This window comes from Burkholderia sp. YIM B11467, assembly GCF_052952715.1.
Genome location: NZ_JBQVSQ010000003.1, coordinates 271,597 through 363,955, shown reverse-complemented (window position 1 = coordinate 363,955; position 92,359 = coordinate 271,597). Strand labels below are relative to the sequence as shown.

The window sequence follows — 92,359 nt, the reverse complement described above, 5'->3', positions numbered from 1 at the left end:
GCGCCCGGCCGGGTCGGCCGTCAGGCGCACGGCCGACAATTGATTTCCCCATACGCACCCCGAATCGAGCGCGATGACGTTGTTGCGCAGCATCAGGCCGAGCGCGGCCCAGTGTCCGAATACGACGGTCACGTCTTCGGTGCGGCGGCCGGGGACATCGAACCACGGCAGGTAGCCGGGCGGCGCGCTGGCAGGGCCGCCGCTCGCGCGGAATTCCATCGCGCCGTCCGGCGTGCAGAAGCGTATGCGCGTGAACGCGTTGAATGCGACGCGCATCCGGTCGCGTTTTTTCAGGTTCGGATGCCATTGGTTCGGTTCGTTGCCGTACAGCTGCGAGAGCGTGTCGCGCCAGTGCGGCGCGCGCAGCGCGCGCTGCAGTTCATCGGCGAGTTCCAACGCGAGCGTGACGTCCCATTGCGGCAGGACGCCCGCGTGGACGAGCAGCATCTTGTGCTCGAAATGCGCGAACGGGAGATGGCGGACCCATTCCAGCAATGCTTCGGCGTCGGGCGCGTCGAGGATCTCGCCGATCGTGTCGCCGGGGCGCTCGGTGCGGATGCCGGCTGCGACCGAGAGCAGGTGAAGGTCGTGGTTGCCGAGGACGACGGTGGCGCGGGGGCCGAGATCGACGAGCGCGCGCAGGGCGGCGAGGGAGGCCGGGCCGCGGTTGATGACGTCGCCGGCAATCCAGAGTGGGGTGTCGGGCGGGGCGGCGAGCTTTTCCGTTAGCGCGAGGAGTGCCGAATGACAACCTTGGATGTCGCCGATGGCGATGGGGGGATGGGTCATGAGGTCGGGTGAGCGCTAATTCTCTTTTGAGGGAAGGGTGAAAAATTCTGCAAAATTAGCTATCTGCGCAATTTTTTTGCCATGCGTGACGATTGACCGAGCAGGGGCTTTCGCGATCGATGGGGGTTCGCACCGCTGTTTCAAGTTGTTAGCAGCATGGCTTTTGCGTCTGAGGGCTTCCTATAATTGCTGCTTCCCGCGAGAAAATTAACATCAGATGACTTTGGAGTGCATGGCGACCGGTTAAAATGCCGGGCCTGAGGCGGCCGGACAATGTCGCCACTGCAATATCCGACATGGCAAGGTCGAGTGGTGCTTGCCGTGAAATTCTAGAGGGAGCCTCATGATCCTGGTTACGGGCGGCGCGGGTTTTATCGGTGCCAATTTTGTACTCGACTGGCTGCATCAATCCGATGAAGCCGTGCTCAACGTCGACAAGCTGACCTACGCTGGCAATCTTCGCACGCTTCAGACCCTGGAAGGGAATCCGACGCATGTGTTTGCGCGTGTGGACATCTGCGATCGCGCCGCGCTTGATGCGCTGTTCGCCGAGCACAAGCCGCGCGCTGTCCTGCACTTCGCCGCCGAAAGCCACGTCGATCGTTCGATCCACGGCCCTGCGGATTTCGTGCAGACCAACGTCGTCGGCACGTTCACGCTGCTCGAGGCAACCCGTCAATACTGGAACAGCCTGAGCGACGCCGACAAGGCGGCGTTCCGTTTCCTGCACGTGTCGACCGACGAGGTGTTCGGTTCGTTGTCCGCAACCGATCCGCAATTCTCCGAAACGACGCCGTACGCGCCGAACAGCCCGTATTCCGCGACCAAGGCAGGCTCCGACCATCTGGTGCGTGCGTACCATCATACGTATGGCCTGCCGACGCTGACGACAAACTGTTCGAACAACTACGGTCCGTACCAGTTCCCCGAGAAGCTGATTCCGCTGATGATTGCGAATGCGCTTGCGGGCAAGCCGCTGCCGGTTTATGGCGATGGCCAGAACGTGCGCGACTGGCTGTATGTCGGCGATCACTGCAGTGCGATCCGCGAAGTGCTCGCGCGCGGCGTACCCGGCGAGACCTACAACGTCGGCGGCTGGAACGAGAAGAAGAACCTCGAAGTCGTGCACACGCTGTGCGACTTGCTCGACAAGGCACGTCCGAAGGCGGCGGGTTCTTACCGTGACCAGATCACCTATGTTACGGATCGTCCGGGCCACGACCGCCGTTACGCGATCGATGCGCGCAAGCTCGAGCGCGAGCTCGGCTGGAAACCTGCCGAAACGTTCGAGACGGGTCTCGCCAAGACGGTCGACTGGTATCTCGACAATCAGGTCTGGGCCGACGAAGTGGCGTCGGGCGAGTACCGCAAGTGGGTCGAGACGAACTACGCGAAACGCACCTGAGGAGAGAAGCGATGGCACGTAAAGGCATCATTCTCGCCGGTGGTTCCGGCACACGGCTGTATCCGATCACGCACGTCGTATCGAAGCAGCTCCTGCCGGTCTACGACAAGCCGATGATCTACTATCCGCTGTCGACGCTGATGATCGCGGGTATCCGCGACGTATTGATCATCTCGACGCCCCAGGACACGCCGCGCTTCGAAGCGATGCTCGGCGACGGCAGCCAGTGGGGGATGAACATCCAGTACGCGGTGCAGCCGTCACCCGATGGTCTTGCGCAGGCCTTCATCATTGGCAAGGCGTTCGTCGGCAACGATCCGTCGGCACTGATCCTCGGCGACAACATCTTCTACGGCCATGACCTGGCGAAGCAACTCGAGCGTGCGCATACGCAGGAAACCGGCGCGACCGTGTTTGCGTATCACGTGCACGACCCGGAGCGTTATGGCGTCGTCGAGTTCGACAAGTCGTTCCGGGCGCTGTCGATCGAGGAGAAGCCGGCGAAGCCGCGGTCGAACTATGCGGTGACAGGGCTGTACTTCTACGACAACCGCGTGTGCGACATCGCGGCCGACATCAAGCCGTCGCCGCGCGGCGAACTGGAAATCACCGACGTCAACTCGCGTTATCTCGCCGACGGCGCGCTCAACGTCGAGATCATGGGGCGCGGTTACGCGTGGCTCGACACGGGCACGCACGATTCGCTGATCGAGGCGGCAAGCTTCATCGCGACGCTGCAGCGGCGGCAAGGTCTCGTGGTCGCGTGTCCGGAGGAAATCGCCTATCGTCGCCGCTGGATCGACGCGGAGCAGGTGCTGAAGCTCGCGCAGCCGCTCGCAAAGAACGCGTACGGGCAGTACCTCAAGAACATTCTTACGGATCAGGTTGCATGGCCATCCAAGTAACGGCAACGGCACTGCCCGAAGTCAAGATCATCGAGCCGAAGGTATTCGGCGACGCGCGCGGGTTCTTCTACGAAAGCTTCAACGGGAAGGAATTCGCCGAGCAGGTCGAACCCGGCATCGAATTCGTACAGGACAATCATTCGCGGTCGTCGAAGGGCGTGCTGCGAGGGTTGCACTATCAGGTGCAGCACGCGCAGGGCAAGCTCGTTCGCGTCGTCGAAGGCGAAGTGTTCGATGTTGCAGTCGATATCCGCAAGCGTTCGCCGAACTTCGGCAAGTGGGTGGGCGTCGTCCTGTCGAACGACAACCATCGTCAGCTGTGGGTGCCGCCGGGCTTCGCACACGGTTTCGTCGTACTGTCGGATGCCGCCCAGTTTCTTTACAAGACGACCGACTACTGGTTCCCGGAGCACGAACGCAGTATCGTCTGGAACGATCCTGCGATCGGTATCCAGTGGCCGATCGATTTCGAGCCGTTGCTGGCCGCGAAAGACGCCGCAGGCAAGCGCTTGAGCGAAGCAGAAGTCTATGCGTGAGATGAGCGTGAATCCTGAACCGACGATCCTCGTGACCGGCGTGAATGGGCAGGTTGGGTTCGAGCTGCTGCGTTCGCTGCAAGGCCTTGGGCGCGTCGTGGCATGCGACCGTTCGATGCTGGATTTGTCCGATCTCGATCGGGTGCGCAGCGTCGTGCGTGAGCTGAAGCCGTCGATCATCGTGAATCCTGCCGCCTATACGGCCGTCGACAAGGCGGAGACGGATGTCGAAGCGGCTCGTCGTCTGAACGCCGACATGCCGCGCGTGTTGGCCGAGGAAGCTGCGAAGCTTGGCGCGGCGCTGATCCACTATTCGACCGACTACGTGTTCGACGGTACGAAGGCAGGCGCCTATGTCGAAACAGACGTGACGAATCCGCAGAATGTCTACGGACTCACGAAGCTCGAAGGCGAGCAGGCGATCGCTGCGACCGGATGCCCGCATTTGATCTTACGTACGAGCTGGGTGTATGGTCGACGCGGCAAGAATTTCCTGTTGACGATGCTGAAACTCGGCAGCGAACGGCCGGAGCTGCGCGTCGTCGCGGATCAGGTCGGCGCGCCGACGTGGTCGAAGACGATCGCGGTCGCGACGTCGCATATCGTCGCACAGGGTGTGACGGGCCATTCGGACTGGTGGGCGGAACGTTCGGGCATCTATCACTTTACGGCGTCCGGCGCGACGTCGTGGCACGGTTTTGCCGAGGCGATCTTCGCGACTGCAATGGGCGATCGGTCGCCGGGCGTGGTGCCGATTCCCGCGAGCGAGTATCCGGTGCCTGCGAAGCGTCCGGCCAATTCCCGGATGGCGCTCGACAAGCTCACCGCGACGTTTGGCGTGCGGATGCCGGCTTGGGACGATGCGTTGCGACTCTGTCTCGGCGAATAAGTTGACGATGCCCGACGATTGTCGAAGGGCATCTCAATGCGCTGTTCAATCATTCTATAACTTTGCATGCTGATTCTTTCACTCGCTGATCTCAAACAAAGCATCGCGTCGTGGCGGTTGTGGACGCTGCTCGGCTGGCTCGAAATCCGCCAGCGCTACGCGCGTTCGCGCCTCGGACCGTTCTGGCTCACCATCAGCATGGGCGTAATGATTTCGTCGCTCGGCGTTGTCTACGGGACGTTGTTCGGACAGAAGCTCAGCGAATATCTGCCGTATCTTGCATCGAGCATCGTGCTGTGGGGACTGTTTTCCCAGACAGTTCAGGACGGCAGCGTTGCCTATATCAACAGCTCGTCATACATCCGCCAGATGGCGACGCCGAAACTGATCTACATCCTGCAGGTCGTCTGGCGGAACCTGATCGTGCTCGTGCACAACTTCGTGATCATCGTCGCGCTGCTGCTGATCTTTGGCGTGAAGAACTGGGAAACGCTGCCGATGTTCATCCCGGGGCTCTTCCTGTTCATCCTGAACGCGCTGTGGATCGCGATGGTGGCGGGCCTGCTGTCGGCTCGTTTTCGCGATCTTCCGCAAATCATCGGAGCGCTGCTCCAGGTTGCGTTCTATGTAACGCCGATCATTTTCCGTCCGGATGCGTTGACCCGTTTTGCGTTCATCGTCGAATGGAATCCGCTCGCCTATCTGATCGATGTCGTACGCGGCCCGCTGATCGGGCATATGCCAAGTGCGTTGACCTGGGGGGTGGTGATTGGTATGGCCGCCATCGGCTGGCCGCTTGCACTGCTTCTGACCGGTCGGTTTCTGAAGCGCATTCCGTATTGGGTTTGAGGGTCGCGACATGGCATACGTAGAACTGAAGAACGTGACGCTGGACCTGCCGATCTATGACGTGCAGGGGCGTTCGCTCAAGAAGCAGGTCCTCCGCATGGGCCGACGGAACCGGATCGCCGAAGGAAGCGACGGCGTGATTGTCGTGCGGGCGCTCGACGACCTGAGCTTCCGGTTCGAGCGCGGCGATCGTGTTGGGCTGATCGGCCACAACGGCGCAGGGAAATCGACCCTGCTGCGCGCGATGGCCGGGATCTATCCTCCGACTGCGGGTACGCTGCTGCGCGACGGAAAGGTCGTGCCGCTGCTCGACATTGGGCTGGGTATGGACGAAAACTCGACCGGCATGCAGAACATCCGGCTGCGCGGGTTGATGCTCGGGATGTCCGATTCGGAAATCCGCGCGAAGCAGCGCGACATCGCGGAATTCAGCGAACTGGGCGACTATCTCGACTTGCCGATTCGCACCTATTCGAGCGGCATGCGGGTGAGGCTCGCGTTCGCTGTTTCGACAGCGGTCGATGCAGAAATCCTGTTGCTCGACGAAGTGATGGGTGTCGGTGATGCGTCCTTCATGCACAAGGCGGAGGCGCGGCTTGCAGACCTGCATAGCCGTGCCGAAATCGTCGTGCTCGCAATGCATTCGAATTCGGAGATTCGCAAGGTGTGCAACAAGGCGCTCTGGATGGAGCGTGGTCGCGTACGCGCGTTCGGCCCGGTGGAAGCGGTGGTGTCGGAGTACGAGGCCGCGACGGCGTGACTGCCGTCGATCGGTCGCTTTACACGGTTAAGGGAGAGTGAACGTCACGTTCCGCTATATGCAGCCCTTTACCTGTGAGTTGAATTATTTCTGGACGGTAAGCTATGTCGCATCCTCAGCAACAGGCATTTTGCTCGGCGGTCAAGAGCCGATTTCCGCAGTTTTTCCAGGGTGTGTTCGGCCTGGATATCGGCTCGCTGGATATCAACGGCAACAACCAATTCCTCTTCGATGCCGATAGCCTGTACCTTGGCATCGACGTCGCGGAAGGGCGAAATGTCGATCTCGTTTGCCCTGCACATGAACTCGGCTTGCCTCCGGATACGTTCGATGTCGTCGTATCGACGGAATGTCTGGAGCATGACCGTTATTGGGACAAGACGCTGCGCAACGCGGTCAGGATGCTGCGTCCCGGCGGACTGCTGCTGATCACATGTGCGACCGATGGGCGACCGGAGCACGGAACCCGACGGACGACGCCGCACGATGCGCCGTTGCTTGCAATAGCGGACAGCGAGTGGGCCGACTACTACCGCAATTTGACGGAGGCCGATATTCGTGCCGCGCTGAATATCGACGAGACATTCAGCCACGTCGAATTTTCGACCAACGACGAAACGCACGATCTCTATTTTTTCGGTGTCAAGCATGGCGTGCTGGAGAGAACGGCCGAGCGGTCCATTGGATTGCCGTCGCATCCGGTACGGCTGCTCGAGACGAATCTTCGCACGCAGCTTGGGCAGTCGAACGAGGCGCTTGCGCGTGCGACGATGGAATTGCAGGTGCTGCGGTCCGAGCGAAGCGAACTCATGCGATCTCTGGATCGGCAGATGGATCACGTCACCCAGGAGTTGAGTGGCGTGCAGGCTCGATTGCACGATCTGGTGACGGAGCGAAGCAGTGCGCTGGCCGCACAGCGCGATGAATTGTCGGCGAGGCTGCAGCATGTATCCGGTGAAATTAATCGGATTTATGCGTCAAGATCCTGGCGCATCACGCGCCCTCTGAGAATGTTGACGACACCGTTGTACCGATTCAAACGGGTCGCATCGCGCGCACGCAATGCGCTGCGCTATGTTGCGCGAGGGGATTTCCGAGGTCTGCAGCAGCGTCTCGATGCAGTGCGAATGGATCGCGCAATCGAGAGCCATTTGAATTCCGGCCCGCCGCAGACCTGGGGGGTGATGACGACGCGTCACACGCTGTTCATTGCGCACCTCATCGCGGATCGACTGCGCAAGCAGGGCTGGCAGGTAGACATCATGACAGAAGCGCCGCCGCGCTTTGAGCATGACATGTATGTGGTCGTATGCCCGCAGATGTTCAAGCGGTTGCCGCCCGGGGAGCGACGCATCGCGTTCCAGATGGAGCAATCGGTCAGCTCGCGATGGTTTACCGACGACTACTTGCGGACGCTTGAGGGTTCGTTTGCGGTTCTCGAATATTCACTGAAGAACATCGAGTTCCTGGACAGCAAGGGTATCAAGTATCCGCACGTCCATTACCTGCCCGTCGGAGCGAGCCGCGACTACAAGGCCGACATCGTTGCCGAGTCGCTCGAGAAGAAATGGGATCTGTTGTTCTACGGCGATGCGAAGAGTTCGCCGCGTCGCCGGCAGATGCTCGAAACGCTGCAGAAGCATTTCAACGTGCGCATCTGCAGCGAGGTGTTCGGCGACGATGTGGCGAGGGAGATTCGCCAGGCTCGGGTCGTCGTCAATATCCACTACTACGAAAATGCGCTGCTCGAGATGCCGCGCATCCAGGAGTGCCTGTCGCTTGGTGTGCCGCTCGTATCGGAGTCGTCGAGCGATCAAGCCGATTATCCGGAGATTTTCGATGCGGTCACGTTCTTCGACGAGGGGGACGAACAGGACATGCTGCGCGCAGTGCAAGCCGCGCTTGACCGGAGCTATGACGCGGAGGCGATCGCGCGAGCCGTGGACCAGGGGAGCCTACGCTTCGGATTCATGTTCGACCGCTTCCTGACCGCGATGAATTTCCTGCCGCCGACCAAACTGCTGGACGACGGACTGCCGTTGCCGGACGGTGCGACGCGGGTCGTGCTGTCGTTGCCGGAAACGATCGCGCGCCGACGCATTTACGAGGCCGCCGCAGCGGAAAATTGTGTCGTATTCGATGGCGTGCGTCTCCGTCCGGGTTGGGTCGGATGCGGGCTGTCTTATTCGGCTCTCGCGCGCCATGCGCAGCGTAAAGGCCTGCATCGACTGACTGTTCTCGAGGACGATGCGTTGCTGCCGGAAGACTTCGAGAAGAAGATCGGCATCGTCAATGCCTATCTTGATTCGAAGGACGGTCAGTGGGACGTCTTTTCAGGCTTGATCGCGGTTCTGCATCCTGGGACTCGCGTGATCGGCGTCGAGGACTTTCAGGGCATGCGCTTCGTGACAATCGACAAGATGACGAGCACGGTCTGCAATATCTACAACGAGCGGGCGCTGCGCATGCTGGCCGAATGGGACTCGAATGACCGCAACGATCAGACGAACACGATCGACAGGTACCTCGAGCGTCAGGCGGATCTGCGCGTGGTGGTCGCACTCCCGTTCCTCGTCGGTCATCGTGAGGATGTCTATTCGACGCTGTGGGGATTTCAGAACACCCAATACAACACCCTGATCGAAAATAGCGAGCGTGAGCTGGGGCGGCTTGCCGAAACGGCTTGATGCGAGCGCGATGCTTGCCCGTGCCGGGTCTTGTGGCGCGCCAAGCCGTTCCCGGCTTGGCTGCGGCACAGGGTGCACTGTCATGCGGTCTTGCCGGCATTCACAAACTCGATTCGTTTTAGTCTTTACTGAAGATACCGTCAGCAAGTGATCCCTCATTCCGTCGAATCTTCCCGCGCCTCGAAGTCCAGCGACGAAGGCCTGTCGGTTTCCGTTGTTACCTACCACTCTGACGAAGCGCTGCTCGTGCGAACGTTGTCCAGTCTGCGCGCGGCATGCGACAACCTGCGGGCAACACGCGCCGATCTGGCCGTTCGCGTTCAGCTTGTCGACAACGGCGGTTTGCCTGATCTGTCGGAAACGCTTGAAACGTTCGACCGCGCGGGTATCGCGTACGAGGTGTTTGCAGGGCATGGCAACGTCGGTTATGCACGCGGCCATAATCTCGCGATCGATACGGCCCGAAGCCGTTACCATCTTGTATTGAATCCTGATATCGACCTCGAGCCCGGCACGCTCGTGCACGCGCTCGAATTTCTCGATGCCCATCCGGAAGCGGCGTTGCTGTCGCCGTGGATCGGAGACGACGCGGGACAGACCCAGTATTTGTGCCGACGATACCCTGCGTTGTTCGACCTCTTCGTGCGCGGCTTTTTGCCGGCGTCGTGGAGAGAACGATTCGCGCTCCGGCTTGCGCGCTACGAGATGCGGGACCGGATCAATGAATCCGACGTGGTCTGGGATCCGCCGATCGTCAGCGGTTGCTTCATGTTGTTCCGGACCGAGTTGCTCAAGGCACTGGAAGGATTCGATCCGCGCTACTTTCTCTACTTCGAGGATTACGATCTGAGCTTGCGTACCGGCGCGCGCGCGCGTATCGCCTATGTGCCCGCGGCGCGCGTCGTTCATCACGGCGGCGGTGCATCGCGCAAGGGCATGGCACACGTTCGCATGTTCGTAGCGTCCGCGTTCAAGTTTTACAATCGCTTCGGATGGAAATGGCTATGAACCGCGTCGTGGTGACGGGAGCGAACGGGTTCGTTGGCCGAGCGTTGAGTCGCGCGCTGATAGCCCGCGGGCACGCGGTGACGGGGCTCGTGCGGCAGGTCGGCGGATGTGTCAGCGGTGTGCAGGAATGGTTGTACGACGGGCGCGATTTCGCCGGACTCACGGACGCGGAATGGCCGGACGCGGATTGCGTTGTTCATTTGGCCGCACGCGTGCACGTAATGAACGATGCCGCGTCGGATCCCCTCGCGGCGTTTCGTGCGACGAATGTCGATGGAACGCTGCGCGTGGCGGAGGCGGCGCGGCGGCGTGGGGTGCGGCGCTTCGTGTTTGTCAGCAGTGTCAAGGCGATCGCCGAAAGTGACGGCGGCCGGCCGCTGGGCGAAGACGATCCGGCGCGCCCCGAAGACGCGTACGGCCAGTCGAAGCTCGAGGCTGAACGTGCGTTGCGGCAGTTCGCGGCCGCGTCCGGGCTCGACGTGGTGATCGTCCGGCCACCGCTCGTGTACGGTCCGCATGTGCGCGCCAATTTTCTCGGCATGATGGACGCGATCTGGAAGGGCCTGCCGTTACCGCTCGGTGCGATAGCGGCCCGGCGCAGTCTGGTGTACGTCGATAATCTCGCAGATGCGCTCGTGCGTTGTGCCACCGATCCGCGCGCGACACAGGGTTGTTTTCACGTGGCGGACGACGATGCACCGACCGTCACCGAGTTGCTCCGGATGGTTGGCGATGCGCTCGGCAAACCGGCGCGGCTGTTTCCGGTGCCGGCCGGCGCATTGCGGGCACTCGGCAGGCTCACCGGCCGCAGCGCCACCGTCGACCGTCTGACGGCGAGCCTGCAGATCGATGCCGATCGCATGAAACGAGTGCTGGACTGGCACCCTCCCTATACGACTCGACAAGGTCTCGACGCAACTGCCGTATGGTATCGTTCGCGCGATATCCAGAAATAGGCAACATGTATTACGCGATTACCACGTGGCTCACCGCCGCCGGAGTGGCTCTTGCAAGCGCCGTCGCCTCGACGATGATCCTGCGCGCACTGCTTGTCACAGGGCTGGCATGGCGGCTCGCTACCGATATCCCGAACGATCGTTCGCTTCACGTGCGACCGACGCCGCGAGTCGGCGGATGGGGCATCGTCCCGGTCTGCGTGATCGCGATGCTGTGGTTCGCGCCGCAGATGTGGTTGATCGCTGTTGTGGCGGCGGGGCTGGCAGCCTTGTCGCAGATCGATGATCGGCGCGGGCTACCTGCCCGTGTGAGATTTGCCGCGCATCTGGCGGCGGTCGTGGTGCTGATCGTCGCCTATCCGGCCTCCGCCCCGTGGTGGCTCCTCGCTGGCGTCGGTTTTGTGATGGTCTGGTTGATCAATCTCTATAACTTCATGGACGGCGCGGACGGCCTTGCCGGTGGCATGGCACTGTTCGGCTTTGGCGCCTACGCGGTTGCCGCGCTGGCCGGTGCGCATCCGTCGCCTGATCTGGTCGCGGGTGGTGCGGCGATCGCGGGTGCAGCGTTAGGCTTTCTGCTGCTGAATTTCCATCCCGCGAAGCTGTTTCTTGGCGACGCCGGTTCCATTCCGCTCGGATTCATGGCCGGTGCGCTCGGCTATTGGGGTTGGCGACACGGGGTCTGGCCGATCTGGTTTCCGGCGATGGTGTTCGCGCCCTTTATCGCGGACGCATCTGTAACACTCCTGCGACGTTTGTTACGCGGAGAAAAGTTCTGGCAAGCGCACCGAGAGCATTATTATCAAAGGATGGTGCGCTCGGGCATGGGTCATGGCCGCACTGCTATTTATTGGTACCTCATCATGTTCACAGGCATAATCGTTGCTTTGTGGGCATTGGGCCGTCAGGAACTGCAGCAGTGGTTGCTGTTCGTTGCTTGGTATGGCGTCCTGGCATGCATCGGATTCGTGATCGACATGCGCTGGCACCGGATTCAAAAGGCCGCCGAAAACAATTCATGAGGTCTCTCGCCGATGTTGCGATCAAAAGCATCATGGCTGTCGTTCAGTGCATTCGTGTTCGACCTGCTGGCGGTTGTCGCCGCGTGGCTGTTTGCTTATCTCGTTCGGTTCAATGGCAGTATTCCGCCTGATTTCCTGGGCGGTGCGCTGACCGCGCTCGTCTGGGTATTACCCGTCTACGGGCTGACATTCCACGTGTTCGGCCTGTATCGCGGGTTGTGGGTGTTCGCGAGCCTGCCCGATCTGATGCGCATCGCGAAGTCGGTTGCCGGCGGCGGCGTGATCGTGATGATCGGTGCCGTGATGTTCCAGCCGACGCCGATCATTCCGCGCTCGGTGCTGCTCGTGTCGCCGCTGATGCTGTTCCTGGCGATGGGCGGCGCACGTGCGCTGTATCGCGCGACGAAGGAGTACTACCTGTACGGCGGCCTCGTCGGGAAGGGCAAGCCGGTGCTGGTGCTCGGTGCCGGCACGGCCGGCGCGAGTCTCGCGCGCGAACTGTCGCGCTCCGGCGAATGGCGCCTCGTCGGCCTGCTCGACGACGACGTCACCAAGCAGGGCCGCGAGATCTACGGCTACAAGGTGCTCGGATCGTTCAACGATCTGAAACACTGGACCGACGCGATGAAGGTCGAATACGCGATCATCGCGATTCCGTCGGCGTCGGTCGAAACGCAGCGCCGCGTCGCGACGCTGTGCGTGCGGGCCGGCGTGAAGGCGATGGTGCTGCCGTCGCTGACCGCGCTGATGCCGGGGCAGGGCTTCCTGTCGCAGGTGCGGAACATCGATCTCGAGGATCTGCTCGGCCGCGATGCCGTGACGATCGACACGCCGCACGTCGAGGCGCTGCTGCGCGGTCGTGTCGTGATGGTGACGGGCGCGGGTGGCTCGATCGGCTCCGAGCTGTGCCGGCAGATCCTGCGTTTCGCGCCGGCGCAGCTCGTCGCGTTCGATTTGTCCGAGTATGCGATGTACCGGCTGACCGAGGAGTTGCGCGAGCGCTTCCCCGACCTGCCGGTCCTGCCGATCATCGGCGATGCGAAGGATTCGCTGCTGCTCGATCAGGTGATGTCGCGCCATGCGCCGCACATCGTGTTCCATGCGGCCGCCTACAAGCACGTGCCGCTGATGGAGGAGCACAACGCATGGCAGGCGCTGCGCAACAACGTGCTCGGCACGTATCGCGTGGCCCGCGCGGCGATCCGCCACGATGTGCGTCACTTCGTGCTGATCTCGACCGACAAGGCCGTCAATCCGACCAACGTGATGGGCGCGAGCAAGCGCCTCGCCGAAATGGCCTGCCAGGCGTTGCAGCAGACGAGCGGGCGCACGCAGTTCGAGACCGTGCGCTTCGGCAACGTGCTCGGCAGCGCGGGCAGCGTGATCCCGAAGTTCCAGCAGCAGATCGCGAAGGGTGGCCCGGTGACGGTCACGCACCCGGAGATCACGCGTTTCTTCATGACGATCCCGGAAGCGTCGCAGCTCGTGCTGCAGGCGTCGAGCATGGGGCATGGCGGCGAGATCTTCATTCTCGACATGGGCGAGCCGGTGAAGATCGTCGATCTCGCGTGCGATCTGATTCGCCTGTACGGCTTCTCGGAAGACCAGATCCGCATCGAGTTCACCGGGCTGCGGCCGGGCGAGAAGCTCTACGAGGAGTTGCTGGCGGACGACGAGACGACGACGCGCACGCCGCACCCGAAACTGCGGATCGCGCGCGCACGGGAAGTGCCGGACAATTTCCTCGACGAGTTGCTGCCGTGGCTGATGCAGCATCGCGTGCTGCCCGACGACGAAGTGCGCCGCGACTTGCGGCGCTGGGTGCCGGAGTATCAGACGGCTACGGTTCCGGCGCTGAAGAGCGTGCGGGTCGCGTCGAACCGCTGACGGCCCCCGCGGCCGCTGCACGGCTACCGATCCGCCCAAAAGAAAAGCGCCCCGCGGGGCGCTTTTTTCATGCCGGGCCGCGAACGGGTCAGCGGCCGTGGCGGTGCTTGCGCACCACCATCCATCTCGGCGCGCGGAACCGCACGATGCTGATGTACAGCCACACGTAGGTCAGTGCGAACAGCACGACGAACACGAACAGGTGCACCGTGTGCCGCCAGAACAGCGTCGCGGGTATCACCGCGACGAGGCACAGCAGCCACAGGTACGGCGACGTCAGCGAATTGCGGCGCGTCAGGTCGTGCGCGTGCTTCGTGCCGACGGCCCAGCGCATCAGCCGCTTGTACACGAGCATGTGCAGGTGCACGCCGTCCGGAATGCCGGGCGACATCCCGCGGATGAATTTCTTCCGGTAGATCGAGAAGCAGGTCTCGAAGATCGGATACATGAACAGCAGCACCGGATACCACGCGGATACCTCGCGGTTGCGCATCACGAGCAGGATCGCGAGTTCCGCGAGCATGAAACCGATGAAATATGCGCCGCCGTCGCCGAGAAAGATCAGCCCGGCCGGGAAATTCCACAGGAAGAAGCCGAGCACGGCGCCCATCATGATGATCGACGCGGACATGACGACGGGGTCGCGGACCTGGAACGCGACGTACGCGAGCGACGCGAACATCATGAAGCTGACCATCGACGCGAGCCCGTTGAAGCCGTCGATGATGTTGATCGCATTCGCGAGCGCCGCGACCGCGAGCACGGTGACGAACGCCGAAATGGCCACGTAGTGGAGCAGGAAATCGAGCGGCGGCACGCTGATGCGGGTGACCGAGATATCCATCAGCCAGAACGCGAGCGCGGCCGCGCCCATCGTGCAGAGCAGCCGCGCGCGCGGCGACACGCGCTTGGTCAGGTCCTCGACGAGGCCGGACAGGAACGCCGGCAGCCCGCAGGCAACGATGCCGAGAATGCTGCCGGCGATCGTCGGATAGCGCCGCGACAGGATCAGCGCGGCAATGACGACCCCCGCGAGGATCCCGATGCCCCCGACCCGCGGCACGGGCCGCACGTGGAATTTCTGCACGCCGGCCAGGTCGCTGTCGATCGAGAATTTCTCGTGGAGGTGCGCGTAGCGCACGATGAACAGCGTGACGAGCAGGGAGACGATGAAGCCGGACGCGAAGCTGAGCATGGGATCGCTCGGAAAATGGACAGCGGATTATACAAAACCGCGCGGGTTCCCCTCCTGCCATCGCCAGTGGTCGGCACACATTTCTTCGATACCGAGCGTCGCGCGCCAGCCGATGATGTCGGCCGCGGCCTGCGGGTTCGCGTAGCACTCGCCGATATCGCCCGGGCGGCGCGCGACGATCTCGTACGGCACCGGGCGGCCCGACGCCTTCTCGAACGCGCGCACGACTTCCAGCACGCTGTAGCCTTGCCCGGTGCCGAGGTTCACGACGAAGCTCGCGTCGCGCTTCGCCAGCGCGTCGAGCGCGGCGATGTGCCCCTTCGCGAGATCGACGACGTGGATGTAGTCGCGCACGCCCGTGCCGTCCGGCGTCGGGTAGTCGGAGCCGAACACGCGCAGCTTTTCCAGCTTGCCGACCGCGACCTGCGCGACATACGGCATCAGGTTGTTCGGGATGCCGGCCGGATCCTCGCCGATCAGCCCGCTCACGTGCGCGCCGACCGGGTTGAAGTAGCGCAGCGTCGCGATCCGCCACGACGGGTCGGATACCTCGAGATCGCGCAGGATCTGCTCGGCGATCAGCTTCGACTGGCCGTACGGGTTCGTCGCGGACAGCGGGAACGATTCGTCGATCGGCGAGCGCTCGGGCACGCCGTACACGGTGGCGGACGAGCTGAACACGAACTGCTTGACGTTGCGCTCGCGCATGACCTTGAGCACGGCGAGCAGGCCGCCGATGTTGTTCTGGTAGTACTCGAGCGGCTTCTCGACCGATTCGCCGACGGCCTTGAGCGCCGCGAAATGGATCGTGCCGGTGATCGGGTGCGCGTCGAACACCTTCGCGAGCGCGGCTTCGTCGCACACGTCGATCTGGTGGAACGCGGGCGTCTTGCCCGTGATCTGCGTGATGCGCCGCAAGGACTCGGACTTGCTGTTGACGAAGTTGTCGACGATCACGACATCGTAGCCGTTGCCGAGCAGCTCGACGGTCGTGTGCGAGCCGATATAGCCCGCTCCGCCGGTGACGAGGATGGTGCCTTTAGCGGTCATAGCTGATGCGCTCCTTCAGAGGGTGATACCGGTTAACGAATGGATGGTACGCCGGTAGCGTTCGACGACCTGCTGCTCGTCGAATTCCGTCGTGACCTTCTGCCGGCCGCGCGCGCCCATCGCGTCGCGTCCGGCCGTTCCGAGTTCGATCATGCGAAGCAGTTGCTCCGCGAGGCTCGCGCTGTCGCGCACGCGGCACAGGAAGCCCGTTTCGCCGTCGGCGACGACGTCGCGGCAGCCCGGCACGTCGGTCGCGACGATCGGGCGGCCCATTGCCGATGCTTCCATCAGCGTGCGCGGCACGCCTTCGCGGTACGACGGCAGCACGACGCAGTCGGCTGCCGCGATATGCGGGCGCACGTCGTGCGCCTCGCCAAGATACTCGACGATGCCTTCGCCGACCCACGCGTCGACGTCCGCGCGGCCGATCGCGCTCGGATTGTCGACGCCGAGCGGCCCGAGCAGCTGGAAGCGCGCGTTCGGGAAGCGGGCACGCACGATGCGCGCGGCCTCCACGTATTCGCGCACGCCCTTGTCCCACAGCAGCCGGCCGATCAGGATGAAGACGGGCGCGTCGCCGGCGGGCAGCGGCGCGGGCGCGAACTGTTCGAGGTCGACGCCTTCGCCGTGCAGCAGCCGTGCGCGGTCGGGATGCGCGAGCAACTGCTCGTCGGTGAAGGTCGCGAGATCGTCGCGGTTCAGGAACCAGACTTCACGCGGGAAGCGGAACGCGAACCGGTACAGGCGCTTCGCGACGCTCGCCGCGCGGCTCTTCTGGATGAAGACGTAACCGAGCCCCGTCGTCACCGCGATCGACGGCACGCGCGCGAGCCACGCGGCGACCGAGCCGTAGATGTTCGGCTTGATCGTGTAATGGAACACGAGACCGGGCTTCAGCGCGCGGTAGTGGCGCACCAGCGCGGCGAGCGTGCCGAGATCCTCGCGCGGGCTCGTGCCTTTCGACGCGACCGCGAGCGCCACGTAGCGGCAGCCCATCTGCTCGAGCAGCGGCACCGTGCGGTCGTGCGGCGCAATCACGATGACCTCGGCGCCGCGCGCGACGAGCGCACGGATCAGCCCGTGGCGATACGTGTAGATCGCCCAGGCCGTGTTACAGACGAGCGCGATGCGCAGCGGGGAGGTGGCGGACATGAAAAAAATGAAAAATAAAGCGTCGAAAATGCCGGCTGAGCCGAATGGTCGTCAGGCGGACGGCCGCGCGGCGAACAGCGTCTGCTTGATCCGCTGCAGCGTGCGGTACGGCGTCACGAAATGCAGCAGGTTCTTGGCGAGACCGGCCCAGTCGTACGGGTTCAGCGCGTTGAAGTGGCTCAGCAGCAGCGTGAGCGTCGACACCAGCTGGCGCCGGCGCTTGGTCGCACTGATCCCGCCCTCGTTAAGCTCGTAATACAGGCCGAGTTCGGGCAGGTTCGCGCAATCGTAGCGTTGCATTAACCGCAAAAAAAGATCGAGATCCTCGGCCGCGCGGTATTTCGCACGATAGTTGCCGACTTCGCGCACGGCGTCGATGCGCAGCATGACCGACGGATGCACGAGCGGCGAACGCAGGAAGCGCGTGCGGCGCAGCGTGCGCGGATCGGCGGGCGGCGTCAGCATGAAGCGCGGCTCGCCGGCGCGCGACACGACCTGCGTCCACATGCCGACGCAGGCCACGCGCGGGTGAGCGCCGAGATACGCGCGCTCCTTCGCGAGGCGCTGCGGCGCGGCGAGATCGCCCGCGTCGATGCGGGCCGCATAACGGAAGCCGCGCGCCGCGAGCGCGTCGATGCCGGCCGCGAGCGCGCGCTCGATGCCGACGTTCTCCGGCATGCGCAGTACCTCGATCGCGAGGCCGGGCAGGTCGGGCGCGACGATCGGCGGCGTGCTGCCGTCGTCGACGATCAGCACCTGCACGGGCGCGTCCTCGCGAAACGACGCGAGGGTCCGAACGACGTCGTCGTGCCCGTTGTAGGCCGGCATCAGCACGGCCACGTCGTCGAGCGGGGGCGGGCAATCAGGGGACGTCATGGTCGCAGCTTGAAACGGATGTAATAAAAATTGACGGCGGCGGCGGCCAGGTAGCCGGCCGCCAGCCCGACGAGCGCGCCGTACAGGCCGAGCCGGGGGATCGCGAACAGGTTGACGAGCGCGGCGATCGCGAGCGCGAGCAGCCATTTCGACAGCAACACGAATTTTGCTTGATATTTGAGAACGATAAGATTGCCTATCGCCTCGATGCCGGCCGGCACGGACAGCCAGACGGCCCAGCGGAAGATGTCGACCGAAGCTTCGTAGCCGCGGCCGAACACCTTGCCGACGATCAATGGGGCGGCCGCATCGAGCACGAGCGCGCCGGCCGTCATCAGACAGGCCGTCATCGCGATCAGCCGGACGATGTTGCGGCGCAGCCGCGCGACGTCCTGCACGCGGTAGACGAATGCGGGCGCGATCGTCTGCGCGAGCATCAGCGCGAGCGTGATCCAGTTCTCGTTGAGCTGCTGCGCGGCCGAATAGCGGCCGAGATCGGCGAATGACACGTGACGCTCGAGCATCAGGCGGTCGAGCTTCAGGAACAGGTACATGCAGATGAGGCCGAGCCAGAACACGGTGCCGGCCGTCGCAAAGTGCCTGAACAGCGGTTTGTCGAACGTCCAGCCGAACGCGCCGCCGTTACGATGCCGGTAGTACAGCATCAGCGCGAAGCCGATTGCCGCGGCTTCGAGCGCCCACAGCCACGCGAAGCGCGCGGGGCCGGCGGCCGCGCGGACCAGCAGCCAGACGAGCAGCGCCTTCGCCAGCGCGGTGACCATGCTGGTGACGAGCTGCGGCTTGCTGTAGGTCATGCTCTGCAGCCACGCGTTGATCACGCCGACGAACGGCTCGCGGAACACCATCGTGACCGCCAGGCCCGCGAGCATCGCGCCGACCAGCGGATCGAAGGCGCCCGCGGCGATCGCGATCCAGGTCGCGGCGAGCGCGGCGACCGAAACGGCGATGCGCAGCACGAACGCGCTGCCGAGCACCGCGCCGAGCTGGGCGGGCGGGCGCTGGACGATGGTCGGGACGAGGATTTCCGCGCCGCACACCCAGGTGAGCGGCGCCAGTACCAGGAGAAGCGTATTTGCATACTGCCATTTGCCGAACACATCCGGCCCGAAATAACGGGCCAGAAGACCGCTGATCGCGATCGCGACGCCGATCTGCGTGAGCCGTTCGAGCCCCAGCCAGACGAGGTTCGCGACGGCTTTCGCGACATCCGGGTTGCCGAAGCGCTTCAGCATGCGGAGCGACCGGGCACGCACAGGGCGGCCGGCAGGGCGCGCGGAGGCTGCGGGTTGGCGGCGGCGGGACGGCTAGGCATTAAAATGGGCGACATGCGCGTCATCGAAACCCGCGATTATAAGTGGGATCGGGGTCGCTCCAGCCGTTCCGCTCCGTGTCGTGCCGGGACCGGCATGTATCATGCGCGGCACCGGCGAGACGCGGTCAGGCAAGCCAGACAATTTTCCATGCACGCAACTGAGAGAGAAGAGAATCGATGATCTCCCAATCCATCTTCAAGGCATATGACATTCGTGGCGTGGTCGGCAAGACACTCGACGTCGATACGGCGCGCGGGATCGGCCGGGCATTCGGCAGCGAAGTGCGTGCGCAGGGCGGCGACGCGGTCGTCGTCGCGCGCGATGGCCGCCTGTCCGGGCCGGACCTCGTCGGCGCACTCGCCGACGGCCTGCGTGCGGCGGGCGTCGACGTCGTCGATGTCGGCATGGTGCCGACGCCGGTCGGTTATTTCGCGGCGAGCGTGCCGCTTGCGCTGAAGGGCGGCGAGCGCCGCGTCGATTCGTGCATCGTCGTCACGGGCAGCCACAACCCGCCCGACTACAACGGCTTCAAGATGGTGCTGCGCGGCGCCGCGATCTACGGCGAGCAGATCCAGGCGCTGTACCGCCGCATCGTCGACGAACGTTTCGAAACGGGCAGCGGCACCTATGAGCAGGTCGACGTGGCCGATCAGTACATCGCGCGCATCGTCGGCGACGTGAAGCTCGCCCGCCCGCTGAAGCTCGTCGTCGACGCCGGCAACGGCGTCGCGGGCCCGCTCGCGACGCGCCTGTTCAAGGCGCTGGGCTGCGAACTCGTCGAGCGCTTCACCGACATCGACGGCACGTTCCCGAACCACCACCCCGATCCCGCGCACCCGGAAAACCTGCAGGACGTGATCCAGGCGCTGAAGGACACCGATGCCGAGCTCGGCTTCGCGTTCGACGGCGACGGCGACCGCCTCGGTGTCGTCACGAAGGATGGCCAGATCATCTATCCGGACCGCCAGCTGATGCTGTTCGCGGAAGAAGTGCTGTCGCGCAACCCGGGCGCGCAGATCATCTACGACGTGAAGTGCACGCGCAACCTCGCGCAGTGGGTGAAGTCGAAGGGCGGCGAGCCGCTGATGTGGAAGACGGGCCACTCGCTCGTGAAGGCGAAGCTGCGCGAGACGGGGGCGCCGCTCGCCGGTGAAATGAGCGGCCACGTGTTCTTCAAGGATCGCTGGTACGGCTTCGACGATGGTCTCTACACGGGCGCGCGCCTGCTCGAGATCCTGACGAAGTCGGCCGACCCGAGCGCGCTGCTGAACGGGCTGCCGGACGCGATGAGCACGCCCGAACTGCAGCTCTGGCTCGACGAGGGCGAGAACTTCCGCCTGATCGACAAGCTGCAGAAAGAGGCGAAGTTCGACGGCGCCGAGGAAGTCCTGACGATCGACGGCCTGCGCGTCGAGTACCCGGACGGCTTCGGCCTCGCGCGTTCGTCGAACACGACGCCGGTCGTCGTGATGCGTTTCGAAGCCGAGACGCAGGAAGGGCTCAAGCGCATCCAGGAAGACTTCCGCCGGGTGCTGACGGCCGCGAAGCCGGACGTCAAGCTGCCGTTCTGAATGTCGGCGGCCCGCGGGCTGCCGGCGGTGCGACGGCCGATTCGGCGGTCGCGCCCTCTCCGAAAAGCGGCGCACGCGGCAGCGTGCGGCCGCTTTTTGCCTGTCTGGGCCCTCGAGCGCGATAAAATCGCTCCTTTATGTCTGTCGCCGGCTGTCAGCCGGCGTTTTTTCAGCGTGCAAAAGATCCTGATCGTGCGCGTGTCGTCGCTGGGCGACGTCGTGCACAACATGCCGGTGATCGCCGATATCCGGCGCCGCCATCCCGATGCGCAGATCGACTGGCTCGTCGAGGAAAGCTTCGTCGACCTCGTGCGGCTCGTCGACGGCGTGCACGACGTGCTGCCGTTCTCGCTGCGCCGCTGGCGCAAGAAGCCGTTCGCGGGGGCCACGTGGCGCGAGATCCGTGCATTCCGCAAGCGCCTCGCGGCCGAGCAGTACGATCTCGTGATCGACTGCCAGGGTCTCATCAAGACGGCCTGGGTCGCGAGCTGGGCGCGCGGCCCGCTCGTCGGGCTCGGCAACCGCACCGACGGCGCCGGCTACGAATGGCCCGTGCGCTTCTTCTATCGCAAGCGCGTGCCGATCGCGCCGCGCACGCACGTCGTCGAGCGATCGCGGCAACTCGTCGCGGCCGCGCTGGGCGACCCGGCGCCGACGCCGGCCGATCCGGTCGACTTCGGCCTCGACACGCGCGCGGCGGCGCTCGCGGTGGCCGCGCTCGGCCTGAACCTGCCGGTGCCGTACGTGGTGTTCGTCCATGCGACGTCGCGTGCCGACAAGCAGTGGCCGGACGCCGCCTGGATCGAGCTCGGCCAGGCGCTCGTGCGGCGCGGCGCGTCGCTGGTGCTGCCGTGGGGCAACGACGCGGAGCGTGCGACCAGCGAGCGGCTCGCGAAGGAGTTCGGCGCGGCGGCGATCGTGCCGCCGAAGCTGTCGCTGCCGGCCGTGGTCGGGCTGATCGACGGCGCGGCTGCGACGGTTGGCGTTGATACAGGTCTGGTTCACATCGCGGCCGCGCTGAAGCGTCCGACGGTCGAACTGTACAATTTCGCGACGGCCTGGCGCACAGGCGGCTACTGGTCGCCGAACGTCGTCAATCTCGGCACGGCGGGGCAGCCCCCGTCGATCGCGCAGGTGAAGTCGGCGCTCGCGGGCTTCGGTCTCCTGTAATGCCCGCCATGCTTGCCATGCCTGCCACACACGCGAACCGAACATGAGCGAATCCCAGATCATCGAAGTCCCGTCCGCCGACTGGAGCGGACACAACCTGTCGGCGCCGCGCGAGCAACTGCTGGCCGCCGTCGAGGAAGGCAAGGTGCTGTATTTCCCGCACCTGCGCTTCGCGATCGAAGGCGGCGAGGAAGCGCTGCTCAATCCGGCGCTCGCCGATCCGAAACGCAAGAACATCAGCCTCGCGCCGAACGGCGGCGCGCTCGCCGGCGTGCTTGGCGACAGTGTCACGCAGTCGGCCGTGCGCGCGCTCGTCGCGCGCTTCCAGCAGCAGGCCGGCACGCTCGTCGACGGCCTGTTTCCCGAATACCGCGGCAAGCTGCGCGTCGCGCCGACGAGCCTGCGGCTGATGCAGGTCGAGACGCGCCAGACGTCGTGGCGCAAGGACGACAGCCGGCTGCACGTCGATGCGTTTCCGTCGCGGCCGAATTACGGCGAGCGCATCCTGCGCGTGTTCACGAACGTGAACCCGGCTGGCGTGCCGCGCGTGTGGCGCGTCGGCGAGCCGTTCGAGGACGTCGCGAAGCGCTTCCTGCCGCACATCCGGCCGCAGTTGCCGGGCGCCGCGTGGCTGCTGAACCTGCTGCACGTGACGAAGTCGCCGCGCAGCGCGTACGACCACCTGATGCTGAACCTGCACGACAGCATGAAGGCCGATCTCGACTACCAGAAGACGAGCCCGCAGCAGACGATGCCGTTTCCGCCGGGTTGCGTGTGGATATGTTTCTCGGACCAGACTTCGCACGCTGTGATGTCCGGCCAGTTCATGCTCGAGCAGACGTTCTTCCTGCCGGTCGACGCGATGGTCCGCCGCGAATGCGCGCCGCTCGGCATTCTCGAGCGCCTGCAGGGCAGGGCGCTGGTTTGAGCGCACACCTGCTTCGATTCAATACGAGGGCTGCCGCATGCTGAGGGCGATCTATCGCGCACTGTGGTGGCTCGTCGCGCCTGTCGCGGTCATTCGGCTCTACGTGCGTTCGCGCAAGGAGCGCGGCTACCGCGAACACATCGGCGAACGCTTCGGTCACGTGGCCGGCCGCTCGCGCGACGATCGCGCGCCGCTGATCTGGGTGCATGCGGTATCGGTCGGCGAGACGCGCGCCGCGCAACCGCTGATCGACGCGCTGATGCGCGTGCGCCCCGATGCACGCATCCTGCTTACACACATGACACCGAGCGGCCGTACGACCGGCGTACAGATCTTCGGTGATCGCGTGCTGCGCTGCTATTTGCCGTACGACATGCCCGGCGCGGTGCGGCGTTTCCTGCACGCATGGCGGCCGACGCTCGGCCTCGTGATGGAAACCGAGGTGTGGCCGACGCTGATCGACGAGTGCCGCCGCGCGGACGTGCCGCTCGTGCTGACCAATGCGCGGATGTCCGCGCGTTCGTTCCGGCGCGCGGCGAAGTTCGGCACGGCGACGCGCGACGTGTTCGGCGGCTTCTCGCGTGTGCTCGCGCAGAGCCCGGCCGACGCGGAGCGGCTGACGTCGCTCGGCGCGCGCAACGTGACGGTGCTCGGCAACCTGAAGTTCGACATGACGACGCCGCAGGAACTGGCGGCGCGCGGTCATGCGTGGCGCGATGCGATCGGCGCGCGGCCCGTGTGGGTCGCCGCCAGCACGCGCGAGAACGAGGAGGCGCTGGTGCTGCAGGCGTTCGCGGCGATGCGCACGCCCGGTGCGCTGCTGGTGCTGGTGCCGCGTCATCCGCAGCGTTTCGCGGAGGTCGAGGCGCTGGTCGAGCGCAGCGGGCTCAAGTGCATGCGACGCTCCACGTGGGCGGCCGACACGGCCGCGCTCGCGGCCGGCCACCCGGCCGCCGCAGCGCTGCCGGAGGACGTGACGGTGCTGCTCGGCGATTCGATGGGGGAGCTCGGCGCGTATTACGCGGCCGCCGACATCGCGTTCATCGGCGGCAGCCTGCTGCCGCTCGGCGGCCAGAACCTGATCGAAGCATGCGCGGTCGGTGTGCCGGTGCTGATGGGGCCACACGTGTTCAACTTCACGCAGGCAACCGCCGATGCGGTTGCGGCCGGTGCGGCGCTGCAGGTCGAGGATCCGCTCGATCTCGCGCACGTGCTCGACGCGCTGTTCGCCGACAAGGCGCGGCGCATCGCGATGGGCGCGGCCGGCGCGGCGTTCGCGTCGCGTCACCGCGGCGCGACCGCGCGCACGGTGGACGTGCTCGCGGCACTGCTGCCGCCCGCCGAACGCGGCGAGCGCGCGATGCAGGACGGGCAGGACACGTCCGACAAATAGACGGCATGCGGCGTCATGCCGCGCGGGCAGGCGTGGCGGCTTCGTGTGCCGCCGCCGCGCCGCTCACGCTCAGACCGTCAGCAACCCCTTCTTCTCGATGAACGCGATCACGTCCGCGACGCCTTCGAGCGCCTTCAGGTTCGTCATCACGTAAGGCCGCTCGCCGCGCATCTTCTTCGTGTCCGACGCCATCACGTCGAGGTTCGCGCCGACCAGCGGCGCGAGATCGGTCTTGTTGATCACGAGCAGGTCGGACTTCGTGATGCCGGGGCCGCCCTTGCGCGGAATCTTCTCGCCGCCCGCGACGTCGATCACGTAGATCGTCAGGTCCGACAGTTCGGGGCTGAAGGTTGCCGCGAGATTGTCGCCGCCCGATTCGATGAACACGATGTCGGCATCGGGAAAGCGCGACAGCATCCGGTCGACGGCCTCGAGGTTGATCGACGCATCCTCGCGGATCGCCGTGTGCGGGCAGCCGCCCGTCTCGACGCCCATGATGCGCTCCTCGGGCAGCGCGCCCGCCACCGTCAGCAGCCGCTGGTCTTCCTTCGTATAGATGTCGTTCGTGATCGCGACGAGGTCGTACTTGTCGCGCATCGCCTTGCACAGCATTTCGAGTAGCGTGGTCTTGCCGGAGCCGACGGGGCCGCCGATGCCGACGCGCAGCGGCGGCAGTTTCTTCGTGCGGCGGGCGGAGGAGGAAGCAGGTGCGTTCATGGCGAGTAGCGTCGTATTCAGGAGCGGAACAACCGCGAGTACTGGGTTTCGTGCCGCGCGGACAGGATGCCGAGCTGCGGCGCGAACGTGTTGATGGCGTCGGGCGGCGTCGCGAGCGCGCGGCGCACGGCCGCATCGATCGCGCCGCGCAGCGCGACGATGATGCGTTGCCCGGCGAGCTGGCCGAGCGGCACGGCCTTCAGCGCGGCCGACGTCTGGTTCTCGACCCAGCCGAACGCGTACGCGGCGAGCGTCGCGTCGGCGCCGGCGTCGTGCGCGGCCGCCGCGTACGCGAACGCGGTCGGCAGCGCGACCGGCGACAGCGATGCGAGCGTCGTGCGGCGCGCGGCATCGCCCCATTCGAGCGATGCGCAGAGCTGCGCGAGCGACCAGCCCATCTGTTCGGTCTCACGGCGCAGTTCCGCCGATTCGCGGCTGGCGACATACCACGCGTTCTCGGCAGCGAGCGTCGCCGCATCGTGCGCGTGCCAGCGCGCGAGCTGGTGTGCGAGGAACGGCAACTCGCCGTGCGCGAGCACGTCGGTCAGGCCGCTCGCGATCCAGTCGCGCGCGGAATCGGCGTCGCGGATCAGGTTCGCGTCGAGCGCGGCTTCGAAGCCCTGCGAATAGCTGTACGCGCCGATCGGCAGCGCCGGCGACGCGAGGTGCAGCAGCGCGACGAGTTCAGTGGTGGTCATGGCCATGGCCGTGCGCGCATCCGGGACCATGTTGATGATCGTGATCGTGATCGTGATCGTGATCGTGATCGTGATCGTGATCGTGATCGTGATCGTGCGAGTGCCCGTGGTGTTCGCCGAACACCTGCTGCGCGAGCGCGTAATCCTCGGCGAACGTCGCGTCGTGCCCGTGCTTGTGGCCGCCGCCGTAGGCGCCGGCTTCCGGCTGGAACGGCGCGTTCGCTGTGTCGACCTGCGTGCCGAGACGGCGCAGCATGTCCGCGAGCACGGGATCGGCTTCGAGCTTCAGGTAGCCGTCGCCGATCTCGACCGGTGTGTGACGGTTGCCGAGGTGGTACGCGGCGCGCATCAGCGTGAGCGGATCGGCCGCGCGTACGAGCAGCACGGCTTCGGGCGCGGCGGCGACGCGCACGAGCGCGCCGTCGTCGGCGACGAGCACGTCGCCGTCGCGCAGCACGGTGCCGCGCGGCAGCAGGACCGCGACGTCCTCGCCGGTGTCGAGCGTCGCCGCGAGGCGGCTCTTGCAGCGGGCGTCATACGCGAGCGTGAGGGTCGGTGCGCGCGCAACGAGCGACGCGGCGAGTTTCACGTTCGGGGCAATGCGTTTGTCGAGGGTGCGCATGGAGCGAAAACCGGAAATCAGAACAGGAAATAGCGCTGCGCCATCGGCAGCACCGTCGCCGGTTCGCAGGTGAGCAACTGGCCGTCGGCGATCACGTCGTAGGTTTCGGGGTCGACGCTGATCGACGGGCGCCACGCGTTGTGGATCATGTCGGCCTTCGTCACGTTGCGGCAGTTGCGCACGGGCACGATCTGCTTCGCGAGGCCGTAGCGCTCCGCGATGCCCGCGTCGGCCGCCATCTGCGACACGAAGGTCAGCGACGTGCGCGCCAGCGCACCGCCGCGCGTCGCGAACATCTCGCGGTAGTGGACGGGCTGCGGCGTCGGGATCGACGCGTTCGGGTCGCCCATCTGCGCGACCGCGATCATCCCGCCCTTCAGGATCATCGACGGCTTGATCCCGAAGAACGCGGGCTCCCACAGCACGAGGTCGGCCCACTTGCCGGGCTCGATCGAGCCGACTTCGTGCGCAATGCCGTGCGTGAGCGCCGGGTTGATCGTGTATTTCGCGACGTAGCGCTTCGCGCGGAAGTTGTCGTTACGCGCGCCGTCCTCGGGCAGCGCGCCGCGCTGCACCTTCATCTTGTGCGCGGTCTGCCACGTGCGGATGATCACTTCGCCGACGCGGCCCATCGCCTGCGAATCGGACGACAGCATCGACAGCGCGCCGAGATCGTGCAGGATGTCCTCGGCCGCGATCGTCTCGCGGCGGATCCGCGATTCGGCGAACGCGAGATCCTCGGCGATCGACGGATCGAGGTGATGGCACACCATCAGCATGTCGAGGTGTTCGTCGAGCGTGTTGATCGTGTACGGACGCGTCGGGTTGGTCGACGACGGCAGCACGTTCGCCTCGCCGCACACCTTCAGGATGTCGGGCGCGTGGCCGCCGCCCGCGCCTTCGGTGTGGTACGTGTGGATCGTGCGGCCCTTGAACGCGGCGACCGTCGATTCGACGAAGCCGCCTTCGTTCAGCGTGTCGGTGTGGATCGCGACCTGCGTGTCGGTGTCGTCGGCGACCGACAGGCAGTTGTCGATCGCGGCGGGCGTCGTGCCCCAGTCCTCGTGCAGCTTCAGGCCGATCGCGCCGGCCGCGATCTGCTCGACGAGCGGTTGCGGCAGGCTCGCGTTGCCCTTGCCGAGGAAGCCGAGGTTGATCGGCCAGCCGTCGGCGGCCTGCAGCATCCGCTCCATGTGCCACGGCCCCGGCGTGCAGGTCGTCGCGTTGGTGCCGGTGGCCGGCCCCGTGCCGCCGCCGAGCATCGTCGTGACGCCGGACGCGAGCGCCTCGTCGATCTGCTGCGGGCTGATGAAGTGGATGTGCGTGTCGATGCCGCCCGCCGTCACGATCAGCCCTTCGCCGGCGATCACTTCGGTCGCGGCGCCGATCGCGATCGTCACGCCCGGCTGGATGTCCGGGTTGCCGGCCTTGCCGATCGCGGCGATGCGGCCGTGCTTGATCGCGATGTCGGCCTTCACGATGCCCCAGTGATCGAGGATCACCGCGTTCGTGATGATCGTGTCGGGCACGTCGGCGGCCACGCGCTGCGACTGGCCCATGCCGTCGCGGATCACTTTCCCGCCGCCGAATTTCACTTCCTCGCCGTAGGTCGTGAAGTCGCGTTCGATCTCGATCAGCAGTTCGGTATCGGCGAGCCGGACGCGGTCGCCCGTCGTCGGCCCGAACATTTCCGCGTACGCGCGGCGGCTCAAGCGTAGTGTCATGTCGTGCTGTTCCTGAAGAGACGGACGTGAGGCTTCGCTCAGAGCGGCCCCATCACCTTGCCCTGAAAACCGTAGACGGCGCGATCGCCCGCGAGCGCGACCAGTTCGACGGTGCGCGTCTGGCCCGGCTCGAAGCGCACGGCCGTGCCGGCCGCGATGTTGAGCCGGAAGCCGCGTGCGGTCGCGCGATCGAACGACAGTGCGTCGTTGACTTCGAAGAAGTGATAGTGCGAGCCGACCTGCACCGGGCGGTCGCCGGTGTTCGCGACGACGAGCGTCAGCGTTTCGCGGCCCACGTTCAGTTCGTGGTCGCCGTCGTCGGTGAGGATTTCGCCGGGGATCATGCGCTGCCTCACGGAATCGGATGATGGACGGTCACGAGCTTCGTGCCGTCGGGGAAGGTCGCCTCGACCTGGATGTCGGGAATCATCTCCGGCACGCCGTCCATCACGTCGTCGCGCGTGAGCAGCGTCGTGCCGTAGTGCATCACCTCGGCGACGGTCTTGCCGTCGCGCGCGGCTTCCATCAGCGCGGCGGTGATGAAGGCGACCGCCTCCGGATAGTTGAGCTTCAGGCCGCGCGCGCGACGGCGTTCGGCCAGCAGCGCCGCCGTGAAGATCAGCAGCTTGTCCTTTTCTCGGGGAGTCAGTTTCATGAAGGAAAACGTTCAGGAAAACGTAATTTTTATCGGTGCGCTCACACCCGAGCGCACGCGCGGTTCATCGTAGCACCGCGCTGTTTTGCGTGCGGCGTGTATCAGTTATGTAAGCAGCAAGGCGCGTGCCATGCCCGTGGCGGGCGGTGCGATGCGCGTTCGTGGTGCGCGGTGCATGAACGGCGTGCACCGCCGGATGCGGCGCTGCGCCGAAACGGTGCGTCGGACGAATGGGATCAGGTTTGCCAGAGGCGCAGCGGCCGTGCTTCGACGCCGTGCACGATCGGCCGCAACTGCAGCCAGCAGTCGATGAAATGGCGCTGCAGCGCTTCCATCGACGTCGACAGCGCGCGCACGAGCACGACGCCGGGCGTGACGCAGGTCGCGCCCGCGCGCAGCGTGTCGTCGAACGGCATCCGCGCGGCGAGCGATTCGGCGAGCGCGGCGTCGCACGCGGCGCCGGCGGCCCACAGCGTGCCGTACACGGGAAAGCCGGCCAGGCCCTGCAACGCGCCGCGCAGCGGGTCGTGTGCGTCGAGCAGCGCGCGCTCGGTCCACAGCGGCCGGCCGTCGGCATCGACGAGCGCCGAGGTCGACGCGATGCGGCCCGCCGACCAGGTTTCGCCGGCCGCCTGCCGGCCGAGCTGCGTCGCATCCCAGCCGATCGCGCTCGCGCCCGCGCCGAGCGTCACCGTGAAGTCGAGCGATGCGTGCGCCGCGTCGAAGAACAGGTTGTTCTGCGGCAGCCAGTCGAGCTTCGCGTTCTCGCCGACCGTCATGCCGATGCGCTGTGTCGCATCGAGGCCGTTCGACTTGTACCACTTGGTCGCGCCGGGCGTCGTCAGCACCGCGTGCGTACCGTCGCCGAGCGCGATGTCGATGTCGAGCCGGTCACCGCCCGCGACGCCGCCCGGCGGGTGGACGATCACCGCGTGGCAGATCGCGTCGCCTTCCGGGTACAGCGGCCGCTGCACGCGCAGCGGTCCGTCGTGCAGCCGGTGCACGAGCGTCGTGCGCGCGCCGTGCCGCTCGAAGCCGAGTTCGAGACGGCCGCGCCACGACTTGGCGACGGCGGCGGGGCGGGACAGCGGGGCGTGGGAATCGGGGGCGGACATCGGCTGCGAACGGGAAACGTGGCGGACGGAGGAAAGCGGGCGCGAAGAACGTGGATGCTACCGGAACAATAATGCAGATGCCGCGTTCGGTGATAGGGCCGGTTTCGGTTGAACCGCGAACCGGCCGCCCGTGCCCGCTGCCGCGTCACACCGCGATCAACTCGCGCACGCCGTTCGTTTCCATGTCCCGCGCGTCACCGCCCGCGACGATTTCGCCGCGGCTCATCACCCAGTACTGGTCCGCGATCGAGCGCGCGAAATCGTAATACTGCTCGACCAGCAGCACCGTCATCCCCGATTCGTCGACCAGCTGGCGCAGCGTGCGGCCGATGTCCTGGATGATCGACGGCTGGATGCCCTCGGTCGGCTCGTCGAGGATCAGCAGCTGCGGTTCGCTCATCAGCGCACGGCCGATCGCGAGTTGCTGCTGCTGGCCGCCCGACAGGTCGCCGCCGCGCCGCGCGCGCATGTCCTTCAGCACCGGAAACAGGTCGTAGATGCGGTCGGGCACCTTCGACGGCGCTTTCCGGCTCGCCGCGCCGACGAGCAGGTTCTCCTCGACGGTCAGCCGCGGAAAGATGTCGCGGCCCTGCGGCACGTAAGCGAGCCCGGCCGCGACGCGCGCATACGGCGGCATCGCGCCGAGCGCGGTGCCGCGCCACGACACGGTGCCGCTTTTCGCGGCGACGACGCCCATCAGGCAGCGCAGCAGCGTGCTCTTGCCGACGCCGTTGCGGCCGAGCAGCACGGTGAGCTTGCCGTCGTCGGCGGCAAGGCTCACGTTGCGCAGGATATGGCTGCCGCCGTAGTACTGGTTCAGTGCATCGATCTTCAGCATCGCATCATCGTCCGAGGTAGGACCCGATCACCGCGTCGTCGCGCTTGACCTGGTCGAGCGTGCCTTGCGCGAGCACCGCGCCTTCGGCCATCACCGTCACGCGGCCCGTGTCGCCCGCGAGCGCCGCGACGAAATCCATGTCGTGCTCGACGACCATCATCGAGCAGGTGCCGCGCAGCGTGTTCAGCAGCTCGGCGAGTTCCATCGTCTCGTGGTCGGTCATCCCGGCCGCCGGCTCGTCGAGCAGCAGCAGCGCGGGGCGCTGCATCAGCAGCATGCCGATCTCGAGCCGCTGCTTCTGCCCGTGCGACAGCTCGCCGGCCGCGCGAAACGCATGACTTTCGAGGCCGATCAGCGCGAGCGTCTCCTCGATCTTCGCCTGCGCCGCGCGGTCGAGCCGCGCGCGCAGCGACGCGAGCCAGCCCTTGTCGGTCTGCATCGCGAGCTCGAGGTTTTCCCACACCGGATGCTGCTCGAACACGGTCGGTTTCTGGAACTTGCGGCCGATGCCCGCGCGCGCGATCTCGGGCTCGCTCATCCGCGAGAGGTCGAGCGTCTGGCCGAGAAACACGTTGCCCGAATCGGGGCGCGTCTTGCCGGTGATGACATCCATCATCGTCGTCTTGCCCGCGCCGTTCGGGCCGATCACGCAGCGCAGCTCGCCCGCGTCGATCGCGAGCGACAGCTTGTTGAGCGCGCGAAAGCCGTCGAAGCTCACCTCGATATCCTCGAGGTAGAGGATCGTGCCGTGCGACGTGTCGATGCCCGGCGGCACGACGCGGCCCATCGACGCGGTGCCGCTGACGGCCAGTAGCTCGTCCTCGGGCGGCGGCGTGAACTGGTAGAGGGCGGTTCCGTTCATGAGCGTTTCCCCTTCGCGAGCACGGTTTCGACGAGGCCCATGATCCCGCGCGGCAGCAGCAGCGGCACGAGCACGAAGATCAGGCCGAGGAAGAACAGCCAGTACTCGGCGAAGTACGCGGTAAACAGGCTCTTCGCGCCGTTCACCGCGAACGCGCCGACGATCGGCCCGATCAGCGTGCCGCGCCCGCCCACCGCGACCCAGATCGCCATCTCGATCGAATTGCCGGGCGACATCTCGCCGGGGTTGATGATGCCGACCTGCGGCACGTACAACGCGCCGGCGATACCGCACAGCACGGCCGACACGGTCCACACGAACAGCTTGTACGCGAGCGGGCTGTAGCCGAGGAACATCAGCCGCGTCTCGCCGTCGCGCACCGCGGTGACGACGCGCCCGAGCTTGCTCGTGACGATCGCGCGCGCGGCGACGAACGCGAGCACGAGCGTCGCGAACGTCAGCAGCAACAGCACCGTGCGTGTGCCGGGCGACGTGACCGGAAAACCGGCGATGCGCTTGAAGTCGGTGAAGCCGTTGTTGCCGCCGAAGCCCGTCTCGTTGCGATAGAACAGCAGCATCGCGGCGAACGTCAGCGCCTGCGTGATGATCGACAGGTACACGCCCTTCACGCGCGAGCGGAACGTGAAGAAACCGAACACCCACGCGAGCACGGCCGGTACGAGCACGACGAGCGCGAGCGCCCACGCGAGATGCTGCGTGCCGCTCCAGTACCACGGCAACTGGTGCCAGTCGAGAAACACCATGAAGTCGGGCAGGTCGCTGCCGTATTTGCCGTCGCGGCCGATCTCGCGCATCAGGTACATGCCGATCGCGTAGCCGCCGAGCGCGAAGAACAGCCCGTGGCCGAGGCTCAGGATTCCGCAGTAACCCCAGACGAGATCGAGCGCGAGCGCGGCGATCGCGTAGCACATCAGCTTGCCGGCGAGCGTCATCGCGTAAGCCGACAGATGGAACGCGCTCGATTCGGGCGCGACGAGCGCGGCGAGCGGCACGCCGATGCCGATCGCGATGCACAGCGCGACGAGCGCGAGCCACGCGCGGCGCGACAGCAGCGCGGGGCGCGGCGGCAGGCCGAGCGCGAAACCGTCCGCGGTGCGAGCGGAGGAGGGCGGTGTAGCGGCGGCCGGGCGATCCGGCAGCGTATCGGTAAGGGTAGTCATGTCATGCCTCCGCGCTGCGGCCCTTCGGGGCGAACATGCCCTGCGGACGTTTCTGGATGAACAGCACGATCATCACGAGCACCGCGATCTTCGCGAGCACGGCGCCCCAGAACGGCTCGATCGCCTTGCTCGCGAGGCCGAGCCCGAAACCGCCCAGCACGGTGCCGGCGATCTGCCCGACGCCACCGAGCACGACCGCCATGAACGAATCGATGATGTAGTTCTGGCCGAGGTCGGGGCCCACGTTGCCGATCTGCGACAGCGCGCAGCCGCCGAGGCCGGCGATGCCCGCGCCGAACGCGAACGCATACGCGTCGACGCGCGCGGTCTTCACGCCGACGCACGCGGCCATCCGGCGGTTCTGCGTGACCGCGCGCACGAACAGGCCGAGCCGCGTCTTCGTCAGGACGGCCCACGCGACGAACACCACCGCGAGCGCGAACGCGAGGATCGCGAGCCGGTTGTACGGCAGGATCAGGTTCTGCATCACGGTCACGCCGCCGCTCATCCACGACGGGTTCACGACCTGCACGTTCTGCGCGCCGAACAGCATGCGCGTCGCCTGGATCAGGATCAGGCTCACGCCGAACGTCGCGAGCAGCGTCTCGAGCGGACGGCCGTACAGGTGGCGCAGCACGAGCCGTTCGAGCACGATGCCGACGAGCGCGGCCGCCGCGAACGAAGCGGGCACGGCGACGAGCGGATACCAGTCGAACGCGGCCGGCGCATAGCGCTGGATCAGCGTCTGCACGACATAGGTTGCGTACGCACCGATCATCAGGAATTCGCCGTGCGCCATGTTGATCACGCCGATCAGCCCGTACGTGATCGCGAGGCCGAGTGCGGCGAGCAGCAGTACGCTGCCGAGCGACAGGCCGGCGAACAGCGTGCCGACGATCTCGCCGCGGCGCTGCAGCCCGTGCAGTGCGTCGAGCCCCTGTTGCGCGGCGTCGCGCACGCGCGCGTCGGGCTCCGCGTAGCTGCCGTCGGCGTTCTTCGCGACGAGCGGGTGCAACTGTTCGATCATGTCGAGATCATGGCGCGCGGCCACCACCTGCACGGCTTCGAGGCGTTTCGCCGGGTCGCCGTCGTGCAGCGCGGCGATCGCCCACAGTGCATCGAGGCGGCGCTTCAGCGCGGGATCGGTTTCCTTCGCGCGGGCGCGGTCGATCATCGGCTTGAGCGCCGGGTCCGGCGACTTCAGCAGCGCATCGATCGCGTCGCGTCGCGCGGCGACGTCGGGCGACGCGAGCGCGAGCCCCGACAGTGCGCCCGCGATCTTCGTGCGCAGCAGGTTGTTCAGCATCACGGGCTGCGCGTCGCCTGCCGGCGTCGCGGCCTGCGTGAGCGCGTCGTGCGCGGTGTCGCCGGTCTGGATCAGCAGGCGGCCGTCGCCGGACGCGAGCACGTCGCCGGTCGACAGCGCGTTGAGCAGCGCGACCGCGCGCGGATCGGTATCGGCGGCGAGCCGTTCGATCGCGGTCGTCTTCGCGTCGAAGTCGTCGCCGGCGAGCGCGGCGGTATCGGCGGCCGTCAGCGCGAACGCGGCGCGCGGCAACCCGCCCGCGAGAGCGGCGCACGCGACGATCGCGACGGCGGCTCGGCGAAAGCGTATAGGCATCGGGAAATCCTGTCGGGCGTGGAGAAGCGAATTCATGCGGCGTTGCGGAGGCGATTGCGGTTCATCACGGCAATCGCGGCCCGTGCATCCGCACCTGCGAACGAGCGGGGCATCGCGCCGGTGCGCGACGCCCCGCATCGCGTCAGGCGAGCGCCGCGCGCTGCCGGCGCAGGAATGCCGGGATCGACGTGACGATGTCCGGCTTGCCCTGGTTGCCTGCGATGAACGGGCTCCACGGCTGCGCGCGCACCGCGGTCTTGGTCTTCCACACGACGTTGAATTGCCCGTCGCCGCGGATTTCGCCGATCATCACGGGCTTGTGCAGGTGGTGGTTGCCGTCCATCGCGAGCGTGAAGCCCGACGGCGCGGCGACGCTCTGGCCGATCATCGCGACGCGCACCTTGTCGACGTCGGTGCTCTTCGCCTTCTCGACGGCCTGCTTCCACATATGGATGCCGACGTAGGTCGCTTCCATCGGATCGTTGGTCACGCGCTTCGCGCCGCCCGGCAGGTTGTTCGCCTTTACCCACGCGGCGAACTGGTCCTTGAATTTCGTGTTGGTCGGGTTCTTCACCGACATGAAGTAGTTCCACGCGGCAAGGTGGCCGACGAGCGGCTTCGTGTCGATCCCGCGCAGCTCTTCCTCGCCGACCGAGAACGCGACGACCGGCACGTCGGTCGCCTTGATCCCCTGGTTGCCGAGTTCCTTGTAGAACGGCACGTTCGAGTCGCCGTTGATCGTCGAGATCACGGTTGTCTTGCCGCCCTGCGAGAAGGTCTTGATGTTCGCGACGATGGTCTGGTAATCGCTGTGGCCGAACGGTGTGTAGACCTCCTGAATGTCCGCGTCCTTCACGCCCTTCGATTTCAGGAACGCACGCAGGATCTTGTTGGTCGTGCGCGGATACACGTAGTCGGTGCCGAGCAGGAAGAAGCGCTTCGCGCCGCCGCCTTCGGCGCTCATCAGGTACTCGACGGCCGGAATTGCCTGCTGGTTCGGCGCGGCGCCCGTGTAGAACACGTTGCGCGACATTTCCTCGCCTTCGTACTGCACCGGGTAGTAGAGCAGCCCGTTCAGTTCCTCGAACACCGGCAGCACGGACTTGCGCGACACCGACGTCCAGCAGCCGAACACGCACGCGACCTTGTCCTGCGTGAGCAACTGGCGCGCCTTCTCGGCGAACAGCGGCCAGTTCGACGCGGGATCGACCACCACGGGCTCGAGCTTGCGGCCCATCACGCCGCCGCTCTTGTTGATGTCGGCGATCGTCATCAGCGCCGTGTCCTTCAGCGACGTTTCGGAGATCGCCATCGTGCCCGACAGCGAGTGCAGGATGCCGACCTTGATCGGGCCGGTGCCTGCATCGGCTGCGTGCACGAACGGACTCTTGCCCGCCAGCGCGAGCGCACCGGCCATCGAACCGAACTTCAACAGACTGCGACGTTTCATCGGGATCCCCTTGTCATGTTGGATAGGCGTGCGCCGTAACGGCGCCGGCCATGGGGTAACGCAAGGCATGTGCCAGTCGCGCGGATGCACGTCCTGCGTGCCTGCGCGGGGCGATGGGGTGGTGCGCGTGATGCGTCGTGCAGCATGCGCGGTCCGTTGCGGTGCAGGTTCGCGGGCGCAAATGGTGCACGATTGTGGTTCCCCGTTCCGGTGCTTACACTCGGTGTTCGGTCTGCCATGCCCCCTGTCTTCGCATCACGCCGGTGCAGCGCCATGCCGCGCCGCCCGAACCCACCGAGGAGCCACCATGAGTCAACCGCAAGCGAACACGCCCGACCTGTCGGCGTTCTGGATGCCGTTTACCGCCAACCGCCAGTTCAAGGACGCGCCGCGGCTGCTGGTGTCCGCGAAAGGGATGTACTACACGTCGCACGACGGCCGGCGCATACTCGACGGCACCGCGGGGCTCTGGTGCGTGAACGCCGGGCACTGCCGCGACGAGATCGTCGCGGCGATCAACGCGCAGGCCGAGGAGATGGATTTCGCGCCGACCTTCCAGATGGGCCACCCGAAGGCGTTCGAAGCGGCGACGCGCATCGCGCGCCATACGCCGGCCGGCCTCGACCACATCTTCTTCACGAACTCGGGTTCGGAGGCGGTCGACACCGCGCTGAAGATCGCGCTCGCGTATCACCGCGCGCGCGGCGAAGCGCAGCGCACGCGCTTCATCGGCCGCGAGCGCGGTTATCACGGTGTCGGCTTCGGCGGCATCTCGGTCGGCGGGATCGCGCCGAACCGCAAGGCGTATTCGGGCGCGCTGCTGCCGTCGGTCGACCACCTGCCGCATACGCTGAACATCAAGGAAGCCGCATTCTCGAAGGGGCAGCCGGCGTGGGGCGCGCACCTCGCCGACGAACTCGAGCGGATCGTCGCGCTGCACGATGCATCGACGATCGCCGCGGTGATCGTCGAACCGGTCGCGGGGTCGACGGGCGTGCTGATCCCGCCGAAGGGCTATCTCGAACGGTTGCGCGCGCTGTGCGACAAGCACGGCATCCTGCTGATCTTCGACGAGGTCATCACGGGCTGGGGGCGGCTCGGCGCGCCGTTCGCCGCGCAGTACTTCAACGTGACGCCCGACCTGCTGACGATGGCGAAAGGCACGAACAACGCGGCCGTGCCGATGGGCGCGGTCGCGGCGAGCGACGCCATTCACGACACGATCGTGAGCGGCGCGCCGGCCGGCATCGAGCTGTTCCACGGTTATACGTATTCGGGGCACCCGCTCGCGGCCGCCGCCGCGTGCGCGACGCTCGACCTGTACGAGCGTGAGCGGCTGTTCGAGCGCGCCGCGCAGATGGCGCCCGCGTTCGAGCGCGAGATCCACAAGCTGAAGGACGCGCGGCACGTGATCGACGTGCGCAATCTCGGCCTCGTCGGCGGCGTCGAGCTGGCGCCGCGCGATGGCAAGCCGGGCGCACGCGCGTACGACGTGTTCGTCAAGTGCTACCAGAAGGGCGCGATGATCCGCTATACGGGCGACATCCTCGCGTTCTCGCCGCCGCTCATCATCGACGACGCGCAGATCACCGAGCTGTTCGCGATCGTCGCCGACGCGCTGAAGGAAACGGAGTAGGGCGGGAAAGAGAAACGGGCGCGCAATGCGCGCCCGTTCGGCGGATCAGGATGGCGGGCGACGCGCGATGCGCCGCCGGAAAGATCAGTAACGCGGCACGGCCGGGTCGACGTCGCGCGACCACGCGTCGATACCGCCCTGCAGGTTGTACAGCTTCGTGAAGCCGCGCGATTCGAGGAACATCGCGACCTGCGCGCTGCGCATGCCGTGATGGCACACGCAGACGATTTCCGCTTCGTCGTCGAGTTCTTCGCTGCGCGCGGGGATCTGCTGCATCGGGATCGATACGCTGCCGGCGATCTGCGCGGTCGCGATTTCCCACGGCTCGCGCACGTCGAGCACGACCGGCGCGGGGCGCGCCTTGTCGCCGAGCCATTCCGCGAGCATCGCGGGTGTCAGGATCTGCATGGAGGCTCCGCCGCTCAGAACTTGAAGCGCGACGGCTCGATCGCGTTGACGAGGTGGTCGATGTAGGTTTCGAACACGTCGGCGACGCGGTACTGCTTGTCGTCGATGCGCGTGATGATCTGCGCCTTCATCACCGGACGGCCGCCGACGAACGCCGACAGGCGGCCACCGACCTTCAGCTGTTCGAGCATTTCCTGCGGCACGACGGGCAGGCCGCCCGCGACGCAGATCACGTCGTACGGCGCCTTGCCGGCCCAGCCGCGCGAACCGTCGCCGAGCACGACTTCCGCGTTGGTCACGCCGTCGTTGCGGAGGTTGTCTTCCGCGAACTTCGCGATCGCCGGATCGATTTCGACCGCCGTCACGTGCTGCGCGCGATGGGCGAACAGTGCAGCCAGGTAGCCCGAGCCCGCGCCGATCAGCAGCACGTTCTCGTGCTTCTTGACCGTCAGCTCCTGCAGCACGCGCGCTTCGACGCGCGGGAACAGCATCTTGCTGCGGCCGCCGGGCAGCGGCAGTTCGAGGTCGGCGAACGCGATATCGCGGTATTCGGCCGGCACGTAGTTTTCACGCTTGACGATCGACAGCAGGCCCAGGACGTCGAGATCCAGCACGTCCCACGGCCGGATCTGTTGTTCGATCATGTTGAAACGCGCGTTTTCGATATTCATGGTGTGGTCACGCAGCCTGGTCGGCCATCAGCGGGGATAGAGAAACTTCGTGATTGTACCAAACGGGGCGGCCGCCAAGCCTTCAGGCGGCCTGCAACAGACCTTTACCCCTTGCTCTTCTTGATCTGCGCCTCGAATGCGAGGTCGAGCTTGCTCGCCTTGCGCGGCTTTTTGGGGCCGAATTCGTCGACGAACTTGACGAACTCGTCGAGCGGTAGCGGCTCGCAGCGCTTTTCGCTGGTGCCGCCGGAGCGGTCGACGAGATAGAACAGGCCGCCCGCCATCGCGACGGCCGCGAATTGCGGGTTGCCGGAGCGGGTTTTCAGGCGTTCGACCGCGTAGGTCGCTTTGGTGGTGCGCATCGTGCGGGTTCTGGCGGAGCGTGAACTCCACACTGTATCAAACCGGCCGCCCGCGTGCGGCCGGCCAGGGCGTCAGACCGTGCGCGAGTACCGTTGCCGCGGCGTCTGGCCGAGATACGCGTCGAACGCCATCGCGATGTTGCGCACGACCATCCGGCCGGCCGGATGGATCGTCAGGCGGTCGCCCGCGATCGTCAGCAGCCCGTCGCGCTCGAACGGGCGCAGCGCGTCGAGCTCGCGCGCGAAATGATCGGCGAAGCGGATGCCGTGCGCAGCCTCGACATGCGAGAACGGCAGTTCGAGGTTGCACATCAGTTGCGTGATCACGTCGCGGCGCAGCCGGTCGTCGGGCGTGAGCCGCACGCCGCGCGCGATCGGCAGCCGGCCCGCGTCGAGGGCTGCGCCATACGCGGGCAGATCCTTCGCGTTTTGCGCATAGACGTCGCCGACCTTGCCGATCGACGACGCGCCGAACCCGACGAGATCGGTATCCGCGCGCGTGCTGTAGCCCTGGAAATTGCGCTGCAGCGTGCCGTTGCGTTGCGCACGCACGAGCTCGTCGGACGGCCGCGCGAAGTGGTCCATCCCGATGTACACGTAGCCGGCCGACGTCAGCATGTCGATCGCGAGGCCGAGCAGTGCGATGCGCGTGGCGGGCGGCGGCAGCGTCGCGTCGTCGATCTGCCGCTGCATCTTGAACAGGTGCGGCATGTGCGCGTAGCCGAACACCGACAGCCGGTCGGGCGCGAGTTCGATGATCGTCTCGAGCGTGCGCGCGAACACGGCGACCGTCTGGTGCGGCAGGCCGTAGATCAGGTCGACGCTGACCGAATGGAAGCCCGTCGCGCGCGCGGCGCCGAGCAGGTCGGCCGTCATCGCGACCGGCTGGATGCGGTTGATCGCCTGCTGCACGACCGGATCGAAATCCTGCACGCCGAGGCTCAGCCGGTTGAAGCCGATCGTGCGCAGGTGCACGAGCGTCGCCGGCGTGACCGTGCGCGGGTCGATCTCGATCGAGAACTCGGCGTCGGCGTCCGGCGCGAGCGCGAAGTGCTCGCGGGTGGCCGCCATCAGCTCGGCCGTTTCGTCGTCGGACAGGAAGGTCGGCGTGCCGCCGCCCCAGTGCAGTTGCGTGACGGGGCGCGCGGGATCGAACAGCGCGGCCTGCAGCGCCATCTCGCGCTTGAGCTGGTCGAGATACGGGCGCGCGCGGCGGTGGTTGTTGGTCGCGATCCTGTTGCAGCCGCAGTAGAAGCACGCGGTGTTGCAGAACGGGATGTGGACGTACAGCGACAGCTCGCTCGACGATGCGCCGGGGTCGCTGGCCGCGCGCACGTAGTCAGCCGGGTCGAAATCTTCGCGAAACTGCAGCGCGGTGGGGTACGACGTATAGCGCGGCCCGTTCGCGCCGTATTTCGCGAGCAAATCGGGACGGAACATTGTGTCGGCAGAACCAGAACTCATGACGGTCTCGCGCTTTTTAGATGTTTTCGAGTATATAAACGCGCGATTCGGCTGCATTGTGTAATAACGTCGCAGCCGGCGATGGCACAATGCGGGGTGGGGCTGCCGGACACCGCGTCCGGTTGCCGCACCGTTTTGTGTTGTTCGTTCGAGAGAGCCGAGTGTCCGTCGAAATGCCTGTCCGCCCGGCGCCCGCCGTTGTCCCGCCGCCGCATGCGTGCCGCGAGGGCTGCGGCGCGTGCTGCATCGCGCCGTCGATTTCCAGCCCGATTCCGGGCATGCCCGACGGCAAGCCGGCCGGCGTGCGCTGCGTGCAGCTCGGCGACGACCTGCGCTGCCGGATTTTCGGCCAGCCCGAGCGGCCTGCATGCTGTTCCGGGCTGCAGCCGTCCGCCGACATGTGCGGCGCGTCGCGCGACGACGCGCTCGCGTGGCTCACGCGCCTCGAGGCCGCGACCCAGCCGTCGCACACAGGAGATTGTTCAGCATGACCGCACCTTGCGCGCCCGGCCGGCGCCGTTTTCTCGCCGTCTCCGTCGGCGCCATCGGCGTGACGCTTTCGCTTGCCGCCTGCGCGTCGACGTTCCCGTTCATCCCCGATCACTACACGTTCTCGCGCGGCGACGTGCAGAAAGCCGTCGCGCGCAAGTTCCCGTACCAGAAGACGGTCGCGCAGGTCGTCGACGTGTCGCTCGCGAACCCGGCCGTCAACCTGCTGCCCGACCAGAACCGCGTCGCCGTGCAGCTCGACGCGCATTTCGCGAGCCCGTTCCTGCGCGCGCCCGTCAGCGGCAAGTTCACCGTGTCGGGCCAGCTCGCGTATGACGCGCCGAGCCGCTCGGTCGTGCTGAAGGCGCCGGCCGTCGACAGCCTCGTGCTCGACGGCGACGCGCAGATGTACGCGCAGCAGGTCGGCGCGGCCGCCGGCCTGCTCGCGACGCAGGTGCTGACCAACTATCCGATCTACACGTTCAAGCCCGAACAACTGCAATTTGCCGGCGTGAACTACGAACCCGGTACAATTACGATTCTTACAAACGGCATACGCGTGGCGATCGTCGAAAAATGACGACGTACCGCGCGCGGCCGGGCGGGCCGCGCGTGGAGAGGTGGCCCTTTCTTACGACCATTTCGGAGTTGGGCCACGAATGGACTGGATCCTGATCTGCAAGGCATTGATCCTCGGCGTCGTCGAGGGGCTGACGGAATTCCTGCCGGTGTCGAGCACCGGCCACCTGATCGTCGCGGGCAGCTTCCTGAATTTCAACGATTCGCACGCGAAGACCTTCGACGTCGTGATCCAGTTCGGCGCGATCCTCGCGGTCTGCTGGGAGTACCGGCAACGGATCGCGTCCATCGTGTCCGGGCTGCCGAGCCGGCCCGACGCGCGGCGCTTCACGCTGAACGTCGTGATCGCGACGATTCCCGCGGTCGCGCTCGGTCTCCTGTTCGAGAAGAAGATCAAGGCCGTGCTGTTCTCGCCGGTGCCCGTCGCGTTCGCGCTCGTCGTCGGCGGCGCGATCATCCTGTGGGCCGAGGCGCGGCAGCGCGAACGCCGCGAGCCGCCGCGCGTATTGTCGGTCGATGCGCTGACGCCGCTCGATGCGCTCAAGGTCGGCCTCGCGCAGTGCTTCGCGCTGGTGCCCGGCATGTCGCGCTCGGGTTCGACGATCATCGGCGGGATGCTGTTCGGCCTCGACCGGCGCGTTGCGACCGAATTCTCGTTCTTCCTCGCGATTCCGATCATCTTCGGCGCGACGCTTTATGAAACCGTCAAGGACTGGCAGGCGTTCACCGTCGATTCGCTCGGCCTGTTCGCACTCGGGCTCGTCGCGGCGTTCGTCAGCGCGTTCGTGTGCGTGCGCTGGCTGCTGCGCTACGTCGCGACGCATGACTTCACGGTGTTCGCGTGGTACCGGATCGCGTTCGGGCTGTTCGTGCTGCTGGTCGGCTACAGCGGCTGGCTGAACTGGGCGTGATGCCAACCCCGAGGTGTGCGGGCGTCCGATAAGGAAACGGCCCGATCGGCAGATGCCGGTCGGGCCGTTTTGTCATCCGGGGCAGGGCGACGTGCGCCGCCGCGGCGCAATGTTTCAGCCTGCGCGCTTGCGGAATACGAGGTCCCACACGCCGTGGCCGAGCCGCAGCCCGCGCCGTTCGAACTTCGTCACCGGGCGGTAGTCGGGGCGCGGCGCGTAGTCGGCGGCCGTGTTCTCGAGCGTCGGTTCCGCGCCGAGCACTTCCAGCATCTGTTCCGCGTAGTTTTGCCAGTCGGTCGCGCAATGCAGGTACGCGCCGGGCTTCAGGCGCGACGCGAGATGCGCGACCAGCGGCGGCTGGATCAGCCGGCGCTTGTGGTGACGCGCCTTGTGCCACGGATCGGGGAAGAAGATGTGCACGCCGTCGAGGCTTTCCGGCGCGAGCATGTGCTCGAGCACTTCAACGGCGTCGTGCTGGATGATGCGGATGTTCGGCAGGTTCTGCTCGCCGATCAGCTTCAGCAGCGCGCCGACGCCCGGTTCGTGCACCTCGACGCCGAGGAAGTCGTCGCCGGGCCGGTGCGCGGCGATTTCCGCGGTCGATGCGCCCATCCCGAAGCCGATCTCGAGGATGCGCGGCGCGCTGCGGCCGAACACCGCATTCCAGTCGGGCATCTCCGGCGCATACGGGACGACGAAGCGCGGGCCGAATTCGTCGAGCGCGCGGCGCTGGCCGGTCGATACGCGGCCTGCGCGCGTGACGAAGCTGCGGATGCGGCGGTGGTGCAGCGGGTTGACATCGTCGGCGCCGTCAGTGGTTTCGTCGGGAATGGCGTCGTCGTGCGGCGGCAGGCCGGCTTCGTTCGGATCGTCGTGCATCATCGGTACAGAGAAAGGCTCGGTTGCGGGCGAGGGCCCGATGCGCGCAGCAGTGCGCGCGGTGAACCGGCACATGGTACAAAAAAGCCGCCTTCGACGAGGCGGCTTATGCGCAGGCTGCCGTGCAGCCGGAAAGTGGAGCGGGCGATGGGAATCGAACCCACGTCATCAGCTTGGGAAGCTGAGGTAATGGCCATTATACGACGCCCGCAGAACGCGCAATTCTACAGGGGTTCGGGTGGGGATGGCAAGCGGGTGGTTTCGGGCGATGGCTGCGAAACTGGCGTGGCTGGATCGTGGGGCGGTGGCGTCGCTGGCAGTGTCGGGCGAGCCTCCCGCTATTCACGGGATCTACCGTTCAAGCTGAAGGCACATCCCTTCGGCGCGCCGTAGCATCTGAGCCGAATTTCAACGGTCCAACGGATGTACCGCATACGCTTCTTAGGCGATTCGTGTTTGAACTCCGGGTTCGATATATTGCTGGCCTCAGCGGGCTACATTCTCGTGACTTGTCGGCTCCGCTACAATTCCGGCGACATAACCGGGGAGCCGTCCCTGTGAGAGCGCGAGCCACCGTGGGCTTGCAACAAATAAGAAGATGGATAACGCATGAACATGACTGAATTAGCTCAGGCAATTCGTGGTGGCCTGATCCAACAAGATCGCTTGCTCAAGACAGACATCCCGTCGTTGCCGGACAATGCGCTCATACCGCGCCGGGTCGTGACCTATTCCGAGCTCGGTCGCGACTTCAGCGTCACGCTCGACCTGGTATCCACGGCAGGTGACATCGAACTCAAGGCGTTGATCGCTCAACCGATGACGCTGTGGATTCAGCAGGCGAACAAGTCTTATCTGCCAGTCAACGGTTATATCCACACGGCGCGTAGGCTGGGCGACGACGGTAGCCTCTCCAGCTATCAACTTGGCGTCGCGTCATGGATGTACTTCCTCAAATTCCGGCGCGATATGCGGTACTGGCAGGACAATAGCGCCGACCGCATCATCGCTGACGTATTCGATGTGCATCCGCAGGCTCGTGGACAGTATCAGTTTGCGTTGTCGAAGCCTCTGCCCTCACGCTCGTACTGTCGTCAGAGCGAAACCGACTGGAATTTTGTCCATCGACTGATGGAAGAGGAGGGCCTATACGGCTTCTGGCGCCAAGGCAAGGACGGCAAGTCGCATACGCTGATCGTGACCGACGATATTCATGCGTTGGACGAGGTGTCGCCCAACCCGATCGGATTCAACAGGTCGGGCACAGGTAGCAATACGGATGCGTTCACGCAGTGGGCGAGTTCGCGGACTTTGCAAAGCACCGTCCATACGACCCGCACGTTTGACTACAAGGCGCCGTCGTCCGCCGACAGTCCTAATGGAACGACGTTGCCGACGAAGGCCGGCCAGGGAAATCTGCCGGAACAGGCTGAAGTCTACGAGTACAGCGGCGCCTATACCTATGGACGCCAGGACCGAGGTGAGCAGCTCTCGAAAATCCATCTGGAAGAATGGGAGTCGCGCGCCAAGCGATTCGTCGGGATGGGGGGAGTGCGAGGGATCGACGCTGGCCAGCGCTTCGAATTGACGGGCCATCCGGAACACGATCGCGATTCGGCCGAGCAACGCGAGTTTGCTGCGATCAAGGTTCGACGCTACATCGAGAACAACCTGCCGCTATCGAATCAGGAGACCAGCTTTCCCCATAGCATGCAATCTGACCTGGAGCGTGCGAAAGCGGGGTATACGGGCGCGTCAGTCCACCACGATGACGGTTCGACCGGCTTCTATTTGATCGAAGTGGAGGCGCAACGCACCACGGTTCCGTATCGCAGCCCGTTCGAACACTTGAAGCCGGAGATGCATCTCGAGACGGCGATCGTCGTCGGGCCGCAGGGAGAAGAGGTCCATACCGACGAATTGAACCGTGTGAAGGTGATGTTCGTCTGGGATCGGCAGAACCCGGGAGATGCCGGTGCCTCGTGCTGGATCAGAGTGGCGCAATCGGATACCGGCGGCGGCTACGGCGGTGTGCATATTCCGCGAGTCGGCGAGGAAGTCATCGTCGGTTACGTCGGCGGCGATTGTGATCGGCCAATCGTGCTGCATCGCGTCTACAACGGTACGGTCGGTCCGCAATGGCATAGCAATGGGATCCTGTCGGGCCATCGCTCGAAAGAGTATGGAGGCAGCGGTTATAGCCAGATGGTGATGGACGACGCGACGGGCCAGAACCGCGTGCAGTTGATGAGCAGCAGCGCAAATAGTTTGCTGCATCTGGGCTATCTCATCGAACAAAGTGGTAATACTCGCGGTGCTTATGTCGGATCGGGCTTCGATCTGCGGACAGATGCATACGGCGCCGTGCGTGCTTCGCAGGGGCTGTATGTTTCGACGTATCCGAAGTCGGCGAACAGTCAGCCGCTCGACGTTCGCGAAGCGCAACAGCAGCTCGTTAGTGCCGAGAGCATGATCGAGGCAATGTCGCAGGTAAGCACGATGCATCAGGCGGAAAGCCTGGGAGAGGGGCATGACGCGCTGAAGACGTTTACCGATGCGACGCAAAGCAGCGTGCAAGGCTCGCAGTCGGGAGGGCGGACGGCGGGAGGCGGTACCGGGAGTGTGAACGCGTTCAAGACACCCGTCATGCTGGTGGCGAGTCCTTCCGGTATCGCGCTGTCGACGCAGGCATCCGTGCATGTGTCGAGCGATCAGCAAACGAATCTGGTGAGCGGCCAGAGCACGTTCATCGCCAGCGGGAAGTCGTTGGTCGCGAGTGTGGCGGAGAAGATCAGCCTGTTTGTGCAGAACGCCGGGGTGAAACTGATCGCGGCCAAGGGAAAGGTTGAGGTTCAGGCGCATTCGGACAATATCGAAATAACGGCCCAGAAAACCGTCAAGGTCCTGTCGGCTACCGAGAATATCGAGGTGGCGGCGCAGCAGGAGATTCTACTGACCTCAGGTGGCGCCTATATCCGGCTCAAGGGCGGCAACATTGAGATTCACGCACCTGGAAAGGTCGATGTGAAGGGGGCGCAGCATGCATTCAGCGGGCCGACGCGGATCGATTATCCGCTGTCGCCTGCGCCGACGTCCCGCGGTGCTGCAGCGCTGCAATACCATTACCACGACGACACGCCCGTGCAGGGCGCCAAGTTCACCATTCACTACGACAGCGGCGCTACCTTCTCCGGCATCGTCGACAGCAAAGGCATGGCTGATTTGACAGGTGCACCGCAAGGACCGGGGCGCATCGAGTTGGGTGAGGACAGCCGACCCTACGAAATCAAGGCTACCGAGAAAAACCCCAGCTACAAGGCTCATTGGGACGAGTTCGACATGCAAGCCTCCTTGGACCGGATGCAAGGAGGTCGGGCATGAGCAGCAGTTGGGTCAGCCAGGCGGCATCCGAGGTCGGCGATTATCTGTGGAGCGGCGCCACTGCAGTCGGCGATACCGTCGTCGGCGCCGTCGCGGGGGAATTCTCGCAAAAGCGCAATACGGGCGCCATCATCGTCGATGCCGTCATCAGCATGTTTCCTGTCGCCGGAGAAATTACGGCCGCGCGCGACGCGATCGCCATCGCGCTTCGCATGTGCGACGACCCGAAGGTTCGGGACGACGGGTGGGAGTGGGTGGCGCTCGTGCTTTGCCTTGTCGCGGTCGTTCCGGTGGTCGGAGGTTTGCTCAAGGGCATAGGCAAGTTGTTGATGCGAGCGGTCAGCAAATCCGAAGATCTGGTCAGGCTATGCCAGGAAATCCTGGCCCTGATCCGCAAGGCGGGGTTTGGCAATGCAGTGGAGTGGCTCAGGCAACTGGACTTCAGCAAGTATCAGTTTGTCGTGCGCAACGCGTTCGGCATGCTGCTGGATCGCATCGGCAAGGCGCTGCATTTCATTCTGAACCGGCTCGGGTCTGTTATTCCGGCGCGGGTGGCGAGTTATATCCGGAAGCTGCTGCCGATGCTGGAGGAACTGCGCAAGCTGGGGGACACGAAAATCGCGCTGGCCTTCAAGGATCTGATGCGCTTGCTGGAGCATGTGAGAGGCCATCTGGTGGAGGGCACCTGGGCGGATGTGAAGGTGGGAGGCGGGACCACTCGGACGATGACCGAGGAGGCGCGCCTGGCTCATCTGGCCGAGGAGACGAAGAGCCTGGGGCACAAGCCGATGACCATCAAGCAATACGTGCATAAAGAAGAGTGGCCCGACCTTCGCAACTGGGAAGTGGGGGAGGCCATAGGTACGTTCAGCGCCAAGGTGCCGCTTGAAGCGGTTATTCAGGCGCCGGGCCAGACGATGATTCGTGTGGTCGACACGCGTTACCTGAGCAGCCCACGGACAATCCCAGGCAAATTCTGGACCGATAGCCTTGCTCCCAACGGGCTTTGGTGGCGCATACGAAGCGCGATCAAGCATGCTTGGAGCATGAATGGCAGCTATGTGAAGATAAAGGTGCCGACGCGCGAGGCAATGGAAAAGCTCGGCATCGAAGTTCCGGCTGGATGGGACGGGATGCGCCTGTGGAAGGGGCGGATTGCTGAGCAATGGGACGACGAAAAAGAGGTTGCCACGATGCGTTTGCTGGTCGGGGGCGACCTTCAATTCTTCGTGGACTTTGAGAACAAGTTCAATGCACCCGTGAAAAAATGGATAGATGCGCAGCTTGCGAACGGGCAGCTCAAGGCGCTTCGGACGCATTGGACTGACGTGAAGCTACCCGATCAAGCAACTGCGCGAGCGCTCATGCTGGCCGAGCGCGAGCGATCGGCCAAGATCAGACAGGAAGGTTACGCGCGGAGAGCGCTAGCCGATGGCGGCAAACAATCGACGAACGAACAGGTTCCATGATGTTGAATATTTTGACCATGACCCCCGAGCAGGAACAGGATGCGCGAGCAAAGGCGTTTTATCTGCTCAAGAAATGGACGAGTTTCACGTTCCTGGAATACGCCGTTGGACTATATCGGGACTTTCTCGGCGCGTACGCAAAACAACTGGACACACCGAGTCCAAATCAGGTGGAGCTTGAGGAAGCCTACACACATGATTTCTTGGGGGCACTGGTGCACATGGATCTGGGCATCGATGCATTGCGCCGAGGTCTTGACAAACGAGCAGCATACGACGCGCTGGTTATAGGAAGCCAGCAAGGTGGCGACCTGTTGTTTGGACGGAGTGCGCTTGAAATCGGTCGTAAATACGATCCGTTTTTTCATTCACTGGGACTGAAGGACACCAATTTTTCGGACCCGGTGTATGCCACCGGGTTCGCGGAGGGGGTGTGGATCGAGAGATTGATTTGCTATGCGCTCAAGTGCACGGCCGGATTCGGTTATATCGGGATGCTTGCATACGGAACACGTGCGGATGGCGGGACCCGCGTATTTGAGCATTGGACCTATGAATCCATGTTCGAAAATGCGCCCCTTCCGGCTTGGCGGTATTGGCCACCCGGTCGCACCTATCCCGCATCGCTTCCTCCCTGTCCGCCGAAGAACGAATCCGCAAGCGGTGAGATCTACAGCGACCAGGAGATTCCTGTCGAGGGTATCTGGGAGCCGTGGTTTCCATCCGGCAAGGTGGGCTGTCCGAGCTACTTCCTCAAAGGCAGTATTGCCCACAAGTACCTGTTGGAAGGGTCGAACGACGAGCATGAGGTGCGCTGGCGGCTGCTGTGGGAAGACAAGCGTTACCAGGACGGCAGCATTCCGGCGGAGGAGGAAGCTTACTTCCCCAAGCCTGTCGCGCAACCGAGGCTACGGGTCCTGCCCGGAGAGCCTTGTCCGCGCACCGGCTACTGGCAAAGCCCGGCCGTGAAGGATCCGGTTCATGTCGAGGCCGGGGCGCCTATGCCTGGGCCGCAGCGCACGGCGTGGGGGATGGTCATTTGGCATTATGGAGACCCTCAACCGGACATTTGAATCGCTGCTGAGCCAAGAGGGTAACGGCGCTTCGCGACTTGGTCATGAAGTGCCTGATGACCTATGTCCTGCTCCATCCATCTCCACGCGTGTCTTCGTCCGTTGGCGGCGATGTGGCAAGTGAGGTTGTTTGGGCGCCTGGCAGACGGCTTTGCGTTCCCGACGGTGGCCCGTTTCGACGCGCCAGCCGCGCGAACGGAGCAACCGTAACGCGAGGTGGCACACCGTGGCGCCAACGCCGAACGAAACGCGCTGTCCGTGCGCATGCCCGCAGGCCAGTGTCGAAAATAGACGAGTCGGTGTCGGAAGCATACAAGTCCCGGCAACGCTTTCGAACTAACGTGACAAGCCTCTTACACGATCGTTAGTCTGGAGCTGACATGTCCGATTTCATCACCGTTCTTCGCGAAACCTGCCCGACTCCGGTCCTTGACGCGACCAAGTGGAAGCGCATCGGCGGCGATCCGCACACCGTGAACCTCAACGCGTACGTCTCCAAGGACGGCAGCAAGATCATGGGTACCTGGATCTGCACGCCGGGCAAGTTCGAGGTGAACTACGAGAAATGGGAGTACTGCCACTTCCTCGATGGCTACTGCATCATCACACCGGAAGGTGAGAAATCGGTGCACCTGAAAGCCGGTGATGTGTTCGTGATCGAACCCGGCATGAAAGGGACGTGGGAAGTGGTGGAGACGGTGCGCAAGTACTTCGTCTTCGCCTGAGCGGGCCGGTAGATTCGAGCCACGATTGTCTTGGTCGCCCTACACCCGCCCGGTTCACGGAGCAGGGAGGCAAGCAGGGGATTCCGGCTCAATAAAACCCGATCCGGTTCGAAAACAGCTCGCCGAGCGTGGTCGCACGCTAGACCGGCTTTGCCGCCCCGCGTGATCGCGCGGGTGCCGGCAAGACATCGCGCAAGCGCCTATGATGCGGCGATCAGCCAGTCGCGCCGGCCGCCGTGCGTGCATGGCCTGCGAACACCGAACGTTTTCCCGGAACCCCGACCATGCGCATCACCGCGATCCACGAGCAAGCGATTCCCGTCTCCCGCTATGCCGATCCGGCGATTCCATCCGGCGGCCTGACGACGAGTGTTGTTGCAGTCGTGACCGACGTCGTGCGCGATGGCCACCCGGTAACGGGCTACGGCTACGCATCGGTCGGTCGCTTCGCACAGGGTGGCCTGATTCGCGAACGGTTCGCGCCGCGTCTGCTGGCCGCCGCCGACACGCTCGCCGACGAAGCCGGCACGAACCTCGATCCGTTCCGCGCATGGCGCGCGATGATGGCCGGCGAAAAGCCCGGCGGACACGGCGAACGATGCGTGGCGGTCGGCACGCTCGACATGGCGATCTGGGACGCCGCCGCGAAAATCGCCGGCCTGCCGCTTCATCGCTTTCTCGCCGATCGGCTCGGACGTACCGCCGAACCGCGCGTGCGCGTGTATGCGGGCGGCGGCTACCGCTATCCGCATGACGATCTCGCGCGCCTGTCGGACGAGATGCGCCGTATCGCCGATCTCGGCTACACGCACGCGAAGATCAAGATCGGCGGCGCGGATCTCGATCAGGACAAACGCCGCATCGAAGCCGCCGCTGCTCAGCTTGCCGGCAGTTCGCATCTCGCGGTCGACGCGATGAACACGTACGACGCGACGACCGTGCAAGCCGCCGCGACGATGCTCACACCGTTCGAGCTCTGGTGGTTCGAGGACATCTGCGACCCGCTCGATCTGCCGCTTCACGCGGATGTCGCGGAGCGATACGCACCGCCGATCGCAGCCGGCGAAGCGCTGTTCTCGCTCTCGGAAGCGAAGCTGCTCGACCGTTACGGTGGGATGCGCCACGACCGCGACGTGCTTGTGTTCGATCCCGTGCACTGTTACGGGCTGCCCGGTTATCTGCAGATCGTCGAGCACTGCGTGTCGCGCGGCTGGCGGCGCGATGCGTTCTGGCCGCATGGCGGCCACCTGTTCTCGCTGCACGTCGTGGCAGCGCTCGGTCTCGGCGGTGCGGAAGTCAGTCCGTTCGCGTTCCGTCCGTTCAGCGGGCTGGCCGATGGGGAAACCGTCGACGCCGGATACGCGCGCGTGCCGCAGGCGCCGGGCATCGGTTTCGAACTGCATGCCAACGCGCACGAAGTATTCCGCGCGGTATCGGTACCGGGCCGCTGACGCCTAAAGCGCGTCGATCGCGAATCGAATCGCGAAACCGAGCATCATCGCTGCAACGAAGCCATCGAGCACACGCCATGCGAGCGTGCGAGCGAACCACGCACGGCACGCGCGTGCGCCATAGGCGAGCATCAGGAACCACGCGAGCGAAGCCGTCATCGCGCCGATCGCAAACGGCATGCGTGCGGACGGCGTGTGGCTCACGATCACGGTGCCGAGCAGCAGCACGGTGTCGATCCACGCATACGGATTGAGCAGCGAAACGGCGGCGGTCGCGAGTACCGTGCGTGCCCGCGTGGGCTCGCTGCCGGCGCGTGAACCGTCGACATGCCCGGGCTGCCGTCTGACGATCGCCGAGCGCAGCGCGAGCAGGCCATAACCGGCGAGATACGCAATGCCGGCCCATAGCGCCGCGGACACCACGCCGGGATGCCTCGACAGCAGCGACGACAGCCCCTGCGCGCCGAGCGCGATCAGCAGCGCATCGCTGCCTGCGCAGACGAGGGCAATGGAGAGCAGATGGGGGCTCGAGATCGAGCGCTTGATGACGAAGGCGTCCTTCGGGCCGACCGACGTGAACAGGCCGGCGCCAAGCAGCAGGCCTTCGATGAAGGCGGAGGTGTCGAGCACGAGCGGGCCGACAACCTCTTAAGCTGAACCGGTGATGGTTACGATGGGAGCAACGTTACGGGGCGCCGGGGGGCGTTGTCAATGCCCCGCGCAGCGCCGGTCACGCGCGGCTGGGATGACCGTCCGCCCACTCCGGCCGCCGCCCGAGCGCGTCGAACAACCGCACGATCTCGGCCTTCACCTTCTGCACCGCGTTGCTGACGAGCGCCGTATCGTGCCAGCACAGCGACAGGTCGCGCGCGAACAGCCGGTGCGCGACCGTCGACAGCTTGAGCTTGCGTTCCTCGATCTCGACGTGTGCGGCCGTCCACGGCAGGATGGTCACGCCGAGTTGCGCCATCACGGCCGCGAACAGCAGCCCGGTCGAGCTCGCCTCGAAGCTGATCTCGTACGACAGTCCGGCCTCGCGCATCGCCCAGTCGACACGGTTGCGGATCGTGTTCGGCGCGCTCGGCAGCACGAGCGGCATGCGCGCGATAGCGTCGAGCGGTACGGGATCGTCCGGCACCGGAAACTCGGGCCACGTGATCAGGTACAGCGTTTCCGTCAGCAGCCGGTGGATCGCGATGCCGCGCGTGTCGACCGCGTCGACGACGATCGCGAGATCGAGCCGCGTGCGTTCGAGCAGTGTGTCGAGATCGGCGCTGGGCGCCTCGATCAGCTCCAGCATGATGCCCGGATAACGGTCGCGCACCGCGCGTGCGAGCGGAATCGCCAGCACGCGCGCGGTACTCGACGGCATGCCGACCGTCACGCGGCCCTGCGGCGTTTCGGCGTCGCGGCGCAGCAGCTCGCGCGTGCCGTCGGCCTGGCGCAGCAGTTCGAGCGCGTGCTGGTACAGCGTGCGGCCCGCGGCGGTCGGCGCGACACCGCGCACGCTCCGTTCGAGCAGTTGCATATCGAGATCCCGTTCGAGATTGCGCACCTGCTGGCTCACCGCGGGCTGCGCGACATGCAGTGCCTCGCTCGCATGCGTGACGTTGCCGCATTCGACGACCTTCACGAAATAGCGCAACTGTCTCAAGTCCATCGCCGCCGTCTCCCCGATTCAAGCCATAAGCCAATCCGATCGAGCAAGATGAATATCATATTTTTCTCCGATCGATGGTGTTTCTATACTCGTCTCACAAAAGAGCCAGCCTGCCGGCCATCCCGGACCGGACGCGGCAAAAGTGCCGGCCGCGCCGGCAAGGAGACGAAGATGTTCAAGGCGATCGACGCGCCGGCGGCCGGCGCGAAGCCACGGCGCACGCCGCTCACGCGCGAGCAGGTCAAGGGCTTCTGGGCCGTGTACGCGGGCTGGGTGCTCGACGGCGTGGACTCGGTGATCTACGCGCTCGTGCTGATTCCCGCGCTGACCGAACTGCTGCCGGCATCCGGCATCGCGGCGACGCCCGCGAATCTCGGGATGTACGGCTCGATCCTGTTCGCGCTGTTCCTGATCGGCTGGGGGCTGTCGTTCATCTGGGGCCCGCTCGCGGACCGCTTCGGCCGCGTGCGCACGCTCGCCGCGAGCATCCTGATCTATTCGGTGTTCACCGGCGCGGCCGCGTTCGTGCACGACGTATGGGCGTTGGCCGCGTGCCGGCTGCTCGCCGGGATCGGCGTTGGCGGCGAATGGGCGCTCGCGGGCACCTACGTCGCCGAGAGCTGGCCGGAAGACCGCCGCAAGATGGGCGCCGGCTACCTGCAGACGGGTTACTACTTCGGCTTCTTCATCGCGGCGTGCCTGAACTACACGATCGGCGCGACCTACGGCTGGCGCGCGATGTTCCTGTGCGGGCTCGCTCCCGCGCTGCTCGCGGTGTTCACCGTGATGCGCGTGAAGGAACCGGGGCAGTGGCGCCGGCACGACGCGCGCGACGGCGACGTGGCCGACGCGCGGCGCGCGCATCCGCTGCGCGAGATCTTCGCGCCGGCCTTCCTGCGCCGCACGCTGACGAGCGCGAGTCTCGTCGGCGTCGCGATCGTCGGGTTGTGGGCCGGCTCCGTCTACGAGGCGAGCGCGGTCACCACGCTGGCGGCGCGCGCGGGCATCGACCACCTCGGCGCGCTGCGGCTCGCGTCGGTCGGCGCGGCGATCCTGTCGTGCGCGACGATCGCCGGCTGCCTGGTCGCGCCCTGGCTCTCGGAGCGGCTCGGCCGTCGCGCGGCGCTCGGCGTGTATTTCGCGGGCATGGCCGGTGCGATCGTGTTCGCGTTCGGCTGGGCGTTCTACCAGCCGAACGGGCTCACGGCATTCATGGTTTCGCTCGCGTTCCTTGGCTTCTTCGGCGGCAACTTCGCGATCTTCTCGCTGTGGCTGCCCGAGCAGTATCCGACACGTGTGCGGGCTACCGCGTTCGCGTTCAACGCGTCGGTCGGCCGCTTCATCGGCGCGGGCGTGAACTTCCTGCTCGGCGCCGCGATTCACGGCTACGGTTCGCTCGGCGTGCCGGTCGCGTGGACCGCGGCCGTGTTCGGGCTCGGCATCCTGATCCTGCCGTTCGCGGTCGAAACGCGTCATCAGACGCTGCCCGAATGAGCGGCGCGCCGCGATCGTTCGGCAACACGCAACATCCAGTCAAGCAATATCAGGAGTCCGGAATGAAGGCATTACAAGGAATCAGGGTCGTCGATCTGAGTCGCGCGCTGTCGGGGCCGTTCTGCTCGATGGTGCTCGCTGATCTCGGCGCCGACGTGATCAAGGTCGAGTCGGGACCGAACGGCGACATGAGCCGCGCATGGGGGCCGTTCGATCGCGGCGTGAGCACGTACTACCTGTCCTGCAACCGCAACAAGCGCGGCATCTGCGTGGATTTCCGGCAGCCGGCCGGCATCGATGTCGTGCGCCGGCTGATCGCGCAGGCCGACGTCGTGATCGAGAATTTCAAGGCCGGCACGATGGACGCGATGGGGCTCGGTTATGCCGCGCTGAGCGCGCGCGATCCGCGGCTCGTGATGGGCAGCGTCACCGCGTTCGGCCCGCGCGGCCCGCTGCGCGACTGGCCGGGCTTCGACCAGATCGCGCAGGGTTATGCGGGGCTGATGAGTCTGACCGGTTTCCCCGAGGGCGAGCCGACCCGCACCGGCACCGCGATCGGCGATCTCAGCTCGGGGATGTGGGTCGCGACCGGCGTGCTGGCCGCGCTGTTCGAGCGCGAGCGCACGGGGCGCGGCCAGCATGTGGGCACGTCGCTGCTCGAAAGCCTCGTCGCGCTGCTGAGCGTGCACGGGCAACGCTACCTGAGCCTCGGCGACGTGCCGCGCCGCACCGGCAATGCGCATGCGGTGATCGCGCCGTACGGCGTGTTCGAGACGGCCGACGGGCCGCTCAACCTCGCGCCGATCACGACCGACATGTGGTTGCGGTTGTGTCAGTTGCTGGAGCTGCCCGACCTGCCGAACGATCCGCGCTTCGCGACCAACGATGCGCGCGTCGAGCATCGCGACGCGCTGAAGGCGCTGCTCGAAAGCCGGCTGCGCACGCGCGGCAAGCGCGAATGGACGCAGCGTTTCGTCGAAGCCGGGCTGCCGGCCGGGCCGATCAACACGCTCGACGAAGTGTTCGCCGATCCGCAGCTCGCGCATTGCGGGCTGGTCGAACCGGTCGCGCATCCGACGCTCGGGAAATTGCGCCAGGTCGTCACGCCGCTCGGCGGGATGGGCGACGACATGCCGGCGCCGCGCACGCGCCATGCGCCACCGCTGCTCGGCGAGCATACGGTCGACGTGCTGCGCGAGGCCGGCTACGATGACGGCGCGATCGATGCGCTGCTGGCCGGGCGCGCGATTTTTCAGGCGGAAGTGGTGGCGGAGGCCGTGCAATGACCGACATATCGAAACAGGAAAGCGCGTCGCGCGTGACGGTCGACATGGTCGACGAGCGGATCGCGCGCGTGCGGTTCTCGAATCCGGCGCGGCGTCACGCGCTCGACGCGCCGTTGCTCGATGCGCTGGTCGCGCGTCTCGATGCGCTGGCCGAGCACCGTCCGCCGCCCGTCGTGATCCTGTCGAACGACGGCAGCGGCGACGTGTGGAGCGCGGGGCACGACCTGCGCGAACTGGCCGACGACCGCGACCCGCTCGCATACGGCAAGCCGCTCGAACGCGCGCTGCGGCGTGTGCGAACTTATCCGGGCGCGGTGATCGCGGCCGTGGCGGGGTCGGCGTGGGGCGGGGCGGTCGATCTCGTGATGAGTTGCGACCTCGTCGTCGCGGCGCGCGATGCGTGTTTCGCGATGACGCCCGCGAACATCGGGCTGCCGTATTCGACGAGCGGCCTGCTGCGTTTCTACGACAACCTGCCGATCCACGTGCTGAAGGAGATGTTCTTCTGCGCGCAGCCGCTCGATGCGCAGCGCGCCGCGCATCACGGGCTCGTGAACCGGCTGGCCGAAGCGGGCGGCGTCGACGATGCGGCGCTCGACGTCGCGCGCACGATTGCGGCGAAAGCGCCGCTCGCGGTGTACGCCGTGAAGGAGCAGTTGCGCGTGCTGCAGGACGCGCGGCCGTTGCCTGCCGACGCGTTCGAACGGATTACCGAGCTGCGCCGGCACGCGTGCGAAGGCGCGGATTTCGACGAAGGGCTGCGCGCGTTTGCGGAGCGCCGCGCGCCGGTGTTCAACGGCGCCTAGGCGTCCGGATGTTCGAGCGGCGGCGTGCGCTACGCGCCGCCGATCGCGTGCACGCCGACGAGCAGCAGCGCGCCCACGGCAATCAGCAGCAGCGCGTGAAAGCGCGTATACATCACGCACAGCGTCGACGCGATCGCGATTGCGCGCGCGGCCCAGCCGCCGTCGAGCGCCTGCAGCAGCACCCACACCGACGCGAGGATCATGCCGGCCGCGACCGGGCGCAGACCGGCTTCGAGCGCGATCTGCCAGCGCGCGCCCTGGTGCCGCCGCCACAGGTGTGCGATGCCATAAATCAGGAACGCGGTCGGGCCGAACAGCGCGAGGGTCGCGATCACCGCCCCCCAGAAGCCGGCCACCTGCCAGCCGATCAGCGTCGCCAGCAGCGAGCCGGGGCCCGGCGCCATCCGCGCGATCGCGAAGTCGTTCACGAATTGCGTGGCGGTCATCCAGTGATGCACGTCGACGACCTGCCGCTGGATGTCGGCGATGATCGCCTGTCCGCCGCCGATCGTCGCGATCGACAGCGGCGCGAACACGCCGAACAGCGCGGCGTAGCGTTGTGATGCGGTCATCGCGTGTCGCTCCCGGCCGGCGCGGCGGCGCGGCGGTATTCGAGCGCGACGCTCAGTGCGCCGCCGATCAGCACGGTCCACACGAGCGGCCAGTGCAGCACCGCGACCGACACGAAGGTGAGCGCCATTACCGCGAACGGCAGCGCGCGGCGCGGCAGCCGGCGCACGGCCGTGATCGCCATCGAGATCGACAACCCGATCGCCGCGGCTGCCGCGCCGGCGAGCGCGACATGCGTGAGCGGGAAGCGTGTGAGGGTCGAGAACGCGATGCCGAACAGGACGATCAGCACGGCCGGCGGCGCGATGATGCCGGTGAAGCCGGCCACCGCGCCGCGCCATCCGGCGAGCCGGTAGCCGATCCAGATCGCGAGGTTCTTCACGTTGACGCCCGGCAACGCCTGCGACAACGCGAGGCCGTTGAGGAATGCTTCTTCGTCGAGCCAGCGCCGTTCGTACACGAAGTCGCGCATCATCCGCCCGCTCAGCCCGCCGCCGAAGCTGGTCAGGCCGATCTGCGCGAACGCGACGAAGAGGGCGAGGATGCCGGGCGGCGGCGCATCGTCTGCGGGCGGCGCCGGCGGGTTGGGTGCGGAGGGCGGGGGCATCGGTCAGGCGGCGCGTGGCGATTGGGCGGGCGCCCATGTTAGCAAGCGGCACCTGTCAGCACGCTGACATCGATGCGGTGCCGGCATGCCGAACACCCGCGGCCGATTCGGCGAGCACGATCGGCGTTGTTACGCGCGCACGACCGTCACGCCTGCCGCCTCGATCGGCTTCGTCAGCGCGGCGTCTGTCTCCTTCTCGACCACGACGGTTTGCGCAAGCGTGAGGTCGCCGATCACGAATTGCGACGCCGCGCGCAGTTTCGACTGCGACGCGAGCACGACCGTCTCGGCCGCGCGGCCGGCCAGTGCGCGCTTGATCGCCGCTTCCTCGAAATCGCCGGTGCTCAGCCCCGCGACCGGATGCACGCCCGTGACGCCCATGAAGTACAGGTCCGCATGGATGCGCGCAATACCTTCCATCGCGGCGGCGCCGACGGCCACGATCGAATGCTTGTAGAGCCGCCCGCCGATCAGGATCACGTCGATCGACGGATGCGCGGCCAGCGCGACCGCTACGCTCGGACTGTGCGTGACGATCGTCGCGCGCAGGTCGGCCGGCAACTGGCTGACAAGCAACGCCGAGGTCGTGCCGCCGTCGACGATTGCCACTTGCCCGGGCGCGATCATCTCCGCGGCGCGGCGCGCGATGCGCCGCTTTTCCGCGGTTTCGATGGCCTCGCGCTGCGCGAACGGGACGACGGCCGGCGACGCCGGCAGCGCGCCGCCATGCACGCGCTGCAACAGGCCTTCGGCCGCCAGCTCGCGCAGGTCGCGGCGGATCGTGTCTTCCGACACGCCGTATTGCGTACTCAGTTCGACCGCCAGCACCTGGCCGTCGCGCGCGAGCGCATCGAGGATTGCTTTCTTGCGTTGCGTCGTCAGCATCGTGATTGCACGAAAATTCTTGAAGTTGCACGAATATGCACGTTACCATGGGCGCCGTCTTTTGTCGAATGGGAGGTCGTGATGGCTGCAACGCGGGACCGTGTCCGCATCGTCGATACGACGGTGCTGTCCGATGACTGGTATGTGCTGAAGAAGGTGACGTTCGATTTCCTGCGCCGCGACGGAACGTGGCAGCGTCTGAGCCGCGAGACCTACGATCGCGGCAATGGCGCGACCATCCTGCTGCGCAACGCCGGCACGGGCGACGTGCTGCTGACGCGGCAGTTCCGGATGCCGGCGTTCGTCAGCGGGCACGACGGCATGCTGCTCGAGGCCGCGGCCGGCCTGCTCGACGATGCGACGCCCGAAGCGCGCATCCGCGCGGAGGCCGAGGAGGAGACCGGCTATCGCGTGCGCGGCGTGCGCAAGGTGTTCGAGGCGTTCATGAGCCCGGGCTCCGTCACGGAGAAGCTGCATTTCTTCGTCGGCGAATACGATGCGTCGCTGCGCACCGGCGACGGCGGCGGCGTCGCGGACGAGGGCGAGGATCTCGAGGTCGTCGAGATGCCGTTGCAGGCCGCGCTGGATGCGGTCGAGCGCGGCGAGATCGTCGACGCGAAGACGATCATGCTGCTGCAGTACGTCGCGCTGCGGGAAACCGCCGGCGCGCGCACGGCATGACGCCGCTGCTCGTGCTGGTCGCGGGCCCGTATCGCAGCGGCACGGACGGCGACCCCGCGCGCATCGCCGCGAACCTGCACCGGCTGGAAGCGGCGGCGCTCGCCGTGTATCGCCGCGGGCACGTTCCGATGATCGGCGAATGGGTGTCGCTGCCGCTCGCCGCCGCGGCCGGGTCGCGGCAGGTCGGCGACGCAATCAGCGAGGCGTTCCTGTATCCGGCCGCGCATCGGCTGTTGCGGCGTTGCGACGCGGTATGGCGGATCGACGGCGCGTCGCGCGGGGCGGACGCGGACGTCAGTCTCGCGCGGCGCCTTGGCAAGCCGGTCTATTTCGCGGCCGACGAGATTCCGGTTGCGCGTGACGATTCGGATAGCTGAGCAGGCGAGGAGGCGTCGGCCGGGGTATCGCCGGCGGCTCCCCGGATCGGCTGGTGCCTGCGTCGCCGGCGGCCGGACGTGCGCGGCGTCATAGCGTTGCATCGCGGATGCGGTGCGGTACTCAACCGGCGTATGATCGCGACGCCCCTTTGCGCACCGCTCGACGTTACCGCCGCCCCATCATGCCGTTCTCCGAATCCACCGACTCCACTGCTGCCGTCGCTGCCGCGCAACTGCCTGCCGATCTCGTCGCTTCCGCCGTTGACGCGCTCGCCCGCGCCGACGCGTTGCTCGTGACGGCCGGCGCGGGCATCGGCGTCGATTCCGGGCTGCCCGATTTCCGCGGTACGGACGGCTTCTGGCGCGCGTATCCGGCGCTGCGCCACGAGCGTTTCGAATTCCACGAGATCGCGTCGCCGCACGCGTTCCGTGCGCGTGCGCAGCTCGCGTGGGGGTTCTACGGACACCGTCTAGCGCTGTACCGCGCGACGGTGCCGCATGCGGGCTTCGCGATCCTGCGCCGCTGGATCGACGCGATGCCGAACGGCGGCTTCGTGCTGACGAGCAACGTCGACGGCCAGTTCCAGAAGGCCGGCTTCGATTCGGCGCGGATCGTCGAGATCCACGGCTCGATTCATGTGCTGCAGTGCCTGCGACCCTGTTCGGACGACACGTGGGACGCGGCGCCGTTCGTGCCGGACGTCGACGAAGCCACTTGCCGCCTCATCGGCGAAGCGCCGTGCTGTCCGCACTGCGGCGGCCTCGCGCGACCGAACATCCTGATGTTCGGCGACACCGGCTGGCTCGGTGCGCGCTACGACGCGCAGGAACGTGCGTTGCAGGACTGGATCGCGCGGGCCGGGCGCGTCGCTGTCGTCGAAATCGGCGCGGGCACCGCGATTCCGACCGTGCGCCTGCTGAGCGAACGGCTCGGCGCCGACGTGATCCGCATCAACGCGCGCGAAGCGCATGCGCACCGCGCGGATGTGATCGGGCTGAAGGGCGGCGCGCTGGCGACGCTGACCGCGCTCGATGCGGCCTGGCAGCACGCGTGAACGTACCGGCGGCCGGGCGAACGGGCGTGCATCGTGCCCGCCGTCGTCGTTGCAGCGGCGCGGCGAATCCGCATACAGTTCAGCTAGCACCGCCCGTGCACGCGCCGCGCGCGCCGGGAAACGGGCATCGCCCCGGGCAACCGGGGGCCGGCGGCTGAGTCCAGCCGCATCATCGACCGGGAGTGCCCTTGTTCTATTCGATCGTCGCGATCTTCGTCGGCGCCGGGCTCGGCGCGTTACTGCGCTGGTTCCTGAGCCTCGCGCTCAACGAATTCTTTCCCGAGGTGCCGCTCGGCACGCTCGCCGCGAACCTGATCGGCGGCTACGTGATCGGCGTTGCCGCCGTCGTGTTCACGGCCCGCGTCGGGCTGCCGCCCGAGTGGCGGCTGTTCGTGATCACGGGCTTCCTCGGCGGCCTGACGACGTTCTCGACCTACTCGGTCGAAGTGATGACGCATGCGCTCGAGGGCCAATTGGGATGGGCGTTTGCGGTGGCTGCCCTACACTTGATGGGATCGTTCGCGCTGACGGCGCTCGGCATGTGGACCGCGCGCGCGTGGCTCGCGGCGGCCTGAGCGTGCCGCCATCGGAGGGTGCGATGGACAGGATCTTCTTGCGCTTCTATCTGCACGAGCAGCACCGGCTGCACTGGAAGCCGCTGTGGGAATGGCTGCTGGAGGAGGCGAACCGGATGGGTGTCGCGGGCGGTTCCGCGTTTCGCGCGATGGCCGGTTTCGGCCAGCATCGCGTGCTGCACGAGGATCGCTTCTTCGAACTGCAGGGTTCGCTCGCGATCGAGGTCGAATTCATCGTCACCGAGGACGAAGCGCAGAAGCTGCTCGAGCGGCTGTCGCACGAGAAGGTGCGCGTGTGCTACGCGATGATTCCGGCGCGCTTCGGCGTGATCGACACGCTTGGCGCACCGCCGGCGCAGGGGCCGGCGGCGTAGCGTACGGTGGCGTAGGTTACGCCGTCAGATGCCGAACATCGTCAGCGACACGGCGGCGCGCGTGACGATCATCAGCAGCACCTGCACGATCACGAACAGCAGGATCGGCGACAGGTCGATGCCGCCGAGGTTCGGGATGACGCGGCGCAGCGGGTTCAGGAACGGTGCGGTGAGCTGGTAGAGGATCGGCATTGCCGGCGAGCGCGGGTTGAGCCACGACAGCAGCGCCATCAGGATCGTCATCCAGATCACGAGGTTGAGCGCCCACTTCACGACGGTGAGCAACGCGACCACGACGAGCGTCGCGATCACCGCGGCCGGATCGAAGCCGGCCATCACGACCATCAGCACGACATAAACAAGCGCGGTGACCAGCGCAGCGACGACGCTGGCCCAGTCGATGCCGCGCACGCCCGGGATCACGCGGCGCATCGGCAGCACGAGCCAGTTGGTCGCCTGCAGTACGGCCTGCGTGACGGGGTTGTACGGCGGCACGCGGACGGCCTGCATCCAGACGCGCAGGATCAGCGCGGCGCCGAACAGCGTGAAGATGGTATTGAGCAGAAAACGGGCGATCTCGCCGAACATCGTTGGCATCCTTTTTTATACAGTCAGTAGCGCGCGGCCGCCAACGCCGGATGGCGGCGCATCGGCCGACACCTTATCACGCCTCGTCTCGCGGCGGGGAGGGGTGCGCGGCCGTGCGCGCGAGCGACGTTTCGACGGCTTCGGCGAGCGCCGGCAGCGACGCCGGCGGCGTGGCGCGTTTCGCCGCGAGCGCGACCGCGCGGCGCGTCATCAGCGCGTACAGCGTCGCGTGATCGCCGCCGCGCGCTTCGAGCAGCGCGAGCTGGCGTTCGACGATGCCCGTATCGCCGCGCGACACGGGCCCGGAGAGCGCGTTCGCGAGCCCCTTGTCGCGGGCGGTCTCGATCGTGCCGGCGAGCATCGGCAGCAGCGCGCGCAGCGCGGCTTCCTCGTCGAAACCGAGACCGCGCCACAGCTCGACCGCTTCCGACAGCCCGCACAGCGCGAAGCTCGCCGCGTAGTGCGCGGCCGCGTGATAGAGCATCCGGCCACCGGCCGGAATCGACAGCGGATGGCAGCCGAGTGCGGCAGCAAGTCGCAGCAGCGTGGCATGCAGCGCGCCGTCGGCTTCGATCGTGACCGAGCAGCCGTCGATGCGGGCAAGGTCCGCGTCGGTGCCGCCGAACAGGTAGAGCGGATGGAAGCCGCCGGTGGCCGCGTGTTGCCGTTTCGCCGGATCGAGCAGCGCGACCGCCGACGCGCCGCTGCAATGGACGACCGCCTGCCGCGCGGCGCGCGATGCGTCGAAGCGGAGCGCCGCGGCGGTCGACGCGAGATGATCGTCGGGCACCGTCAGGAAGATCAGGTCGGCCGCGTCGACGACCTGCTGCGGCGTATCGACCGCCTGGCAGCCGTCGATACGCGCGGCGAGGGCCGCGGCCGACGCGGGTGTGCGGCTCGCGACCGCGACGACGGGAAAGCCGGCCTGCGCGAAGCGCTGCGCGACACAGCGCGCGAGCCGGCCGGCGCCGATGAAGCCGAGGCGGGGTGTGTCGGGGAGGGACATGGCAGCGACGGAAGCGAAAACGGAGCAGCCGCCAGTATCGCAGGAATGGCGGCGGGGTCGACGGAGGTCGATTTCCGCGCAGACGCGCGTATTGCTTACCGGTATGCGGCGCGATCCACTTGCGCCGTGGTGTCCGCCATCATCGTTGAAGCGCGACCGTGGAATCCGACCCCGAAATGCATCGCACGCGTGTTCCACTTGAAACGTCGGCGTCTTGTCGCAAATTTGTAATCGTTCATTACGCCCGCGTGCCCGCCTTGCGGGCCGTATCCGGTAAGACTGACCGGCCGTGGTGTGGCGACCCGACTCGTCGGACGGAATCGCGCGACCCGCAAGGATCGCGGCATGGTCCGGAAGCCGTGCAGAGCGGCTGCTGCGGCCCCGTGCAATTGCAATTTGCAACAAATGTGCGATACGCGAGGGGCGGGTTTTCGCTACATTGCTTCCATGCGACGTGCACGCCCGCCGTTGCCGACAGGGGCGCAAAAAATACCGCTCCAGCAGGAGAATCGAAGTGAAAAAGCTCATTCCGTTCATCGCCGCCGCCGCGCTGGGCCTGGGTGCCGCAAGCGCTGCGCAAGCTCACGTGTCGATCGGGGTCGGCATCGGTATCCCGGTCGCACCGGCATACCCCGTCTATGCACCGCCGCCGCCCGTGTACTACGCGCCGCCGCCTCCGCCCGTGTATTACGCACCGGCGCCGGCCTACTATGCGCCGCCGCCCGCCGTGGTTGTCGGCGGTTACGGCGGCTACGGCGGTTACTACGGTCGTCCGTACTGGCGTCATGGCTACGGCGGCTGGGGCCATCACGGCTACTGGCGTCGCTGATCTGTCCCGCGCGGCCTGACCGCGCGTGGCAAAACGGCGCAACGTCCCGTCGAGGGGCGCTGCGCCGTTTTTCATTGGGGCCGCCGCCTGGTGCGCAGCCCGTGCAGGTCGCCTTCGATTACACGGCGTGCACGATTAGGTCGCGGTAGCCGCCGACGATCACGCTGTACGAGAAATACGCGAACAGCAATGCCGACGCGACATGGCACGCGCGCATCAGCCCGGCGCCCGCGCGCTTGCGGCCCTGGCTTGCGAGCGTGCACATGAAGAGCGTCCACGCGAGGCCGCCGAGGAAAAAGCCCGACAGGAACACCGACGCCGTCGCCGGCGTGGTCGCGCCGGCTTTCGCGATCAGTGCGCCGCCGACCGCCGCGAACCACAGGATCGCGCTCGGCGAGGACATCGCGAGCAGCATCCCGCGCAGGAAACTGCGCCGTGCGCTTGCACGCGGCGGCTGCGCGTCGTCCGCATCGTCGTCGGCCACCTTGGGCGGCAACAGCGCTTCGCGCGCCATCTTCCACGTGAGGAACAGCAGCACGGCACCGCCGCCGATCCACACGATCCAGCGCACGGGCTCGAACTGCAGCAGCACGGCCATTCCCGCGAGCGCGAGCGCCGCGTAGACGAGATCGCCGACACACGAGCCGACGCCGAGCCAGAAGCCCGGCCGGAAGCCGTGCGACAGCGTCAGCGACAGCATCGCGACGTTCACGAGGCCGATGTCGAGACACAGCGACAGCGACAGAAAGAAACCGTCGGACAGCATGGAGGCGGGCGGAAAGCTCATCTTCGTTGTTCTTGTGGTGGGTGCGAGGCACGGGCCGGCGGCTGCCGGCCGCATGGCTTCAGAGGCCGATCTCCTGCCACAGCCGGTCGACGCGCGCCTTCACGGCCGCATCCATCTCGATCGGGCGGCCCCATTCGCGGTTCGTTTCGCCCGGCCACTTGTTCGTCGCGTCGAGCCCCATCTTCGAGCCGAGACCGGCAACCGGCGATGCGAAGTCGAGATAGTCGATCGGCGTGCTGTCGACCATCACCGTGTCGCGCACGGGGTCGACGCGCGTCGTGATCGCCCAGATCACTTCCTTCCAGTCGCGGATGTTCACGTCCTCGTCGACGACCACGATGAACTTCGTGTACATGAACTGCCGCAGGAAGCTCCACACGCCGAACATCACGCGCTTCGCATGGCCCGCGTAGCTCTTCTTCATCTGGACGATGGCCATCCGGTAGCTGCAGCCTTCGGGCGGCAGGTAGAAGTCGGTGATCTCCGTGAACTGCTTCTGCAGCAGCGGCACGAACACCTCGTTGAGCGCGACGCCGAGCACCGCGGGCTCGTCGGGCGGTTTGCCCGTGTAGGTCGAGTGGTAGATCGCGTCGCGGCGCATCGTGATGCGCTCGACGGTGAACACCGGGAACCACTCCTGCTCGTTGTAATAGCCGGTGTGGTCGCCGTAAGGGCCTTCGAGCGCGTGCTCGTACGCGGCGGACGCGTTGCCGGCCGGGCGCGGCGGTGCACCGGCCGGAGCGGGGGCGGGGGCGCCGTCCTGCGGGTGGATGAAGCCTTCGAGCACGATCTCCGCGCGCGCGGGCACCTGCAGCGTGTCGACGCCGGGCGTCAGGCACTTCGCGAGCTCCGTGCGGCTGCCGCGCAGCAGGCCGGCGAACTGATACTCGGACAGCGAGTCGGGCACGGGCGTCACCGCGCCGAGCGTCGTGGCCGGATCGGCGCCGAGCACGACCGCGACCGGATACGGCTTGCCGGGGTTCTGCAGCGCGAATTCGCGGAAGTCGAGCGCGCCGCCGCGATGCGCGAGCCAGCGCATGATCAGCTTGTTGCGGCCGATCAGCTGCTGGCGGTAGATGCCGAGGTTCTGGCGCGTCTTGTTCGGCCCGCGCGTGACCGTCAGGCCCCACGTGACGAGCGGCCCCGCATCGCCGGGCCAGCAGGTCTGGATCGGCAGCTTGTGCAGGTCGACGTCGGCGCCTTCCCAGACGATCTCCTGGCACGGCGGCGACGATACCGATTTCGGCGCCATGTCCCACACGGCCTTCGCGAGCGACAACAGCTTGCCGGCGTCCTTCAGGCTCTTCGGCGGGTCGGGCTCCTTCAGCGCGGACAGCAGGCGCCCGAGATCGCGCAGCGAACCCAGCGCGGCGTCGTCGCCCGCATCGACGCCCATCCCGAGCGCGACGCGGCGCGGCGTGCCGAACAGGTTGCCGAGCACGGGGAACGCATTGCCGGGCGGCGCATTGAACAGCAGCGCAGGGCCGCCGGCGCGCAGCACGCGGTCGCACAGCTCGGTCATTTCGAGCACGGGCGACACGGGTTGCGTGACGCGCCGCAGTTCGCCAAGTGCCTCGAGGCGCTGGATGAAATCGCGTAAGTCTTTGTATTTCATGAAGAAGGTCCGGGCGGCCCGCTTGACGGGCCGCGATGGGTGGGCGCAGCGGCCGGCTGCGGCCCCGATTTGACCGACGATTTTACCCGGGCCGCCGCGCGGGCGCCCGGCGGAGAAAAAAGTCGACCGCGCGCAAACCCCCTACGGCACGGGGCCTCCGATCTGAAGAGCGGTTTTAAATTACTTTTTGTTATAATTTCAAGGTTTTATAGTGTTGACGATCTATAAAACCCTGCTAGAATCCGCTCACATTGGTTGCAGGGTAAAAGGCTTCGAGCCGCCAATCACCGATCTTTGACGCAGCGCGTCACCGTCCGCCGAACCCTGCACGGCGTATCCGACGGCTTTAGTCGTAGTCCCAGCCAGCGCTACCAGACGCTGGTTTTTTGCGTGGGTGCCACCGCGTATGCCCGCCTCGCCCATTGTGCGAAGGTGTCGGCCCTCTTACACCGTGGCCTCGAACGGTACTTATACCGTTTCTCCGATGCCTGCACGTCCCAACCAAGGCGTGCGGCGTCGTGATTCCGCGGCGCGTATTCTGTCTCGCCATCGAGCTGAGCGAGCCGCACGAGTCATGTTCATGGGAGATGATCTGAATGAACGCTTGGTTATCGTGGCGTCCCAACGAGCAGCATGCGCAAATCGTGCGCAACATGCTGCGTCGCGGGACGCGAGTCAGTCACCATCTATTCAGCGTTGTCGGCTGTTTCGCTGTTGCGGTTGCGCTTGCCCTGTGGCTGCTGCCAACCGTGCGCGGCACGCTCGCCGCAAAGCTGATGCCGGTCGTATCCGCGGCCGTGCAGGCCGGGCCAGCCCGTCTGTTGTCCGGCCACCCGCTGCCGAACTTCGCGCCTGCCGGCGCGCAGCCGCAGCAGGAAGACAGTCCTGAAACGGACACGCTTGCGGTCGGCCTCGACGTCGCACCGGAAGCCGCCGCGCAGGGCGATGCGTCCGACCCGGCCCGCAACGGCCCGTCGCCCGTCGCGCTTGCAAAACTGATCCCGACCCAGCGGGTGCCGGCCGACGCGCGCGACGATCGTGCGCTTGCGTCGAACCGCGAACAGGCGCTCGTCGCGACCTATCTGTCGCGCCGCTACCGCATTGCGCAGGAGCCGCTCGGTCAGCTCGTCAAGGCCGCGTTCCAGACCGGCCGTGACGTCGGCCTCGATCCGCTGCTGCTGCTGTCCGTGATGGCGATCGAGTCGGGCTTCAACCCGTACGCCGAAAGCGGTGTCGGCGCGAAGGGCTTGATGCAGGTGATGTCGAAGGTTCACTCCGACAAGTTCGAGTATTTCGGCGGCACCGATACCGCGCTGCAACCGCTCGCGAATCTGCAGGTCGGCGCGCTCGTGCTGAAGGACTGCATCGCGCGCGGCGGCTCGCTCGCGAACGGCCTGCGCCTGTACAACGGGTCGACGAACCCCGACGACACCGCGTACGGCTCGAAGGTGATGGCCGAGCGCGGCCGGCTGCGCGACGTGTCGCACGGCCGCAGCGTGCCGGTCAACGCGCCGCAGGCGCCGGCCCAACCGACGAAGCCGATCGTGACGGCTGCGGCCGTGGCGGCAGGCGGCGCGAAGCGCGTGCACGCAACGCTCGACTCCGCTACGTCGGTGAAGGCCGCGCCGAAGGAAACGTCGTCGCAGGACGACGCGAGCGTCGACACCGCGAAGCAGTCGCACGACCATTCGGAGCTCGGCGCGTAACATCACGCGTCCCGCGCGGTTCCGGCCGGCATGAAATGAAAAAGGCCCTCGCACGAAGCGAGGGCCTTTTCTTTTTTTGCAATGTGGGAAACGGCCGGCGTGCCGGCCGCGGCGTCAGCGCTGCCCGAACAGCGTCGCGAGCCGTTCGACCGCCTCTTCGAGCCGCGAGTAGGCCGTCGCATAGGACAGGCGGATATAGTCGTGCGGCGCATGGACGCCGAAGTCCATGCCGGGCACCAGCACGACACCCGCGTCGTGCAGCATCGCCTGCGTGAGCGCGGCGCTGTCACCGGCCGCCGGGTGCGCGACGCCGCCGCAATGCGCGTACACGTAAAACGCGCCGTCCGGCATCACGGGCACCGTGAAGCCGAGCCGTTCAAGCGCCGGCGCGATGAAGTCGCGCCGGCGCTTGAATTCGAGCCGGCGTGCTTCGTAGATGTGGAGCGCGGCCGGCTCGAAGCACGCGAGTGCCGCGTGCTGTGCGAGTGCGGACGGGCAGATGAACAGGTTCTGCGACAGCTTCTCGAACGTGCCGACCAGCGCGGGCGGCACGACGAGCCAGCCGAGCCGCCAGCCCGTCATGCTGAAATACTTCGAGAAGCTGTTCACGGTGATGACGTCGTCGCCGAACGACAGCGCCGACACCGGCGCCGCGTCGTAGCTGAGCCCCTGGTAGATCTCATCGACGATCGTGAAGCCGCCGCGTGCGCGCACGGCTTCGACGATCCGCCTCAGTTCGTCCGGTTCGAGCGACGTGCCGGTCGGGTTCGACGGCGACGCGAGCAGCACGCCGCGCGTGCGCTCGCCCCAACGCGTGCGGACGTCGTCCTCGGTGAGCTGGAAGCGCGCGTCCGGGCCGCTCGGCACGAGCACCGCGCGGCCTTCGGCCGCGGCGACGAAGTGCCGGTTGCACGGATACGACGGGTCGGGCATCAACACCTCGTCGTCGCGGCCGACGAGCGCGAGGCACGCGAGCAGCAGCGCGGCCGACGCGCCGGCCGTCACGACGATCCGTTCGGGGCTGATCGTGAGGCCGTATGCGCGCAGATAGTGCGCGGCGATCGCCTCGCGCAGCGGCGCAATGCCGAGCGCGCTCGTGTATTGCGTGACGCCGCGGCGCAGTGCGGCGGCGGCAGCTTCGACGACAGGCTCCGGCGCGGTGAAATCCGGCTCGCCGATGCCCATGTGGATAACGTCGCGCCCGGAGGACTCGAGCCGCTGTGCCTCCTTCATCAGTTCCATCACGTAGAAGGGCTGGATCGCGTCGACGCGTGCGGCGAGCGTGACGAGCGAATCGGCGGTGGTATTCATCGGTCGGGCGGGGCGGGGAGGGAGAATGAAAAACGGGCGCTTGCGCGCCCGTGGACTAACGGTGTCAGCCGTTGCGGCGCGCCTGCGTTTCCGCGGGGCGCAGCTTCGCGGCGAGCTTGTCGAGCACGCCGTTTACATACTTGTAGCCATCGGAGCCGCCGAACGTCTTCGCGAGTTCGACAGCTTCGTTGATGATCACGCGATACGGCGTTTCGACGTGGTGCGTGAGCTCGAACGTCGCGATCAGCAGCACGGCGCGTTCGACCGGCGACAGCTGTTCGATCGGACGGTCCAGCGACGGCGTCAGCGCTTCGACGAGCGATGCCTGCTCGCGGATCACGCCGTGCAGGATGGCTTCGAGCAGATCCTTGTCAGCCTTGTCGTAACCGAGTGCGCCGCGCAGCTGCGCGTCGATCTCGCCGGGGGCCGCGTTCGACAGCAGCCATTGGTACAGGCCCTGCGTCGCCAGCTCGCGCGATTGTCGGCGGGCGCTCTTCTTCATGCGCGCTCCTCTTCGTCGTCTTCGTCTTCTTCTTCGTCCTCGTCGTCGTCGCCGAGCTGGTCGAGCGCCATCGTCAGGTTGGCCATCTCGACAGCGACGCGCGCGGCGTCACGACCCTTTTCGGTCATGCGCGCGACAGCCTGCTCGTCGTTTTCGGTCGTCAGGACCGCGTTCGCGATCGGCAGGTTGAAATCGAGACCGATGCGGGTGATGCCCGCGCCGCTTTCGTTCGACACGAGTTCGAAGTGGTAGGTCTCGCCGCGGATCACCGCGCCGAGCGCGATCAGCGCGTCGAACTGGCCGCTTTCCGCGAGCTTCTGCAGCGCGAGCGGGATTTCCAGCGCGCCGGGGACCGACACGAGCAGCACGTCTTCACCGGTGACGCCGAGGCGTTCCAGTTCTTCTACGCACGCGTCGGCGAGGCCGTTGCACACGGGCTCGTTGAAGCGCGATTGCACGATGCCGATACGCAGGCCGTCGCCTTCGAGATTCGGTTGGTATTGTCCGATTTCCATGATCTTGTCCGTGGTGTGGATGAGCGGTTATAGGGCGAAAGCGTCGTGGCGGGTTACGCGTTGGACGCCGGGCAGGACTTGGCTTCGCCGCCGGGCATCGGAATGAAGCCCGTGACTTCGAGGCCGTAGCCGGACATGCTGCCCAGCTTGCGCGGATTCGACAGCACCTGCATCTTGCCGACGCCGACATCGCGCAGGATCTGCGCGCCGATGCCGAACGTCTTGAAATCGACCGGCCGGCGCTTGAGCGCAGCGGCCTTTTCTTCCTCGTCGAACGCCTTGAAGACGTCGATCAGGTGTTCCTTCGTATCGCCGCAGTTGAGCAGCACGATCACGCCGAGGTCGCGTTCCGCGATGTCGCGCATCGCGGCGTCGAGCGTCCACGAGTGCGTCGATACGCCGGTTTCGAGCAGGTCGAGCACCGACAGCGGCTCGTGCACGCGCACGGGCGTATCGATGTCGGGCGACGGCGCGCCGCGTACCAGCGCGATGTGCGGCGAGCCGCTCGGCTGGTCGCGGTACAGCACCGCGCGGAACGTGCCGTGCGCGGTCTGCATCGTGCGCTCGGCGATCCGCTCGATGATCGATTCGGTGCGGCTGCGATACTGGATCAGGTCGGCGATCGTGCCGATCTTCAGATCGTGTTCCTTCGCGAATTCGATCAGGTCGGGCAGGCGCGCCATCGTGCCGTCGTCCTTGATGATCTCGCAGATCACCGCGGCCGGCGTGAGGCCGGCGAGCGCGGTGAAGTCGCAGCCGGCTTCGGTGTGACCCGCGCGCACGAGCACGCCGCCCGGCTGCGCCATGATCGGGAACACGTGGCCCGGCTGCACGATGTGCTCGGGGCGCACGTCGTGCGCGACCGCCGTGGCGATCGTGTGCGCGCGGTCGGCGGCCGAGATGCCGGTCGTCACGCCTTCGGCCGCTTCGATGCTGACCGTGAACGCGGTGCCGTATTGCGTGCCGTTGCGGTAGGTCATCAGCGGCAGGTGCAGCTGCTTGCAGCGTTCCTGCGTCAACGTCAGACAAACCAGGCCGCGGCCGTACCGGGCCATGAAGTTGATCGCTTCCGGCGTGACGAATTCGGCGGCGATCACGAGGTCGCCTTCGTTTTCGCGGTCTTCTTCGTCGACCAGGATCACCATCCGGCCGGCTTTCAGCTCGGCGATGATGTCGAGCGTGGAGGCGAGCGTCATAAGGGGGCGAGAAAGAGGAAAGTGCGTATTTTACGCCAGCCGGACGGCGTTTCGGCTGGCACGGGTCGCGCACGGCAGGCAAGCGCTCCGGAAAGCGCTGCGGCCGGCCTGCGCGGCAGGCTCGGCCGGGCCGCGGCGGGTTGCCTGCGCGTGGGCGCGGACGGTTGCGGGCCGGGCTTTGCCCGGCCGCGCGTCAGCGTCATGCGTGCTCGTTGCGCCCGCCGAGGTAGTCGAGCTTGCCGAGCTCGACGCCGCTGTGGCGCAAGATGTCGTACGCGGTCGTCACGTGGAAGAAGAAATTGGGCAGCACGAAGTGCAGCAGGTACGACTGCCCGGTGAACTCGATCGGGCCGACGCGCATCTTCAGCACGATCTGGCGCGCTTCGCTGCCGTCGATCTGCGCGGCATCGAAGCCGTTCAGATAGTCGATCGTCTTCTGGATGCGCGCGTGCAGTTCGTCGAAGGTCTGTTCGACGTCCGGGTAGCTCGGGATCTCGGCGCCGGCGAGCCGCGCGGCGCAGCCCTTGGCCGTGTCGGTCGCGATGTAGACCTGGCGGACGAGCGGCAGCATGTCCGGGTAGAGGCGGGCGCCGATGAACACCGACGGATCGATCTGCTTCTCGGCCGCGTGCGCCTGCGCCTTGCCGAGGATGTGCTGCAGGTTGGTCAGGCCACGGATCAGCACGGGCAGCGAAGCCTGGTACATCGAGATGGACATGGGGACGACTCCTTGAGGATGAGGGCGATCGGTGCGCGGCGCGCCGTGCGTTGCGGCGTTGAATCCGCTGTCGATGCATCTTAGCGCGGCGGCATGACCCGTGCGCGTCGCTGGCTATTCGGCCAGGTGTCGGGTCGCCGATCGGCAGGCGGGCGCGATACGGTTCGCCCCGCTTGCGCCGGAACGATGCCGGCCCTCGCCGGCGTTGCGCGTCGAAGCGAAAAAGGTCGTATCATGAAACACGAAACACGAAATATGAAGCAACGGAGACTCGCATGATCGAACTCGACAGCGGCGCGTCGGCCGTACTGGCCCGGCTGGCGTCCTTCGGCCAGGACAACGACGCGCGAATGGACGACCGCAGCCGCAAGATGCTCAACCTCGAGCCGCCCACGGCCGAGCTGCTGTACCTGCTCGTCACCGGCGCGCGGCGTCGGCGCGTGCTCGAGATCGGCACGTCCAACGGTTACAGCGCGATCTGGCTCGCGCATGCGCTGCGCGAAACGGACGGGCAGCCGCTCGTCACCGTCGAGTTTTCGTCCGACAAGGCCGAGCAGGCGAGGGCCAACCTGCGCGCGGCGTCGCTGCAGGACTGGGCGCAAGTGATCGAAGGCGAGGCGACGCAGGTCTGCGCGGCCGTGACCGGCCCGTTCGACTGCGTATTCTTCGATGCGGACCGCGTGAGCGCGCCGCAGCAGCTCGCGCACCTGTTGCCGAAACTGACGCCCGACGCGCTGCTCGTCGCGGACAACGCGCTGTCCCATCCGGACGAGATCGCCGGCTATCTCGCCGCGGTCGATGCGTCGCGGCAGTTCGACACGACGATCGTGCCGGTCGGCAAGGGGCTCCACATCGCACGTCGTCGGAGGTCCGCATGACGCGCGCCATGCTCGAACGCACGACACTGGGGCGCGACGCATATGGGGCGATCAGGGAGATGCTGGTCGACGAAGCGCGCTTCGCGGCGGGCGAGAAGATCAGCATCGAAGCGTTGTCGCGCGATCTCGGCATCAGCCGCTCGCCCGTGTGGGCAGCAGTGTCGCGCCTGGAGGCCGAGGGGCTGCTGCAGGTCGTGCCGCGCCAGGGTGTCTTCGTCATCGCCTTCGACCGCGCGCGGATCGTCGCCATCTTCGAGGCGCGCGAGGCGCTCGAAGGCATGGCCGCGCGTCTGGCGGCGCAGCGCGCGACGCCCGACGATCACGCGGCGCTGGATGAAGCGCTGTCGCGACAGGCGCGCGCGGTCGCGACGCACGACGGCGACGGGTACCGCATCGCCAACCTCGACTTTCACCACGGGTTGCTCGCGACGGCGCGCAATACGACGATCGAGACGTCGCTCAGGGCGCTGTATGCGCAGGTGCAGACGATGTGTGCCGGCGGTGCGAGCCCGATGGACGATTGGGAGCGACTGGGCGGGAATGTCGCCGAACATCGGCAGGTGTTCGACATGATCGCGAAGCGCGACGCGGATGCCGCGGAGCGCGCGGCACGCGAGCATGTCCGGCAGTTGCTCGCGACGATTCTGGCGCGTGCGGGGGAAGAGGGTGTGGCTGACTGATTGCCTGCGGAATGCCGGCGGGCGACGGCAAGCAGGATGAAGGAAAGCGGCGGCAGTCAGGGCCCGGTCATCGGGTCGCTAACCGCCGTTTCGGCGAGCGCCGGCGCGATCAGTCCTGATGGGCGCCTTGCGACGTCGACAGCATCCGCTCCACATACCGCGCAATCATGTCGACTTCGAGGTTGACCTTGTCGCCGGTCTTCACGTGGCGCAGCGTCGTGACTTCGACCGTATGCGGAATCAGGTTGATCGAGAATTCGCAGCCGTCCGCGCGATCGTCGATCGTGTTGACGGTCAGGCTCACGCCGTTGACCGTGATCGACCCCTTGTACGCGAGATAGCGGCCGAGCTCGCGCGGCGCGACGATCCGCAGTTCGTGCGACTCGCCGACCGGCGCGAAGCGCGACACGGTGCCGAGGCCGTCGACGTGGCCCGACACGATGTGCCCGCCGAGGCGGTCGTGCGCGCGCAGCGCCTTCTCGAGATTCACGTCACCGGGTTCGGCGAGACCGACCGTGCGGTTCAGGCTTTCGCGCGATACGTCGACGTCGAACGCGGTGTCGGTCTTTTCGATCACCGTCATGCACGCGCCCTGGATCGCGATGCTGTCGCCCAGCGCGACATCGGCGAGGTCGAGCTCACCGGCCAGCACGGTCAGGCGCACGCCGGCATCGGCCGACGTGCCGAGCGGCTGGATCGATTCGATGCGGCCGACAGCCGCGACAATTCCGGTAAACATCGTGACGATTCCGTTCAATGAGACGCGTCGGGCGGCGCGAAGCGCGCCAGGATCCGCAGATCGTCGCCGATCCGCTCGACCCCGTGAAATGTCAGTCGCGTGCGTGCGGCGAGACTCGCCGGCGCGGCGAGGTCGAACATGCCGGCCGCGTCGGCGCCCAGCAGGCTCGGCGCGAGATAGACGAGCAATTCGTCGACGCACTGTTCGCGCAGCAGTGACCCATTCAGCTTGTGGCCGGCCTCGACGTGCAACTCGTTGACGCCGCGTGCGCCGAGCGTCGACAGCATCGCGGGCAGGTCGACCTTGCCGTGCGCATTCACGAGCGGCACGATTTCCGCGCCGCGCGCCCTCAGCACGTTCGCGCGCGCTTCGACGCTGGCGTCGAGCTGGCCGCAGAAGATCAGCAGCGGCGCGCCCTCGAGCAGCCGCGCGTCGAGCGGCAGGTCGAGGCGGCTGTCGACCAGCACGCGCTGCGGCTGGCGCGGCGTGTCGATGTCGCGCACGGTCAGGAGCGGGTTGTCCTCGCGCACGGTGCCGATGCCGGTGAGGATCGCGCAGGCGCGCGCGCGCCACGCGTGCCCGTCGAGGCGTGCGGCCTCGCCGGTGATCCACTGGCTTTCGCCGGACGGCAGCGCGGTGCGGCCGTCGAGCGACGCGGCGGTCTTCATCCGCACCCACGGGCGACCGCGCGTCATCCGCGACACGAAGCCGATGTTCAGCTCGCCGGCTTCATGCGCGAGCAGTTCGCAGCGCACGTCGATGCCCGCGTCGCGCAACATGCCGAGGCCGCGCCCCGACACCTGCGGATTCGGGTCTTCCATCGCCGCGACGACCTTTGCGACGCGCGCTTCGATCAGCGCGTTCGCGCATGGTGGCGTGCGGCCGAAATGGCTGCACGGCTCGAGCGTCACGTAGACGGTCGAGCCCGCGACATCATGGCCGCGCGAGCGTGCGTCCTTCAGCGCCTGCACTTCCGCGTGATCCTGGCCGGCCGGCTGCGTGAAGCCTTCGCCGATCACGTCGCCGTCCTTGACGATCACGCAGCCGACGCGCGGGTTCGGCGCCGTCGTATACATGCCGCGCGCGGCGAGCGCGAGCGCACGCTGCATGTGGGCGAAATCGGTATCCGAGAACATGCGCGCGGACCCGGGTCAGGCGGCGAGTGCCGCGAACGCGCGGCGCGCGGCCGCGAGCGTCGCGTCGATCACCGCGTCGTCGTGCGTGCTCGACACGAAGCCGGCTTCGTACGCCGACGGCGCGAAGTACACGCCCTCGTCGAGCATCAGGTGGAAGAAGCGGTTGAAGCGCTCGGTGTCGCTCTTCGTGACTTCCGCGAAGCTGGTCGGCACGCGCTCGGCGAAGTAGAGGCCGAACATCGCGCCGATCGAGTCGGCCGCGAACGGCACGCCGGCGGCGCGCGCTTCCGCGGCGAGGCCGTCGGCGAGACGCTTCGTCTGCGCGGTGAGCGCGTCGTAGAAGCCCGGCGCCTGGATCAGCTGCAGCGTCTTCAGCCCCGCGGCGACCGCGATCGGGTTGCCCGACAACGTGCCGGCCTGATAGACGCCACCGAGCGGCGCGAGGTGGGCCATGATGTCGCGGCGGCCGCCGAACGCAGCGGCCGGCATCCCGCCGCCGATCACCTTGCCGAGGCAGGTGAGGTCGGCCGTGATCCCGTAATACGCCTGCGCGCCGCCGAGCGCGACGCGGAACCCGCACATCACTTCGTCGAAGATCAGCACGGCGCCGTGCTTCGTGCACAGCGCACGCAGCGCGTTCAGGAATTCGGGCGTGCCGCGCACGAGGTTCATGTTGCCCGCGACGGGCTCGACGATCACCGCGGCGATCTCGTCGCCGAATGCGCCGAACGCTTCTTCGAGCGCGGCGACATTGTTGTATTCGAGGACGGTCGTGTGCTTTGCGATGTCGGCGGGCACGCCGGCCGACGTCGGGTTGCCGAACGTCAGCAGGCCCGAGCCGGCCTTCACGAGCAGGCTGTCCGCGTGGCCGTGGTAGCAGCCCTCGAACTTGACGATGCGGCTGCGGCCCGTGAAGCCGCGCGCGAGACGCAGCGCGCTCATCGTAGCCTCGGTACCGCTCGACACCATCCGTACCTGTTCGATCGACGGCACCAGCTTGCAGATTTCCTCGGCGATCTCGATCTCGGCCTCGGTCGGCGCGCCGAACGAGAAGCCGTCGGCGAGCACGTTCTGCACGGCCGACAGCACTTCCGGATGGACGTGGCCGACGATCATCGGGCCCCAGGAGCCGATGTAGTCGATGTACTGCTTGCCGTCGGCATCCCAGAAATACGGGCCTTGCGCGCGCGCGACGAAACGCGGCGTGCCGCCGACCGAACGGAATGCGCGCACCGGCGAGTTGACGCCGCCGGGAATGGTCTTCTGGGCGCGTTCGAAGAGGATCTGATTGTTGGACATGGACGAAACCTGCGAGAGAAGGGCGCGGGGGGCCTGTGCACGGGCCGCGGCGCCTGGGCGGAACGATCGTCTGATTGTACCGGAGACGCGCTCGGCGGGCCCGCGGGCCGGTCTGCGGCCTTTCGGCGCGTGGGGGATTGCGCGGGCCGGAAAGGAGGGCGCGATTCGACCCGGCTACCGGCCGGGTTATCGCGGCGGCTTGCGCTTGCCGGTCAGTTCGGCCCAGCGCTTCTCGAGCGGGCCCTCGACCATCGGCTTGATCGACGTGCCGGATGATTGCGCATCCCAGGTCTGTACCGAGTACGGATGGATGCGCAGCGCGTCGCGCGCGATCACGACGTCCTGGTGCGCGTCGACCAGCCAGTCGTACACGAAGTCGATGCACAGCCGGTAGCCGCGCTTCGTCGTCGCATCGGGCACCTCGTAAGGCGCGCGCGTCACGTAGCCGGAGCCGAACACACCCTTGGGCTCCTTCGCGACGCGGTGCAGGAACACGCGGTCGCCCGGCAGGATGCCGCGCGCGAAGCCGCAGCCCCACACGTCATGCACGGCCTCGCCGGCCTTCACGCGCGCGGCGACGTCGGGCAGCTCGGGCCACGGCCATTTCTTGGGGCTCCAGATCAGCAGGAAAGCGGTCATCGGTTCGGTCGTGCGTCGGATTGGTCAGACGAGAGCCGCAAGCTTAATCGAATCCGCGGGCGATCTCGCGCGGCGGTGCTTCCGGGCCCGCCGCCGCACACGGCCGGCGGCCGTGAAAAAGTTGCGCGTACAATCATGGGCCTGAGCGCGCCATCCACGGCGCGGCCTCCCGTCTTCACCGCCACGCGCGCCCCGATGCGCGCGGGCTCCATTCCGGATACCCATGTCTCACGTCGTCCGGCGCCGGCCCGATGCCCGGCTGATCCTGTTGCTCGGCGCGCTCGCCGCCTGCGGGCCGATTGCCACCGACATGTACCTGCCGAGCCTGCCGTCGATCGCCGACGGCTTCTCCGTCAGCCCCGGCGCCGCGCAGCGCACGCTGACGAGCTTCATGGCCGGCTTCTCGGTCGGCATGCTGCTGTACGGTCCGCTGTCCGACACGTGGGGCCGCCGGCCCGTGCTGCTCGGCGGCATCGCGCTGTTCACGCTCGCGAGCATCGGCTGCTTCGTGTCGGGCTCGATCGACATGCTGATCCTCGTGCGCTTCCTGCAGGCGCTCGGCGCCGGCGCCGCGTCGGTGCTTGCCCGTGCGATCGCGCGCGACGCGCACGAGCCGAGCGACGCGGCGAAGGTGCTGTCGATGGTCGCGATCGTCACCGCGGTCGGGCCGCTGCTCGCGCCGCTCATCGGCGGCCAGATCCTGCGCTTCTCGGGCTGGCGCGGCGTGTTCGTCGTGCTGGCGGTGTTCGGCGCGGTGTGCGCGGCGACCGCATACCTGCGCGTGCCCGAAACCTGGCCGAAGGAGCGGCGCAAGAGCACGGCCGTGCTCGCGTCGTTCGCATCGTACGGGCGCATCCTGTCCGACCCGGTTGCGTGGGGGCACATGCTGTGCGGCGGGATGGCGTTCGCGTCGATGTTCTCGTACATCACCGCGACGCCGTTCGTGTACATCGAGTATTTCCACGTGTCGCCGCAACACTACGGGCTGCTGTTCGGCCTGAACGTCGTCGGGATCATGATCGGCAACTTCGCGAACACGCGGCTCGTCGGCCGCATCGGCTCGCTGCGCATCATCGCGGCCGCGTCGCTCGTGAGCTGCATCGCGTCGCTCGCGGTCGCGCTCGTTGCGCTGACGGGGTGGGGCGGGCTGTGGTCGATCGTCGTGTGCCTGTTCTTCGTCGTCGGCGTGGTCGGGATCCTGTCCGCGAACTGCACGACCGACCTCATGCATCGTTATCCGCACAACGCAGGCGCGTCGGCGGCCGTGTTCGGCGCGATGCAGCTCGCGCTCGGCGCGCTCGCGAGCGTCGCGATCGGCGCACTCGCGGACGGCACGCCGTTCGCGATGGGCGTGACGATCGGCGTGTCGGGCGTGCTGTGTTTCGCCGGCCGCTACCTCGTGCTGCGCTGGCACGGGCGGCCGGTGAAAGCGGGCGCCTGAACCGGCAGCCGGAAGGCACAAAGAAAAACGCCACCGCGCGCGATGCGCCGGTGGCGTTTTTGTTTGGCGTGCAGGAAGCGGCCGACGCCGCACCGTGCATCAGTCCCGCGCGACGTCCTTCGCCGCCGGCGACGCGCCGTGGCTCAGCCAGTCGAGCACGTCGGCCGTTTCGTCGTCGTTCGCGCGCGCCTTCGCCTGCGCGACGGCCTCGGGCAACTCGCCGTTCGTCGACGCGCGACGGATCGCGACGCCGACCGCGAGGATGTCGATCATCAGCAGATGCAGGATTCGCGAGATCATCGACAGCTGCGACTCGCGCATCTCGATGTGGTCGGTCTCGAGCGCGACGGTCGCACGCTTCGCGAGCGGCGTGTTGCTCGACGTGATCGCGATCACCTTCGCGCCGGCCTGCATCGCGACATCGAGCACGCGCAGCAACTCGGGTGCGCGTCCCGACTTCGACACCGCGACAATCACGTCGCCCTTGCCGAGCAGCGCGGCCGACGCGGCCTGCATGTACAGGTCGCCGTACGCGATCGTCGGAATCCCGAAGCGGAAGAACTTGTAGTGCGCGTCCTGCGCGACGATGTTCGAGTTGCCGAGCCCGTAGAACTCGATGCGCCGCGCGCCGTTCAGGATCTCGATCGCGTTCTCGACGTGTTCGAAATTCAGGTGTTCGCGCAGCTGCAGGATCGCCGACACCGTGTTGTCGAGCACCTTCGCGCCGAAGTCGGTGGCCGTGTCGCCGAGATGCACCTGGCTGTGGCTCATCGGGATCGTGCCGGTGAGGCCGGTGGCGAGCTTCAGCTTGAAGTCCGACAGCCCCTGGCAGCCGAGCGAACGGCAGAAGCGGATCACCGTCGGCTGGCTCACGTCGGCCTTGCGCGCGATGTCGACGATCGGATCGTTGATGATCGAGCGCGGGTGGTTCAGCGCGAGATCGGCGACGCGGCGCTCGGCCGGCGTCAGCGCGTCACGCATCTGGCGGATCCGTTCGAACACGGCCGACGATGCGCCGCCCGAGCGGTTCGACAGCTGCTCCGCGAGGATCGCCGACACGCCGAGGAACGCCGGGTATTCGGCGGTGATCAGGTAGGTCGGGATGTTCTCGAGATAGTGCGTGAAACGGCCCTTCGCCTCGAAGCGCGCGCGGAACGACGAGCGCGTGAACAGTTCGCCGAGCTTCAGCGCGACGCCGCCGCCGATGTAGACGCCGCCGAGCGCGCCGAGCGTCAGCGCGACGCTGCCGGCGAACGCGCCGAGAATCCCGCAGAAGCATTCGACCGTCTCGAGCGCGAGCGCGTCGCCCGCATGTGCACGCTCGACGATCTCCACCGTGTCGATGGTCGCGGCGACGCGTTTCTTGTCGCGCGCGGCGAGCGCGCGATAGATGATCTCCATGCCGGGGCCCGCGCACACGCGCTCGAACGACACGTGCGGAAACTTCTTGCGCGCGTACTGCAGCACCAGATCCTCACGCTCGTCCTGCGGCGCGAACGACGCGTGGCCGCCTTCGCTGCCGAGCGCGATCCAGCGGTCGTCGGCCGGAATCAGCCCCGACACGCCGAGCCCGGTGCCGGGCCCGAGCAGCCCGATCACGCTGTTCTGACGCCGCGCGCCGCCGCCGACCTGCACGCGCTGCGCATCGGTCAGGCCCGGCAGCGCCATCGCGAGCGCGGTGAAATCGTTGACGACGAGCAGCGTGTCGAAGCCGAGCGCACGACGCGTCGCCTCGATCGAGAAGCTCCAGTCGTGGTTGGTCATCGTGACCTGGTCGCCGTCGACCGGATTGGCGATCGCGATCGCCGCGTGGTTCACGCGGCTGATCTTCACGTCCTTCAGGTACTTGCGGATCGCGTCGGTGATCGTCGGGTAATCGGCGCCGGGATACACGCGGATCTGCGTGATCTCGCCCGGGCCGGTTTCCAGCGCGAAGCGCGCGTTGGTGCCGCCGACATCCGCGAGCAGGCGCGGGCCGTCGGCATGCTGACTCGCGACGACCGCCTTACTTTGCGCACCAGTAGACATCGAGCTGGGTCCCCTTGTCGTTGGCCAGTTGGGAAATCGCGTTCTTCTGCAGCGACGCGGCCGCGGCGTCGAGCACGTCGCGCTTGGCGGGGCCCGCGATCAGCAGGAACAGCCGGTCGACGCGCTTGAGCGCATCGAGCGAAAAGCTGACGCGCGCATGCGGCGCGGCGCCGGGATGCACGGCGACGAAACGCTCGGGCGTCGCGATCGCGTGGTGCCATTCGGGTGCGTCGGCGAAGATCGATGCGGTGTGGCCGTCTTCGCCCATGCCGAGCACCGCGACGTTCGGCACGCGGTAGTCGGCGTTCGCGTTCAGCGCGGCGACGTGCGCGTCGAGCGACGTGCGTGTGTCGACGAGCGGCAGGAAGCGGGCGGGGGCCGCCGCGTGCTGCAGCAGCGTGTCGCGCACGAGGTGCGCGTTGCTCGCCGCGTCGCCTTCCGGCACCCAGCGGTCGTCGACCAGCGTGACGTCGACGCCGGCCCAGTCGAGCGCCGCATGCGACAGCGTTTGCAGGAACGGGCGCGGGCTCGTGCCGCCGGACACCGCGAGCGTCGGGCGCGCGGGGCCGGCGAGCGCCCCGCGCAGTGCGTCGCCGACGGCGCGCGCGAGCGCTTCGCTTTGCGCTTCCTGGGTGTCGAAAGCGTGGATCTCGATCACATCTCCTCCGGACTGCTTTGTCTATTTAAATCGTATGAATCGTGGGGCACGTTGCCGGACGCGGTGGCGCGCACGGCAACGGTCTGCATCAGTTTTCTTCTTCGAGCCAGCAGGTGTCGTGCTGCGCGAGCATCGCGCTCGCCGCGGCCGGCCCCCACGTGCCCGCCGCGTACGGCTTCGGCGGCTTCAGCGAGCGCGCCCATTCGTTCAGGATAGGCTCGACCCAGCGCCATGCGGCTTCCTGTTCGTCGCGACGCACGAACAGCGCGAGCCGGCCGTTGATCACGTCGAGCAGCAGGCGCTGGTACGCCTCCATCTGTCCTTCCTTGAAGAACTGGTCGAACGCGAGGTCGAGGTGCACGCTCGCGAGGTTCATCCCTTCGCCCGGCTGCTTCGCGAGGCAGTACAGGCGGATCGTCTCGTTCGGCTGCAGCCGGATCACGAGGCGGTTCGAACCGGCGCGCAGCGCGGTCGGTCCGAGCGCCGAGTGCGGCACCGGGCGGAAGTTGACGACGATTTCCGCGACACGATCGGCAAGACGCTTGCCGGTGCGCAGGAAAAACGGCACGCCGGCCCAGCGCCAGTTCTCGATCTCGACCTTCAGCGCGACGAAGGTTTCGGTCGCGCTGTCGGGCTTCACGCCCGGTTCGGTCGCGTAGGCCGGCACCTGCGCGCCCTTGATCACGCCCGCATGATACTGGCCGCGCACCGCGACCTTGCCGATATCGCGCGGATCGATCGGCTTCAGCGCGCGCAGCACGCGCAGCTTCTCGTCGCGTACCGAGTCGGAATCCATCGAATGCGGCGGCTCCATCGCGACGATCGACAGCAGCTGCAGCAGGTGGTTCTGCACCATGTCGCGCAGCGCGCCCGTATTGTCGTAGAAATCGCCGCGCGCCTCGACGCCGAGTTCCTCGGCGATCGTGATCTGGATGCTCTCGACCCATTCGCGGCGCCACAGCGGCTCGAACAGCGCGTTGCCGAAACGCAGCGCGAGCAGATTCTGCACCGGCTCCTTGCCGAGGTAGTGGTCGATCCGGTAGATCTGGTCTTCCGCGAAGATCTCGCCGACCGCGTCGTTGATCGCATTCGACGAGCGCAGGTCGTAGCCGAGCGGCTTCTCGAGCACGATGCGCGAGCCTTCGTTCAGCCCGACCGACGCGAGCGCGTTGCAGATCGGCACGAACAGCGACGGGCCCGTCGCGAGATAAAACACACGAATGCCGGGCAGCGACGCGATCGCGTCGCGCAGCACGACGTAGTCTTCCGCGCGGCCGAGATCGAGCTTCACGTACTCGATGCGATCGAGGAAGGATTTCCACGCGGCTTCGTCGAGCGTGGTGCCGGCCGCCTTGGCCGCATGCGGCTTCACATGCGTATCGACCCACTCGAGATAACCCGCCCGATCCGATTCGTGCCGCGCCACTGCGACGATCCGGCCGCTCTCCGCCAGCATGTTCGCGCGATGCGCTTCGAACAGCGCAGGCAGGATCTTGCGCATCGACAGATCGCCGGTGCCGCCGAAAAGTACGAAGGTAAAGCTGGAATCGGTATGCATGTGTCTCCGCCGGGTTGGGGTGCTGGGAAGCGATCCGTAGTGCGATAAAAATATTTTTGACACTGAATTGTAGTTTAACTACAATCCGCCGCAAGGGGTAGCACCTGGGCGAAGAAAAAAAGAAGTGCGGTCGATGAACTGCGCGAGCTTCGTCTTCGGGAGCGCCTTGTGCCGAATGTTATCGGACATTGATGGCGCGCATCGTTCGCGCACCGTCGGCCCCGGGCTCGCGTCGCAGCATCGCGGCGGGCCAGAAACACAAAGAGGAGACACGCCGTTGAATCTCGATTCACGCTTTCTGTAAGAGCCCGGCCGGTCATCGGCCCGTACGCTGCATGCGTCCCGCGGCTCGATTTCCCCGTCGTTATCAAGAAGCCGGTTCCCGGTCAGGGAACCTCACGAGTTGATTCAGTCTGGAGGAGATAAGTAATGAAAGTTCGCTCGATCATGGGTGCGCTCTGCGCGGCAGGTCTGATGGCTGGCGCCGTGGCGGCGCAGGCAGCCGAGAATGTAACGGTGCTGCACTGGTGGACCTCGGGCGGCGAGTCGAAGGCCGTCGGCGTGCTGAAGGACGACCTGCAGAAGCAGGGCTACGTGTGGAAGGACTTCGCGGTCGCGGGCGGCGCGGGTGCCGCGGCGATGACGGCGCTGAAGACCAAGGTGATCAGCGGCGACGCACCGTCGGCCGCGCAGATCAAGGGCCCGCTGATCCAGGACTGGGCCGACCAGGGCGTGCTCGTCAACATCGATTCCGCCGCCGGCGACTGGAAGCAGAACCTGCCGCCGGAAATCGACAAGATCATCAAGTACAAGGGCCACACCGTTGCCGCGCCGTTCTCGGTGCACCGCGTGAACTGGCTGTACATCAACAAGGCCGCGCTCGACAAGATCGGCGCGAAGGTGCCGACCACCTGGCCTGAATTCTTCGCGGTGGCCGACAAGCTGAAGGCCGCGGGCATCCAGCCGGTCGCGATGGGCGGCCAGCCGTGGCAGGACCTGACGCTGTGGGAAGACGTCGTGCTGTCGCAGGGCCCGGCGTTCTACAAGAAGGCGCTCGTCGACCTCGACCAGGCGACACTGACGTCGCCGCAGATGCTGTCCGTGTTCGACACGGTGCGCAAGATCCAGGGCTACTTCGATACCGGCCGCAACGGCCGTGACTGGAACCTCGCGACCGCGATGGTAATCAACGGCAAGGCCGGCATGCAGTTCATGGGCGACTGGGCGAAGGGCGAGTTCGAGAACGCGGGCAAGAAGGCGGGCAAGGACTACATCTGCGCGGCGGTGCCGGGTACGGCGAATTCGTACACGTTCAACGTCGATTCGTTCGTGTTCTTCCAGCAGAAGGGCGAGAAGGCCGCGACGGCAGGCCAGCTCGCGCTCGCGAAGACGATCATGACGCCGGACTTCCAGGAGCAGTTCAGCCTGCTGAAGGGTTCGGTGCCGGTGCGCCTCGGCGTGAAGATGGACAAGTTCGACGACTGCGCGAAGAAGTCGTATGCCGACGAGCAGACCGCGATCAAGTCGGGCGGCTTCGTGCCGTCGCTCGCGCACGGGATGGCGCAGAGCGACGCGACCGCCGGCGCGATCACGGACGTCGTGACGAAGTTCATGAACTCGCAGCAGGATTCGAAGAGCGCGGTCGCCGCGCTCGCGAAGGCCGCGAAGGTCAAGTAAAGCGCGACAGGCGCCCGGCCGGAAGCGCTTCATCGGCCGGGCGTTTTTGCATGTGCAGCAAACGGGCTCGCCCGCGAGCCCGTGCCGTAACCGGCGCCGGCCCGGCCTGCGCCGCCCTCGTTCCAGGAGTCGAATCAAGTGGCTGCCCCTCTTAGCGGAAACGGATCCGGCGCTCCCGCCGCGCGGCGTACATCGCCGATGTCGGCCTTCGCCGATCGCTGGATTCCGAAGCTCGTGCTTGCGCCGAGCGTCGCGATTGCCGTGGTGTTCATCTACGGCTTCATCCTGATTACCGGCTATCTGTCGCTGACCAACTCGCGGCTGTTGCCGAACTACGAATTCGACGGCTTCGGCCGTTACTCGGACCTGTTCCAGAACGACGTGTGGTGGACCTCCGCCGCGAACCTCGGCTGGTTCGGGATTCCGTTCATCGCGGTCTGCGTCGCGCTCGGGCTGTTCCTCGCGATCCTGCTCGACCAGCGGATCCGCAACGAAGGCGCGCTGCGCGCGATCTTCCTGTACCCGATGGCGCTGTCGTTCATCGTCACCGGCACCGCGTGGCAGTGGATCCTGAACCCGGGCCTCGGCCTCGAGAAGGTGATGCACGACTGGGGCTGGACGAGTTTCTCGTTTGACTGGCTCGGCGATCCGGACAAGGCGATCTTCTGCGTGGTGATCGCGGCCGTCTGGCAGTCGACCGGGTTCGTGATGGCGCTGTTCCTCGCGGGGCTGCGCGGCGTCGATGCCGAGATCTTCAAGGCCGCGCAGGTCGACGGCGCGACGCTGCCGACCATCTACCGCAAGATCGTGATCCCGAGCATGCGCCCGGTGTTCTTCTCGGTGCTGCTGATCCTGTGCCACATCACGATCAAGACCTTCGACCTCGTCGTCGCGCTGACGGCGGGCGGCCCGGGCACGTCGTCGTCGCTGCCGGCGATGTTCATGTATACGTTTTCGTTCAACCGCGGCCAGCTCGGGCTCGGCGCGGCGTCGTCGGTGATGATGCTCGCGACCGTGGTCGCGGTGCTGGTGCCGCTGATGTATATGGAATCGAGGAGCACCCGCAATGCAGCCTAAGATGACGATCAGCCGGGCAGTGATCTATGCGGCGCTGATCCTGTTCGCGCTGTATTTCCTGTTCCCGATCTACGTGATGCTGTCGACGTCGTTCAAGGATCTCGACCAGTTGCGCACCGGCAACCTGCTGACGCCGCCCACCAGCTGGACCATCGATCCGTGGGTGAAGGCATGGAGCGGCGCGTGTACCGGCGTGCGCTGCGACGGGATGAAGCCGTTCTTCCTGAACTCGCTGCAGATGGTGATCCCGGCCGTGCTGATCTCGTCGCTGATCGGCGCGTTCAACGGCTACGTGCTCACGCACTGGCGCTTTCGCGGCGCGGACGCGCTGTTCACGATGATGCTGGTCGGCTGTTTCATCCCGTTCCAGGTGATCCTGCTGCCGATGGCGCGCCTGCAGGGGATGCTCGGCCTCGCCAACACGATTCCCGGCCTCGTGTTCGTGCACGTCGTGTACGGGATCGCGTTCACGACGATGTTCTTCCGCAACTTCTACGTGAGCGTGCCGTCCGAGCTCGTGAAGGCCGCGCGCATCGACGGCGCGGGCTTCTTCACGATCTTCACGAAGATCCTGCTGCCCGTGTCGCTGCCGATCTTCATGGTGTGCCTGATCTGGCAATTCACGCAGATCTGGAACGACTTCCTGTTCGGGATCGTGTTTTCCGGCGTCGATTCGATGCCGATCACGGTTGCGCTGAACAACCTCGTCAACACGTCGACGGGCGTGAAGGAATACAACGTCGACATGGCCGGCGCGATCATCGCCGCGCTGCCGACGCTGCTCGTCTACATCGTCGCCGGCCGCTACTTCGTGCGCGGGCTGACGGCGGGCGCGGTGAAGGGGTAAGCGCGGTTTCATCCGAGACGACGAACCGGCCGCGCACGTCGCGCGGCGCATCGAAACGAACCCGACGCGGCGCCGTAGTGCGCCGCGCGAGACGAGACAGAGGATTCACAGCATGGCAAGCCTTTCCATCCGTGACGTGTACAAGACCTACCCGAACGGGGTGCCGGTCCTGAAGGGTGTCGACATCGAGATCGAGGACGGACAGTTCCTGATCCTGGTCGGCGGTTCGGGCTGCGGGAAATCGACGCTGCTCAACATGATCGCCGGGCTCGAGACGGTCACGAGCGGCGAGATCTGCATCGACGGCAAGGTCGTCAACGACCTGTCGCCGAAGGATCGCGACATCGCGATGGTGTTCCAGTCGTACGCGCTGTACCCGTCGATGACGGTGCGCGAGAACATCTCGTTCGGGCTGAACATCCGCAAGGTGCCGAAGCACGAGCAGCAGCAGATCGTCGACCGCGTGTCGCAGATGCTGCAGATCCAGCATCTGCTCGATCGCAAGCCGGGCCAGCTGTCGGGCGGCCAGCGTCAGCGTGTCGCGATGGGCCGCGCGCTCGCACGCGATCCGTCGCTGTTCCTGTTCGACGAGCCGCTGTCGAACCTCGACGCGAAGCTGCGTATCGAGATGCGCGCGGAAATCAAGCTGCTGCACCAGCGCCTCGGCACGACGATCGTCTACGTGACGCACGACCAGATCGAGGCAATGACGCTCGGCGACCGGATCGCGGTGATGAAGGACGGCGTCGTCCAGCAGTTCGGCGCGCCGCAGGAGATCTACGATTCGCCGTCGAACCTGTTCGTCGCGGGTTTCATCGGCGCGCCGCCGATGAACTTCATCAACGGCAAGCTGGTCGAGCAGGGCAGCGGGATCGCGCTCGAGATCGACACGGGCCTCGCGCGCAGCGCGCTGACGCTGCCGTTCGACGCGAAGCGGATGAATGGCCACGTCGGCCGCGAGGTGATCCTCGGCCTGCGCCCGGAGCGCATCACCGATGCGCGCAACGCGCACCACGGCGAGGCGTCGAAGCTGCAGCCGATCGACGTGCGCGTCGACGTGACCGAGCCGACCGGGCCGGACACGCACGTGTTCGCGCAGGTGAACGGCAAGCGGATCGTCAGCCGCGTGCATCCGGCCGCGAACCCGCAGCCGGGGCAGACGCAGTCGCTGCTGTTCGACGTGTCGAAGGCCGTGCTGTTCGATCCGGCGTCGGAAGAGCGGATCGCGTGACGTTGACGTATTGGGCGTGTGTCGATGGGGCGTGCGTTCGATGTCCGAACGGAGGTCCTTTCGACGGCGCCATGAGCGAGGTTCAACCAGCGCAGTACGGGATGTTCGGTCGAAGCATCGTGGCAAACGCGTCCGGCAGCCGTCAGGATTGCGGCGGGGATTTCAACGCCCGGCGGATATCGGCGGAATAGACAAGAGATCCAAGAATGGAGAGCATCAGCAGGCTCAAATAAACGGAGATTGCGCTGACGATTGGCGTGACTAGCGTCGAATGACTTCCACGAAGCAGGCCAAGCCAGCTGCACAAAGAAAGCACACAGGGAAACGGTATGAATATGGATGCGATCAGGCAATATCGATAGCGTCTCTTCGTGCAATCGGAGGCGTATGATCCCGCACTCTCCAGAATGCGATGCACCTTGCCTTTCGGCGTCGGACCAAGCTCGGGAATGATGCGTCGAGCGACAAACATGAAGGGAATGATGTTCATGGCGGATGTGCAGGACCAGCTATCGTTGGCCTGCCTATGTGATGCGTGATGTCATGAATTGACGCACGCGTGGAATTAAGAGTGAATAATTTCCAAAATATCCTGACGACAGAGGTCAGTCACCAGTTTTGAAATATTTTCTCTGCCAAGACGGGAGTGGCGCATACATAATTCTCTTACGTCAATTCCCGGGTGTTCGGCAATCGTAGTGACCAGTGGTGCACTCAGCGAGCTGATATTGACCTTGGTGCCATTCGCCAAAACGTAGGAATTGTGCAGGCCGTGGCGTGGGAATGGAGTCGCGAGGCGCAGTTGCGTCTCGTCCTTCAGCATATCGACGGATTCATCGCCAAAAATATCGATTGCTAGTGGCGTCTCGACTCTTGTGGCTCCGATAAATTCATCCATGAATTTTGCATATGCTCGTTGATCCGTCAGCAATGAGCTAAGCTCGGTCGTGAGCGAGCTGAGTGTTTCCTGGTCTTGCTCCCAACAGGAAAGAGCTTTTCTGGCGGACAAAAGATTCGGCATCTGATTCAGTGCCCAACTCAAATAGTCTATCGCATAGGCAGGAAACGTGCCGATAGCTAGGTGGAAGGTTCCGTCACCGACTGGTAGTGGGTTATGCCACCATCCGCGCGGAACATATAGCACATCGCCGGGTTCCAGAATCGTGTCCATGTAGATTTCGTCAGGGCAGGGATACATATGTTCGTAGTCCCGGCTTTGCTGCGTGTAGAGCGGCAATGGCAATGAGGGTTCGTAAAGGATCCAACGCTTTCGCCCGATGAGTTGCACTGCGAAAACATCTCGAGTATCCCAGTGGCAGCGGTACGAATCTTTCGTCCCGAAGGCCGCGTAGGCGCTGCTCACGACCCGCCTGCAGGTGTATTCGGAAATTGCACGTGAGAATCGATATATTTGGGGCTCATTGGTGATCTTGTTTGCAATCAGAGTCGCGCCTTTTCTGAGGTAATCGTACACAACTGGTCTGATTAATTGATGACGTAGCGTCCCGACATCCCAGTAGCTTTCGACATACTCGTTCTTGGCGCGGATTCCATCGAGCGATAATTTCAGATTATTGGAGGCGGCATCGCTCCTCTGATATATTTCGTTCACGTCCTTCCAGGAAAAATGCTTGGTCGAAGCTGCTCCTTTCATGAGAAAGGGCTTCTTTTCTTGGTATTCGATGGCGAATGTCGATGCGGAAATTCCGAATTTAATCGTCATTGGGTCTCCTCGGGCATACTGCGCCAAGTGATTGATTGGTGTGTCGGATTTTCGGTTATTAGTGATAGTTGCAGCCCGAATAATCTGTGCCGTCTGGCTCTCGGCCGAAGGTGCCTCCACTGGCTGAGAATCCTGCGCCCGCCGCAACACCTATGCCAAATCCTATCGCGCCTCCCGCCATGCCCCCGACTGGGCCACCGATCACACTACCAATTCCGAACCCGGCAACGAAGCCAGCCCAACCGGGCGCCGCGCTCATTGCAATGTCACCGGCCCATGTTGCACCCGTAATAAGATCCAGTTCATCGATAATCAACTCTCTCATGATGATCTCCAATATATTTCGAAGTGCTAATTAGTGAAAATGTACGCGCTGAACGCTCTTGCATGTTACATAGCCATCGATTTGTTGCAATGACCTTATTTTGAGATTGACCGTCAGAGAATGCTAGGCGGTCGTTGCCGGATTTCCGGAAAAATCACCGGGAACTAGCATCCTTGCGTCGCACGGGAATCCATTGGACTTGTTTGTGGCGACTGCTCGGTGGACGGCGGCTTGGCGTGCATATGGGGCTAGAGATGCCACCGCCGCTTGATACTCTTGTGTGGCAGCGTGTCCGAGGTACCACACGGAGGTGTAAAGCCATCACCAGCGCGCGTTTATGAAATTAGCTTTTTTGCTGCGTCACTTTGGACGATTGGGAAAGCGATTTCGTTTCGAAGGCAAAATGTAAACAAGTGTGTCGAGCAATACCTTGGGAGTGTTGGGTCCGGGGCGCTCACGAATGCTGCAGACGGAAGATGGTGTTGGACTGCACGGCTGGATGTGACAGCGCAGTGCCGCTCGCTAAGGTAATCCTTGGTTGAACCAGAAGGCGACAAACCGGTACTGACGTCGCGCGCGTTGCGCGAAATAACGACCCGGTGTGCCCTGACACGCATCCGGGGTGCGGGCATGATCGTCGAGCCGGTCGATGACGAATCGATCGTGCTCGAAACCCTCAACATTGCCGACGAGATGGTCGGACGAAGTCACCGTCATACGGCGAGCGTGCTGCTCCCCTCAGTGCGGCAGCCGCACGTCGAACTTGAACGTCGCCAGCCGTGCGGCGAGGATGAAGCCGGTCGCGAGCAGCACGCTGTACACCGAGTCGAACTGCAGCCACACGAGCAGCAGGTAGAACCAGCAGCCGACGAACGCACAGGTCGCGTACGGCCGCGAATCGCGCAGGATCAGCGGGATGTCGTTGCACAGCACGTCGCGGACGATCCCGCCGACCACGCCCGTGATCACGCCCATCATCACCGCGATGAAGCGCGGCATTTCGGCGTCGAGCGCGATCGCCGTGCCCGAGATGCTGAAGATGCCGAGCCCGATCGCGTCGGCCACCAGCAGCAAGCGCTCGGCCGACAGCCGCGACAGCATTCGCAGCACGAACGGCGCGAACAGCGCGAGCACGAAGATCACGATCACGTAGTCGTCGTGCACGACCCAGTAGAACGGCCGGCGCTCGAGCAGGATGTCGCGCAGCGTGCCGCCGCCGAACGCGGTGGCGAGTGCGACGACGAAGGTGCCGACCGAGTCGAGGCGGTTCTTGCGCGCCTCGATGAAGCCCGAAATCGCGAACGCCAGCGTGGCGATCGCCTCCAGTATCGCGATCGCGAGCGTCAGCCTAGGATGCGGCACGCGGCCCCCGGTCGGCGGGGCCCGCGAGCGGCTGCAACAGCACGAGCACCGCGCCCGCGCCGCCGTCGTTGCCGCGCGCCTCGCAGAACGCGATCACTTCTTCCTTCTGCACGAGCCACGCGCGCACCTTGCCCTTCAGCACCGGCTCCTTGCCGATCGAGCCGAGCCCCTTGCCGTGGATCACGCGCAGGCAGCGCAGCCCCTTCTTGCCGGCGTCGCGGATGAATTCGGCGAGCGCGTCGCGCGCCTCGTCGCGGCGCATCCCGTGCAGGTCGAGCTGCGCCTGCACGATCCACGCGCCGCTGCGCAGCCGGCGCACCACGTCGCGGCTGATGCCGGGGCGGTGGTAATACAGCGAGTCGTCGCTGTCGAGCAGCGTCTCGGGGTCGAATTCGTCGGACAGCGTCGCGTTCAGTACGTCTTCCTCGTCGCGCTGCGTCTGCTTCGGCACCGGGTCGGGCGGCATCCGGCCCGCCGCCGCGCGCGGTGGCGCGTTCAGCGGCTGGATCGTGCCGATTTCGTTGCGGAACAGGTTCGCGTCGGCCTCGGCCTTGCGCTCGGCCTTCGCGGTTTCG

General features: G+C 66.0%; 91 protein-coding genes and 1 tRNA gene (1 of these 92 cut by a window edge). 41 read left to right on the top strand and 51 right to left on the bottom strand.

The features are described from left to right. A partial coding sequence (locus ACTRWB_RS13720; protein WP_446902208.1) for a symmetrical bis(5'-nucleosyl)-tetraphosphatase occupies positions 1-789 on the bottom strand: 789 nt, incomplete at its 3' end. A gap of 343 nt (positions 790-1,132) precedes the next feature. Here ACTRWB_RS13720 and rfbB point away from each other — a divergent pair. The 11 genes from rfbB to ACTRWB_RS13665 all read left to right on the top strand — a co-directional run bounded on the left by rfbB (position 1,133) and on the right by ACTRWB_RS13665 (position 13,693). Then, positions 1,133-2,194, top strand: coding sequence for a dTDP-glucose 4,6-dehydratase (rfbB, locus tag ACTRWB_RS13715; RefSeq protein WP_446902207.1), 1,062 nt, complete (start codon positions 1,133-1,135; stop codon positions 2,192-2,194). A gap of 11 nt (positions 2,195-2,205) precedes the next feature. After that, positions 2,206-3,099 (top strand): glucose-1-phosphate thymidylyltransferase RfbA, encoded by an 894-nt coding sequence (gene rfbA, locus ACTRWB_RS13710; RefSeq protein ID WP_446902206.1) that lies wholly within the window; start codon positions 2,206-2,208, stop codon positions 3,097-3,099. Continuing rightward, positions 3,084-3,635: a dTDP-4-dehydrorhamnose 3,5-epimerase gene (rfbC, locus tag ACTRWB_RS13705; RefSeq protein ID WP_226255203.1), complete on the top strand. Its 552-nt coding sequence runs from the start codon at positions 3,084-3,086 to the stop codon at positions 3,633-3,635. The genes rfbA and rfbC overlap by 16 nt, the downstream gene beginning before the upstream one ends. After that, positions 3,628-4,524, top strand: a complete 897-nt coding sequence (gene rfbD, locus ACTRWB_RS13700) for a dTDP-4-dehydrorhamnose reductase (RefSeq protein WP_446902205.1) — start codon at positions 3,628-3,630, stop codon at positions 4,522-4,524. The genes rfbC and rfbD overlap by 8 nt, the downstream gene beginning before the upstream one ends. Positions 4,525-4,590: 66 nt before the next feature. Then, on the top strand, positions 4,591-5,373 hold the full coding sequence (locus ACTRWB_RS13695; RefSeq protein WP_060066064.1) for an ABC transporter permease: 783 nt from the start codon (positions 4,591-4,593) through the stop codon (positions 5,371-5,373). 10 nt (positions 5,374-5,383) lie between these two features. After that, positions 5,384-6,133 carry an ABC transporter ATP-binding protein gene (locus ACTRWB_RS13690; protein WP_446902204.1) on the top strand — a complete coding sequence of 250 codons (750 nt, stop codon included), beginning with the start codon at positions 5,384-5,386 and terminating at the stop codon, positions 6,131-6,133. Positions 6,134-6,237: 104 nt separating this feature from the next. Continuing rightward, a complete protein-coding gene (locus ACTRWB_RS13685; RefSeq protein ID WP_446902203.1) occupies positions 6,238-8,820 on the top strand; it encodes a methyltransferase domain-containing protein in 2,583 nt (860 codons plus the stop codon). Positions 8,821-8,967: 147 nt separating this feature from the next. Next, entirely contained in the window at positions 8,968-9,828 is an 861-nt protein-coding gene (locus tag ACTRWB_RS13680) for a glycosyltransferase family 2 protein (protein ID WP_446902202.1), read from the top strand. Next, a complete protein-coding gene (locus ACTRWB_RS13675) occupies positions 9,825-10,784 on the top strand; it encodes a UDP-glucose 4-epimerase family protein (protein ID WP_446902201.1) in 960 nt (319 codons plus the stop codon). The genes ACTRWB_RS13680 and ACTRWB_RS13675 overlap by 4 nt, the downstream gene beginning before the upstream one ends. Before the next feature lie 5 nt (positions 10,785-10,789). Beyond that, positions 10,790-11,806, top strand: coding sequence for an MraY family glycosyltransferase (locus ACTRWB_RS13670; RefSeq protein ID WP_446902200.1), 1,017 nt, complete (start codon positions 10,790-10,792; stop codon positions 11,804-11,806). Between the two features lie 12 nt (positions 11,807-11,818). Beyond that, positions 11,819-13,693 (top strand): polysaccharide biosynthesis protein, encoded by a 1,875-nt coding sequence (locus tag ACTRWB_RS13665; RefSeq protein WP_446902199.1) that lies wholly within the window; start codon positions 11,819-11,821, stop codon positions 13,691-13,693. Positions 13,694-13,781: 88 nt separating this feature from the next. Here the strand turns inward: ACTRWB_RS13665 and ACTRWB_RS13660 are convergent, their stop codons facing one another. Genes ACTRWB_RS13660 through ACTRWB_RS13640 form a run of 5 tightly spaced genes read right to left on the bottom strand, consistent with a single transcriptional unit; the run spans position 13,782 to position 19,219 of the window. After that, on the bottom strand, positions 13,782-14,888 hold the full coding sequence (locus tag ACTRWB_RS13660; protein WP_446902198.1) for an MraY family glycosyltransferase: 1,107 nt from the start codon (positions 14,886-14,888) through the stop codon (positions 13,782-13,784). A gap of 27 nt (positions 14,889-14,915) precedes the next feature. Then, the gene (galE, locus tag ACTRWB_RS13655) at positions 14,916-15,938 is read right to left on the bottom strand and encodes a UDP-glucose 4-epimerase GalE (protein WP_446902197.1); all 1,023 of its coding nucleotides are present in this window, start codon (positions 15,936-15,938) and stop codon (positions 14,916-14,918) included. A gap of 15 nt (positions 15,939-15,953) precedes the next feature. Next, positions 15,954-17,090 (bottom strand): glycosyltransferase family 4 protein, encoded by a 1,137-nt coding sequence (locus ACTRWB_RS13650; protein WP_446902196.1) that lies wholly within the window; start codon positions 17,088-17,090, stop codon positions 15,954-15,956. Between the two features lie 51 nt (positions 17,091-17,141). Continuing rightward, positions 17,142-17,966 carry a glycosyltransferase gene (locus ACTRWB_RS13645; protein ID WP_343495115.1) on the bottom strand — a complete coding sequence of 275 codons (825 nt, stop codon included), beginning with the start codon at positions 17,964-17,966 and terminating at the stop codon, positions 17,142-17,144. Continuing rightward, the gene (locus ACTRWB_RS13640) at positions 17,963-19,219 is read right to left on the bottom strand and encodes a lipopolysaccharide biosynthesis protein (protein ID WP_446902195.1); all 1,257 of its coding nucleotides are present in this window, start codon (positions 19,217-19,219) and stop codon (positions 17,963-17,965) included. Before ACTRWB_RS13640 ends, ACTRWB_RS13645 begins: the two co-directional genes overlap by 4 nt. Before the next feature lie 257 nt (positions 19,220-19,476). Here ACTRWB_RS13640 and ACTRWB_RS13635 point away from each other — a divergent pair, with 257 nt between their 5' ends. The 4 genes from ACTRWB_RS13635 (at position 19,477) to waaA (ending at position 24,362) form a co-directional block, all read left to right on the top strand. Further along, complete coding sequence (locus tag ACTRWB_RS13635) at positions 19,477-20,871, top strand: phosphomannomutase/phosphoglucomutase (protein ID WP_446902194.1); 1,395 nt, start codon at positions 19,477-19,479, stop codon at positions 20,869-20,871. Between the two features lie 174 nt (positions 20,872-21,045). Then, positions 21,046-22,041: a lipopolysaccharide heptosyltransferase I gene (gene waaC, locus ACTRWB_RS13630; RefSeq protein WP_048251505.1), complete on the top strand. Its 996-nt coding sequence runs from the start codon at positions 21,046-21,048 to the stop codon at positions 22,039-22,041. A gap of 43 nt (positions 22,042-22,084) precedes the next feature. Next, a complete protein-coding gene (locus ACTRWB_RS13625) occupies positions 22,085-22,969 on the top strand; it encodes a Kdo hydroxylase family protein (RefSeq protein ID WP_446902193.1) in 885 nt (294 codons plus the stop codon). A gap of 37 nt (positions 22,970-23,006) precedes the next feature. Continuing rightward, positions 23,007-24,362, top strand: coding sequence for a lipid IV(A) 3-deoxy-D-manno-octulosonic acid transferase (waaA, locus tag ACTRWB_RS13620; RefSeq protein ID WP_446902192.1), 1,356 nt, complete (start codon positions 23,007-23,009; stop codon positions 24,360-24,362). Between the two features lie 69 nt (positions 24,363-24,431). Here waaA and ureG read toward each other — a convergent pair whose 3' ends face one another. The 12 genes from ureG to urtA form a co-directional block, all read right to left on the bottom strand. After that, complete coding sequence (ureG, locus tag ACTRWB_RS13615; protein WP_423759371.1) at positions 24,432-25,079, bottom strand: urease accessory protein UreG; 648 nt, start codon at positions 25,077-25,079, stop codon at positions 24,432-24,434. A 17-nt stretch (positions 25,080-25,096) separates the two neighbouring features. Further along, entirely contained in the window at positions 25,097-25,777 is a 681-nt protein-coding gene (locus ACTRWB_RS13610; RefSeq protein WP_446902191.1) for an urease accessory protein UreF, read from the bottom strand. After that, positions 25,764-26,399, bottom strand: a complete 636-nt coding sequence (ureE, locus tag ACTRWB_RS13605; protein ID WP_446902190.1) for an urease accessory protein UreE — start codon at positions 26,397-26,399, stop codon at positions 25,764-25,766. Before ureE ends, ACTRWB_RS13610 begins: the two co-directional genes overlap by 14 nt. 17 nt (positions 26,400-26,416) lie before the next feature. Continuing rightward, positions 26,417-28,123 (bottom strand): urease subunit alpha, encoded by a 1,707-nt coding sequence (ureC, locus tag ACTRWB_RS13600; protein ID WP_048251500.1) that lies wholly within the window; start codon positions 28,121-28,123, stop codon positions 26,417-26,419. A 38-nt stretch (positions 28,124-28,161) separates the two neighbouring features. Then, positions 28,162-28,467: an urease subunit beta gene (locus ACTRWB_RS13595; RefSeq protein ID WP_166957178.1), complete on the bottom strand. Its 306-nt coding sequence runs from the start codon at positions 28,465-28,467 to the stop codon at positions 28,162-28,164. Positions 28,468-28,475: 8 nt separating this feature from the next. Continuing rightward, positions 28,476-28,778 (bottom strand): urease subunit gamma, encoded by a 303-nt coding sequence (ureA, locus tag ACTRWB_RS13590; protein ID WP_006406310.1) that lies wholly within the window; start codon positions 28,776-28,778, stop codon positions 28,476-28,478. Between the two features lie 236 nt (positions 28,779-29,014). Then, positions 29,015-29,893 carry an urease accessory protein UreD gene (locus ACTRWB_RS13585; protein ID WP_446902189.1) on the bottom strand — a complete coding sequence of 293 codons (879 nt, stop codon included), beginning with the start codon at positions 29,891-29,893 and terminating at the stop codon, positions 29,015-29,017. 145 nt (positions 29,894-30,038) lie between these two features. Continuing rightward, positions 30,039-30,731, bottom strand: a complete 693-nt coding sequence (gene urtE, locus ACTRWB_RS13580; protein ID WP_129513902.1) for an urea ABC transporter ATP-binding subunit UrtE — start codon at positions 30,729-30,731, stop codon at positions 30,039-30,041. A 4-nt stretch (positions 30,732-30,735) separates the two neighbouring features. After that, on the bottom strand, positions 30,736-31,593 hold the full coding sequence (urtD, locus tag ACTRWB_RS13575) for an urea ABC transporter ATP-binding protein UrtD (protein WP_446902188.1): 858 nt from the start codon (positions 31,591-31,593) through the stop codon (positions 30,736-30,738). Beyond that, positions 31,590-32,774 (bottom strand): urea ABC transporter permease subunit UrtC, encoded by a 1,185-nt coding sequence (gene urtC, locus ACTRWB_RS13570; protein WP_412022331.1) that lies wholly within the window; start codon positions 32,772-32,774, stop codon positions 31,590-31,592. The genes urtD and urtC overlap by 4 nt, the downstream gene beginning before the upstream one ends. Position 32,775: 1 nt before the next feature. Beyond that, a complete protein-coding gene (urtB, locus tag ACTRWB_RS13565; protein WP_446902187.1) occupies positions 32,776-34,395 on the bottom strand; it encodes an urea ABC transporter permease subunit UrtB in 1,620 nt (539 codons plus the stop codon). A gap of 142 nt (positions 34,396-34,537) precedes the next feature. Further along, positions 34,538-35,845: an urea ABC transporter substrate-binding protein gene (gene urtA / locus ACTRWB_RS13560; protein ID WP_129513906.1), complete on the bottom strand. Its 1,308-nt coding sequence runs from the start codon at positions 35,843-35,845 to the stop codon at positions 34,538-34,540. 307 nt (positions 35,846-36,152) lie between these two features. On the opposite strand from urtA, the gene ACTRWB_RS13555 reads away from it, so the two are divergent. Continuing rightward, positions 36,153-37,481 (top strand): aminotransferase class III-fold pyridoxal phosphate-dependent enzyme, encoded by a 1,329-nt coding sequence (locus ACTRWB_RS13555; protein ID WP_446902186.1) that lies wholly within the window; start codon positions 36,153-36,155, stop codon positions 37,479-37,481. 84 nt (positions 37,482-37,565) lie between these two features. Here ACTRWB_RS13555 and ACTRWB_RS13550 read toward each other — a convergent pair whose 3' ends face one another. From ACTRWB_RS13550 to hemN, 4 genes are all read right to left on the bottom strand, one after another. Continuing rightward, positions 37,566-37,889, bottom strand: a complete 324-nt coding sequence (locus ACTRWB_RS13550; RefSeq protein ID WP_412022328.1) for a rhodanese-like domain-containing protein — start codon at positions 37,887-37,889, stop codon at positions 37,566-37,568. Between the two features lie 14 nt (positions 37,890-37,903). Further along, complete coding sequence (locus ACTRWB_RS13545; RefSeq protein ID WP_048251491.1) at positions 37,904-38,560, bottom strand: protein-L-isoaspartate O-methyltransferase family protein; 657 nt, start codon at positions 38,558-38,560, stop codon at positions 37,904-37,906. 104 nt (positions 38,561-38,664) lie between these two features. Next, positions 38,665-38,922 carry a hypothetical protein gene (locus tag ACTRWB_RS13540; protein ID WP_048251490.1) on the bottom strand — a complete coding sequence of 86 codons (258 nt, stop codon included), beginning with the start codon at positions 38,920-38,922 and terminating at the stop codon, positions 38,665-38,667. A 72-nt stretch (positions 38,923-38,994) separates the two neighbouring features. Beyond that, positions 38,995-40,386: an oxygen-independent coproporphyrinogen III oxidase gene (gene hemN, locus ACTRWB_RS13535; RefSeq protein ID WP_446902185.1), complete on the bottom strand. Its 1,392-nt coding sequence runs from the start codon at positions 40,384-40,386 to the stop codon at positions 38,995-38,997. A gap of 173 nt (positions 40,387-40,559) precedes the next feature. Here hemN and ACTRWB_RS13530 point away from each other — a divergent pair, with 173 nt between their 5' ends. The 3 genes from ACTRWB_RS13530 to ACTRWB_RS13520 all read left to right on the top strand — a co-directional run bounded on the left by ACTRWB_RS13530 (position 40,560) and on the right by ACTRWB_RS13520 (position 42,365). Next, positions 40,560-40,877, top strand: coding sequence for a YkgJ family cysteine cluster protein (locus ACTRWB_RS13530; protein ID WP_193099448.1), 318 nt, complete (start codon positions 40,560-40,562; stop codon positions 40,875-40,877). After that, positions 40,874-41,455 carry a DUF1439 domain-containing protein gene (locus tag ACTRWB_RS13525; protein ID WP_048251488.1) on the top strand — a complete coding sequence of 194 codons (582 nt, stop codon included), beginning with the start codon at positions 40,874-40,876 and terminating at the stop codon, positions 41,453-41,455. Before ACTRWB_RS13530 ends, ACTRWB_RS13525 begins: the two co-directional genes overlap by 4 nt. 79 nt (positions 41,456-41,534) lie before the next feature. Continuing rightward, a complete protein-coding gene (locus tag ACTRWB_RS13520; RefSeq protein ID WP_419686508.1) occupies positions 41,535-42,365 on the top strand; it encodes an undecaprenyl-diphosphate phosphatase in 831 nt (276 codons plus the stop codon). A gap of 114 nt (positions 42,366-42,479) precedes the next feature. Here ACTRWB_RS13520 and trmB read toward each other — a convergent pair whose 3' ends face one another. Both trmB and ACTRWB_RS13510 read right to left on the bottom strand, forming a co-directional pair. Then, positions 42,480-43,247, bottom strand: coding sequence for a tRNA (guanosine(46)-N7)-methyltransferase TrmB (trmB, locus tag ACTRWB_RS13515; protein ID WP_446902184.1), 768 nt, complete (start codon positions 43,245-43,247; stop codon positions 42,480-42,482). A gap of 133 nt (positions 43,248-43,380) precedes the next feature. Then, positions 43,381-43,455: transfer RNA gene (locus ACTRWB_RS13510), tRNA-Gly, on the bottom strand. Between the two features lie 398 nt (positions 43,456-43,853). On the opposite strand from ACTRWB_RS13510, the gene ACTRWB_RS13505 reads away from it, so the two are divergent. From ACTRWB_RS13505 to ACTRWB_RS13485, 5 genes are all read left to right on the top strand, one after another. Continuing rightward, on the top strand, positions 43,854-46,625 hold the full coding sequence (locus tag ACTRWB_RS13505; protein ID WP_446902183.1) for a type VI secretion system Vgr family protein: 2,772 nt from the start codon (positions 43,854-43,856) through the stop codon (positions 46,623-46,625). After that, complete coding sequence (locus ACTRWB_RS13500) at positions 46,622-48,094, top strand: hypothetical protein (protein WP_446902182.1); 1,473 nt, start codon at positions 46,622-46,624, stop codon at positions 48,092-48,094. Before ACTRWB_RS13505 ends, ACTRWB_RS13500 begins: the two co-directional genes overlap by 4 nt. Continuing rightward, a complete protein-coding gene (locus ACTRWB_RS13495; protein ID WP_446902181.1) occupies positions 48,091-49,167 on the top strand; it encodes an Imm72 family immunity protein in 1,077 nt (358 codons plus the stop codon). The genes ACTRWB_RS13500 and ACTRWB_RS13495 overlap by 4 nt, the downstream gene beginning before the upstream one ends. A 380-nt stretch (positions 49,168-49,547) precedes the next feature. Beyond that, a complete protein-coding gene (locus ACTRWB_RS13490) occupies positions 49,548-49,892 on the top strand; it encodes a cupin domain-containing protein (protein ID WP_446902180.1) in 345 nt (114 codons plus the stop codon). A gap of 284 nt (positions 49,893-50,176) precedes the next feature. After that, complete coding sequence (locus ACTRWB_RS13485; protein WP_446902179.1) at positions 50,177-51,343, top strand: enolase C-terminal domain-like protein; 1,167 nt, start codon at positions 50,177-50,179, stop codon at positions 51,341-51,343. A gap of 3 nt (positions 51,344-51,346) precedes the next feature. Here the strand turns inward: ACTRWB_RS13485 and ACTRWB_RS13480 are convergent, their stop codons facing one another. Both ACTRWB_RS13480 and ACTRWB_RS13475 read right to left on the bottom strand, forming a co-directional pair. After that, the gene (locus tag ACTRWB_RS13480) at positions 51,347-51,973 is read right to left on the bottom strand and encodes a LysE/ArgO family amino acid transporter (protein ID WP_446902178.1); all 627 of its coding nucleotides are present in this window, start codon (positions 51,971-51,973) and stop codon (positions 51,347-51,349) included. Between the two features lie 100 nt (positions 51,974-52,073). Continuing rightward, entirely contained in the window at positions 52,074-53,003 is a 930-nt protein-coding gene (locus ACTRWB_RS13475; RefSeq protein ID WP_446902177.1) for a LysR substrate-binding domain-containing protein, read from the bottom strand. A 171-nt stretch (positions 53,004-53,174) separates the two neighbouring features. On the opposite strand from ACTRWB_RS13475, the gene ACTRWB_RS13470 reads away from it, so the two are divergent. From ACTRWB_RS13470 to scpB, 3 genes are all read left to right on the top strand, one after another. Beyond that, complete coding sequence (locus tag ACTRWB_RS13470) at positions 53,175-54,497, top strand: MFS transporter (RefSeq protein WP_446902176.1); 1,323 nt, start codon at positions 53,175-53,177, stop codon at positions 54,495-54,497. Between the two features lie 62 nt (positions 54,498-54,559). Then, positions 54,560-55,783: a CaiB/BaiF CoA transferase family protein gene (locus ACTRWB_RS13465; RefSeq protein WP_446902175.1), complete on the top strand. Its 1,224-nt coding sequence runs from the start codon at positions 54,560-54,562 to the stop codon at positions 55,781-55,783. Beyond that, the gene (gene scpB, locus ACTRWB_RS13460) at positions 55,780-56,589 is read left to right on the top strand and encodes a methylmalonyl-CoA decarboxylase (protein ID WP_446902174.1); all 810 of its coding nucleotides are present in this window, start codon (positions 55,780-55,782) and stop codon (positions 56,587-56,589) included. Before ACTRWB_RS13465 ends, scpB begins: the two co-directional genes overlap by 4 nt. A 29-nt stretch (positions 56,590-56,618) precedes the next feature. Here the strand turns inward: scpB and ACTRWB_RS13455 are convergent, their stop codons facing one another. From ACTRWB_RS13455 to ACTRWB_RS13445, 3 genes are all read right to left on the bottom strand, one after another. Continuing rightward, positions 56,619-57,161 carry a chromate transporter gene (locus ACTRWB_RS13455; RefSeq protein ID WP_129513919.1) on the bottom strand — a complete coding sequence of 181 codons (543 nt, stop codon included), beginning with the start codon at positions 57,159-57,161 and terminating at the stop codon, positions 56,619-56,621. Next, positions 57,158-57,766, bottom strand: coding sequence for a chromate transporter (locus ACTRWB_RS13450; protein WP_446902173.1), 609 nt, complete (start codon positions 57,764-57,766; stop codon positions 57,158-57,160). The genes ACTRWB_RS13455 and ACTRWB_RS13450 overlap by 4 nt, the downstream gene beginning before the upstream one ends. A gap of 129 nt (positions 57,767-57,895) precedes the next feature. Then, positions 57,896-58,651, bottom strand: coding sequence for a DeoR/GlpR family DNA-binding transcription regulator (locus tag ACTRWB_RS13445; protein ID WP_446902172.1), 756 nt, complete (start codon positions 58,649-58,651; stop codon positions 57,896-57,898). 81 nt (positions 58,652-58,732) lie between these two features. On the opposite strand from ACTRWB_RS13445, the gene ACTRWB_RS13440 reads away from it, so the two are divergent. The 5 genes from ACTRWB_RS13440 to ACTRWB_RS13420 all read left to right on the top strand — a co-directional run bounded on the left by ACTRWB_RS13440 (position 58,733) and on the right by ACTRWB_RS13420 (position 61,713). Continuing rightward, positions 58,733-59,332: an NUDIX domain-containing protein gene (locus ACTRWB_RS13440; protein WP_419686525.1), complete on the top strand. Its 600-nt coding sequence runs from the start codon at positions 58,733-58,735 to the stop codon at positions 59,330-59,332. Continuing rightward, the gene (locus tag ACTRWB_RS13435; protein WP_446902171.1) at positions 59,329-59,709 is read left to right on the top strand and encodes a DUF4406 domain-containing protein; all 381 of its coding nucleotides are present in this window, start codon (positions 59,329-59,331) and stop codon (positions 59,707-59,709) included. Before ACTRWB_RS13440 ends, ACTRWB_RS13435 begins: the two co-directional genes overlap by 4 nt. 182 nt (positions 59,710-59,891) lie before the next feature. Beyond that, entirely contained in the window at positions 59,892-60,764 is an 873-nt protein-coding gene (locus ACTRWB_RS13430) for an SIR2 family NAD-dependent protein deacylase (protein WP_446902170.1), read from the top strand. Between the two features lie 188 nt (positions 60,765-60,952). Further along, positions 60,953-61,339 (top strand): fluoride efflux transporter CrcB, encoded by a 387-nt coding sequence (gene crcB / locus ACTRWB_RS13425; protein WP_129513924.1) that lies wholly within the window; start codon positions 60,953-60,955, stop codon positions 61,337-61,339. Positions 61,340-61,362: 23 nt separating this feature from the next. Then, entirely contained in the window at positions 61,363-61,713 is a 351-nt protein-coding gene (locus tag ACTRWB_RS13420; protein ID WP_048243157.1) for a DUF190 domain-containing protein, read from the top strand. Positions 61,714-61,737: 24 nt separating this feature from the next. On the opposite strand, the gene ACTRWB_RS13415 is transcribed toward ACTRWB_RS13420, so the two are convergent. Both ACTRWB_RS13415 and ACTRWB_RS13410 read right to left on the bottom strand, forming a co-directional pair. Further along, positions 61,738-62,301 carry a YggT family protein gene (locus ACTRWB_RS13415; protein WP_343495143.1) on the bottom strand — a complete coding sequence of 188 codons (564 nt, stop codon included), beginning with the start codon at positions 62,299-62,301 and terminating at the stop codon, positions 61,738-61,740. 76 nt (positions 62,302-62,377) lie between these two features. Next, positions 62,378-63,307 (bottom strand): Rossmann-like and DUF2520 domain-containing protein, encoded by a 930-nt coding sequence (locus tag ACTRWB_RS13410; protein ID WP_446902169.1) that lies wholly within the window; start codon positions 63,305-63,307, stop codon positions 62,378-62,380. 514 nt (positions 63,308-63,821) lie between these two features. Between ACTRWB_RS13410 and ACTRWB_RS13405 the strand changes: the two genes are divergently transcribed. Beyond that, on the top strand, positions 63,822-64,136 hold the full coding sequence (locus ACTRWB_RS13405) for a hypothetical protein (protein ID WP_047900032.1): 315 nt from the start codon (positions 63,822-63,824) through the stop codon (positions 64,134-64,136). 118 nt (positions 64,137-64,254) lie between these two features. Here the strand turns inward: ACTRWB_RS13405 and ACTRWB_RS13400 are convergent, their stop codons facing one another. Beyond that, positions 64,255-64,923: a LysE family translocator gene (locus ACTRWB_RS13400; protein WP_048243147.1), complete on the bottom strand. Its 669-nt coding sequence runs from the start codon at positions 64,921-64,923 to the stop codon at positions 64,255-64,257. Positions 64,924-64,981: 58 nt separating this feature from the next. Further along, positions 64,982-66,538, bottom strand: coding sequence for a UbiD family decarboxylase (locus tag ACTRWB_RS13395; RefSeq protein WP_129513929.1), 1,557 nt, complete (start codon positions 66,536-66,538; stop codon positions 64,982-64,984). Positions 66,539-67,134: 596 nt separating this feature from the next. On the opposite strand from ACTRWB_RS13395, the gene ACTRWB_RS13390 reads away from it, so the two are divergent. Continuing rightward, complete coding sequence (locus tag ACTRWB_RS13390; protein WP_446902168.1) at positions 67,135-68,244, top strand: transglycosylase SLT domain-containing protein; 1,110 nt, start codon at positions 67,135-67,137, stop codon at positions 68,242-68,244. Between the two features lie 114 nt (positions 68,245-68,358). Here ACTRWB_RS13390 and ACTRWB_RS13385 read toward each other — a convergent pair whose 3' ends face one another. From ACTRWB_RS13385 to ACTRWB_RS13365, 5 genes are all read right to left on the bottom strand, one after another. Next, entirely contained in the window at positions 68,359-69,555 is a 1,197-nt protein-coding gene (locus tag ACTRWB_RS13385) for a pyridoxal phosphate-dependent aminotransferase (RefSeq protein ID WP_129513931.1), read from the bottom strand. A gap of 64 nt (positions 69,556-69,619) precedes the next feature. Continuing rightward, positions 69,620-70,057 carry a transcription antitermination factor NusB gene (gene nusB / locus ACTRWB_RS13380; protein ID WP_129513932.1) on the bottom strand — a complete coding sequence of 146 codons (438 nt, stop codon included), beginning with the start codon at positions 70,055-70,057 and terminating at the stop codon, positions 69,620-69,622. Next, a complete protein-coding gene (ribH, locus tag ACTRWB_RS13375; protein WP_011351235.1) occupies positions 70,054-70,572 on the bottom strand; it encodes a 6,7-dimethyl-8-ribityllumazine synthase in 519 nt (172 codons plus the stop codon). Before ribH ends, nusB begins: the two co-directional genes overlap by 4 nt. A gap of 53 nt (positions 70,573-70,625) precedes the next feature. Beyond that, positions 70,626-71,768 (bottom strand): bifunctional 3,4-dihydroxy-2-butanone-4-phosphate synthase/GTP cyclohydrolase II, encoded by a 1,143-nt coding sequence (ribBA, locus tag ACTRWB_RS13370; RefSeq protein WP_446902167.1) that lies wholly within the window; start codon positions 71,766-71,768, stop codon positions 70,626-70,628. Between the two features lie 199 nt (positions 71,769-71,967). Continuing rightward, positions 71,968-72,486, bottom strand: coding sequence for a DUF1993 domain-containing protein (locus tag ACTRWB_RS13365; RefSeq protein WP_446902166.1), 519 nt, complete (start codon positions 72,484-72,486; stop codon positions 71,968-71,970). A 275-nt stretch (positions 72,487-72,761) separates the two neighbouring features. On the opposite strand from ACTRWB_RS13365, the gene ACTRWB_RS13360 reads away from it, so the two are divergent. Together ACTRWB_RS13360 and ACTRWB_RS13355 are read left to right on the top strand one after the other, a co-directional pair. Further along, entirely contained in the window at positions 72,762-73,364 is a 603-nt protein-coding gene (locus ACTRWB_RS13360) for an O-methyltransferase (RefSeq protein WP_446902165.1), read from the top strand. Continuing rightward, on the top strand, positions 73,361-74,044 hold the full coding sequence (locus tag ACTRWB_RS13355) for a GntR family transcriptional regulator (RefSeq protein ID WP_446902164.1): 684 nt from the start codon (positions 73,361-73,363) through the stop codon (positions 74,042-74,044). Before ACTRWB_RS13360 ends, ACTRWB_RS13355 begins: the two co-directional genes overlap by 4 nt. 109 nt (positions 74,045-74,153) lie before the next feature. Here the strand turns inward: ACTRWB_RS13355 and ACTRWB_RS13350 are convergent, their stop codons facing one another. The 4 genes from ACTRWB_RS13350 to ACTRWB_RS13335 all read right to left on the bottom strand — a co-directional run bounded on the left by ACTRWB_RS13350 (position 74,154) and on the right by ACTRWB_RS13335 (position 77,857). Beyond that, positions 74,154-74,783 (bottom strand): riboflavin synthase, encoded by a 630-nt coding sequence (locus tag ACTRWB_RS13350; protein ID WP_419686538.1) that lies wholly within the window; start codon positions 74,781-74,783, stop codon positions 74,154-74,156. A 14-nt stretch (positions 74,784-74,797) separates the two neighbouring features. Continuing rightward, complete coding sequence (gene ribD, locus ACTRWB_RS13345; RefSeq protein WP_193097822.1) at positions 74,798-75,919, bottom strand: bifunctional diaminohydroxyphosphoribosylaminopyrimidine deaminase/5-amino-6-(5-phosphoribosylamino)uracil reductase RibD; 1,122 nt, start codon at positions 75,917-75,919, stop codon at positions 74,798-74,800. A gap of 15 nt (positions 75,920-75,934) precedes the next feature. Beyond that, on the bottom strand, positions 75,935-77,218 hold the full coding sequence (gene hemL / locus ACTRWB_RS13340) for a glutamate-1-semialdehyde 2,1-aminomutase (protein ID WP_014897811.1): 1,284 nt from the start codon (positions 77,216-77,218) through the stop codon (positions 75,935-75,937). Between the two features lie 186 nt (positions 77,219-77,404). Continuing rightward, a complete protein-coding gene (locus ACTRWB_RS13335) occupies positions 77,405-77,857 on the bottom strand; it encodes a hypothetical protein (RefSeq protein ID WP_193097823.1) in 453 nt (150 codons plus the stop codon). Positions 77,858-78,080: 223 nt separating this feature from the next. Between ACTRWB_RS13335 and ACTRWB_RS13330 the strand changes: the two genes are divergently transcribed. Continuing rightward, a complete protein-coding gene (locus tag ACTRWB_RS13330) occupies positions 78,081-79,298 on the top strand; it encodes a Bcr/CflA family multidrug efflux MFS transporter (RefSeq protein WP_193097824.1) in 1,218 nt (405 codons plus the stop codon). A 99-nt stretch (positions 79,299-79,397) separates the two neighbouring features. Here the strand turns inward: ACTRWB_RS13330 and ACTRWB_RS13325 are convergent, their stop codons facing one another. The 3 genes from ACTRWB_RS13325 to zwf form a co-directional block, all read right to left on the bottom strand. After that, on the bottom strand, positions 79,398-81,326 hold the full coding sequence (locus ACTRWB_RS13325; RefSeq protein WP_129513941.1) for a bifunctional transcriptional regulator/glucokinase: 1,929 nt from the start codon (positions 81,324-81,326) through the stop codon (positions 79,398-79,400). Next, complete coding sequence (gene pgl / locus ACTRWB_RS13320; RefSeq protein ID WP_446902163.1) at positions 81,304-81,984, bottom strand: 6-phosphogluconolactonase; 681 nt, start codon at positions 81,982-81,984, stop codon at positions 81,304-81,306. The genes ACTRWB_RS13325 and pgl overlap by 23 nt, the downstream gene beginning before the upstream one ends. Positions 81,985-82,072: 88 nt before the next feature. Further along, entirely contained in the window at positions 82,073-83,542 is a 1,470-nt protein-coding gene (gene zwf, locus ACTRWB_RS13315) for a glucose-6-phosphate dehydrogenase (protein ID WP_193097826.1), read from the bottom strand. A 429-nt stretch (positions 83,543-83,971) separates the two neighbouring features. Here zwf and ACTRWB_RS13310 point away from each other — a divergent pair, with 429 nt between their 5' ends. From ACTRWB_RS13310 to ACTRWB_RS13295, 4 genes are all read left to right on the top strand, one after another. Then, a complete protein-coding gene (locus ACTRWB_RS13310; protein WP_193097827.1) occupies positions 83,972-85,219 on the top strand; it encodes an ABC transporter substrate-binding protein in 1,248 nt (415 codons plus the stop codon). 138 nt (positions 85,220-85,357) lie between these two features. Beyond that, positions 85,358-86,296: a carbohydrate ABC transporter permease gene (locus ACTRWB_RS13305; RefSeq protein WP_129513944.1), complete on the top strand. Its 939-nt coding sequence runs from the start codon at positions 85,358-85,360 to the stop codon at positions 86,294-86,296. Then, positions 86,286-87,143: a carbohydrate ABC transporter permease gene (locus ACTRWB_RS13300; RefSeq protein WP_048243129.1), complete on the top strand. Its 858-nt coding sequence runs from the start codon at positions 86,286-86,288 to the stop codon at positions 87,141-87,143. The genes ACTRWB_RS13305 and ACTRWB_RS13300 overlap by 11 nt, the downstream gene beginning before the upstream one ends. A 112-nt stretch (positions 87,144-87,255) precedes the next feature. After that, positions 87,256-88,374 carry an ABC transporter ATP-binding protein gene (locus ACTRWB_RS13295; RefSeq protein ID WP_048243128.1) on the top strand — a complete coding sequence of 373 codons (1,119 nt, stop codon included), beginning with the start codon at positions 87,256-87,258 and terminating at the stop codon, positions 88,372-88,374. A 142-nt stretch (positions 88,375-88,516) separates the two neighbouring features. Here the strand turns inward: ACTRWB_RS13295 and ACTRWB_RS13290 are convergent, their stop codons facing one another. The 6 genes from ACTRWB_RS13290 to ACTRWB_RS13265 all read right to left on the bottom strand — a co-directional run. Then, on the bottom strand, positions 88,517-88,864 hold the full coding sequence (locus ACTRWB_RS13290) for a hypothetical protein (RefSeq protein ID WP_446902162.1): 348 nt from the start codon (positions 88,862-88,864) through the stop codon (positions 88,517-88,519). Positions 88,865-88,939: 75 nt separating this feature from the next. Beyond that, complete coding sequence (locus ACTRWB_RS13285; RefSeq protein ID WP_446902161.1) at positions 88,940-90,097, bottom strand: JmjC domain-containing protein; 1,158 nt, start codon at positions 90,095-90,097, stop codon at positions 88,940-88,942. 58 nt (positions 90,098-90,155) lie between these two features. Continuing rightward, entirely contained in the window at positions 90,156-90,422 is a 267-nt protein-coding gene (locus tag ACTRWB_RS13280; protein ID WP_446902160.1) for a hypothetical protein, read from the bottom strand. Positions 90,423-90,944: 522 nt separating this feature from the next. After that, complete coding sequence (locus ACTRWB_RS13275) at positions 90,945-91,139, bottom strand: hypothetical protein (RefSeq protein WP_446902159.1); 195 nt, start codon at positions 91,137-91,139, stop codon at positions 90,945-90,947. Positions 91,140-91,160: 21 nt separating this feature from the next. Next, complete coding sequence (locus ACTRWB_RS13270) at positions 91,161-91,784, bottom strand: trimeric intracellular cation channel family protein (protein WP_048243127.1); 624 nt, start codon at positions 91,782-91,784, stop codon at positions 91,161-91,163. Continuing rightward, positions 91,771-92,359, bottom strand: partial view of a Smr/MutS family protein gene (locus tag ACTRWB_RS13265; protein WP_129513946.1) — the 3' portion only. The gene runs 191 nt beyond the window's last position; 589 of the gene's 780 nt are visible here — the last part of the coding sequence; its start codon lies off the right edge, out of view; its stop codon occupies positions 91,771-91,773. The genes ACTRWB_RS13270 and ACTRWB_RS13265 overlap by 14 nt, the downstream gene beginning before the upstream one ends.

Bases quoted from the DNA above. Each gene is read 5' to 3' on its own strand.
- ACTRWB_RS13300 (WP_048243129.1), top strand. From the start codon at position 86,286: ATGCAGCCTAAGATGACGATCAGCCGGGCAGTGATCTATGCGGCGCTG.
- nusB (WP_129513932.1), bottom strand. From the start codon at position 70,057: ATGAAGAAGAGCGCCCGCCGACAATCGCGCGAGCTGGCGACGCAGGGC.
- ACTRWB_RS13420 (WP_048243157.1), top strand. From the start codon at position 61,363: ATGGACAGGATCTTCTTGCGCTTCTATCTGCACGAGCAGCACCGGCTG.
- ureC (WP_048251500.1), bottom strand. From the start codon at position 28,123: ATGACACTACGCTTGAGCCGCCGCGCGTACGCGGAAATGTTCGGGCCG.
- ACTRWB_RS13360 (WP_446902165.1), top strand. From the start codon at position 72,762: ATGATCGAACTCGACAGCGGCGCGTCGGCCGTACTGGCCCGGCTGGCG.
- ACTRWB_RS13410 (WP_446902169.1), bottom strand. From the start codon at position 63,307: ATGTCCCTCCCCGACACACCCCGCCTCGGCTTCATCGGCGCCGGCCGG.
- ACTRWB_RS13675 (WP_446902201.1), top strand. From the start codon at position 9,825: ATGAACCGCGTCGTGGTGACGGGAGCGAACGGGTTCGTTGGCCGAGCG.
- ribH (WP_011351235.1), bottom strand. From the start codon at position 70,572: ATGGAAATCGGACAATACCAACCGAATCTCGAAGGCGACGGCCTGCGT.
- urtD (WP_446902188.1), bottom strand. From the start codon at position 31,593: ATGAACGGAACCGCCCTCTACCAGTTCACGCCGCCGCCCGAGGACGAG.
- trmB (WP_446902184.1), bottom strand. From the start codon at position 43,247: ATGATGCACGACGATCCGAACGAAGCCGGCCTGCCGCCGCACGACGAC.
- ACTRWB_RS13470 (WP_446902176.1), top strand. From the start codon at position 53,175: ATGTTCAAGGCGATCGACGCGCCGGCGGCCGGCGCGAAGCCACGGCGC.
- ACTRWB_RS13355 (WP_446902164.1), top strand. From the start codon at position 73,361: ATGACGCGCGCCATGCTCGAACGCACGACACTGGGGCGCGACGCATAT.
- ACTRWB_RS13395 (WP_129513929.1), bottom strand. From the start codon at position 66,538: ATGAAATACAAAGACTTACGCGATTTCATCCAGCGCCTCGAGGCACTT.
- ACTRWB_RS13455 (WP_129513919.1), bottom strand. From the start codon at position 57,161: ATGACCGCATCACAACGCTACGCCGCGCTGTTCGGCGTGTTCGCGCCG.
- ACTRWB_RS13440 (WP_419686525.1), top strand. From the start codon at position 58,733: ATGGCTGCAACGCGGGACCGTGTCCGCATCGTCGATACGACGGTGCTG.
- ACTRWB_RS13520 (WP_419686508.1), top strand. From the start codon at position 41,535: ATGGACTGGATCCTGATCTGCAAGGCATTGATCCTCGGCGTCGTCGAG.
- ACTRWB_RS13365 (WP_446902166.1), bottom strand. From the start codon at position 72,486: ATGTCCATCTCGATGTACCAGGCTTCGCTGCCCGTGCTGATCCGTGGC.
- ACTRWB_RS13385 (WP_129513931.1), bottom strand. From the start codon at position 69,555: ATGAATACCACCGCCGATTCGCTCGTCACGCTCGCCGCACGCGTCGAC.
- ACTRWB_RS13325 (WP_129513941.1), bottom strand. From the start codon at position 81,326: ATGTCTACTGGTGCGCAAAGTAAGGCGGTCGTCGCGAGTCAGCATGCC.
- zwf (WP_193097826.1), bottom strand. From the start codon at position 83,542: ATGCATACCGATTCCAGCTTTACCTTCGTACTTTTCGGCGGCACCGGC.
- ACTRWB_RS13275 (WP_446902159.1), bottom strand. From the start codon at position 91,139: ATGACGGTGACTTCGTCCGACCATCTCGTCGGCAATGTTGAGGGTTTC.
- ACTRWB_RS13530 (WP_193099448.1), top strand. From the start codon at position 40,560: ATGCCTGTCCGCCCGGCGCCCGCCGTTGTCCCGCCGCCGCATGCGTGC.
- ACTRWB_RS13650 (WP_446902196.1), bottom strand. From the start codon at position 17,090: ATGTCCGCCACCTCCCCGCTGCGCATCGCGCTCGTCTGTAACACGGCC.
- rfbC (WP_226255203.1), top strand. From the start codon at position 3,084: ATGGCCATCCAAGTAACGGCAACGGCACTGCCCGAAGTCAAGATCATC.
- ureA (WP_006406310.1), bottom strand. From the start codon at position 28,778: ATGAAACTGACTCCCCGAGAAAAGGACAAGCTGCTGATCTTCACGGCG.
- ACTRWB_RS13695 (WP_060066064.1), top strand. From the start codon at position 4,591: ATGCTGATTCTTTCACTCGCTGATCTCAAACAAAGCATCGCGTCGTGG.
- ACTRWB_RS13430 (WP_446902170.1), top strand. From the start codon at position 59,892: ATGCCGTTCTCCGAATCCACCGACTCCACTGCTGCCGTCGCTGCCGCG.
- urtA (WP_129513906.1), bottom strand. From the start codon at position 35,845: ATGAAACGTCGCAGTCTGTTGAAGTTCGGTTCGATGGCCGGTGCGCTC.
- ACTRWB_RS13350 (WP_419686538.1), bottom strand. From the start codon at position 74,783: ATGTTTACCGGAATTGTCGCGGCTGTCGGCCGCATCGAATCGATCCAG.
- ACTRWB_RS13610 (WP_446902191.1), bottom strand. From the start codon at position 25,777: ATGACCACCACTGAACTCGTCGCGCTGCTGCACCTCGCGTCGCCGGCG.
- ACTRWB_RS13685 (WP_446902203.1), top strand. From the start codon at position 6,238: ATGTCGCATCCTCAGCAACAGGCATTTTGCTCGGCGGTCAAGAGCCGA.
- ACTRWB_RS13525 (WP_048251488.1), top strand. From the start codon at position 40,874: ATGACCGCACCTTGCGCGCCCGGCCGGCGCCGTTTTCTCGCCGTCTCC.
- rfbB (WP_446902207.1), top strand. From the start codon at position 1,133: ATGATCCTGGTTACGGGCGGCGCGGGTTTTATCGGTGCCAATTTTGTA.
- rfbD (WP_446902205.1), top strand. From the start codon at position 3,628: ATGCGTGAGATGAGCGTGAATCCTGAACCGACGATCCTCGTGACCGGC.
- urtB (WP_446902187.1), bottom strand. From the start codon at position 34,395: ATGCCTATACGCTTTCGCCGAGCCGCCGTCGCGATCGTCGCGTGCGCC.
- ACTRWB_RS13285 (WP_446902161.1), bottom strand. From the start codon at position 90,097: ATGACGATTAAATTCGGAATTTCCGCATCGACATTCGCCATCGAATAC.
- rfbA (WP_446902206.1), top strand. From the start codon at position 2,206: ATGGCACGTAAAGGCATCATTCTCGCCGGTGGTTCCGGCACACGGCTG.
- ACTRWB_RS13330 (WP_193097824.1), top strand. From the start codon at position 78,081: ATGTCTCACGTCGTCCGGCGCCGGCCCGATGCCCGGCTGATCCTGTTG.
- ACTRWB_RS13390 (WP_446902168.1), top strand. From the start codon at position 67,135: ATGAACGCTTGGTTATCGTGGCGTCCCAACGAGCAGCATGCGCAAATC.
- ACTRWB_RS13280 (WP_446902160.1), bottom strand. From the start codon at position 90,422: ATGAGAGAGTTGATTATCGATGAACTGGATCTTATTACGGGTGCAACA.
- ACTRWB_RS13415 (WP_343495143.1), bottom strand. From the start codon at position 62,301: ATGTTCGGCGAGATCGCCCGTTTTCTGCTCAATACCATCTTCACGCTG.
- ribD (WP_193097822.1), bottom strand. From the start codon at position 75,919: ATGTTCTCGGATACCGATTTCGCCCACATGCAGCGTGCGCTCGCGCTC.
- ACTRWB_RS13450 (WP_446902173.1), bottom strand. From the start codon at position 57,766: ATGCCCCCGCCCTCCGCACCCAACCCGCCGGCGCCGCCCGCAGACGAT.
- hemL (WP_014897811.1), bottom strand. From the start codon at position 77,218: ATGTCCAACAATCAGATCCTCTTCGAACGCGCCCAGAAGACCATTCCC.
- ACTRWB_RS13625 (WP_446902193.1), top strand. From the start codon at position 22,085: ATGAGCGAATCCCAGATCATCGAAGTCCCGTCCGCCGACTGGAGCGGA.
- ACTRWB_RS13290 (WP_446902162.1), bottom strand. From the start codon at position 88,864: ATGAACATCATTCCCTTCATGTTTGTCGCTCGACGCATCATTCCCGAG.
- ACTRWB_RS13545 (WP_048251491.1), bottom strand. From the start codon at position 38,560: ATGAATATCGAAAACGCGCGTTTCAACATGATCGAACAACAGATCCGG.
- ACTRWB_RS13475 (WP_446902177.1), bottom strand. From the start codon at position 53,003: ATGGACTTGAGACAGTTGCGCTATTTCGTGAAGGTCGTCGAATGCGGC.
- urtC (WP_412022331.1), bottom strand. From the start codon at position 32,774: ATGACTACCCTTACCGATACGCTGCCGGATCGCCCGGCCGCCGCTACA.
- ACTRWB_RS13665 (WP_446902199.1), top strand. From the start codon at position 11,819: ATGTTGCGATCAAAAGCATCATGGCTGTCGTTCAGTGCATTCGTGTTC.
- waaA (WP_446902192.1), top strand. From the start codon at position 23,007: ATGCTGAGGGCGATCTATCGCGCACTGTGGTGGCTCGTCGCGCCTGTC.
- galE (WP_446902197.1), bottom strand. From the start codon at position 15,938: ATGACCGCTAAAGGCACCATCCTCGTCACCGGCGGAGCGGGCTATATC.
- ACTRWB_RS13505 (WP_446902183.1), top strand. From the start codon at position 43,854: ATGAACATGACTGAATTAGCTCAGGCAATTCGTGGTGGCCTGATCCAA.
- ACTRWB_RS13310 (WP_193097827.1), top strand. From the start codon at position 83,972: ATGAAAGTTCGCTCGATCATGGGTGCGCTCTGCGCGGCAGGTCTGATG.
- ACTRWB_RS13335 (WP_193097823.1), bottom strand. From the start codon at position 77,857: ATGACCGCTTTCCTGCTGATCTGGAGCCCCAAGAAATGGCCGTGGCCC.
- ACTRWB_RS13550 (WP_412022328.1), bottom strand. From the start codon at position 37,889: ATGCAGATCCTGACACCCGCGATGCTCGCGGAATGGCTCGGCGACAAG.
- ACTRWB_RS13660 (WP_446902198.1), bottom strand. From the start codon at position 14,888: ATGCTCAGCTTCGCGTCCGGCTTCATCGTCTCCCTGCTCGTCACGCTG.
- ACTRWB_RS13640 (WP_446902195.1), bottom strand. From the start codon at position 19,219: ATGCTGAAGCGCTTCGGCAACCCGGATGTCGCGAAAGCCGTCGCGAAC.
- ureG (WP_423759371.1), bottom strand. From the start codon at position 25,079: ATGAACGCACCTGCTTCCTCCTCCGCCCGCCGCACGAAGAAACTGCCG.
- ribBA (WP_446902167.1), bottom strand. From the start codon at position 71,768: ATGACGCTCGCCTCCACGCTCGACATCATCGCCGAGCTGAAAGCCGGC.
- urtE (WP_129513902.1), bottom strand. From the start codon at position 30,731: ATGCTGAAGATCGATGCACTGAACCAGTACTACGGCGGCAGCCATATC.
- ACTRWB_RS13595 (WP_166957178.1), bottom strand. From the start codon at position 28,467: ATGATCCCCGGCGAAATCCTCACCGACGACGGCGACCACGAACTGAAC.
- ACTRWB_RS13295 (WP_048243128.1), top strand. From the start codon at position 87,256: ATGGCAAGCCTTTCCATCCGTGACGTGTACAAGACCTACCCGAACGGG.
- ACTRWB_RS13500 (WP_446902182.1), top strand. From the start codon at position 46,622: ATGAGCAGCAGTTGGGTCAGCCAGGCGGCATCCGAGGTCGGCGATTAT.
- ACTRWB_RS13670 (WP_446902200.1), top strand. From the start codon at position 10,790: ATGTATTACGCGATTACCACGTGGCTCACCGCCGCCGGAGTGGCTCTT.
- ACTRWB_RS13445 (WP_446902172.1), bottom strand. From the start codon at position 58,651: ATGCTGACGACGCAACGCAAGAAAGCAATCCTCGATGCGCTCGCGCGC.
- ACTRWB_RS13465 (WP_446902175.1), top strand. From the start codon at position 54,560: ATGAAGGCATTACAAGGAATCAGGGTCGTCGATCTGAGTCGCGCGCTG.
- ACTRWB_RS13555 (WP_446902186.1), top strand. From the start codon at position 36,153: ATGAGTCAACCGCAAGCGAACACGCCCGACCTGTCGGCGTTCTGGATG.
- scpB (WP_446902174.1), top strand. From the start codon at position 55,780: ATGACCGACATATCGAAACAGGAAAGCGCGTCGCGCGTGACGGTCGAC.
- ACTRWB_RS13540 (WP_048251490.1), bottom strand. From the start codon at position 38,922: ATGCGCACCACCAAAGCGACCTACGCGGTCGAACGCCTGAAAACCCGC.
- ACTRWB_RS13490 (WP_446902180.1), top strand. From the start codon at position 49,548: ATGTCCGATTTCATCACCGTTCTTCGCGAAACCTGCCCGACTCCGGTC.
- ureE (WP_446902190.1), bottom strand. From the start codon at position 26,399: ATGCGCACCCTCGACAAACGCATTGCCCCGAACGTGAAACTCGCCGCG.
- ACTRWB_RS13645 (WP_343495115.1), bottom strand. From the start codon at position 17,966: ATGACGTCCCCTGATTGCCCGCCCCCGCTCGACGACGTGGCCGTGCTG.
- ACTRWB_RS13435 (WP_446902171.1), top strand. From the start codon at position 59,329: ATGACGCCGCTGCTCGTGCTGGTCGCGGGCCCGTATCGCAGCGGCACG.
- ACTRWB_RS13635 (WP_446902194.1), top strand. From the start codon at position 19,477: ATGATCTCCCAATCCATCTTCAAGGCATATGACATTCGTGGCGTGGTC.
- ACTRWB_RS13495 (WP_446902181.1), top strand. From the start codon at position 48,091: ATGATGTTGAATATTTTGACCATGACCCCCGAGCAGGAACAGGATGCG.
- hemN (WP_446902185.1), bottom strand. From the start codon at position 40,386: ATGAGTTCTGGTTCTGCCGACACAATGTTCCGTCCCGATTTGCTCGCG.
- ACTRWB_RS13585 (WP_446902189.1), bottom strand. From the start codon at position 29,893: ATGTCCGCCCCCGATTCCCACGCCCCGCTGTCCCGCCCCGCCGCCGTC.
- ACTRWB_RS13485 (WP_446902179.1), top strand. From the start codon at position 50,177: ATGCGCATCACCGCGATCCACGAGCAAGCGATTCCCGTCTCCCGCTAT.
- ACTRWB_RS13400 (WP_048243147.1), bottom strand. From the start codon at position 64,923: ATGAGCTTTCCGCCCGCCTCCATGCTGTCCGACGGTTTCTTTCTGTCG.
- ACTRWB_RS13690 (WP_446902204.1), top strand. From the start codon at position 5,384: ATGGCATACGTAGAACTGAAGAACGTGACGCTGGACCTGCCGATCTAT.